This is a genomic window from Phyllobacterium bourgognense, assembly GCF_003337575.1.
GTDB lineage: Bacteria > Pseudomonadota > Alphaproteobacteria > Rhizobiales > Rhizobiaceae > Phyllobacterium > Phyllobacterium bourgognense.
In genome coordinates, this window is the sequence record NZ_QPJM01000006.1 from 115344 (window position 1) to 229018 (window position 113675).

Sequence of the window (113675 nt, forward strand, 5' to 3'; positions counted from 1 at the left end):
CTTTTCTCGCGCCGGCAAGGCCATCTTCTGCGAGAAGCCGATCGATCTCGATGTGAAACGGGTCGAAGAATGCCTTGCGGTGGTGCGCGAAACGGGTGCGACGCTGATGGTCGGGTTCAATCGCCGTTTCGATCCGCATTTCGCTGCGGTACGCAAGGCGATCGACGACGGTCAGATCGGCGATGTCGAGATGGTGACAATCACGTCGCGCGACCCTGGCGCGCCACCGGCCGAATATATCAGCCGCTCCGGTGGCATTTTCCGCGACATGACCATCCATGATTTCGACATGGCGCGGTTTCTCCTTGGCGAAGATCCGGTTGCCGTCACCGCGCATGCGTCGGTGCTGGTCGACAAAAAGATCGGCGAGCTTGGCGATTACGACAGCGTCAGCGTCATTCTTTCGACGGGGTCTGGCAAGCAGTGCGTGATCTCGAATTCACGCCGCGCGACCTATGGCTATGACCAGCGCATTGAAGTGCATGGCTCAAAGGGCATGGTCGCGGCGGAAAACCAGCGGCCGGTATCGATCGAGATCGCCAACGGCAGTGGTTATACGCGCCCGCCGCTGCACGACTTCTTCATGACACGCTACACGGAGGCCTACGCCAACGAGATCGCCGCGTTCATCAGCGCGATTGCGAAGGGCACGAAGGCGGCGCCGAGCGGCGAAGATGGCTTGATTGCACTGGCGCTGGCCGATGCAGCAGTGAGGTCGGTCAAGGAAGGCAAGACGATCAGGGTCTAATCAGACGTGAGGGGTGCGTGTCAACCGCGCACCCTTCACGCCGCCCTTGGCTCGATGGTCGCCAAATCCCTATCTATTTCCCGACGTTTTTGCAAAAGGTCAAAGTCGGATTGCAGTCCCAAAAAATAACCCTCCGAGATGCCGAAATAGCGCGCGAGTCGAAGATCGGTGTCGGCAGTGACGTCTCGTTTGCCTAATACGATCTCATTGATGCGTCGTGGCGGAACGTGAACCGCTCGGGCAAGGCCATTCTGGCTAAGGCCCAAGGGTTTCAAGAATTCTTCCAACAGTATTTCGCCGGGATGCGGATTCGGCAGCCAATTTTTGTTAGTCATGGTAATCGATGATTTTGACATCTCTTGCGCCTCCTTCCTGCCAAACGAAACAAATGCGCCACTGATCGTTTATCCTGATCGAATGCCGTCCTGCCAAATTGCCCTTAAGCGTTTCAAGACGGTTACCGGGTGGAATCCGGAGATCCTCCACTACCCGTGCCTGATTTAAAAGACGCAATTTTCGCAAGGCCACCGCCTGAATATCAGATGGCAATTTTCGACTTCTAACACCGGACCAGATCAACTGCGTTTCACGATCGGCAAAGTTTTGAATCATGACTTGAGAATAAATTATATACCCCTATAACGCAACGCGTCATAGGGGTTGTCGTTGGTTGCATGAAGAAATTACCGCACATCCACCCAGCGTTGTTCCTGATAGGAACGCGCCATGGCATGCACGGTGCGCTCGATTTCGAGGCCGTCAGCGAATTCGATCAGATGTGCGGGCTGGCCGTTGATGCGCTTGATCAACTCGTGGCACTCGATGATCTTCAGGTCGTTGAAGCCGAGGCCGTGGCCGGGCGCCGGGATAAATTGCCCATAGGGCTCATGATGCGGCGCCGTCAGAATGGTGCGGTAGCCCTGTTCGGTGGCGCGGTCGGCGGTGACGTAAAGCTGGAATTCATTGGCGCGTTCCTGATCGAACAGGATCGAACCCTTCGAGCCGAATACCTGCAACGCAATGCGCCCCTTGCGGCCCCAGGCGGAGCGATTGGCCTGCAAGGTGCCGGCAACGCCGTTTTCCATGTGCATAAGAACGCTGGCGCTATCATAGGTTTCGACCGCGCGGTCCGTGCCATTGGCCGTCTTGCGGGTGGCGTAGGGCTTCGACATATCGCACATGACGCGGGAAACCCGGCCAAACAGCGTGAACAGCAAGGACAGGGGATGGACAGCAAAATCGTCGAGCGCGCCGTACCCCGATGTTGCTTCGTGTTTCCAATTGAAGAGGGCATCGGGATCGGCCATGAAGTCCTCATCCATCTCGATGCGCAGATGGTTGATGTCGCCGATGATCTTCTCGGCTAGCAGCTTGCGAATGTGGCGAATGGCGGGCCCCTGGATATAATTGTAGCCGAGGGCTGCAACCTTGCCCGACTTCTTCGCCGCGGCGAGCATGGCTTCCGCGTCGCTGAATGTTGGCGCCATGGGCTTTTCGCACCAGATATGCTTGCCGGCTTTCAATGCTGCAATCGCCATTTCCGGATGAAACTGGTTGGGGGTGGTGATGGAGACGACATCGACTTGCGGGTCGTCGATGACAGCGCGCCAATCGCCCGAGGCTTTCTGGAAACCGAACTCGTTGGCGCGGCGCACGGCGAGCTCCGTGTTGGCTTCGCCGAGATGCACGAGCCGCACTGCCGGCACATCGCCGAAGACGGCGCGAACCGAATTCCACGCAAGTGCATGGCATTTGCCCATGAAGCCCGTTCCGATCAGTCCTACGCCCAGCATCGCTTGCTCCCATCGCTTGCAGTTCTCGATTGAAATAATCTATAACAAGAAAAAATGGAATAACTGATCCGTCCTGATATAAATATTTTGCTCGGACCAGAAGCAGCAACGAGGAAACTCTGCGGGTGGAAAGCATGGACAATGAAGTGTCGTTGCCACGGGATTTCGATGCGCTGCGCACGATGATCCTCGACCGTCGCGAGATGCTGCCGAAGCGTCTGGCGCAGATCGCGGCCTATGCCTTGAGCAATCCCGATGAGATCGCGTTTGGCACGGCGGCAAGCATTGCACAGACGGCAGGCGTTCAACCTTCGACGTTGATCCGCTTTGCCCAGCATCTCGGTTTCGACGGTTTCACCAGCCTGCAATCGGTATTCCGGGAACGGCTGCGCGAGCGGCAGGTTTCCTATGAAGAGCGACTGTCAGCGCTGCGTGGCGACACGCACGGCCTTTCCAAGAACCGCGTCATCCTCAACGGATTTTTGACTGCGGCCAGCCATTCAATCGAGACGATTTCGCACAATGTCGAGGAGGATGTACTGGCCAGTGCAGTGGATATCCTGGCGGGAGCCGAGACGATCTATCTGCTGGCGCGGCGCCGTTCCTATCCGATCACCGCCTATATGGCCTACGCTTTCGGCAAGCTGAAAATCCGTAACCAGTTGATCGAATCGACAGCTGGTATCGATCCGGAAATCCTTTCCTTTGCCAAGCCGACCGACGCCGCCATCGCCATCAGCTTTTCGCCCTATGCCTCGGCGACAATCGAGCATGCGGCGGCGCTGGCGGCGCGCAATGTACCCGTCGTCGCCATTACCGACAGTGCGTTTTCGCCACTCGCCCAGTCTGCCAAGGTGTGGTTCGAAGCGGCGGAGGGTGACTTCTCCGGGTTCCGGTCGCTGTCCGGGACGATGGCGCTCGCCATGGCGCTGACAGTCAGCGTGGCGGAGAAGCGGCGGAGTTTTTAGGCGCTTTCATCCAATCCCAGAAAGCGCGTCATCGCCTTGTTGATATTGGCTATCGTCTCGCTGTCCAAATGTCCGAACACTCGTCCAACTTTTGTTCGCGGTACTGTCATGGCGCGATCGATCATTATCTGTGAACGCTCTCGCAGGCCATTTTCGATCGTTGGGTTAACTGTAATGCGTGCCAGATGTTCATCGTGAACGTCACTCGTCAATTGGAGCACCGTTATTGACGGAAGCAGGTCAAATGCATCCGACTGCACAATGAGTGCCGGACGGGGTTTGCCATAGTCACCATTGACAACGATCGTTACCAGATCGCCTCGCTTCATTTGGCGCTATCATCATCGATAGCGGTGTCGTCAAACAGAGCTTCCAGTTCCTGCAGTGACGCGTACTCATCCGTCTCTGGATTGCGAGACCTTCTTGCAATTGCAAGAGATTGCCGCCGCGCTTCAAGTTCAAATGCCTTGCGCTGTTGGCGTTCCACATAGCTTCGCATGAAGTCCCGCAGAACTTGAGCGGCAGGCTTGTCCTCAGCTTCGGTTGCATGGGTAAAAGCCGCCTTCAGGTCAGGGTCTATCCGGAAGTTGAATGTATCTGCCTTGGGATGCTGAGTGGTGCGTGGCATGGAACCCTCCTGTATATACTTTATGTAATTATAATGCACGTACATTTCATATTCAATGGTGAAAGCATGATCCAAAAGATAAAAAGAACAGACATTCCATATTGACGATTCGATAGAATTATTATTTCATATAAGAAAATTTCCGGCCTGTGTGCGCCGCAGTTTATCAGTCTATCGGGAGGATATCATGGACAGAGCTGATACGGGCCACGCGCTCGATGTCATTACCATCGGCCGCTCGTCCGTCGATCTCTACGGCCAGCAGATCGGCTCCCGGCTCGAGGATATTACCTCGTTTGCCAAGTCCGTTGGCGGATGCCCTGCCAATATAGCGATCGGTACGGCGCGGCTCGGCCTGCGCTCGGCGCTATTGTCCCGCGTGGGCGACGAGCAGATCGGCCGGTATATACGCGAGCAGATGGTGCGCGAAGGCGTCGCGACGGACGGAATCATCACAGATGCGGAGCGGCTGTCGGCCCTGGTTATCCTCTCGGTCGAGAACGACAAGAGTTTTCCGCTGATATTCTACCGTGAGAACTGCGCCGACATGGCGCTTGATGAGGGCGATGTCGATCCTGGATTCATCCGTTCGGCGCGCGCCGTCGTGGTCACTGGTACGCATTTTTCCAAGCCAAAGCCCGATGCGGCTCAACGCAAGGCCATTCGTCTGATGAAAGAAGCGGGCGGCAAGGTTGTGTTCGATATCGACTATCGGCCCAATTTGTGGGGACTGGCAGGACACGGCGAGGGCGATAGCCGCTACATCGCCTCCGACGCCGTCTCCAACCACCTGAAGACCGTCCTTGCCGATTGCGACCTGATCGTCGGCACGGAAGAGGAAGTGCTGATTGCGTCGGGTGAGGACGATCTTCTCAGCGCGCTGAAGACCATTAGGGCGCTTTCGAGCGGGACAATCGTATTGAAGCGCGGGCCGATGGGTTGCATCGTTTACGAAGGCGCAATTTCCGACGATCTCGAGGATGGTATTGTCGGCAAGGGCTTTCCGATCGAAGTGTTCAACGTCCTCGGTGCCGGCGATGCCTTCATGTCGGGCTTCCTGCGCGGCTGGCTCGGCGGCGAGTCATTGGCGACAGCGGCAACCTGGGCCAATGCGTGCGGTGCCTTTGCGGTGTCGCGCCTGCTGTGTGCACCCGAGATTCCGACCTTCGAGGAACTGCAATATTTCCTGAAGCATGGCAGCAAATTTCACGCCCTGCGCAAGGACGAGGCAATCAACCATGTGCATTGGGCAACCACGCGGCGGTGGGCAATACCGTCTATGATGACCTTCGCCATCGATCACCGTGTGCAGTTGGAAGATCTTGCGCAAAAGGTTGGTGCCGATGATGCCAAAATCCGCGCATTCAAGGAGCTGGCGGTGAAGGCGGCGGCAAAGGTCGCCGATGGCCGTGACGGTTATGGCATGCTGCTTGACGAGAAATTTGGACGCGAGGCGATGTTCGAGTTCGCGCGTCATAACTTCGACTGGCTCGGACGGCCGGTGGAACTGCCTGGGTCGCGTCCACTGCGCTTCGAATTTTCGCAGGATATCGGCTCGCAACTGGCGGAATGGCCGGTGGATCATTGCATCAAATGCCTGTGCTTCTACCACCCGGACGATCCTGCCGATCTGAAGCTGGAACAGCAGCAGAAGTTGCGCACGCTGTTCGAAGCAGCACGCAAGGTCGGACGCGAATTGCTGATCGAAATTATTGCCGGCAAGCACGGCAAGCTCGACGACAACACCATTCCGCGAGCACTGGAAGAACTTTACACGCTGGGTATCAAACCGGACTGGTGGAAGCTCGAGCCGCAAGCCTCGGCGACGGCCTGGAAAAACATCGAGGCAGTGATCGAAAGGCACGATCCCTGGTGCCGCGGTGTCGTGCTGCTTGGGCTGGAAGCGCCGCACGACGAGCTTGAGGCAGCGTTTGCCGCAACTGCCGGGGCACCCATTGTCAAGGGCTTTGCCGTCGGCCGGACATTGTTCATGGACGCGGCGGAAGACTGGCTCTCGGGGCGAATTTCCGATGAGGCCGCGATCGACGACATGGCCGATCGTTTCGAAAAATTGACCAAGGCCTGGCTTGCCAGCCGCAGCAGACAAGCGGCATAGCATATAGCCTGGAGGAGACTGACATGACCAAGACAATACGCCTGACCATGGCACAGGCCCTGACGCGGTTTCTGAGCCAGCAGATGACAGTGATCGACGGGAAGAAAGTACCGGTCTTCGCGGGCGTCTGGGCTATCTTCGGCCATGGCAATGTCGCCGGTCTCGGCGAGGCGCTTTATCAGGTCCGCGAAGAACTACCGACCTATCGCGCCCATAACGAGCAAGCGATGGCCCATGCCGCTATTGCCTTTGCCAAGGCGACTTTCCGCCGCCGCATGATGGCGGTGACGAGTTCCGTCGGGCCCGGTGCAACGAACATGGTGACGGCTGCGGCGCTGGCGCATGTCAACCGCCTGCCGCTGCTTCTCCTGCCGGGCGATGTCTTCGCCAACCGTGTTCCGGATCCTGTGCTGCAGCAGGTAGAATCCTTTGGCGATGGCACAGTTTCCGCCAATGATTGCTTTCGGCCGGTGTCGCGCTATTTCGACCGTATCACGCGGCCCGAACAGATCATTCCTGCGCTGCAACGAACGATGACCGTGCTCACCGACCCTGCCGAATGCGGGCCGGTCACGCTCGCCCTGTGTCAGGATGTGCAGGCCGAAGCCTATGACTATCCGGAAAGCTTCTTCGAGGAACGGCTTTGGGCACCGAGACGCCCGCGGCCCGATGTCGGCGAGCTCGCCGCCGCAATCGGCGCGCTGCGTTCGGCGGAAAAGCCGCTGGTGATCGCCGGCGGCGGTGTCATCTATTCCGAAGCCTCCCGCGAACTCGCCGATTTCGTCGAGGCAGCCGGCATTCCGGTATGCGAGACCCAGGGCGGCAAATCTTCGCTGCCCGACAGGCACCCACTCAACATGGCGGCTGTCGGCGTCACCGGGACGTCAGCAGCCAACCGGCTGGCGCAGGAGGCCGATGTCATCCTCGCGGTCGGAACGCGGCTCCAGGACTTCACCACCGGCTCGTGGGCGCTGTTCCAGAATACCGAGAAGACCTTTATCGGCCTCAACATCCAGCCGTTCGATGCGGCCAAGCACCGGGCGTTGCCGCTGGTGGGTGACGCGCGGGAGGGCCTGATCGAACTTGCCGCCGGGCTCAAGAACTATCGCGCTCCGAAAGGCTGGACCGAGAAAGCCGAAAGTGGCAAGGCGGAATGGCAGAGAGCTGCGGCAAAGGTCACAGGCCCGACAAATGCAGCGCTGCCTTCTGACGCACAGGTGATCGGTGCCGTTCAACGAACCATGGGCAGCGAAGCCACTGTCCTGCACGCGGCAGGCGGTCTGCCGGGCGAAATGCACAAGTTGTGGCAGGCAGGCGCACCCGGGTCCTACCACGCCGAATACGGCTTCTCCTGCATGGGTTATGAGATTGCGGGCGGGCTCGGCGCCAAAATGGCCAAGCCCGACGATGAGGTCGTGGTCATGATCGGAGACGGCTCTTACCTGATGCTGAATTCGGAGATCGCCACATCGGTGATGCTCGGCCACAAGATCAACATCGTGCTGCTCGACAATCGCGGCTATGGCTGCATCAACCGGCTGCAGATGGGTACAGGCGGGGCGAACTTCAACAATCTCCTGAAGGACGCCAGGCACGAGGTCCTGCTGGAGATAGACTTCGCTGCCCACGCCCGCAGCCTTGGCGCGATATCCGAGAAGGTGAGCTCCATTGCCGACATGGAGAGCGCTTTGGAGCGAGCCAAACGGAATGACCGGACGACGGTCATCGTCATCGATACCGACCCCCTGATATCCACCGAGGAGGGTGGATTCTGGTGGGATGTCGCTGTGCCTGAGGTCAGCCAGCGTAGCGAGGTCAATGCCAAGCGCAAGGCCTATGAGGAAGCGATTAAGCTGAGGTCGGTCGGGAACTAGCTGATAAAGATTGCAAATCACAATTGGCCCCCTCATCCGGCCGCGCGGCGGCCGGATGAGGGGGTGATGAATGGGCGGGCGCAAAAGTAACCTTATTATTGGAGTAATGACGTGAAGGCAAAACTGGGCATGTCCCCGATCGCATGGTGGAACGATGATCTCGCGGAGCTCAGTGACGACGTCTCGCTGGAGGAGTGCCTTCACCAATCGCGTTCTGCGGGCTTTACCGGCATGGAAATGGGCCGCCGATTTCCCAACGATCCGGATGTGATGCTGCCGATCCTGCGGGAGGCGGATGTTACGCTGTGCGGCGGCTGGTTCTCGGGCACGCTGGTTGACGAGGATCTGGCGAAGAACAAGGACCGCATCCAGCCGATGATCGACCTTTTCAAGGCCGTGAATGCGCCCTGCATCGTCTACGGCGAGGTCGGCCGCTCGATCCAGGGCGATCGGTCCAAGCCCCTGGCTACCAAACCGAAACTCGGCGACGAGGAGATGAAGGTCTATGCTCGCAAGGTCACCGAGTTCGGTGAATGGTGCGCACAGCAGGGCATGCCGCTCTCCTACCATCACCACATGGCGGCAGTCGTCGAAACCGAACCGGAGCTCGACGCCTTCATAAAATATTCCGGCGAGGGTATTCCGCTCCTGCTGGATGCCGGCCATCTGGCCTTCGCCGGCGGCGATGTACTGCGCGCAATCGACAATCATCACCGGCGGATCAACCATGTGCATGTCAAGGATGTCCGCATGCCGGTGATCGACGGTCTGGACCGCTCGAGGCAGTCCTTCCTCGACGCGGTTGCCCTCGGCGCCTTCACCGTACCGGGTGACGGCTCGCTGGATTTCGGTGCAATCGTCCAAAAGTTTGCCGATTACGGCTATGAAGGCTGGTTCGTGGTCGAGGCCGAACAGGATCCGAAGAAAAATCCACCGCTCAAGATGGCGCAAGTCGGGTATAAGGAACTGATGCGGGTCATGACTGCCGCCGGCTATACGGTCGAGACTCAGGGTTTCCCCAAGGGTTGAAAGTGGGTTCAACATGAACAAAGACAGTAATCACCCCTGGTTTCGCCCGCTCTGGCGGCGCGTTGCAGTCGTGGCGTTCTGTATTGCGTGGTCGATCTTCGAGTTCGCGACGGGAACACCATTCTGGGGCATGATCGTTTTGGCTTTCGCCGCATACGGGATCTGGCAGTTCTTCATCGTCTTCGATGCATCCGAACCCGTTAAGCCGCCGGAAACTGTCAAGCCGGAAGACGCTGGCACCGATAAGGAGTAAACCATGTCGAAACTGCTTTTGAGGGCCATGCAAGGCCCGGGCCATGTGGTGCATGTCACACCTGAGACAGCGGGCTGGACCTATGTCGGTTTCGATTTGCACAAGCTGGATGCGGGGCAGTCGGTTTGCGGAAAAACGGAAGACAAGGAAGTCTGCCTGGTCTTCGTGACGGGCAAGGGCAAAGTCACGGCCAATGGCGAGGACCTCGGTCTGCTCGGGGACCGCATGTCGCCCTTCGAGGGCAAGCCCTGGTCGGTGTATCTGCCGCAAGGGTCCGATTGGTGGATCTCTGCGGAGACCGACGTTGAGCTCGCCGTCTGTTCGGCGCCGGGACTTGGCGGCGGATTGCCGGTGCGGGTGATTTCTCCCGAGGGTCTCAGTCAGGAAACACGCGGAAAGGGGACCAACACCCGCTACGTCACCAATATTCTGCCGGAGAACGAGCCTGCGGATTCACTTTTGGTCGTGGAGGTGATCACACCGGGCGGACATACGTCGAGTTACCCGCCGCACAAGCACGACCAGGACAACCTTCCCGCAGAGTCCTATCTGGAAGAGACCTATTATCACCGCTTCAATCCTCGCCAGGGTTTTGGCTTTCAGCGGGTCTATACGGATGATCGCTCGCTGGACGAGGCCATGGCGATCGAGGACGGCGATGTGGTGATGGTGCCCAAGGGTTATCACCCCTGCGCTGCCTGCCACGGCTACGACCTCTATTATCTCAACGTCATGGCTGGACCAAAGCGTACGTGGAAATTCCACAATGCTGTCGAGCATGAATGGCTGATGAAATGAGGCCTTTGCCAATCCACCCTGATGGCCATCCGATGCGATTTTCTGCGCTTCCGGTGCTCATGGACCCAAATGTCCACTGCGCTCGTCGCCTTTGGCAACCCCAAATATCACTCCAGATGACTCATCAGGCTGAATTCACAAAAGGTCTCCAATCGTCGGCCAATGAAATTGCAGATTGATTGTGCGTGGTTCGACAAGCTCACCATGAGGGGAGTAGGCCGTTTGCAGGGAGCGAACTCACGTTGCGCATAAATCCTGCAATCAAACCACTTCCCTCATGGTGAGCTTGTCGAACCACGCACAATGATTTTGCAGTGATAACCAGCGCTACCACCGCAGCACGAATCGCCCGGCTATGGCCCCGATCAGGCCGGGGATCAGAATGCCGAGCGTGTACCAGACCGCAATGAACGGCATGGCGCTTTCATCGCAATGGAACGAATAAACCAGTGAGGCAATGGCGCCGGCGGCAAGACCTGCCGCAGCACCCGCCACGGTCAGACGCGTCGGAGCCAGACCGCGCAGCACCCAGAACGCGCCGACCAGCAAGGGCAGCGACAAGAGGACGATGTTGCGGGTACAAACAGCAACTGTATGGCCCGTCATCATCGCCATATGTTGATCGGGCGGTGTCATCGCCAGTTTCGCCATGGCGAGAACAATCATCACCACAATGGTCGCGGCCATCACAGCAAGGCTAACCCTGATGCTGCCGAGCGGATAAGCGATGCGCTTGACCGCCCATGTCCCTGCAACGGCGAGTATCAAGGTATAGGCGAATTTGGTCCAAAACATCATGGTTCCAGCCGCCGTCATCATATCCGGCCGCATGCCGAGCCAGAAGTACATCATGGCGGACGAGACAACGAGGCTGATGCCGAGGCCGATCACCACCCGCCAAAAAACGGCCAGGCGCGATACCGGTTTCAACTCGCCGGTCAGACGTGCAATCAGATCATCGGTCGTCATCTGCCCGTCCTTTCAGCTTCGCTGCAATCGCCTTGATTCCTCTGTGTATCCCTACTTTGACGGAAGCTTCCGAAAGTCCGGTGCTCTGCGCAACCTCGGCGATAGACTGGCCTTCGATCTTCGTCCTGTAGATCAGGTCCCGCGATTTTTCCGGTACCGATTGCAGTAGCCGCTCCACATCCATGCGGTCGGCTGCGGCGTCGGACTGATCAACGGCGAACAGATCCTCTGCATCGTCGAGCGGAACCGTTACGCGAATACGGTTTCGCCTGAAATGATCGATCAGCTTGTAGCGCGCGATCGCGTGCAACCACGCTGTAAAAGGCCGGTCTGTCTCGTATGTCGCGCGCCGTGTATGCAGCGACATCAGGGTTTCCTGCACGAGATCGTCGGCATCGCCTTTATGCGCATCCGACAACCGGCGCAGGAAATAAAAGCGAAGATGCCTGGCAAGGTCATTCAGGAGAATGCCATAGCTCCGCGCATCGCCATCGAGGCTCGCGAGCATCAGTTCTTTCAACCGCGTTTCGACCGGATTCACTCCGTTTCATTCCTTATTCGCACGATGCGGGGTAAAGGTTACAGATGAGATGGAACATGCCGGCACGTCAATCCTTGAAACGGGATTCCACCAAAGAATGATCACCAATCCGTGATCGCTGTAACCAATTTCTACGCCGCTTCGTATTCCCTGATGTGACCGGCACATGGCCGTTCATTCGTAGTTTTCAGGAGTTGAAGATGGGAATTCGGCCAAAGCGCTCTCACATGCTGTCCATGGCATTGACCGCCGCAACTGTCATGCTTGGCGCGGGCGGTGGAGCCTATGCCGACACCTTGCGGCCGCTCACCGTGGTCGAGCTCTTCACCAGCCAGGGCTGTTCTTCCTGCCCGCCGGCAAACGCCAATCTGATCGAACTCAGCAAGCGCCCGGGCATCCTTGCCCTGAGTTTTGGCGTGACCTACTGGGACCGTCTCGGCTGGAAGGATATTTTTGCCAAGCCAGAATATACGGACCGCCAGGAAGTTTATGAGACGCCGCTTGGCCGCGATGGACCATTCACGCCGCAAATGGTGGTTAACGGGCGCGCCGATGTCGTCGGCAACAGGATTTCCGAAGTGGACCAGCTTATCAAGACGCAAGGGACCCTCAGCGCGCCGCGGCTGGATTTGAAAGACCGTTCCCTGACGATCGGCGAAGGCAAGGCGCCCGGCGGCAATGCCGATATCTGGCTCGTCACCTACAATGACCAGACCGTAAACGTGCCGGTCAGAAGCGGTGAAAATAGCGGCCACACGCTTCCCCATAAAAACGTCGTTCACAGCCTCACCAAAGTCGGTAGCTGGAGCGGCAAGCCGCAGACGGTGACTTTTCCCGCTACCAAGCCGGGACTGCGGACAGCCGTTCTCGTACAGACGCCGAATGGCGGGCCGATACTCGCCGCCGCCACCGAATAATTCAAAGAATTCCTGGTATTCCCAGGATCACGCGGATGTCAAAGGGCATCTGAAACTCGACGACACTTGCATTGGTGTCTCATTCAAACCAAGGGAGAACATCCATGAACATTCTCACTCGCAGCATCGCGCTTTCGGCTTTCATTCTCGCAACCGGATTTGCTGGCGCCAACATGGCGTCGGCCATGGACGCCAACAAGCCGATGACCAAGGCTGACTGCATGAAACATGCCGGCATGGAAAAAGACGCCATGAAGAAGGATTCCATGATGAAGGAATGCGACACAATGGCGATGAAAAAGGATACAATGAAGAAAGATTCCATGACGAAAAAAGATGCGATGAAGCCTGATGCCATGGGCACGATGGCTCCGAAGAAGAAGACTACAAACTAGGATCGGTCGATCTTCACGCCATGGCGGACTGCAAGCGGCGCTTTTCTGCGCTCCGGTGCTCACGTACCTTAAAGTACGCTCCGCTCCGGTTCTCGAAAACCACCGTTTTCGCCTCGCCCTGACATGAATCTTACAGACCCTAATATTTGATTGGGTTGTGCGTGGTTCGTCGTTCGACAGGCTCACGATGAAGAAGTTCACCATGAGTGAGGTCGATGCATATGGTGAGCGTGGTTTCAATCTCGCGACTTTGTGCATTGCTGTATTGAGCCAACTTCCCTCATGGTGAGCTTGTCGAACCACGCACAACCCGCTCCTCTAATTGTAAAGGCCCATGGAGGCTCGAATGGCAAGCGTCACATCAGGTGTCACCGACACCGCCAAGCCGAAGAAGGTTTTGTTCTATCGTCATTCCGTGGCGGTGCGCATCACCCACTGGCTGAACGTCTTGTGCCTGAGCTTCCTTTTGATGAGCGGCCTGCAAATCTTCAACGCCCACCCACATCTTTACTGGGGCCAATACGGTGCCGATGCGCTACCCGACCCTTCGTTCATTTCCATCGGCGCCGTCGAGGACGGTGACACGATCAAGGGTGTGACACGCATCGGTTCGCTGTCACTGAATACGACCGGTGTGTTGGGAGCCTCGACCGAGGACGGTGAGCTCAGCCCGCGCGCTTTCCCGGCCTGGATCACCATCCCGAGCTACCAGGATCTTGCCACGGGCCGCCGCTGGCACTTCTTCTTCGCCTGGTTCTTCGTCATCAATGGTCTGGTCTATCTGCTTTATGGCCTGATCGGCCGGCATTTCCGCCGCGATATCGTACCAACCAAGGATCAACTGACACCGGGCCATCTGGCACAAGAGATAGCGGATCATGCGCGGCTGCGGTTTCCCAAGGGCGAGAAAGCGCGTCATTATAATTCCCTGCAGAAGCTGACCTATATGGCCATTATCTTCATCATCCTGCCGTTGATGGTGCTGACCGGGCTAACCATGTCGCCGGGTTTCAATGCGATCTTCCCTTGGCTGCTCGACGTCTTCGGCGGCCGGCAGTCCGCCCGTACCCTCCATTTCATCAGCGCGTCGCTCATCGTCATCTTCGTTATCGTTCATATTGTCATGGTGCTGGTTTCCGGCGTCTGGAACAATCTGCGATCGATGATCACCGGCTACTACGCGCTGAAATTTGAACAAAAAGACGAGGTGTCGAAATGAGCTTCGATCTCACCCGCCGCCGTTTCCTGATCGGCTCGAGTGTCGCGGCAACAGGGCTGCTCACAGGCTGTGATGCGATGGTGCAAAGCACGACTGTCAACGACATCCTGCAAAAAGCCGAGTCGCTAACGATGGGCGCGCAGCGACTGCTGATGTCGCGGCAGACGCTGGCGCGCGAATTTTCCGAGGCTGATCTGTCACCCGTATTCAAGGCAAATGGCACCTCGCAACCCGACAGCGAAGACTATGCGCGCATGACGGAAAACAATTTCGCCGACTGGAAGCTCGCCGTGAACGGCATGGTAAAAACGCCGCTGAACCTGTCGCTGGCCGACCTGAAGGCGATGCCGTCGCGGACCCAGATCACCCGGCACGACTGCGTCGAAGGCTGGAGCGCCATCGGCAAATGGACCGGCGTGCCGCTCGGCCTCGTACTGGAAAAGGCTGGCCTTGCACCTGGTGCACGCTATGCCGTGTTCCATTGTGCCGATGACCTCGAACCATCACTCGACGGCAGCGGCCGCTATTATGAAAGCATCGATCTCGTCGATGCCTGGCATCCGCAGACGATCCTTGCCTACGGCATGAACGGCAAGGATCTCGAAGTCGCCCACGGCGCGCCCATGCGGCTGCGCGTCGAACGCCAGCTCGGCTACAAGCACGCCAAATACGTCATGGGAATTGAGCTCGTGGAGAGTTTCAAGAACCTCGCGGGAGGCAAGGGCGGCTTCTGGGAGGATCGCGGGTACGAGTGGTACGCCGGCATTTGAGACCCTTCGATTTATTCACCCTGATGGCCATCTGATGCGGTTTTCTGCGCTTCCGATGCTCACGGACCAATAAGTCCGCTGCGCTTCGGTTCTCGAAAACCACACCAGCTGACTCATCAGGCCGAATTCTCGAATGGTCTCGCGTCGCGCCTAGTTACCCTCATTCTGTGAAATATTGGCCTCCATCCTTCAAATTCGCTGAAGCCCTCACCATATGCGTGGACGAAGTATCACATGACACGCATAGAGGAGATTCTTTGCATGCCGCTTTACCTTTCTCGCCTTGGCCGGATTGCCGCGATTCTCGTGATCGGATTGGCGGTATCGTTCAGTGCTGTCTATGAGGCCGATGCCCGGCGTGCCGGCGGTTTTGGCGGTGGTGGCTTCGGCAGCCGCGGCTCGCGTACCTTCCAGGCGCCTGCGCCAACACGCACGGCGCCAGCACCGGCTGCGCCGATCGAGCGTTCGATGACGCCGAGGCCGCAAAACCAGCCAGGCGCCACGGCGCCGACGGCGGCGCAGCAACGGCCGGGATTGTTCGGCGGCATGGGCCGTTCGCTGCTGGGTGGCCTGCTCCTCGGCGGCCTGCTCGGCGCGTTCCTCGGATATGGCTTCGGTGGCGCTGCGGGCATGCTCGGCATGCTTTTGCAGATCGCATTGGTGATCGGAGCGGTCATGCTGGCCATGCGGTTCTTCCGTTCGCGCCAGTCTTCGCCGGCAACTGCAGGTCCAGCGCAGGGTTTTGGACGCAACGCCTATGATGAAGAGCCATCGAACGTCTCGCCGATGCGCGTACCGACGATAGGTTCTGCCTCGAACCAGAATACGGCGGGGCAGGCTCCTGCGGGTAACAGTCATGGCTATGCTTCGGCGGGCCTGGCTGCGGCGTCGGACGAAATCGGCATCAAGCAGGATGATCTCGACACGTTCGAGAAGCTTCTGACCGAGGTGCAGACGGCCTACGGCAAAGAGGATTACGCGACGCTGCGTAATCTTACCACGCCGGAAGCCATGTCCTATCTTGCGGAAGAGCTCGGCCAGAATGCGACGGACGGGCTGCGCAACAGCGTCTCCAACGTGAAGCTCCTCCAGGCCGATATCGCCGAAGCCTGGGCCGAAGGCGACGCGCAATACGCGACGACGGCCATGCGCTATGAGAGCGTCGATTCGATGGTGGACAGGCAGACCGGACGCGTCGTCAAGGGCGACGAAGAGCAGCCCTCGCAGACGACCGAAGTCTGGACGTTCGTACGCAAGGCCAATTCGGACTGGAAGTTGGCGGCCATTCAGGACGCCGCGTGAGAGACCTTTGCCAATCCACCCTGTTGGCCATCTGATGCGGTTTTCTCCGCTTCCGGTGCTCACGGACCAATAAGTCCGCTGCGCTCCGGGTCTCGAAAACCACACCAGCTCGCTCATCAGGCTGAATTCTCAAATGGTCTCTGTCCAAGATGTTCGACAAAGAAAACCCGGCGCGAGTGCCGGGTTTTCTTTTTCCGAGAAGGGATGCTAGATCAGCTTTTCGAGCGTGATCGGCAGATCGCGGACACGAATTCCGGTGGCGTGGTAGACCGCGTTGGCGATGGCCGGCGCGACGCCGACAATGGCGAGTTCGCCTACGGCTTTCCCGCCCAGGATCGAAGCGTTTGTATCCGGGATGCCGACCGATATGACCTCGAGATCGGGGATGTCCGCATTGGTCGGGACGAGGTAGTCACCGAGGTTGTTGTTCATCACGTGGCCGTTGCGCTGATCGACAAGCCCTTCCTCGAGGAGGGCCTGGCCGATGCCCATGATGATCCCGCCCTTCCACTGACTTTCAGCGAGCTTCGGATTGTAGAGCCGGCCCGAATCCAGTGCCGACACCATGCGGGAAACGCGGACCGTGCCGAAATCAACATCGACCCGCACCTCGACGAAATGGACGCACCAACTGTGCATCGAGTAGTCGCCCTCGGTCGGTGAAAGCATGGTCGAGATCGTCGTGAAGTTGCGGAAATGGTCATCCTTGTTGCGCAGGTTTTCCGGCAGTGTGTTACGCAGCGCCTCGATACGATCTCGCCCTGTGCGTCGCATCACCTCGGCGATGGCAACACTTGAACCCGCATCGCGCGGCGATGACATCTGCCCGCCCTCGATGGTCAGCGTATTGGCCTGCAGGTCGCGGAACGGCGAATTCTGATCGTTGATGGCAAGACCGATCAGCTCGTCGCGCGCGGCGAGAGCTGCTACATGCACCGCGCCGGTCATAAGGTTGGCAAGCTGCGAACCACCGGCAACCGGGGCGCGCGGCAAGGAAGAGTCGCCGAGCTTGACGACGACTGTCTCGACGGGCACGCCGATCGCCTCAGCCGCCGTTTGCGCGAGGATCGTATAGGTACCCTGGCCCATATCTATGCCGCTGCTGGCGACCTCGATGGTGCCATTGCTGAGGATGCGAACCATTGCCTCGCCCGGCGTGCGGCGAACCGGGTATGTGCCCGCGGCAACGCCGTAGCCGATCAGTTGCTTGCCTTCGCGCATGGAGCGGACGCTTGGGCTGCGTTTCGCCCAGCCGAAGGCTTCGGCGCCGGCGGCATAGGCTTCACGCAAGCGGCGGGTCGACCACGGCTTTCTGGCGTGCGGGTCCTCTTCGGCGTAGTTGAGCAGGCGGATATCCAGCGGATCGATACCAACCTCGTAAGCCAGCTCGTCAATGGCGCATTCGATGCCGAAGGCGCTGGGGTTTTCACCAGGCGCACGCAAGGCACCTGGCTTGACCGTATTCACCGGCACGATGTTCTGGCGCGACGAAAAATTCGGAACCGCATACATGATCGAGGTCACCGAGCCCAAAGGTTCGACCGCGACGTCGTCCATCGACGTCTCGTTGGCACTGCGATGCACGATCGATAACAATTTGCCTTCGCGGGTGGCACCGAGTGCGATGGTCTGCCGTGTCGCAGGGCGGCCGCCAAAAGCGGTGAAGGTCTGCGGCCGCGTGATGGCGAGCTTGACAGGACGGTCGAGCATTTTTGCGGCGATCGCGGCAACGGCGCCGTATCGGGCGGGGAACGCCTTCGATCCGAATCCGCCACCGATATAGGGCGACAGCAAGCGGACTTTCTCGAAGGGAATGCCGAACCATTCGGCATAGGTGCGGGACATGCCGTCGATCCACTGGCTTGGCTCCCACAGGGTCAGCATGTCGCCTTCCCAACGGGCAATCAGGCCATGCGGTTCGATGGGCACGTTGTATTCGCGCGGTGTCCTGTATTCCTGTTCGATGCGGACGGGAGCAATGGCGAGCGCAGCTTCGGCATCGCCCCATTCCTTGGTCATCATATCGATCGGGAAGCCCTCGCCGGACCGTGGATCATCGAAACTCGAAATCGGTGCGGTCTCGTCATACGTAACCTTGACGAGTGCTGCGGCAGCGGTAGCCTGTTCGAAGGTCTCGGCAATGACAGCGGCGATGTGCTGGCCGGCGAAGGTGACCTCGCGTGCGAGCGGCTCAAAAGGAGCCTCTGCCGGCGGTGCGCCAGTCCAGTCGGTGGCGCTCTTGATCGGCAAGGCGTTGTCCGGTGTCAGAACGAGCAGAACGCCGGGATAGGCCTCGGCTGAGCCCGTATCGATAGCGACAACGCGGCCGGAAGCGATCGTGCTGTCGATGACGACTGCGTAGACCATGCCTTCCGGAAAGTGTTCCATCGCATAATCGGCGGCGCCGGTGATCTTGACCGGGCCGTCGATGCGGGCGAGGCGCCCTCCAAGCAAGCCGTCGGAGGCGTCGCCGTGTTTCATTTTGGTGTCAACAATTGTCATGCCAAAGCTCCCGATTTCAGGATGGCGCGTTCAACGACGCGGGGGGCGAGTTCGATCTTGTAGTGGTTGCCGCCATGGGCGATGGCGCTCTCGACGGCGAGACGGCTGGCGTTCTTGATGGTGTCCGGCTCCAGGACCTTGCCGCGAAGAGCATCTTCGACGGCGCGGGCGCGCCAGGGTTTCGTCGCGACGCCGCCGAGACCGATCCGGATATCGCGGATGGTCTCGTGATCCGCCTCGAACTCGATGCCGACGGCAGCGCTTGCGGAGGCGAACTCATAGGACTGGCGGTCACGCACCTTCAAATAGCTGGAGTGCCGCGCGGCGGGTGAGGCGGGGATGGTGATCGCAGTGATCATCTCGCCAGCCTGCATGGCGTGTTCCTTGTGCGGTGTGGTGCCGGGGAGGAGGAAGAAATCGTCGACGGGAACCTTGCGTTCGCCAAGATGCACAATGGCATCGAAGGCGACGAGGGCAGCGGCGAGATCACCAGGGTAGGTTGCGATGCAAGCGTCGCTGGTGCCGAGAACCGCATGGCCACGATTGACGCCTTCCATGGCGGAGCATCCGCTGCCGGGAACGCGTTTGTTGCAGGCGGGAAAGCTCGCAGGGTCGCGGAAATAGGCGCAGCGCGTGCGCTGCAGAAGATTGCCGCCAATCGTTGCCATGTTGCGGATCTGCGCCGAAGCCGCCTGCCAAAGCGCTTCCGACACTGCGGGAAACTCAGCAAGAATGGCAGGATCAGCCGCGACGCGGCTCATCTTTGCAAGCGCGCCGATGAAAGCGCCTTCGGCATCGACACGGATTGCATCAAGGCCTTTGAGATGGGTGATATCGACAACCCGTTCAGGCGCGTTCACGCCGCATTTGGCGAGATCGAGCAAAGTGGTACCGCCGGCGAGCAGCATGGTTGCTGGCATGGCCGCGGCGCTGAGCGCTTCGTCGACCGAGCCGGCGCGCAGGTAGGAGAAATCTCTCATGACATCACCTTTGCAGCTTCGCGGACCGCCTCGACGATGTGCGGATAGGCACCGCAGCGGCAGAGATTGCCCGACATATATTCGCGGATTTCATCATCGGAGCCCGCATGGCCTTCGCGAATGCAGGAAACGGCGGACATGATCTGACCCGGTGTGCAGTACCCGCACTGGAAGGCGTCATGTTCGAGGAACGCGGCTTGGACCGGGTGAAGTTCAGCCCCGGGATCGGACAACCCTTCAATGGTCGTGACGGCGCGGCCTTCGACCTGAACTGCCAGCGTCAGACACGAAAGCACACGCTCGCCGTCGACATGAACGGTACAGGCACCGCATTGGCCCTGGTCGCAGCCTTTCTTGGTGCCGGTCAGTTCAAGATGATCGCGCAGCGCATCCAGAAGGGTCACGCGGGGTTCGACGGCGAGGGCATGTGCCTTGCCATTGATTTCGAGATTGATGGTGGTTTGATTGCTCATGGGAGTCCTGCTCCTTAGGTCGTAAACTCATAAATCTGGTGAAAATGGCGCCTGAAACGGCAAAAAGATGCGAGGAGAGACGCGAAGGGCGGGGTCTTTCCCCCGGCCGAGCGGTTCGACATTGCAGCTTGCAGCCGTTTTGGCGTCCGGAGGATATGGTCAATCTTCCCGGCAACATCGTCGCAAGGGACTTGAAAATGGATAAACATTTCCATCGCCCTTGCTCCTTGTATCCGAAAAGATGACCTCATACCATTTCCATCAGATTTATCAGTTTACGACCTTATGCTTGGGAAGAGTCCAACGGGACCGCCAGCGTTCGGTTGCGTTCAAGGCGCAAAAAAACATGACATGCTGGTCCCAAATAGGGTATCAGTCGGGAGGTGACGAGATAATCGGAGGTGCCTCCGTTTCTCCAACATAGCGGCTTGGGCGAGAGGGTTCAAGCCCCAATCGCCTCTGGAGCCGAAATATTGCATCACAAGGAGCTGCCCGAATTGAAGGAAGCGAAGCCATCGGCGCCCGCGAAGCGGTTGCGGGCGGATGCTAGCCGGAATCGGGAAAAGCTCATCGGAATTGCTGCGATTGAATTTGCCGAACGCGGCGGCAGCGCCTCGCTTGAAGAGATAGCGCGCAAGGCCGGCGTTGGCATAGGCACACTTTACCGGCATTTTCCAACGCGCGAACATCTCGTCGAAGTGGTGTACCGCCGGGAGGTCGAGGCGCTTTGCGATGCCGCAGTGGAACTGGCGCGCAACAACGCTCCCGATGTTGCCTTGGCCGAATGGATGCAGCGCTTCGTCGACTATATTGCCGCAAAACGTGGCATGGCCAACAGCCTGCGCATCCTCTTCGACACCAATTCCGAGGTATTTGCCAATACGTCCGGCATGATCGGCTCGGCTCTGCAGCGTCTCGTCGATGCTGCCGTGGCAGACGGTTCCGTCCGCAGTGATATCGATATATCGGATATTTCTCAGGCATTGTCGGGGATTTATTCAGCGCCGGATACGCCCGATTGGCGCGACCGATCCCGCCGCCTGGTCTCGCTGCTGATGGATGGGCTTCGTTGGGGATCGGCAAGATCCAGACGATGAATTTGTGTGGTTCGCCCTTCGACAAGCTCGAACGCTCACCATGAGGGTAGTTGCACCTTCCATTACAACAGAGAAGAGAGAACCATCGTGCTGACAACGCCATCCGCCTTCGACAAGAAATACGCCGCGTTCCTCTTTGACATGGATGGCACGCTGATCAATTCTACGGCCGCAGCGGAACGTGTCTGGGCAAGATGGGCGGAAAAACAGGGGCTCGACGTCAAGACGTTCCTGCCGACCATGCATGGCGCCCGCGCGGTGGATACCGTGCGCCGGCTGGGTTTGCCCGGCGTCGATCCAGAGGAAGAAGCCACCAGGATCACCGATGCCGAAATCCTCGATGTGGAGGGGATCGTTCCGCTGCCGGGCGCTGCGGACTTCTTGAAGGCATTGCCGCCGGAAAAATGGACGATCGTCACCTCATCGCCGCTCGAACTGGCAAAACGCCGGTTGGCAGCAGCCGGGATTCCCGTGCCTGACAACCTCGTAACGGCGGAGGACGTCCAGGTCGGCAAGCCCAATCCGGACTGCTACCTGCTGGCGGCACGCAAGCTTGGCGTTGACGCGAAAGATTGTCTCGTCTTCGAGGATGCCGTACCGGGGATTCTCGCAGGTGATGCGGCCGGGGCCGATGTGATGGTGATCACGGCCACGCATAAGCACCCTATCGAGACTGCGCATACGACGATGCGCGACTACCAGGACCTGCACACGCAGGTCGATACGGACGGGCGGCTCTCATTGAAACGAACAGTCGACGCGTAGGGTAGCCCGATCAGTTAACCGTTTCCGATATCCCCGTGGAATTCGGCATCGGGACTCTTATTTGCGGCGTTGATAAAAACAGCAGTTTTATGAAACTGCGGAAGGCCATGACCTGCCGCTCGATCCTTGAAGGGTCATTCAGTGCCTTCGACATGATGATGCTGCCATCAACGACGCAGGAGAGCATGTCCGCCACATCGTCGAAATCAATCGCGTCGCGCGGAGGGTGCTCAAGTGCGATATTGTCGAGAATGGCGCGGAACCTGGCGTTCCATGCTTCAACCGACCGCGCAGTCAGGTTCAGGACTTCACGGTCGAACTGGCGCTCCTGATAGCAAATGCATGCGATAAGACAGCCGGGGTGACCATTCGGCAGATCGGACATGACCTCGGCGAGGAGCTTCAGGCTGATCAGGAATGCCTGGAGCGGATCGTCCGAGAGTTGGTGCCCGCGCTCGATGACATCGTCGAATACCCGGTCATTGGCGCAGACGTAGCGTTTCAGCATGATGTGCGCGAGTTCGTTCTTGTCCTTGAAGTGATAGAAGAACCCGCTTTTCGTAATACCCGCCTCGGCGATAATCTCCTCTATCGAGGTCGCAGCGAAGCCTTTGGCCAGCACTGACATCTCGGCGATTTCCAGAATACGTTCGCGGGTTTCGGCTCCCTTGCGCATGATGTTGTCCCCCGGAATACTGTACCTCCAGTACAGTTTTGGCAGCTTCACGTTATCACAGGGGAGGGTTCTCTCGCCACGATCTCGCCTATCCTGCTGAAATAGCGTTGGTTTCTCTCGCCCGAGAATAACCCGACCATGAGGTTTCTAGATTGCCTGGAACGAAAGGCGCAAAACAGGACGTGCCGGGTGGCGAGGCAACCAGCCCATACCGGCCACTCTTGGAAGGGACGATAATAATCATGGCCAAATACCGCAAAAACCTGCCGCAACTCGAGGGGACCACTTTCCTCAGTGACGGTGGCATGGAGACCACATTCATCTTTCATGACGGGATCGATCTTCCTGAATTCGCATCCTTTGTTTTGATGGCGACACCGGAAGGCAGACAGCGACTGAAAGACTATTATATCAGCTATCTCAAGATCGCTCGCGAGAACGGCGCCGGCTTCATCCTCGACACGCCGACATGGCGGGCAAACCCGGACTGGGGCGCCAAGCTCGGCTATGACGCCGAGGGCTTGCGCGCAATCAACCGGGATTCGGTCGACCTGCTGCTCGAACTTCGCAAGGAGTTTGAGACGGCTGCGACGCCTTGCGTGATCAGCGGAGCAATTGGACCGCGCGGCGATGGCTACAAGGCTGGCAACATGAATGCCAACGAGGCTGAAACATACCACGCGGCGCAGATAGAAAGTTTTGCGCAAACCGAAGCGGACATGGTCGCGGCCTATACGCTTACCAACTACAATGAAGCCATCGGTGTTGCGCGGGCAGCAAAAAACCATGCCATGCCTAGCGTCATCTCGTTCACGCTCGAGACTGATGGAAAACTCGTGACTGGCTTGTCGCTGGGCGATGCGATCAACCGGGTGGATGATGCAACCGGAGGTTCACCAGCCTACTATATGATCAACTGTGCGCATCCGAGCCATTTCGTTGATGCACTGGAGAAGGGTGAGGCGTGGCTCGATCGAGTGCGCGGTGTCAAGGCAAATGCGTCAACCAAGAGCCATGCGGAACTCGATGATTCGGTTACGCTCGACGCGGGAGATCCCGTCGATCTCGGGCGGTGGTATAACGGGCTGACCAGGTCATTTCCGAAAATGCGTATCCTTGGCGGGTGCTGCGGCACGGACCATCGCCACGTTGCGGCGATCTGCGAGGCTTGTTCAACGCAAACGGCCCAGAGCGCTTGAACCCGACCAGCAACATTGTCGGGTTTGCCTTCCTTCATGCTCGCGAAACTGGTAAAGCGGGGCCGGATCAAGTCATCCGGCCCCGCAATTGCGATGAGGGACAGCATGCAAGACATGAATATCGGGCTATGGGATTTTGCACTGCGCCTTTACAAAGCCCCCGACGTCGCCGATGCATGCCTGGCATTGCAGGAACGCAATGGCGTCGATGTGCCTGTGCTGTTGTTCGCTGCCTGGCTCAAGCATGGTTCCATCGCACTTTCTCCGGCAAAGACAGTGCAGATTATCGCGCTGGTCGACGAATGGCGCGATGACGTCGTTGCCCCATTGCGCGCCATCCGCCAGCGCATGAAGACCGGACCAAAACCGGGACCTGACAAACACACCGAAACCCTGCGCGACGCCGTGAAAGCTGCCGAACTTTCTGCGGAACGCATCGAGCTTATGGAACTAGAAACGGCGGGGCTGGCACTCGCGACGATTTCAGACGATAGCAACCGTTCGACCGACGAGAACCTCGCACTTGTGGTGCGTTATTATCATGGCTCGACTCTGGATTCCGAAGCGCGCAAGTCCATCGCAATCGTGGAACGGCAATAGAGCAAATTTTGTCCAAATAGAACCGTTCTGATTGGCCAAATTCACAGAGCTTCGGCGTTACCCCGGAGGCCCCGGTTATGCAATGATGAGACGGCGCATGGTTAGTTCGCCGGCTCTGAAGCATGCAGCGCCGAGCGGGCGGAATGGGCGACGTGCTCTTCGGCAGCAGCCTTTGCCGCGGCCTTGTCGCGTTTGGCGATGGAAGTGACGATCTTCTCGATCTCGGCGATGCTCTGGACGCGCCGCTCCGGACGCACCACGGAACGCCGACGCAGCGGGGACGTGAGAACGGTCAGCTTGCTCAGGACACCGAACGCAATCGGATTGCGCGCTCCGGTGCAGATACGGTCGTAGAAATCGCGTTTACTGGCGACGATCTCTTCGGCATTGCCATGCAGGTAAGCTTCCTTCAAACGCAGAAAATGGGCTTTCAAGGCTTCGACCTCTGCATCTGGCGCATTCTCGATGAACTGTTCGACAATCAAGGGTTCGAGAACGCCGCGGATGCGGTAGATATTCTCCGCGTCCTCCGCTGTCACGGTGACCACGGCAAGACCGCGATTGTTCAGGTCGGTAAGAATGCCTTCGGATTGCAACTGGCGCAGCGCTTCACGCAGTGATGTGCGGCTGACATTGAGCTGCTGGCACAGATCTTTCTCCACAAGACGCGTACCTGGCTCCAGCAATCCCGTCTCGATTGCGCGCCGCAGCGACTTCATGATCTTGTTTCTCAGCGGCGCAGACTCGTGTGTCAGCGGACCGAATGGTTCTATGACCGGGTCGTTCATTGTATCCCTCGCAATGCTGCTGCCTGCGTTGTGTTGTCTGTCACTCAGCGCCGACCCGCCGGCGCTTAAGCTATATCAGAATCGGGCGATAGTCGCCGGATTATGCTTTCTTTTCAATATCGCGTGCCGGTGTTTCGGGTTTCATACCACGTTTGGAGCCGCGCAGTGTCAAATCGATCTTTAATCAAATTTTAAGGAGGAGATTACGAATCAATTAACCGGTAACCAGTCGTTAGGAATTCCGGAATAGGTGATTGGGCAAGACAAGGACCTGCCCATGCGCCGCATCATGTTCATTGCGTTGTTGTTGCTCACAGGCTGCGCCACAGCGCCAACCCAGACCAACAATGTCTGTGCCGTATTCGATCAGAGAGACGGCTTTTTCAACAATTGGTACAAGCAGGCCAAGAGTGTCGAGACGGAATATGGCGTGCCGGTTCCCATCCTCATGGCGACGATCTATACGGAATCCGGCTATCAGGCCCGAGTGAAGCCGCCGCGTACAAAATTGTTCGGCTTTATTCCGTGGTCACGGCCATCCACTGCATATGGGTATTCGCAGGCCCTGGATGGGACATGGGCGGACTATCAACGCGAAACCGGACGCTGGACCGCCCGGCGAACGGATTTCAGCGATGCGGTTCGATTCGTTGGCTGGTACCATGCAAGGAGCCATCAGATGAATGGCATTCCGCTCAACGATGCCTACAATCTCTACGCCGCCTACTATGCCGGGCCGAATGATTATGCGCGCGGTGCGTGGCGCAGCAAGCCCGGTATCGACCGAAGCGCTCGGCGGACAGCCGCGGTCGCAAGCAGCTACGCTGCTCAATTGAACAACTGTGGCCTACAGTAGGAACAACAGGGTGAAACCCGCCGGTTAGGGCGGGTTTCGTGTTGTGTCATTCAGGCGCCTGGCTGCTTGGTCTTGCGCAGATAGGGCAACACGCGCTCGAAGCCGCCGAAACGCTGGTTGGCGTCCTCATCCGAAACCGCTGCGGTGATGATGACATCCTCGCCCTGCTTCCACTGGGCCGGCGTTGCAACCTGGTGTTTCGCTGTGAGCTGGATGCTGTCGATTGCGCGCAGGATCTCGTCGAAGTTGCGGCCCGTGGTCATCGGATAGGTGAGGGTCATCTTCACCTTCTTGTCCGGACCAATGACGAAGACGGAGCGCACGGTGGCGTTGTCGGCGGGTGTGCGGCCCTCGGACGTATCGCCGGCTTCCGCAGGCAGCATGTCATACAGTTTTGCAACCTTCAGATCCCTGTCGCCGATGAGGGGGTAGTCGACCTCATGCCCGGTTGCCGTCTTGATATCCGCCTTCCACTTGTCGTGATTTTCGACAGGATCGACCGAAATGCCGATGATCTTGGCATTGCGTTTGGCGAATTCCGGTGCAAGTCCGGCCATGTAGCCAAGCTCGGTCGTGCAGACCGGCGTGAAATTCTTCGGATGACTGAACAATACGGCATAGCTGCCGTCGATCCAGTCATGGAAATGGATTTCGCCCTGCGTGGTTTCAGCAGTGAAATCCGGTGCAGTGTCATTGATGCGAAGGCCCATCGCGTTTCTCCCGTATCGTGATTTGAAGGTTTTCGCCTGCTCGCCGCGCGAACCAGGCGAGTGTATCTAATTCCGTTTCAGTTTTGCGAACGTAGCACAAGCGGCGTTGCATGAATATGTCTGTGACCGCCTGTCTTTCGCGATTGCGGAAGTAAACCGGGAACGCACCCTGAGGTTCAACTAGATACAACGATGCAATTTGGGAAACCGGGGAACCTAAATTTGAGCCCTTGCGTTCTAGCGCTATGGAAAACGTCTACTTCAAGTCTGTTACAGTAGAGTCACTCTTTCCCGGCAGGTTGCGCACGATCGTTTCCGTCGCGGAAGCAGCAGAGTTTCTCTTGAACGAATGGCCAGGCAAACGTGGCCGCCTCCACGGCCTCGCACAACAGGCGTGTCTCGAAGCCATGGATGGAAGTGCGACCGGCGACATGGCGCGCTCCGTGTTCGTCGAAGCCGCCAAAGAAGCGGATATTTACGTCGAAGGAAACGTTGCCGGCGCATTGATGCCAAGACAGTGACAATAGCGTTAATCAACATTGGTTAGATCATCAGCGGTAAAATAGCTCTTACGGGCTATTACGTTTCCGTCAAGAATCTTGGAATGATTCAGGCAGGGGTTACGTGATGGGCACCAAATAATGAACGAAAAACTGGGGCAGCTCTTTAGCATTCTCAAAGAACAATCCGACGAAATAGCACAACTCAATATGGACTACGCAGTGGAACGCACGCTCGTCACAGGCGTGATGTCCCTGCTGAGTGCACGCGGTTTGTTGCTTGATGTCGATTTCGATGAAATCGCCGAGATTGGGTCGAGGGTCGGGAATTCGCAATTCTCGTCGCTCCTGGCAAGCCGGATCGAGCGTTTGAAGACGTGCAGCCCGGCGCTGCATAACTAGGTCAGTAAATCTTCACGCCATGGCGGTCTGGAAACGGCGTATTTCTGCGCTCCGGTGCTCACGTACCTAATGTACGCTGCGCTCCGGTGCTCGAAAACCACCGTTTTCGCCTCGCCCTGACATGAATCTCAACAAACCTATCGCGCGAGGCTGCGCAAGCTGGCAATCTCCGCTTCGAGCGACTTGATGCGTTCGTCGCGCTCGGCCAGCAATGCTGCCACATCGGCGGCCTCGAAACGCATGGGAATATGCTGCGGGCAGTTCATGTCCCAGGCAGTAACCGTGAACAGGATTGCCTGCTCAGGCCGTGCGCGATAGCCCTCCGGCATCAGTTTTTGCATGAGATCTGGGTCGTCTTCGACAGTCCGGGCTTCGCCCCATAGTTTCACACGCTGGCGGTTGCGATAATCGATGAGAAACAGGAACGCCTTGGGATTGTCCGCGAGATTACCGGACGTTATGTACTGACGGTTGCCGGCAAAATCCGCGAACGCGATGGTCGTGTCGTCGATGACGCGCAAAAAGCCGGGTGGGCCGCCGCGGTGCTGAATATAGGGCTGGCCCTCGCCATTTGCCGTGCCGAAGAAGATGCTTGTCTGGCTGTGGATGAAATCCGCCAGGTCGGCCGTGATCCGCGTTTGCCACGAGCCACGCTGCTCCATACTCTCATAGCCATGGCGGGACCCCTTGCGGGTCTGAATCGCTTTGACGGTCGGCGTGAAAGCGACGTCGCTGGCAAAGGTCTGTTCGGATGACATGTCCAACTCCTGGGAGAGATTGAGATCCAAGTGCAGCTGAGATGCAGCACCAGGCATCAAAGTAGTCTCTTCCATAAAATTGCTGTAGATGTTAGCTATTGGAGTTTTCATTCCGAAAAATGGAAGGCTTGAATGGATCGCCTGGATGCAATGGAGGTGCTTCTCGCGGTTACGGGGGCGGGGAGTCTGTCCGCCGCCTCACGCCAGCTCAAGATGCCGCTTGCGACGGTCAGCCGAAAGGTCTCCGACCTCGAGGCGCATCTGAAGACTCGTTTGCTTATCCGTTCGAGCCGGCGCGTCTCGCTGACCGATGCCGGCCGCGCCTATGTCGAGGCGAGCAGGGCCATTCTGGAGCAGGTCGACGAGGCGGAGCGCACCGCAGCGGGCGAATACTCAACGCTTAAGGGTGATTTGGCGATGACCGCGCCGGTGGTATTTGGCCGGCTTCACGTGTTGCCCGTCGTGATTGAATTCCTCAAGCTTTATCCGGAAATCAATTTGAGGCTCAGTCTCAGCGATCGTCAGGTCAACCTGGTGGAAGATCATATCGATCTCGCGCTGCGCATTGGCAATCTGCCGGACAGCAATCTTGTCGCGACCAGGGTCGGCTGGATCCGCCGTGCGGCCTATGCGAGCCCGGCCTATCTTGCGCAACGTGGTGTGCCCGAGCGCCCCGAGGGTCTTGCTGGCCATGAGTGCATCACGTTCGAGGGGCTGAATTCGCCACGAAGCTGGACTTTCATGGATGGCAAGAAAGAGGTCACCGTGCCGGTCCACTCCCGGCTGAGCGTCAGCACGGCCGACGCGGCAATCGATGCGGCAGTTGCGGGTTTCGGCGTGACACGGCTCCTGTCCTATCAGGCTACCCGCGCTCTGGCGGCAGGCGAATTGCAGATCGTGCTCGAGGCGTTTGAACCGGAGCCGTGGCCGGTGAGCCTGATCTACGTAGGACAGGGGTTGGTGCCGCTGAAACTGCGGGCGTTTATGGATTTTGCTGTGCCGAGGCTGAGGGAGCGTGTTTTTCAGTGACGTTGGGATCATCAACGGTGTCGAAGCACCGGGTGTGTGCACTCGATTGCAGCAGCGGGCATATATGTCGCCTTCAAAAGCCTCCAATCAGCGCGAGGATAAAAAGAGCCATAGAGTAAAAGCTGCAACACAAATCCAGAGGATGACGATCGCAATGGCTGCACCACGGCTCGTCGGACGGTCAGCCATCGCAGCTGCGGTCTGCCGATGTTCAGCGATTAAGTCTGGTGGGATCATCCGGACAACAAGCAGGATACCAAGGGGTACCAGAATAATATCGTCGAGATAGCCGATGATCGGTATAAAATCCGGAATGAGATCAATCGGCGACAAAGCGTATGCAGCCACAATAAACGCAAGCGCCTTGGCATACCAAGGCGTACGTTTGTCCCTCGCAGCGAAATAGACTGCATAGATATCTCGCTTGATGTTCTTGGCCCAGGCTCGCAGCCGTTCAAAAGTGGTTGTCACGATGCAATTTTGTCATAAAAGAAGGTATGTGGGGTACTTGCCAATCCCATGAATATCCCGGATTTGCCTGTGGCACTCTACGACGTCCGGGCCAAGCGCGTCGAACGTGCTTTGGGAGATCTGGATACGTCCGGGCGTCCCGCAGGATTCCATGCGGCTGGCAACGTTCACCGTGTGCCCCCAGACATCGTAGACAAAGCGTTTTCGACCAATCAGACCGGCGATGACAGGGCCGGAGTTTATTCCAATTCGCAGCTCTAGCGGACGCTCACCTGTCATCTGGCACGTTTCGGCCAGCATGGCCTTTGCAAACGCCACGGCCGCCTGGGCATGGTCCGGACGCGGGTCGGGCAACCCGGCCGCAGCCATATAGGCGTCACCGATGGTCTTGATCTTCTCGATACCGTGCTGATCCGCCAATTCGTCGAAACGCGAAAACAGCTCTCCAAGTCTTTGCACCAGTGTAATAGGCGGGGTGCGTGCCGCGAATTCCGTGAAATTGACGATATCCGCGAAGACGATCGTCGCCATATCGATGCGGTCCGCGATCACTTTTTCACCATCGGCGAGCCGCTTCACCACCTGTCTCGGCAAGATGGCATCAAGCAGCGTATCGGCGCGCTCCTTCTCGAATTCGATCTGCGCCAGATAGCGTCTTTCGCGTTCGCGCCAGCGGCTGCGTTCAAGACAGGCAGTTATGCGCGCGCGCAAAAGCACCGGATCGATTGGCTTGTGCAGATAATCCTCGGCTCCTGCCTCGATGCAACGGATAATGGCGTCATCGTCTTTCAGGCCCGAAATCATGATGACGGGAATCTCGCGCAGGCGTTCGTGCGATTTGAGCCGGCTGAGGAGTTCAATGCCGTTCATGTCGGGCATCAGGATATCGGCGAGGGCCAAATCGAAACCCTGCGTCTCCAGGATGCGCAGCGCTTCTTCGCCGGAACCGGCGACAGTAACGAGGTGGCCGTCACGCGTGAGGCGCCGGTTCAGAAGATCGCGGTTAGAGGCGGTGTCATCGACAACGAGGATGCGGCCGGTTTCATCGGACGAAGGCGCCACGCGAGCGGCAATGGACCGCGCGAGATCGGCGGCTATAGTGACGTCAATATGGTCCGTCGGCTTTTCGTCGGGATCATCGGAGAAAACATCGAGCCTTCCATCGATCTGCTCCAGCAAGAACTGGCTTTCCTCTATGATCTTCGCAATGTCGTCCGCGACACCTGCGGCGAGAACGTCTGAGAAATCCTCCATGACCATTTCCGAATAGCCGAGAATGGCGTTCATCGGTGTTCGCAAATCGTGCCGCAGTTCACTATCGACGGTGAATATTCCGGCGGTTTGCGACGCTTCCATCTCCAAAAGCCGCTTGATAAGCAAGTTCAGGTCGCGAGCAGCGCCGAGCACCTTTTCGAGGTCGGGCAATGCTTCGGCGGGCCCATTTTCAACCACCGCTTCGATCACCAGTTCCTGATAACCAAGGATCGCCTGTGCGGGATCGGCGATCTTCTGCACAAGGCGGGCAATATAGGCACGGCGGCCGATGTCATTGGCGACGGACACCGGCGCTCAACCTCCGGTCAGACGGGCGATCTTGTCGAGGAGCGCCGGCAGTTCAATTGGTTTGGTATCGTAGTCATCGCAGCCGGCTTCCATCGCTTTTTCCCGGTCCCCGGCCATGGCGTGGGCGGTGAGCGCGATAACCGGAATGGCGGCGGTGGCTGGATTTCCCTTGATCCGCCGTGTAGCTTCCCAGCCGTCGATGACCGGCAGGCTCATGTCCATCAAAACAAGGTCAGGTTTGTTGCTCACTGCCGCTTCAACCCCAGCGAGGCCATCGGTTGCGATAATCACCTCATATCCCCGCCGCTCCAACCGGCGGGAAAGCATGTCGCGGTTCATCTCATTGTCTTCGACGAGAAGAATCTTGACCATATTCTTCAGCTCCTCAAGCATCTTCGCTGAGCGGCACATGCCGCTTCAAGGCTGCGATCAGGTCGGCGCGGCCTTTGGTTCCCTTTCTGACAACTTCACTCGCACGCGTATTGAGCCAATTCAGTTCATCGCGAGTAAGGTCCTTGGACGTGACTACAACGACGGGAATGTCGACGAGGTCGGACCGATCCTGAATAGCCCGAAGCAGCGCGAAACCGTCCATGTTGGGCATCATCAAATCGAGCACCATGACCGTGGGGCGTCCTGCCTCCAGCTCCGCAAGGCCGCGCTGGCCGTCAATGGCCTCGCGCACTCGCCAGCCTTCGCGAACGAGCACCCGCCGGAAAAGTTCCCGCGTTGCCGGGTCATCGTCTACAATGAGCACGTCGTGCTGCCCGGCACCGGCGACAGCGTTCAACATGTCAACGAGCTGACGCGGGTCGATAGGCTTGACCAGATGGCCCGCTGCACCGAAGGCCAACCCCATCTCGCGGTCCGCGACGACGGTTGCAAGGATCACAGGGATGTCGCGCAGCGCCTTGTCTGACTTGATCTCGCGCAGCACCGACCAGCCGTCCTGACCGGGCATGATAACATCCAGAATGATCGCATCCGGGCGCGATTTGCGCATCTTTGCCATGCCCTCTTCGCCGCCGGCAGCTTCGACGACGCTGAAGCCTGCGCTGCGGACAGTGTCAGAAATGAATTTGCGGGCACGGGCTTCATCGTCGATGACGAGAACGGTTCCGCGCCGCGAGTTATCAGGCAGCTCCGCCTGCGGAGCGGGTTCCTCGGCGAGGGGTATGGTGCCCTTTGCCGGTATCGTGAACCGGAAGGTCGAGCCCTCGCCGAACTTGCTTTCCACCTCGATCGCACCGCCCATCATCTTGATGAAGTGCTGGGTGATGGCGAGGCCAAGGCCGGTTCCGCCATAGTTGCGTGTGGTGGATGCGTCGACTTGTACGAACGCCTGGAAGAGCTTTGCCTGCTGCTCCTTTGTCATGCCGATACCGTTGTCGCTGACCGCGAATTCCACCAGATCGCCGCGCTCGTCGTCCCGATAGCGCCGCACCAACAGCCGGATCTCATCGTTCTCGGTAAACTTGGCGGCATTCGAGAGCAGATTGAAAAGGTTTTGCCGCAGCTTGGTTTTGTCTGTTTCGATTTCGTCCGGCTCGACCGATACGGTTACCGTCAGGCGATTGCCTTTTTTGGCGATTAGCGGAGCAACGGTGCTTTCGACATCGACCAGCAGCTGTTTCAGACTGACAGGCTCGATGTAGAGCTCCATCTTACCCGCCTCGATTTTCGAAAGATCGAGCACATCATTGATCAGTGCAAGAAGGTGACGGCCCGATCCCATGATCTTGCCAAGGTCGGCGACAAAACCTGGCTGGCCCCAATCGCTCGCATCCTCCATCAGCATTTCGCTGTAGCCAATGATTGCATTGAGCGGCGTGCGCAATTCGTGGCTCATCGAGGCGAGGAAACGGCTCTTTTCCTGGCTGGCGACTTCCGCGCCGCGCTTTGCTTCCTCAAGTTCCGTCTGACGGTGCTTCAGATCAGTGATGTCCGTATAGACTGCGACCGTACCGCCTTCCGGCGTCTTGCGCTTGGCAACCCGTATCCAGGTGCCGTTGGCAAACTGCCGTTCCATTGTACCTTGCGGGTCCCGCTGGCGGCGCATTGCCTCCTTGAGCCAGGCCTCCCGCTCGGCACGATCTATTTCGGTCCGGCCACGCTCCGCTTGCGCGCGCATGATTTCTTCGAAGCTGGTTCCGGGTGTCATAAGGTCCGCTGTCTCGGGGAAAATCTCCAGATAGCGCTGGTTCACGAGGACAAGCTTGTCGTCGGCGTCGAATAAGGCAAAGCCATCGGGAATGGTTTCGATCGCAGTCCGGACAGTGTTGCGCTGGTGTTCTGCAGCGGCTTCGAGCACGCGCCGTTCTGCCTGCCCATCGCGCAACAGACGCAATGTCGTCGCGAGCCGGCCGAATTCGTCGCGACCCTCGGGAGGCAGTTCGACATCCTCGCGTCCCTCGGTGAGTTGAGCCATCGCCCTGTCGACACGTCCCAGCGGCACAAGGATGGACCGAAGCACCAGCCATGTCATGATCGCGCCAACGATCGTAATGGCGCTGACGGAAAGTATGGCGCGCTGGAACGTGTTCTGCATGGTTCTGATCGCCATGTCGCGCGCAGTATCGGCTTCCGTTTCGAGACGCGTTCCAAGCGCCGTCAGCACTCCGTCAATTTCGTCACTATAATTTCTTGCTGCCGCCAGCCGCGTGTTGCCGACAACACGATTGTCGGAGGTGTAGGCGTCAACCGCCTCCATGGCCTGGTCGTAATAGGATTTTGCCCCCTTCTCGATCATATCGGCGGCGTCGGGGGCAAACTCCCTGATGCGTGCCAGATCCTGCTCGAGGGCGGTTCTTGCGGTTTCGGCACGGCGCTCCGACAATGTCAGGAGGCTCACCGACAAATCTGTCAGCCAATAGCGCATTTCGCCAAAGTGCCGGTGCGCCTTGGCAGCCTCGCTGAACATATGAAAGCGCGCATTGGCCGCCGCGACACGCCGTTGATTGTCGAGAAGATCGTGGGCCATGAAGGCGACACTGAGAAGAAGCGCTCCCAACAGGGCCGCCGAAAGGCAGGCGAGGCGCAGTGGTATCTTCCGTTCCAGGAGCCGGCCGATACGGGACCGAATGGCATTGAAAGCGCTCATTTGAACAGCGTGATGCTCATTGCACCGCCCAGGTCGCCTTCGGCGCCGCCTTCTTTCGGATAACCGGAGATGTCCATCTCCCCCTTGGGTGTTCCGTGGCAGCTGAGGCACGAAGCAGAATAATATTCGGGAATGAGCATGCGAAACGCAGGACGTCCATTCATGGACACCTCTTCCACGAAAGGCTTGCCTTTTGGCCAGTCGGCGGACTTGAATTTCTGTTCGATGACCTGCTGCTCCCACTGGTCAGGCAGGGCCTTGCGATTTCGCACCAGTTCCTTCGGAGCCGTCACCTTCATCTTTGCCTGATCGCCGACTTTTTCCCCGAACCGTTCGTTGACGAGACGGGCAAACGTGGCGGGAATGAAGCCCTTGAAACCCACGCCCTCTACATCGATCATCTTTTGATGCTCATCGACGACTTCGCGCAAGGCAGCGACCTGGGCATCAAAAAGCTTTTTGTCGTCCGCATCGAAACTGTCTTCTGGCGCAGGTTTTCCCTTGTCGAAGATTTCAAGCGTCTCGTCAGCAACACGTTGCCCCGTCAGATGCTTGTCGCCTATCGATGCGTCGTTGATCAGTTTTTGGTGGCCGGAAATCACAGTGCGTCCAGCACGCAGGAACGCCGCGAGCCTCTCTCCCGTCGCGATGTCATTGCTGTCGTCTGCGGCGACCGCACCTGCAAAAGCGCAAACCACAACCCCTGCTAGAAAAACTCCGCACCTCAGACCGCGATGCATGGTGGTTCCCCGTATTTTATTGATTATGGGAAGAGTGTAACAGACGCTTGAAAGATTCAAAAGCGCCCCATTGGGGTGTCCCTTGTAGCACTATTCGAACCGGCAGAAGGTTCTCGATTCCATGACGCGGCGCAGACGTGGCTGTGGGCGGTTGCGCCACCTTTGGAGCATTGAAAAGCAATCAAAGGACGGGGGTATCCACCAAAGAGACTACGCCTTTCACCCGCCGTGGCGCATTTTTCTCCGGCTAATTCTAACGGTATAATTACAGGAGTACTCCAAGGGGAACGGGGGCCTTGTAAGCGTATGTTTATCGATGCGAGAGAACTTCCAAGCGGATCTGTACTTGACACGGAAATCTGCATTATAGGCGGCGGAGTGGCAGGTATTACGCTTGCTCTGGAATTTGCGCGGCGCGGCATAGAAACATGCGTCCTTGAAGGCGGTGGCCTCAAGTTCAATGCTCGATCGCAAGCCCTCTATCGCAGCGAAAATGTTGGTCTTGATTATGATCTCCACGCCACAAGAACGCGGCAACTGGGCGGCAGCTCCAATTGCTGGGGCGGGTGGATACGGCCTTTCATAGACATCGATTTCGAACGACGGGATTGGGTGCCAAACAGCGGCTGGCCAATCGATCTATCCGAAGTGGAACGCTACTACCACCGTGCAAACGATCTCGTCAAAGTCAACGATCACAGCTTCGAACCGCAGTTCTGGCGCGAGCACCTTTCTCCTAAACAGGTTCAGTTGCTGGAGTTGAACGATGGATCGCTCGAGACGATCGTCAGCAAGTTCAGCCCTCCGACGCGGTTTGGACGCGACTACCACGCTTCATTAGCCGCGGCCCGGACGACGAAGGTTCTGCTCAACGCCAATGTAACCGAGATCGCCACCAATGATGACGCTGCCATTGTGACCGGTGTCCACGTTGTGTCGTCAGCGCAGAAGCCTTTTTTCGTCCGGGCAAAGCGGACGATCCTGGCTGCGGGCGGTATCGAGAACGCCCGGCTTATGCTTCTTTCGAACAAGGTGGCGCCGGCTGGGCTTGGCAACGAGCACGATGTGGTGGGCCGTTATTTCATGGAACATCCGCGTATCCGCCAAGGGCAGGTGGTGCCGTCGAGCACCGCGGCGGCGTTCCGTTTTTACGATGCGCGCCATACCTATCACAATCCGGAGCTGGCAGTGGATGGCACCAGCGCCAGCGCGCATTTCGGCCTTGCCGAACACGTGCAGCGGGAGGAAAAACTGGTCCAGTGCCGGACTTATTTCCGCGCGTGCCGGGCAGGCGAAAACAGCGACGTGACCGAACGCTTCCATGAACTCTACAGCGCAATTCAACGCAGAAATTACCGGGACATCAAGCTGCGAACCTTTGCCACCGTAGCGCGCGGCAGTCCCAACCTGATGGCGTCCTTGATTTATCGCAGGCTGAAGCTTGCTGCGAAATCGGATCATTTTCAGATCGAGAGCGTTGTCGAGCCGGTTCCGGATCGCGAGAGCCGTGTCACACTGTCCCGGCAACGTGACACTCTCGGCCTGAACCGGGCGGAACTGAACTGGCGGGTGGGCGATCTCGAGAAGCGCACCCACCGGCGGATGCTGGGATTGATGAAACAGCAGCTTGAAGGTTCAGGCATGGCGCGTGTCGATATGGAGCAGGAGGACGCCGGCCAGCAGCCTTCCATCATCGGGTGCAATCACCACATGGGAACGACACGCATGCACGTGGACCCGCGCCTTGGCGTGGTGGATCAGAATTGTAAAGTCCACGGCATGCATAATTTGCACATCGCCGGCAGTTCGGTCTTCCCGACATGCGGCAATGACATGCCGACGCTGACGATTGTTGCGCTGACCTTGCGCCTTGCCGATCACATCACGATGATGCTTGGAGTTTGAGCGTAACGTCGACTCTGGCTGCTAGCTGTTTCCGGCCCACGACGGCCGGCGTGGTATGCCATCATTGTCCTGCAGAGAGCCATTCGACACACAGCCGCTCACGGCCATTAGTACGAGCATCAAGATTAGTCGCATCTTTGCCTCCAAAAGCGCGGCGCCGCCAACAGACGTATAAAGGGAGGGACCGGGAGCGCTGTTTTGGTTTCCCTGGTGGCGATGCCAAAAGCTGCACGTTGCGGCGCGCACGGTCAATTCACAAAGGCGTTTGAGAAACGGTGCGACAACGTGGGTTGCAACAACTATTTTCCTGAATTCCGCGAAGAGCTGATCTACCCTCTGCGCCTTGGCATGAGCGTATTGCCGAATGGCTCGTTCGATCGAGGAAAGGGGGCGGTCACGTTTGTTCGTGGCAGCGAGGTAGACGTCAATCGCCCGCCCGACCCCATTCTAAATCTAATGGCAGTCGCGCCCGCGGTCCTAGTATCGCATGCCGAGCAAGAGCGCCACACCCAACACCTGTGAACTTCGACGGCTATCCTTGGCGGGCAAGGTTTATATCGTCACTGGCGGCTATCCCTGCCAGCCTTTCTCCTTTGCCGGAAAGCGCCAAGGCGACGCCGACCCGCGCCATCTTTCGCCGCGATCCTCGACAAACGATCTAACCTTCAACCCGAACTTTTCGGATTGGATCATGGGCTGGCCAATCGGATGGACCGATCCGATGCAGCCGGTAACGGGGTGGTCAGCCTGGCTGCAGCTTATGCGTGGCGAACTCTCAAGGCTGCCCACTATCTGAGTTGAGACAATGGGGCAGGCAAGGCTTCAAAACGGTCTCAAACGGCCTTTGAAGGCCATTTTGAGACCGCAGGCAACGGCGAGCACGGTCTGCTGCAAAAAACCAATCCATGCGATTTAAGTATTTTGTAGTATAGTTGATTTGTGTTCTCAATAAAAAGGCGTAGACTTCCTTTGTTGGTTGCGGGGTAACAGGCCCTCGGGGAGGACATCGGCTCGTGCAGCCCGTCAGGGGAGTGCATGATCATGGCTTCTATTTTACCTCAATCCATTTTCGATCTGCTCAAGGTCTGGAACGGCGGATGGTTACCTCCGGTGTCGGGCGACAGCCGGAACAACACGCTTGACGGCACGGATACCATGAACAACCCTGCCAATGACGATCTGCGTGGTCTTGGCGGCAATGACACGCTAAACGGTCTTGCGGGTAATGACCGGCTTGAGGGCGGCGACGGTTCTGATACGCTTAACGGCGGCGCTGGCAGCGACCAGCTCTATGGCGGAACCAATGTTCTCCTTCCGCTCGAAGTCCTCAATGGCGGCGATGGTAACGACTATATCGAAGGTGGTGCCGGCGCCGATACCATAAATGGCGGCAACGGCAATGATACAGCCAGCTACGAAAGTTCACAGCAAGGGGTAACAGTAGCACTTGCGATTGCCGGAGTCGGTGTTGCCCTTGGTGGTGACGCCGCTCTCGATGTGCTCATAGGCATCGAAAATCTCGTCGGTTCCGATCAGGTTGACTCGCTCACCGGCGATGGAGGTAACAACATCCTCATCGGCCTTGACGGTAAAGATACGCTGAATGGTGGTGATGGCAATGACACGCTGATCGGCGGCGCTGGAGCGGATATACTCAATGGTGGGGCTGGCAACGATACGGTCGACTATTCGACATCGGCATCGGTTGATGGCGTCACGGTTGACTTGCTCGATTCCAATTTTATCGGCGGCGATGCACAAGGGGATACGCTCAACAATATTCAAAGCATCACCGGGTCTGATTTTGATGACACTATCCGAGGTGATTCTGGAAACAACGTCCTGCGTGGTGGACTTGGGGCCGACTACATCAGTGCTGAAGGACCGACCATTCTCAATCCCGCCGGAAACGATGTATTGATCGGCGGATGGGGGAGTGACGAACTGTTTTGTCGTGATGGTCCATCTTCTGTGGACAGGATCGTTTACGAGAATTATTTTGATAGTCGGCTAGGTGACTTTGATAGAATTTCCGTCGACGCAGAAGACATCTTAGATCTTCGCTTGATCGATGCTAACGACATCGAGGTCGGCGATCAGGCATTCGTCAAAGTTTCAGTTAGCTCGCCTAACTCACTTCATATTGGCCAGCTTGCGGTGATTCATGGCGATATTTATCTTGAGACTGGCGTGGTTGATATGCGCATTCATCTCGTGGGTGGAGTTGAGCCCCAATTCATATTGTAGTCTTTGTAGGCAGTTACTTAATCTGACCAAGCGCGTTCCTTGTGGTCGATGCAAACACGGCGGAAGGTAAGGCACCTTCTGCCGTGAAGATATGGAATGTCGGTGGCTTGCGGCTGGGTGGTGGTCCCTCCGCAAATGCTCAAAAATCATTGTCTAGTTGCACCGTAGCAGAATTGCGGTGGCCCTAAGAAACCCTGTTGCTCTAAAACCAGCTGACAAAAAATTCAGAAAGTCGCGACAAGCTACATTCAAGGTGAGCGCGGGAGCTACTTCCATCGACTTCTAGCGGCGTATCCCATGCTGGGACTGACGGAGCTTGAATCGAGTATGGTAGGAATGGTATGAGTATCCTGCGTAAGCTATTGATATTACTAGAATTTGAGAAAATGGTAGCGAAGGAGGGATTCGAACCCCCGACACAAGGATTATGATTCCTCTGCTCTAACCTACTGAGCTACTTCGCCCCATATGTCTCGCGACCCATAGATGGTTTGCCTGCAAAAGGAACCGGGAGGCCGCGCTGTCAAATCGACAGGGACGGGGCGGGATATATGGGGGTGGCAACACGCTGTCAAGCAATGTTACGCCGATACCGACGAGAATTCACTCCGACAGGTACCCGTAGCTGAAACTGAAGTTGCGAAAGCGCTGTGCGTGGTTCGACAGGCTCACCATGAGGGAGATCGGTGGGCTGCGAGCCAATCACCAGTCTTGCAGGGCTTGGCTCCTAGCTATCAGCCCACATCCCTCATGGTGAGCTTCTTCATCGTGAGCCTGTCGAACGACGAACCACGCACAGCAGCAATGCAAAGTTGAAAATGCGATTCCCTTGGAAGTACGTCGTCCAGCACTTGTCATAGTTTCGTCGTACGGATATTGGATGCGGACATGAACAAGGCTGAAAAGATGGCTCCACGGATTGCAGTGCTGGGTTGCGGTTACTGGGGGAGCAACCATATCCGTACATTGAAGAGCCTCGGCGCTCTTTATGCCGTCTCCGACCAGAATAGCGATCGTGCTGCCGGCTTTGCCGCCGAGCAGGACGTTTTGCATATAGAGGTCGAGGATCTTTTCACCCATCCGGATGTCGACGCCATCGTCATGGCCCTGCCGCCGCAGTTCCATGCGGAAGCGGCTATTCGCGCGGTCACAAATGGCAAGGATGTGCTGGTCGAAAAGCCGATCGCCTTGACAGTTCCCGATGCGGAAGCTGCGGTGAGGGCCGCGCACGACAATGGCCGCATCTTCATGGTCGGCCACGTTTTGCGGTTTCATCCTGCATTCGAAAAGCTGCTCGATCTTATCAAGGCCGGGGATCTCGGCAAGGTGCGCTATATCCACTCGCATCGGCTTGGTCTCGGGAAGTTCCACACCGAGAACGATGCTCTGTGGGATCTTGCGCCGCATGATCTGTCGATGATCCTGGCGATCACGGAAACCGAGCCGCTGGAGGTGCGCGGCGAGGGTGCTGCCGTGCTGGATCACTTGAGCGATTTCGCTCATCTTCATTTGCGTTTTCCCAACAATGTGCGCGGTCACCTGTTTGCCTCGCGGCTAAACCCCTATCGCGAACGCCGCCTGACCGTGGTCGGTACGAAAGCGATGGCGGTGTTCGACGACATGGAGCAATGGGACAAGAAGCTCGCCGTCTACAAGCATTCGATCTGGCAGGATGACGGCCAGTGGGCCTCGACGACGGAAGAGCCGACATACGTCAAGGTTGCGCAGGGCATGCCGCTGACGCGCGAGTGCCAGAATTTTATCGAGAGCATCCAGACGCGCAAGCAACCGAAAACGGACGGCGAAGAAGCAATCCGCGTCTTGCGGATACTCACGGCCGGTACTGTTGCTCATAACAAGAGTGAGTGAGCATTCAGCCGCATTGCTCTCTTTTGCAACCATTGTTACAAGGCCCCACAAACTTTGAACAGCAAGCTATGGCAGACCTATCGCTGCCTCTTTAGAGACTTGCTTGACCGCGACAGATTCGCGGAAGACAGATTGGAGCAATGATGCAGTTCATCGATCTCGGCGCGCAGCGTGAACGGATTAGCGGCAAACTCGACGCGGCGATCGCCAAGGTCGTGCGCGAAGGCAAATATATCCTGGGGCCGGAAGTTGCCGAGTTTGAAAAACGTCTGGCCGAATATATCGGTGTCGAGCACGTTGTCGCCTGCGCCAATGGCACGGACGCGCTGCTTATTCCGCTGATGGCCAAGGGGATCGGTCCCGGCGATGCTGTGTTCTGTCCAAGTTTCACCTTTGCCGCAACGGCCGAAGTGGTGGCATTGGCCGGCGCAGAACCGGTTTTTGTCGATGTTGACCCCGACACCTACAATATCGATGTGAAGCAGCTCGAAGCCGCTATTGCCGCTGTGCGCGCGGAAGGCAGGCTGAAGCCGAAAGCGATCATTCCTGTCGATCTGTTTGGGCTGGCCGCCGATTATACGTCGCTGTCTGCAGTGGCGGCCCGCGAGAACCTGTTCGTCATCGAGGACGCGGCGCAATCTATCGGCGGTAAGCGCGACAATGCCATGTGTGGCGCCTTCGGCGATGTGGGAGCGACGAGCTTTTACCCTGCCAAGCCGCTCGGCTGCTATGGCGATGGCGGTGCCATGTTCACCAATGATGCGGCGTTCGCTGATTTGCTGCGTTCCGTCCTGTTCCATGGCAAGGGCGAGACGCAGTATGACAATGTGCGTATCGGCCTGAATTCGCGCCTCGATACTATTCAAGCGGCGATCCTCATCGAAAAGCTCGCAATTCTCGAAGACGAGATGGAGGCGCGGCAGGTGATTGCCAGGCGCTATGCCAATGGCCTCAAGGATGTCGTCAAAGTGGCATTGATGCCGGAAGGCTCACGTTCGGCTTGGGCACAATATGCGATCGAGACGGAGAATCGCGATGGATTGAAGGCGCACCTGCAGGCCAATGGAATTCCGTCGGTGATTTATTATGTCAAGCCGCTGCATTTGCAGGAGGCCTATGCTCATTACATGCGAGCGCCGGGCGGTTTGCCGGTTTCTGAAACATTGCCGAAGAACATACTGTGCCTGCCCATGCATCCATATTTGAGCAATGATGACCAGGACCGGATTATCGGCACCATCCGCGGGTTCCATGAAAAAGGGGCCTGACGGCCCCATTTCCTTCATCGAACTGATCTGATCAGGCGTGCTGGCCTTGCTGGGCGAGACGCTTCAGCATGGCTTCGGCCTGCGGGGCGCGTTCCGAACGGCCAATGAAGCCGCCGCCGAAGACGCGGGCGGTGTTGCTGTCGTCTGAATAAAGCACGCAGGCCTGGCCGGGTGCGATACCGCTTTCGCCATCGACCAGCTCGACCCACGTCTCGCCTGCCTGATGATGCAGGACGGCCGGGCGCGGCGGGCGGGTGGAGCGCACCTTGGCGTAAACCTCGACGCCGCCTGCCGGAATGTCTTCCAATGCGTCGTCACCAAGCCAGTTGACGTTGCGCAGGAAAACCTTGCGGGTTTCAAGCGCTTCGCGCGGGCCGACAATGACACGGGCATTGGTCGCATCGAGATGGACGACATAGAGCGGATCGCCGGTGGCGACGCCAATGCCGCGGCGCTGGCCGATCGTGTAATGGACGATGCCTTCATGGCGGCCGAGCACGCGCCCGTCAATGTGGACGATATCGCCCGGATTGGCCGCTTCCGGCTTCAGTTTCGAAATGATGTCCGAGTATTTGCCCTGCGGTACGAAGCAGATGTCCTGGCTATCCTGCTTGTTTGCGACAGTAAGACCAAGCTCCTCGGCGATGGCACGGGTTTCCGGCTTCGTCAGACCACCCAGCGGGAAGCGCAGATAATCGATCTGCTCCTGCGTCGTGGCAAAAAGGAAATAGCTCTGGTCCTTGTCGGTATCGACGGGACGGAACAGGGCACGATGCGCACCATTGGCGTGGCTGCGGATATAGTGACCGGTCGCCAAGGCGTCGGCGCCAAGATCGCGGGCTGTCTGCAGCAGATCCGCGAATTTTACGGTCTGGTTGCAGGAAACGCAGGGGATCGGCGTTTCGCCGCTGACATAGCTCGCGGCAAAGGGATCGATCACGGCTTCGCGAAAGCGGGCTTCGTAGTCGAGCACATAATGCGGAATGCCGAGACGTTCGGAGACGCGGCGCGCATCCTCGATATCCTGACCGGCGCAGCAGGAACCGGCACGATGGGTCGATGCGCCATGGTCATAGAGCTGCAGGGTGACGCCGACGACATCATAGCCCTGGCGTTTGAGGATGCCGGCCACAACAGAAGAATCCACGCCTCCGGACATGGCAACGACGATGCGAGTGTCTTCCGGTTTTCCCGGCAGATCGAGAGAATTCAATGTCATAAACGGATCCGTTTTCGTCGCGGCATATAGGCGCAGCGCTTTGTCGGCTCTATATAGGCCATAGACCCCGTCTTGCCAATAAGCGACCTTTTGGAAACTCTACTGCGGCGGCCATCTAACGCGATTTTCTGCGCTTCCAGTGCTCACGTACTCTCTGTGCGCTCCGCTTGTCGCAAGGGCGACCCGAAAAAACCACACCACGATATGACTTTCCAAACGATCTTTAGGAGTGGGGCGGGAGGAATTTTTCTTGAGACGAGTTTTTTGCGTCACGCTCGCGTCAAAACCCGAAAATTTTGGAAGTTAGACCAAAGTTTAATGAAAATAAGGTCGATCCATTAACCGAAGTTACCAGAGAATGACCGGAGGTTTAGGCAATTATTAAAGCCCTGACTGTAATGTCAGCTGCGATAGGTCTTGAAGTTTAGTGTAGAGAGTACAATGACCGATCTTGTTCGACCGAGAGTAAAATACGTAATCGGCCCGGATGGCAGCCCGCTGACCATCGCCGATCTTCCACCCGCGAACACGCGGCGTTGGGTAATTCGCCGCAAGGCTGAGGTGGTTGCCGCTGTGCGCGGTGGTCTTCTTAGTCTTGAGGAGGCTTGCCATCGCTACACGTTAACGGTGGAAGAGTTCCTGTCCTGGCAGTCCTCGATCTCCGATCATGGGCTGGCTGGTCTCAGAACGACCCGGATACAGCAATATCGTCATTAGATGATGGTGCATGAATAGAAGGGGCTGGCCGCAAGGCCAGCCCCTTCGCTTAGAGCCCGTTTTGAAACTCTACTGCGGCGGTCATCTGGCGCAATTTTCTGCGCTTCCGGTGCGCACGTACGACAATGTACGCTGCGCTCGTCGCAAGGGCGACCCCAAAAACCATGCCATATGCCTCACCGCAGCGACTTTTCAAAACGGGCTCTTATGCAATCTTTTCTTCACGCACGATCAAGTGCGTTGCCAGTGCCGACAGAATTGCCGATGCGGTGAAGAACCAGAGTCCTGGCTGGGCGATCGCTGTGGCAAGCCCGCTTGTCTTTGCGCCGAAAATCACCAGAGCGACGAGCAAGACGTCCAGCATCGACCATTTCGACAGGAAGCCGATCCACCGGTGCAGAACATGGGCGGCAGCGGGTACTCGAGCTGCCGCCAATTGTGCGACGGCGAGCTTTGTGACCGGCAGAATGACCGAAAACAGCCCGACGATAGACGCCAACAACCAGTCGCCGCCCGCCCAGAGCGATCGAATTATGCCGAGGAGCGAAGGGTTCTCGTCAAAGAAGTAAAGCCTGCTGACGTTCATCAACGGCATGGTCATCCCCAATGCCAGCGAAAACGTAGCGATGAAGAGAAAGATGGGAATGAACGATCTTGCCGACATGCTGATCCCGAACCAAGGCTGACCGGGCTACGCATGAAGGAAATACATGGCAACCGTCAAGGGTGGCGACGAGAAGACACATCGGATCACATTCGCTTGACCCGATTGACGCTTCCCATGGCTGGTCTCCATAGTTAGGGTAAACAGGGGCCGGCCAGATGCTGGCGGTAACGGAACGTATTTGAATTCTTGTTGATTTGATCGACACAAAACATTGGATTGATGCACCTTATGCGTACAAAATTCGGATTGTTGTTTGTTTTCCTGGCCTTTGTTTCCTCGGCCCAGGCGCTCGAGGCCGCTGCGCCGGTGCTCGCTCCGGAGGAGGACCAGGCAAAGGCTGCGCATTTGAGTGCGCAGGTGCTGACATATTACCATTACAAGAAGGTGCCGTTGGACGACGCCTTGTCTGAAAAAATAACGACCCGGTATATAGAATTACTCGACCCGGAACGCTTCTTTTTCCTCCAGTCCGATATTGATCAGTTCATGACCAACAAGGACAAAATTGATGATGCAATCTTCAGTGACGATCTGAGCATTCCGTTCGCCATCTTCAATGTGTACGAGCAGCGTTACGTGGAGCGCCTTACATATGCGCGCGAATTGCTCAAACAGGGTTTTGATTTCAGTCAGAACGAAGAGTTCACACTTATCCGCGACAAGGAACCTTGGCCGAAAACAATGGCGGAGAGCCAGGACCTCTGGCGCAAGCGCGTGAAAAACGATTGGCTGCGCCTGAAACTGGCGGGTACGCCTGAGGCGACGATACGCGAAACCCTTGGCAAGCGGTATGGAAACTCTCTGGCCCGTGCCTACAAGTACAAGAGTGACGACGTCTTTCAGACGTTCATGACCGCTTACACGAACTCGATCGAACCCCATACGGACTATCTGGGTGTTGCGGCGGCTTCGGACTTCGACATTTCGATGAAACTCTCTCTCGTTGGCATCGGCGCCGTACTTCAGGAGCGCGACGAATATACGACCATACGCGAGCTCGTACCGGGTGGACCGGCCCAGCTGTCTGGCCAGTTGGCGGTCGGCGACAGAATTGTCGGCGTCGCCCAAGGCAAGGACGGCACTCTGGTGGACGTTGTCGGCACCCGCGTCAACGAAGTCGTGAAGTTGATACGCGGAGAGAAGAATACAATCGTAAGGCTGGACATCTTGCCATCCGATGCGGGACTCGACGGCAAGCATCGCCTTGTCACCCTTGTGCGAGACAACATCAGTCTGGAAAAGCAGGCCGCCAAAAAAAGCGTTCAGATTGTCAAGGATGGCGATATCTCTCGCAAAATCGGCGTGATCTCGTTGCCCACGTTCTATGAAGATTTCGACGCGCGGCGACGCGGCGACAAGGATTACCGGAGCGCAAGCCGCGATGTCGCCAAGCTGCTGGCAGAGCTCGAAAAAGAGAAGGTCGATGGCGTCGTTATCGATCTACGCAACAATGGCGGAGGTTCTTTGCCGCAAGCAATCGAACTGACCGGCTTTTTCGTAGGCAAGGGACCCGTTCTGCAGCAGCGCAACGGCGATGGCGAGGTCAGGGTAAATGGCAACAAGCGCGCAACGGCCCTCTGGACGGGGCCGCTTGCTGTGCTCATCAATCGTGGTTCCGCCTCGGCTTCGGAGATTTTCGCCGCCGCGATACAAGATTATGGCCGCGGCGTCATTATTGGCGAACCGAGTTTCGGCAAGGGCACCGTTCAAACAGTGGTCGATCTGGACGAGGAAGCGCGCAACCCGAAGCCGGAATTCGGCGAACTGAAAATGACTGTCGCACAGTTCTTCCGCATCAATGGCGGCACTACCCAGCTTCGTGGTGTGACGCCGGATATCGTCTTGCCGGGATTCGCGGACGAGGAGAAACTGGGAGAGTCGAGCTATGACAATGCGCTGCCGTGGCTGCAGATCAAACCTGCGAACTACAAGCCCCTTGGCGATATCAAAACGGTTCTCCCGGAGCTGCAGAGCCGGCATGACGCCCGCGCCAAAACGGACAAGGATTTCAAGGATCTCGTTGAAGACGTGAGTGAGCTCGATGATTTGCGGAACAAACGGGTTATCTCACTCAATGAAACCGAACGGCGTGCTGAGAGGGAGCGTCAGATCAATCGCCTGAAGGCGCGCGAGGCAGCAGATGGCAAGGGTTCCGTGTCCCAGGCAGATCTCGTGTTTCAGGAAGACGGACTGCAAGCCAACGAGCGCAGCTTGAGCGCAGACATAGCGAGTGAGAAGGCGCTGAAGGACGCAAAAGACGTTCTTCTGGGTGAGGCGGTACATATTCTCAGCGATGTCGCAGACCTTACCAAAGTCAAATCGGCAAAGAACAATTGATTATTATTAGGGCCAGCGTTGAGTGCTGGCGCTACACATGACGAATGGTGCAGCAATGGCAGATCAAATTAGTATTGATAAACAGGAAACGGGTAGCGGCGGACGCTATGTGGCCGTGGTATCGGGACACGAGGCCGAGATGGCGTTTTCCCGCGCCAGCCCGCATCTGATCATCATCGATCATACGGCGGTGCCGGATGCGTTGCGTGGCCAGGGTGTGGGGCAGGCCTTGGCGTTGCATGCGGTAGAAGATGCGCGGGTGGGTGGATGGAAGATCATTCCGCTTTGCCCATTCATGCGCGCTCAATCGCTGAGGCACGAGGAATGGGCGGATGTCGTTCAGCAGAGATAAGGCCTTTTGGGAACGCTATGCCTACAGGAGCTGATTTCTCAAAAAATCTTCTGACTATCCGATCATCGCCCTCTTGTCAGTGACAGGAACTTCTTCGATATCACGCGGCTTGCCATCACGCTGCTCAAGTGCCTCAGCTTTGGCAAGTTCTGCTTCCGATTCGGTAAGAGCCGCCTCGGCATCGTCCTTCTGGGCCTTCAGGTCGCGAATTGAATCAAACAGATTGTCGCGGCGCTGACGGGCGGCCTTGGCAAACGTCGGATAGGCGAAATGCGTGGTGTCGGTGATGCCGGCCTTTTTTTCCTCGGACAATATCTGCGCGTCCAATTCGGCAGCCATGCGTTCGAACTCGCCCATCATCAAATCAAGCTGGCCGAGTTGACGGCGCTTTTCCTTGACCTGAAAGAGCTTCAGCCGAACCAAACCTTCATGCGACTTCATGCTCACTACCCCCTCAACACCTGCCAAAAGCCGGGACTCTGATCCTGCCAAAACGCTGGCGATCGATCATCCGGCGCCGTTTCACCCCCGAATCACTTCGGGAAAATGAAACAAAAACTTAAAGGTTGCCCTGTCTGGTAACCTTTCCTTTACGTTCAGCATTAATCATACGCCTTAAGACTTAAAGCTCTGTAAATCAGCGCTGCAAGTTTTTAGACGGCGATTTTATCGAGTCGAATGAATCGCTTAAGGCCAGAACCTGATGCTGCGCCTTATGATTTTAGACCGATAAGTTGACCTTATGAATCAATGCGGTGCCAATGATTTTTAATTCAAGAGTCAAAGACACTTGCAAAGCGGAATTAGATTTTGTTAACCATTCGGTGGCAATCTTAACGTTATGGAAACGGCTTGTTTCGCGACCTGATTTCGGGATTGCCCTGATCGAGGTTTCTTGGGCAACCCATTTCAGCGGCGGGAAAAGGGGAATGATATGCGGGTTCTTTTAATCGAAGACGATAGTGCAACGGCCCAGAGCATCGAACTGATGCTCAAGTCGGAAAGCTTCAATGTTTATACGACGGATCTGGGCGAGGAGGGTGTCGATCTCGGCAAGCTCTACGACTACGATATCATTCTTCTCGACCTCAACCTGCCGGACATGTCCGGTTATGAAGTCCTGAGGACCCTGCGTCTGTCGAAGGTGAAAACACCGATCCTGATCCTTTCCGGCATGGCCGGCATCGAGGACAAGGTTCGCGGCCTCGGCTTCGGCGCCGACGACTATATGACCAAGCCCTTCCATAAGGACGAATTGGTTGCCCGTATCCATGCGATCGTGCGCCGTTCCAAGGGTCATGCCCAGTCGGTCATCACCACCGGCGACCTTATCGTCAATCTGGATGCCAAGACGGTGGAAGTCACCGGCCAGCGCGTTCACCTGACGGGCAAGGAATATCAGATGCTGGAGCTGCTTTCGCTCCGCAAGGGTACGACGCTCACCAAGGAGATGTTCCTCAACCACCTTTACGGCGGTATGGACGAACCTGAACTCAAGATCATCGACGTCTTTATTTGCAAGCTACGGAAGAAGCTCGACAATGCTTCGGGCGGCATCAACTATATCGAAACGGTCTGGGGCCGCGGCTATGTGCTGCGCGAGCCTGATGCAACGGAAATGCGCGAAATCGCCTGATCAAGATATTATCGAGAAACAAAAAAGCTCCGTGTGAACGGAGCTTTTTTGTTTGGTGTGACGTTGAAGCTCCGGCTAAGTGCCGTCGCATACACCGTTGCTATCAGCCTTCGACCGGCACCGGCGGCAAGATTTCGGTGATCGAAACACGATTGAACGGTTTCAGCAGATATCCGGCTGCACCAGCACGCTTGGCCCGCATGATCCGGCTCAGGTCAACCTCGGGCAAGCAAAGATAGATCTTGCTGTTCTCACCGCCTGGCAAGGCACGCACCTGACTTATGATCTCCGGCGCTGGCATGTCGGATAGCGCGTCGTCGAGGATGATGATGTCAGGCATTTCAACGCTACAGGCGGCAATCGTCTGATAGCCGGTATCGGCTGTCGTCACGATGGTCGTTTCGTTGGCAATAAGCCTCCGCGCTACCTTCCTGACCACAGGAGATCCATCTACAATCATGCAGCGTAGCAATTGAAAACTCCCCGCAAAAAGCCAAATCGCGTTTGTCCCGTGGCCGACGTTACCAGCCGTTGGGTGAATAAACACCCAAGGTTGATGGTAAATATTTAGGACAACTTGCGCGATCGACTACGCCGCGGTGAAGACAATCTCTTCGGGACTTGCATGGATCGAGATGGTCATGCCGGCTTCCTGGGCCAGAAGGAGTGTATAGTAAGGTTGAACGCCGTGGGCATCGATCGGCTCTTCTGGAACCTTGCCGCTGTGCAGTTCAAGAAATTTCGGCGGGACACGCAGCATTGGCCCACGTGATGTGAGGACAAAACGCGGCTGTGTTTCCGGGGTTTGCAGTGCGACGGACAATGTGCCACCTCGAGGCAGGGCCGCATTGGCGATGAGGACCAGATTGAGCAAGAGCTTAACCTTGTTCTTGGGCAGCAGAACCCGGGTGCCTTCCCAACTCAATTCGGCTTTTTCGCCCTTCATATATTCATTGGCGACATTCTGGGCATCACCTGTATCGATCTGAACTCCAGCCGACCCCGCAGCGCCGAACGCAATACGCGCGAACTGCAGGCGAGCAGATGCGCTGCGCGCGCTGGATTTGATGAGGCTCATCGCGTCTTCATCGGAACCGCCTTCTTCGAGCAATTCCAACCCATTATTGATGGCGCCGACGGGTGAAATGATATCGTGGCAGATGCGGCTGCTCAGGAGCGCTCCGAGGTCCGTTGCCGAGAGAATAACGGGCAATGTCATGGGGAAATCTCCTGAAGATTGGCTGGTGGTTCAGAGGCTGCCGCGAATCAGTAACACGCGAATCACTCCGATTTCTGGCCTATTTGGATACATAGCTCGGTCAAGATCGGCAAGAACGTCTTGGCCGGAGCTTGTAAATGTTGAAATTTCAAGGTTTTTGCCATTCTTTGCAAGTCATTGAAATGCCAAGATCGATTCATAAACTTTTATACAAGGTTTAGCGCCTTAAAATGAATTCGATTTTAAAAGCAGGCGCAAGATCTGCTCATCCTTGCATCAGGCGTCAGGCAAAGAAGCGAACAGCCAAAAGGAATTATGATGGCGTCTCTACTCTTGTCTTTGAACCGCGGCTTTCTCCTCATTTTGACACTTGTGTCACTCGTTGTCGCCCAGGCGCAGACGGCGCGTGCGCAAGAAACCTATACGATGGAAGAAATCGTCAATTCCGGCCAGCGGTTCTTCGGATCGACTTCAGGTGGGCTCGCCACGGCTGTCGAAAAAGTCTTCCAGAGCTATGGCCTGCCCAACGGCTATGTTCTCGGGGAGGAAGGATCTGGCGCCCTCATCGGCGGCCTGACTTACGGCGAAGGTTCGCTCTACACCAAGAATGCCGGGGATCACAAAACCTTCTGGCAAGGACCCTCGATCGGTTGGGATTTCGGCGGACAGGGTTCGCGCGTCATGATGCTGGTCTACAATCTCGATGATGTGCAGAACCTCTACGGCCGCTTCGTGGGTGTTGCCGGTTCCGCTTATCTTTTCGCCGGCGTTGGTTTCAACGTGTTGAAGCGAAATCAGGTGCTGCTCGTTCCGATCAGGACGGGCGTCGGTGCACGTCTGGGTGTCAATGTGGGTTACTTGAAGATTACCCAGACGGCGACGTGGAATCCTTTCTGATAAAATAGACCGTATTGCATTTGGGACGCGAACTCTTCAGTTCGCGTCTTTGCGTTTCAGGGCCCGACTGCTAGTAATTTGTGCCAAGATAGACATCCAACAGGACCCTGATCGTGATCCAGTCTGCGCTATATTTTGCTTTCGGATTCCTGAGCGCCGTGCTGCTGGCGCTTTTGGTTGCGCCGCCTATCTGGCGCCGGGCGACACTGCTCACACGCAAGCGTGTCGAGGCAGAGACTCCGCTGACGCTCAACGAGATACAAGCCCAGCGGGATGGCCTGCGCGCCGAACATGCGATCGCCGAGCGCAAGCTTGAGTTGATGCTGGAAAGCTCCCGCGAAAAAAATGCACTACAGCTGGCCGAACTCGGCGAGAAAGAGCGTCTCGTGCGCAATCTTACCTCTGAACTTGCAGCGCGCGATGCGACGATTGCCGAGTTGCGATCTTCATTTGCCGATCGTGAACAGGAATTCGAGAAAGCCGCAGCCATGATCGTAGGGCATGAGCGATTGATAGAGCAAAAGTCGGCGGAGCTCGAACTCTTGCATCGCCGGGCGTCCAACGTCGCGATGAATGCGGACAGTTTTCAAATCGAAGTCGCAGCGCAATCGGCCCGGATCGACAACCTTTCGGATGATTTGAGAGAGGCGCGGCAGGATAAGCGCGATAGCGACAACCTGAGACAACGGGCCGAAGCAGATATCAAGGAAGTGCAACATTCGCTGGCGCAGGAAACCAAGCGAAGCGCCGAGCTTGAGCAACGCTCGAATGCCCTGGTCAGGCAAATTTCCGACAGCGAGGCCAAGCTTTCGAGACGAGAGAAGGAAATCGAACGGATCAATGAACGTTTGCGCAAGGTGCTCGCCGAAGGGCGCAAGCAGGGATCTTCTGTTGTGGACACACCGCGCGGCAAGCAGGCACTGGTTCAAGCGCAGGAAACCGAGCGCTTGCGCGAAGAGATGAATACACTTGCAGCACAGGTTGTTGCAATGGTCGCGCGGCTTGAGGGGCCAACCTCGAAGGTCAACGAACTGCTGGCAAAAGCCGAGAACGAAATGCCTCCGGTGCATGACGAAAACGGCGAAATCATCGTGAGCCTGGCCGATCGTATTCGGGCTTTGCAGACTCTAGAGACCGGAAAAACGGCTGAAACGCGATAATGCGATGCCTGAAGCTGTCGCAACGTTCAGGCTATCGAAGCTCCTGGACATAGGGATTTTCACTGTTTTCAGTTTTTGCAACAGGAAGTTTGGTAAACCGTCGCCTTCTGTGCCCAAGAGCAGCGCAACGCGTCGCGAGGGCCTTGCGTGGTAGATATCGGTCGTGCCGGCGGGGCTGAGGGCAAAAATGTTGAATCCGGCAGTTTGCAGTTTGGTCACGATGGCTTCGATTGATCCTTCCCTGGCGAAGGGGACTTTCAATGCTGCGCCGACTGATACGCGTATGGCCTTGCGGTAAAGTGGATCGCAACTGGTTTCGTCCATTAAAATACAGTCTGCTTCGAAGGCGGCGGCGTTGCGAAAGATCGATCCCATATTGTCGTGATTTGAAATTCCGCACAAGGCGACTGCCAATGCCTTGTCTGGCATCGTATCGATCAACGTATCGATGGATAGTGGCGCGTTGCGGCGGCCGACAGCGAGGATGCCGCGGTGCATGGGAAAGCCGGCAATTGCATCCATGATCTCGCGGGACACGCAATAGACCGGTACATCGGGTGGGCAAAGCTTGAGCTGCTCGCTCAGTCCCGCAAGCCGGTTTTCCAGCACGAGGAGCGATTCTACCGCGAAAGCCGGGTTGGACAACAGGACATTGAGGACAACCTTGCCCTCGGCGATGAACCGGCCGTCGCGACCGACGAGATCACGCTCACGCACATTGCGATAGGCTGAGAGCCGATCGTCTTCGGGATCGGTGATGCGGGTTACCCGATCTTGCACCCAGTCGCCTTCCTCCGGAACCAGTGTTTTCACGACTGCGATGCGAGCCCGCCGCGAGCCTCGCCAGCCATCCGCACGAGCGTCATGTGCATGTCCTTGGCAGACGTCAGCGGCTCCTTGAAAAAAACACGCAGGACGTCGTCACCATCGGCCAGATCGAAGCCATCGGCATCGATGCCTGTCATGCGCCACTTGCCATGGGGTGCCTTGGCATAAAAGCGGGCATAAAGTGCGATCGCATCGGAATGATCTTCGTTCATATGATCGACTGCGCCCCGTTCCGCCTCGGCGAGTTCCTCGTTGACTGGGCTAAGACTAAGCCAGTCATTTGCTGATAATTGATAGGCCTGACCAAAGCCGCCATTCAGCTTGGCGCTTGCTGGTTCCAGCCGGAAAAAGCGAAAATCCCCCAGGCCAACATAGAGCTTGGCCTTGGGCAAGTGGGAAAGATAGCGCCATGCAATGCGGGTGTGTTCCGGCGTATCGCGGGCAATCTCTCGCGCCTTGGCGGTTATCGTCATGCGCGGATGGGCGAGTGGGTCACCTTTGCCCGGGTCGCCGACCAAAAGCGAGCAACGAGGATCGGCCAGCAGTGCCGGCGTGTGCACGGCGAGGGCCGAAACAAGGATGATGGGCGCGCCGTCATGATCCGTTGAGACGCCCACGCGCGTCGCAATCGGAGCGCCGGACCGCGGATCGAGCGTCGCAATCACAGCATGCCGCGCGGTACGCATCAACGTACGTGCAAGGCGTATTGCATTGTCGTCGATCTCGCGGAGGACGTCCTTCTTTTCGCTCACGTTTCATCCTTCAAACCGGCCATCATGCCGGTTGATAGTTTGTCACAGGAATTGGGACAAGCACAGTGCGGACCGGTAGCGAAGGGTTGGGAGTCAGGCTGCGATCGCCCGATCGTCGTTAAGGCCGACATCGTTCATGCAATCGGCCAGGAGATCGAGATCGACCGGTCCTATCGTGCACAAAACCGGGGCAACATCTTCGACCGGGATTTGTAACGCCATGAGCTCGACAAGCGCAGCCATAACCGATTCGCGAGTATCGTAGCGGATTGAATGATTGTGCATAGCGTGCCTTACGAGCTTTGGGCAGATGCACAAAGTTTAGGGCAAATGTGGTAAACAAGTTCTTAATTTTGCCATTATTGAAATTTTTTTGCTGTCGAAGTGAATAAAATAACTGCATATTTTCAAATGGATGGTAATGTCGTATATCACAATAATCATCACTGCCATTGTTTGGCCCTAAATCGCATCAATCTGTCAGCAACTTCACCAGCAGGATTAACAGCGATGAGAAATGCTTCGTGAACGGCGTCGGTAGGGGAAAACTCCACTCTGTTATAGGCATTGTTGCGGCGGCCGGTCTTGTCACCGGTTGTACGACGAGCCAGAATTCAGGCAAATTATCCGCCGGTCTGACGACGCATTCGGGTACCAAAACTACTTCTTACGCCTATACGCCGAAGGACAAGGAATGCCTTGAACGGGCGATGTTCTTCGAGTCAAACCGCTCGAGCAAGGAGGGCCTGCTCGCGGTCGGCACCGTGGTGATGAATCGTCTTGACTCAGGCAAATGGGGAAATTCGATCTGCGGCGTGGTTGGCCAGAAAAACCAGTTCGCGCCGGGCGTGCTATCGCGGCCCATGCGTTCTGCGGCATTGCCCGACGTGCAAGCGGCAGCGGACGCCGTGCTCAAGGGTGAGCGTAATCCCAAAGTGAAGAACGCGATGTATTTCCATACCGCGGGTCTTCGGTTCCCTTACAAGAACATGCATTACACTGTCGTCGCGGGCGGCAATGCGTTCTACGAAAAGCGTGACCGTTATCATTCAGCCGATATAGCTTCGAATGATGCCAGCCGTGCAATTGCCAACGCCTATATTGCCAGCACCAGAATGGCAGGGGGCAACGTGCAGATGGCCAGCGCTGCGTCGGTCACTACGACGACGTCCACCGCAACTTCAGGTCGTGTTGTGAAGGATACCAGCCAACAGCCGATCGTTGTTGCTCAGGCTGACCTTCCCTTGCCGCCGCAAATGGCGTTCGCCAGCGACAGGGTAGCAGTGCCAGCCGATCCTCCAGTGCAGGCAATGGAGTACACGGCTCCACAGCCGGTAACGATGCCAGCCGGGACGGCAGAGGGAACTCTGCAGGCGAGCGCACTAGCCTATGAAGCGCCGACCGCAAAGAAGGTAGACGCGATCGGCCAGATGCTTTTGGCGCAGGATCGACCAAACAGCCTCAACTGACCTTATAAATGCTGGGAGAATTATTCGGACACCAGGTAATGGTGAGCCCATTCGCTGTGGGGAACAATTTGTCCTATGGCGTACTGGAAAGACAATATTGTCATGTGATCGGGCGAGGTCGCGCAGGTGTAGGACAGATGATACCATTCGCCCTTGCTGCGGAAAGCTGCACCGGCTGAACGGATCTTGTCACCTTGGACCTTCGGCTCTTCAAAGGCATAGGCGACCAGTTCGTCCGCTACCAGTTTGGCGGGATCCTTATGGATGCGCTCCATTGCCTCGAGATCACAGCGCTGTTCAAGGCGCGTTTGCGGATCCAGCCGCTTCAGCTCTTCCGCAGCGCCATTATCCATGGCGCGTGCCGGACTAGCCAAAGCGACCGACATCAGGAGCATCGCGCTTATTATTCTCATCGCAGGCGGCTTTCATCGTTTGAACGCGAAGGACGAACCAATGGTTCTGGCCCAGCGCGGTATTGATAAACCAACCGGATTGGGACCAAATTATGAAGCCGACAGGCCTGAACACGATGGCAATGGGTTTCCCGTCAACTTGACCCTTTCTGCCGTCGATCGCCGTTCGCATCGATATAGGCATATATGTAGGAAAACGACGGCTGCGCGCGATTGGCAGGTTCAACCAGCCCTGCAACACTACCGAGCGACGCGGCGTAGTTGTTGCAGTTGTAGCCGAACATGCGCCACATGGGCGGATTGGCAATATCTGCCTGCACTTTGCCAAGCAACTGCTGATACTGATTTTCAGTCAGCGATACGCGATAGGCGACGTTTGGCGTGAAAAAGGCAATCGGCATAGCTGGGCGCCAGATCCGCGGGCATCGGGACAATCGCGCCGCCATACACTCCAGCAAGACTGCCTTTTGGGAAGAGCCCGATATAAAGGCGTGTCACCGGATTGCCTTTGGCGTCCAATCGCCCGAAGACCACGTAGAGATGACCGCTGGGGATGCTAGAGGAGAACCGCTGGCGGAACTCGATATAGGCGGGATCACCGATTCTTGTACGATTGGCCGTTAGTTTCGCCAGTGCGCCATCAGGATTGCCATGTACCGCGCAACTGTGTTGCGGCGTTTCAGGCGCGTAGGCCGATACCGCAATCGCACTGGTGGATTGGGGAACTGACTGACAGGCTGTGAGGGCAAGGGCGGCGATGCTGACGATGAATGATTTGAGGGATGCTGGAAGCACTATTAACTTCTCTCGATGTGTCAGTAGATGTAAGGCAGGACACGCCAAGTGCGTGCGCGGTACCGGCTGTATTCCTCTCCAAATGCTTCCTGCAGCATCGCTTCCTCAGGGCCTATCCGAGAGAAAAACAGATAGCCGAAGCCAACAATGCCAGCGAGACCGGCGATATAGTTAGGAAGGAGCAACGCCTGGGTCAACGCCATGAGCCAGAACGCCGTATACATCGGGTGGCGGAGATATTTGTAAATGCCGGTGGTGATCAGCTTGTGGTCATGCTTCAACTGCAGCGATACGGACCACATTTTTCCGAGAGCCTTGTGCGTGAGCCGGAACAGAATCAACGAGCCAATTCCGGAGGCAATACCAAACAGGAAAAGTATGGCGCTTGCCGGGTAGGATGCAAAACGCGGCTGACCGGTCATGACGTAGATTGCCGGAATGATACCGAGGCCGGTAAGGGAAACCGCAAGCCTTGCCGTATCGGCGCCCTTCCGCCGGTCGACAGTGAGGTTCAACTTGCGCGCGCGTCGATCGAATGGCCAGCGCAGCACATACCAGCCAACGACATGAAGGACCCACAAGACCTTGCCGGCAGTAACAAGAGAAATCATGTTGTGGCAGTTCCAGCAATATTGAGGTTCGCCGGGGAGGTTGTGTTCCGATCACAGCGGAGGCCACCCAATGCGGCGACGTCGGCGAATTGTTCCGGACCACACAAAATGGCATGCCACGAGTAATGAGTGCGTTTTTCAACGCCGAAAACAAACTGGCGATGTACGCGAAAGAAATCCCGTCGAATAGATTTATATGCCGCATCGCAAAGTTGGTTGCGGAAACGCACTCTTACCAGGATGGGCGATTTTCCAGCTTTTATGTTTAGGTCCCGCACCGGATCAGACTGGTAGAAATTCATTGGGTCCGTCAGCGATTGCACATCGATCCAGACTGTTTTGCTATTTACAACGGTTTCGACACTTTTGCGCAGCGTGCGAGCGGCAGGGTGCAATGCTACCTTCAACAGGCTGGAGCCGACAGTGAGCAGGCCATACCGGTTGGAGCCTTCGCGGGGAAGGGCGGCATCGAGAATCGGAATTGCGCAAACGGCGCCAAGGCTATGAGCTGCAACAACGATTTCCGTGCCGGGCGGTGCACTGCTTATACGGTTGGCTGCATCAGCAATGACGCGATCCAGCTTCCGCATCACATCTGGACGTTTGCCCCGCGCCATATCGCGGGCAAACGTCCAGTCATCCATGAGGAGCAGGAAATGGAGTTTCGAGGCAGCGAGCCAGAACAACAGGATGGCGGTAATCAAGGCTATCGCCGGCGCGATCGGTACGCTGGTCTGGTTGTACGCCATGGCAAGACGCCCGGTGCCGTAGGTTGCACCCAGGATGACAAAGCAGATCAATAATGGATAAACGAAAAACAGGGCATAGCGCCAACTCGTCGCAACAAACCGGAAGAATGTCCCGGTAAGGATAAAATCCATTAGGGCGATAATTCCGCTCAGCAACCGCCTTAGGGGATTTCTCGACGCATAGAAAAGGGTGATGTCACCGAGCCCGTAAAGGATGAAATCCGTATTGGCCGACCAGCCATCGCCCGAAGCCTGCAGACTAAACTCGCCCATTGCGATCCCACCATCGGTCGAGGAAACGTGCAGTGGCTCAGACTGGGTCAGGGACATGTCGTAAACAGGGGCCGTCTTCGCCGCTTCGCGAGTGAAGCGGCGATGATGCGCCTCAACAGGCATATGCTCAAAACCTGGTAGCAATACGACCAGACGATTGGTAACGGACATCTGCAACCTTTCACGGTCGGGTTCAATCGGCGTCAGCGACCCATGACTGCTTGTCGAAAGGATTTTAGATTCCCGACGTTAACAGAACATCGCCGACACGCAAACGTTGCAACCCACAACTCGATTTATGCGTCAACTTGCCTCTCATTTTGGGGCCATCCGGATTGCACCATCAAGACGGATAGTTTCGCCGTTAAGCATCGGATTTTCGATGATGTGCAGAGCCAGAGCCGCATATTCGTCCGGCTTGCCAAGTCGCGACGGGAAGGGAATGGAGGCGGCAAGGGAATTCTGAACCTCTTGCGGCATGGCCAGCAGCATAGGCGTTCCGAAGATGCCGGGCGCAATAGCCATGACGCGAATGCCGAAACGCGCGAGTTCGCGCGCAGCAGGCAGAGTCAGACCGGCTATACCGGCTTTGGAAGACGCATAGGCAGCCTGACCGATCTGGCCGTCAAAAGCGGCGACGGATGCGGTGGAGATGATAACACCGCGTTCGCCCGTTTCGAGCGGATCGAGCTTTGATGCGGCATTGCTAATAAGCCGAAGCATATTGAACGAACCGATGAGATTGACCTCGATCACTCGTCGATAAAGCTCGAGATCGTGCGGGCCGTCACGACCGACGATGCGCCCTGCATTGGCTATACCAGCGCAGTTGACGAGAATACGCGGGGTGTCAAGTTCGTCGATCACTCGCGCTACGGCCTTCTCGGCGTCATCTGCACTCGACACATTGCAGCTGAGGGCCAAGCCGCCGATCTCATGTGCGACGCTCTGCGCGGCGTCAAGATTGATGTCGAAAAGGGCGACTTTCGCACCTTTTGCCGCAAGCGCACGGGCAGTCGCTGCTCCCAAACCTGACCCACCGCCTGTTACAATCGCTACATGCCCATAGGTGTCCATAAATCATCTCCGATGCTCGTCCTTGTTTTCTCGCATGGGCGTGACCGGTTTTCCAGCCGTTTTGCCGTTTTCCGCCGTCAATATCTCCCAATGCAGCGTAAGTATAAGACTCCCAGGACGCTTCATAGTAAAAGCCAGTGGACGGATTTTTAGGGATTTTCACTTTTTTTTCAGCACAAAGGCAGAGATTCTCCGGAATCCAATATTATCGCCGTTTCGGTGGGTTGACTGCGAATAAATCTGCTTGCATTGCGACATTGCAAAGGCTTCCATACAAACTTCGTTGTAGGCATGGGGGCCTGCAACACAAAAAAACCTCTGAAGGTGGAAAAAGATGAATACCTACAAGAAACTCCTTGCGGCGACCGCGCTCGCAATGCTGACAGGTGGGCTGATGGCAGGTGGAGCCGCAGCCAAGACGTTGGTTTTTTGCTCGGAAGCTGCCCCAGGTGGTTTTGATCCGGCGCTTTATACGGGTGGTGAGACACTCGATGCGACGGGACAAGCCGTCTTTAACAAACTGGTGGAATTCAAGCCAGGAACATCGGAAGTTGAGCCGGCTCTTGCTGACAGCTGGACGATCTCCGATGATGGTCTGGAATATACGTTCAAACTTCATCCAGGCGTCAAGTTCCAGACGACAAGCTATTTCACGCCATCGCGTGAGCTAAACGCTGACGATGTGGTGTTTTCGTTTGAACGCCAGAAGGAAGGCAGCCCTTGGGCCAAGTATGTCGACGGCGCTTCCTACGAATATTTTGAAGGCATGGACTTCCCGAAACTGATCAAGTCAGTGGAAAAAGTTGACGATTTGACGGTAAAGGTCACGCTGACCAAGCCCAACGCACCAATGCTTGCCAACCTTGCCATGGACTTCTCGTCCATCGTATCCAAGGAATATGCCGACAAGCTGATGGCTGACAAAACACCAGGCAAGTTCAACGAGCAGCCGGTTGGCACGGGCCCATTCCAGTTCGTGGACTATCAGCTCAACACCGCCATCCGCTATGAAGCCAATCCCGACTATTACAAGGGTAAGGTAAAGCTCGACAGCCTCATCTTCGCGGTTACACCTGATGCTGCTGTCCGTGTGCAGAAGCTCAAGGCCGGTGAGTGCCAGCTGACGATCTATCCGGATCCGGCAGATGTGGAAGGTCTGAAGGCTGATACGAACCTGAATGTCATCCAGGAAGAAGGCCTGAACGTTTCGACGCTTGCCTACAACACCACACAAGCGCCATTCGACAAACCCGAAGTGCGCAAGGCGCTCAACCAGGCAATCGACAAGAAGGCCATCGTCGATGCCGTTTACCTCGGTCAGGGTACACCGGCAATCAACCCGATCCCGCCAACGATGTGGTCCTACAACAAGTCGATCAAGGATGACGAATACAATCCAGAAGCTGCAAAGGCCGCACTCGAAAAGGCTGGCGTAAAAGATCTGTCGATGAAAATCTGGGCTATGCCGGTTGCCCGTCCGTACATGCCGAACGGCCGTCGCACTGCCGAACTGATCCAGTCGGATTTTGCCAAGGTTGGTGTGAAGGCAGAGATCGTTACCTTCGATTGGCAGGAATACCTGAAGCAGGCTTCCGATCCAAAGCACGATGGTGCCGTCATCATCGGCTGGACCGGCGACAATGGCGATCCGGACAACTTCCTTGCAACCCTGTTGTCCTGCCAGGCTGTTGGTACATCCAACCGCGCTGCGTGGTGCAACCAGGAATTCACGGATTTGATCAACAAGGCGGCTGTCGTCTCCGATCCTGCAGAGCGCACCAAGCTTTATGAAGAAGCGCAGGTTGTATTCAAGCGTGAAGCGCCATGGGCAACGCTTGCTCACTCGCTCGTTACCACAGCTATGACGAAGAACGTATCTGGCTATGTGCCCAGCCCGCTCGGTGTTCATAACTTCGCCAGCGTCGACGTCGCAGAGTAAATCTACTCCAGCGGTACCGGCTTCGGCCGGTACCGCATTTTTATCAGGTCACCATGTTTCGCTATATCGCGTCCAGAGTGCTGCTGCTGATTCCGACGTTCATCGGTATTAGTTTTGTGGCCTTCATTTTCATTCGTTTGTTGCCCGGCGACCCTGTCATCGCACTTGCGGGGGAACGGGGCATGACGCCGGAACGGCATCAATTGCTGATGGACCAGTTCGGTTTCAACAGGCCTATATGGGAACAGTATTTCTCGTTCCTATGGGGTGTTTTCCATGGAGATTTCGGCACGTCGATCGCCAGCAAGCGGCCGGTGCTAGCAGACTTCCGGGCGCTTTTCCCGGCAACATTGGAGCTTAGCATCTGTGCCATGCTCTTTGCCGTTATCATCGGCATCCCGGCGGGTATTTTCGCTGCAGTAAAGCGCGGTTCGATCTTCGACCAGTTGAGCATGGGCATCGCGCTCGTTGGATATTCGATGCCGATCTTCTGGTGGGGTATTCTCCTGATCATCCTTTTCGCCGGTATATTGCATTGGACGCCGGTGTCAGGGCGCATGGACCTCATCTATTTCTTCAAGCCAACCACAGGCTTCATGCTGATAGATAGTCTGATTTCGGGTGGCAAAGGCGCATTCAAATCGGCTGTTTCGCATTTGATTCTGCCGACAATCGTGCTCGGAACGATTCCGCTCGCGGTTATCGCGCGTCAGACGCGATCCGCCATGTTGGAAGTTCTCGGTGAAGACTACGTGCGCACAGCCCGGGCAAAAGGCCTCGAACCCAAGCGCGTCATTGGCGTGCACGCTCTGCGCAATGCGATGATCCCGGTCATCACCACGATCGGTTTGCAGATGGGGCTGCTCATGGCCGGCGCGATCCTGACCGAGACCATCTTTTCCTGGCCGGGCATCGGCAAGTGGATGATCGATGCCATCTCCCGCCGGGATTACGTCGTGGTGCAGGGAGGTCTCATGCTCGTGGCGCTGATCGTCATGGTCGTCAATCTGATCGTTGATCTGCTCTATGCGGTAATCAACCCGCGTATTCGCGTAAAGTGAGGAACCCGTGACCAACGAAGTTTCCCCGCCCGTACCGCTTGCCTCGTCCCAGACTTCGGGCCGGATGGCGCGGTTTTCGGAATTCTGGTTCTATTTCAGCGTCAACAAGGGCGCGGTGATAGGTTTTGCCGTTCTCGTCCTTCTGGTCCTGATCGCCATATTTGGTCCGCTCATTGCGCCCCACGCTCCTTACCAACAGTACCGTGATGCCTTGCTAACGCCGCCGTCGTGGCAAGTGGGCGGCAAGGAGCAGTTTCTGCTTGGCACCGATGCCGTTGGCCGGGATTTGCTTTCCCGTCTGATCTACGGCGCGCGCTATTCGTTGTTCATCGGCTTGATCGTCGTGACGTTCGCGATGATCACTGGCGTTATTCTCGGTGTTCTTGCTGGCTATTTCCGTGGTTGGGTCGATACGCTGATCATGCGCATCATGGATATCATCCTGGCCTTTCCGCCGCTGCTGCTGGCCCTTGTGCTTGTGGCTATTCTGGGACCCGGTCTTTTCAATGCGATGATCGCTATTGCTCTCGTTCTGCAACCGCACTTTGCCCGCCTTACGCGCGCGGCGGTCATGAGCGAGAAGAACCGCGAATACGTCATAGCGTCGAAGCTGGCAGGCGCCGGCCACCTCCGCTTGATGTTCAAAACGATCCTGCCGAACTGTCTCGCGCCGCTGATCGTGCAGGGAACGCTGTCGTTTTCGAATGCAATTCTCGAGGCTGCAGCACTTGGGTTCCTCGGCATGGGTGCCCAGCCGCCAACACCGGAATGGGGAACGATGCTGGCAGAGGCCCGCGAATTCATCCTGCGGGCCTGGTGGGTCGTGACTTTCCCCGGTCTTGCAATCCTGATCACCGTCCTCGCGATCAATCTCGTTGGAGATGGACTGCGCGATGCTCTCGATCCTAAGTTGAAAAGGAGCTGAGGTATGGCGCTGCTTGAAATCAAGAACCTCTCGGTCGGCTTCGACACGAATGCCGGCCTGTTCATGGCCGTGCAGGGCATCGATCTTTCGGTCGATAATCGTGAAGTTCTGGCGATCGTTGGTGAATCCGGCTCCGGTAAATCAGTTGCCATGTTGGCCGTGATGGGCCTTTTGCCGAAGACCGCAACCGTCACCGCCGACAGTATGACATTCAATGGCCACAACATGTTGACGATGACCGGCAAGCAGAGGCGAGAAATCGTCGGCCGCGACGTCGCCATGATCTTCCAAGAACCGATGGCGAGCCTCAATCCCTGCTTCACAGTCGGTTTCCAACTGGAAGAGGTGCTACGCTTCCATATGAAGATGGATGGTCCGACACGGCGCAAGCGTGCGATCGAACTCTTCAAGCAAGTAGGTATTCCGGCGCCGGAAGAGCGGTTGAACTCCTTCCCGCACCAGATGTCCGGCGGTCAATGCCAGCGTGTGATGATTGCCATTGCCATTGCCTGCAATCCGAAACTGCTGATCGCTGATGAGCCGACGACAGCGCTTGACGTGACGATCCAGAAGCAAATTCTCGACCTTCTCGTGAGCTTGCAGGTGAAGCATGGCATGGGCCTGATCATGATCACCCACGACATGGGTGTCGTGGCGGAAACCGCCGATCGCGTGATCGTTCAATACAAGGGCCGCAAGATGGAGGAGGCCGACGTGCTCTCGCTGTTCGAGTCGCCCAAAAGCCCCTATACCCGCGCGCTTCTGTCTGCCTTGCCAGAGAATGCGACTGGCGACCGCCTGTCAACGGTTGCGGATTTCATGAAGAATGAAGCCGCCAATGCAGGAGTGGCGCCATGAGCGAAGTCGTACTCGAGGGCCGCAATATCGTCCGCGATTATCACGTCGGCGGCGGTCTGTTTGGCAAGCAGAAGACCGTGCACGCGGTCAAGGGCGTCAGCTTTACTTTGGAAAAGGGCAAAACCCTTGCCATTGTGGGCGAGAGCGGTTGCGGAAAGTCAACGCTGGGCCGGATATTGACTCTGATCGATCCGCAGACTTCCGGCGAACTTTTGATCGATGGTAAGCCTATCAATATCGCCAAGGATCGCGTCACCGCGGAGATGCGCCGCAAGGTGCAGATCATTTTTCAGAATCCCTATGGTTCGCTTAATCCGCGCCAGAAGATCGGCGAAGTGCTGGGCGAACCATTATTGTTGAATACCAACAAGACGGCCGCCGAGCGGCGCGATCTGGCGATGCAAATGCTGGTGAAGGTCGGACTTGGACCTGAGCACTACAATCGCTATCCGCACATGTTCTCCGGAGGTCAGCGCCAGCGTATCGCCATTGCCCGCGCGCTGATGCTTAGCCCGAGCCTGCTCGTGCTGGATGAGCCGGTCTCTGCGCTAGATCTCTCGGTACAAGCACAGGTTCTTAATCTGTTGGCCGATCTGCAGGACGAGTTCAATCTTACCTACGTCTTCATCAGCCACGATCTTTCTGTGGTGCGCTACATCGCCGACGAAGTCATGGTGATGTACTACGGCGAAGTCGTTGAATATGGCACGCGGGAGGAAGTGTTTGCCAACCCGCAGCACAGCTATACGAAGACGCTGTTTGCAGCGACGCCGAAGTCCGATGTGGAAAGCATCAGGGCACGCTTGGCCAAAAAGAAGGCCGCGTGACATGACCAAAAAGCAGGCGATTTCCACGGCACCCAAGGATGGTAGCAAGGTTCAGGTGTTCTGGACCGACGAGGACGGACAGGAAAACGAATCCATCGGGCAGTATCGCTCACTGGATCGCCTGAAGGCGACGGGCGGCCAGTGGGACGAAACGGATGCCGGCTGGTGGATATTCACGGATTCAAATACGCAGAAAAAAGTCGTGCCTCATTCCTGGCAGCCAGCCGGGAAATCCGGTGACGAGGATGCCGAAGAAGAGTAGTCTGAACTAGTGCTTCTGGTGCTTTAACAGGCCGCGCACGATGTCATCGGCGGAGATCATCCCGAGAAATGAGCCGTTTTCCACGACGCCAACATCGCCACTGTTTTTCGCGATCGCTTGCATGATTTCACGCACCGGCGTTTCCGGACGCGCTGTAGCCGCAAACGGCCTGCTGGCGGAGCGCGTTCGATCCAGCGGAACCATGATGTCCGCCGCAGTGAGCACACCAAGTGGATTCATGTTGGCGACGAAATCCGCAACATATTCATCAGCCGGGTTAAGCAGGATGTCCTGAGCCGTACCGCACTGGATGATCCGTCCGCCCTCCATAATGGCAATACGGTTGCCAATTTTCATGGCCTCATCCAGATCGTGACTAACGAAGACGATCGTCTTCTTCAGTCGCTCCTGCAGGCTGAGAAGCTCATCTTGCAAGCGGGTTCGAATAAGCGGGTCGAGCGCTGAAAAGGGCTCATCCATCAGCAGGATCGGTGCACCTGTTGCGAAAGCGCGCGCAAGGCCGACACGTTGCTGCATACCGCCGGAGAGCTCGCCAACCTTGCGCTTGGCCCAGTCCTTGAGATTGACCAGTTCGAGCTGCTGCTGCACGGCTTTCGCGCGCTCTTCTTTCGGAACACCCGACAGCTCAAGTCCGAACCCGACATTCTCTTCAACCGTGCGCCAGGGCAGGAGACCGAACTGCTGGAAAACCATCGAAACAAGGTGCTTGCGCAAATCCCGCAAAGTTGTCTTGTCGGCCTTGCCGACATCGATAGACCGCCCTTTGTTGTGAACGACGACGGAGCCGCGCGAGATAGGGTTAAGGCGATTGATAGCGCGCAGGAGCGTCGACTTACCGGAGCCCGAGAGCCCCATCAACACGACTATTTCCCCTTCGGCGACGGTGAGAGTGCAATTGTGAACGCCGAGCACGTGGCCTGTTTCGGCCTGGATATCCGAGCGGCTTTTCCCCTGATCGGCCAGGAACAACGAACCGTCAGTCTTCTTGCCGAAAATAATACAGACATTATCCAGTGTGATCGCAGTCATTCACCTGGCTCCTTGCCGGGACGGAATATACGGTCGAGTATGATGGCGACGACCACAATGACAAGGCCTGCTTCGAAGCCCAAGGCCGTGTTAACCGAGTTCAGCGCGCGCACGACTGGCACGCCAAGCCCATCGGCTCCGACCAGTGCCGCGATGACCACCATGGACAGCGACAGCATGATCGTCTGGGTAAGTCCAGCCAGTATTTGCGGCATGGCGTAGGGCAGTTCGATCTTCCAAAGCAGTTGGCGGGAGGATGCACCGAATGCCTCGCCGGCTTCGATCAGGTGCCGTGGTGTCGAGGAAACGCCGAGATGGGTGAGGCGGATGGGCGCTGGCAAAACAAAGATTGCCGTTGCGATCAGGCCTGGCACCATACCTATGCCGAAAAAGACGATGGCGGGAATGAGATAGACGAAGGTGGGTAGCGTCTGCATGAGGTCGAGTACGGGACGGATCGCTGCATAGAACTTCGGCCGATGCGCGGCGATAATGCCGATGGGTACGCCGATCCCCATACACAGGATGCATGAGGAGAGCACCAGCGTCAGTGTCTCCATCGTTTCTTGCCAGTATCCCTGATTGAGGATGAACAGGAAGCCGAGAATGGTGAGAAGCGTGACCGCTATGGACCGGCGCAGGGCGTAAGCGATGGCGGCGAAAATCACGACCATGATCAGGGGATGTGGATATTTCAGCGCGTACATCAGGCCGTCGATGAAGGCCTGCATGATTGCGGCCAATCCATCGAAAAATCCGGCAAAATTGGTGGTGAGCCAATCGACGACGGCCTTCGCCGTCCTGCCAACCGGAATCTTGTCTTGCGTTAACCAGTCCAAACCAAAACCATCCCCACAACGAGTAAGCAGAAGGAGCAGCCCGACCGGAACACCGGGCGGCTCATGTTCTTTGGTCTCTTTATCCCATCAGGGACAGCGATCGTTATAGCCCCAGCGACGCTTTGACCGCGGGTAGGCCTTCCTTGCCGTCGAAGGTTGTAACACCTGCCAGCCACGTATCCAGAATCGCCGGGTTGGCTTTCAACCATTCGGTTGCTGCCTTTGCGCCGTCCTCGCCATCGTCGAGAATCTTGCCCATGATCTCATTTTCCATCTGCAGATTGAATTTGAGATTGGTCAGGAACTTGCCGACATTCGGGCATTCGGTGGTGTATCCGGCACGGACATTCGTATGGATGATTGCCCCGCCGAAGTCCTTGCCAAACACGTCATCACCGCCGGAAAGATAGGCCAGCTTGAAGTTCGTATTCATCGGATGCGGTTCCCAGCCGAGGAAGACGATGGGTTTTTCGCTTTTTGTCTGCTTGGCGACCTGCGCGAGCATGCCCTGTTCGGAGGATTCGGCGAGCTCGAAACCCTTCAAACCGAAAGTGTCCTTGGAAATCATGTCGAGAATCAAGCGGTTGCCATCGTTTCCGGGCTCGATACCGTAGATCTTGCCGCCGAGCTCATCCTTGAACTTGGCTATGTCCTTGAAATCTTTAAGACCTTTGTCATAGAGATATTGCGGCACCGCCAAGGTGTATTTCGCACCAGTCAGATTGGGACCAAGGTCTTCGACGGTCTTATTGTCGAGATATGGCTTGATGTCCGCGGACATGGTCGGCATCCAATTGCCGAGAAATACGTCAATGTCCTTCTTGCCAAGCGAAGCATAGGTCACCGGCACAGAGAGAACCTTGGTGTCGGTCGAATAACCAAGACCTTTCAGGACTTCGCTCGTTGCGGCTGTTGTAGCCGTAATGTCGGTCCAGCCCACATCGGCGAATCGGACTGTCTTGCAGGATTCTGGTTCCGCAGCGAATGCCGTACTTGCGGAAAGGGCCAAGGCCAGGGAAATAGTGAGTTTGGATAGTACTTTCATCGATAGTTCTCCCCTTCCGGTTTTTACCGGATTTTCAATGTCATGAACCAAGCACCAAACGGAAACGCATTCAAGCATAGGCGCGCATAAATCCGGTCAAATAGCGACAGTTGTTGATATTCCGACAAAAGTTGCGTGGGAGTAGAATGTAAGGGTTCATGCAAAGACCCAACTCTGATTAAAGCGGGCGATGGCAAAACTCTATTTCAGTTACTCGGCTATGAATGCCGGAAAATCGACGCTGCTTTTGCAAGCTTCCTACAACTACCAGGAACGCGGCATGCGGACGATGCTGTTCACGGCTGCGCACTATGCCGAAGACGGTGTCGGAAGGATAACCTCGCGGCTGGGTGTCAGCGCGGAGGCGCTGCTTTATCGCGATAAAGATGATCTTTTTTCGCTTATCGCCAAAGCACACGGTGAAAGCAGGCTGAGTTGCGTGTTTGTCGACGAAGCGCAATTTCTGACCAAGGAGCAGGTCTGGCAACTGGCGCGCGTTGTTGACCGGCTTAACCTGCCAGTCTTGTGTTTTGGTCTGCGCACGGATTTTCAGGGTAAGCTCTTTCCAGGCTCGGCGGAATTGCTCGCCATTGCTGACACTTTGCGGGAAATCCGCACCATCTGTCACTGCGGCGCCAAGGCGACGATGGTTGTGCGTCACGGACCGAAAGGGGAGGCGCTGCTTGAGGGCGATCAGGTGGCGATCGAAAAATCCGTTTATGTCTCGCTCTGCCGCAAACACTGGGAGGAGGAAACCGGTCGGATTGCAAGCGGGAACGTCGATAAGTCGTAGAGCGAATCTCTGCTTGCAAGTTTATGTTGAGACCTGTCATTTTCCGGTAGGCTTTTTTTCGCAATGTACCGTGTCTATATTCGGTCGTCGCGAGAGGCGATTTTGGCAATCAGGGGAATACGTAAATGGCGAGTCTGCAGCACTTCGATTCCGAGATCGAGAAGACCAGAACAATGGTCAATGACATGCGGACGAAAATCGATCAGTCCACAATCGTCCTCGACAAATTTGCCAAAGCCGATGAAAAGATCGGTGCTTCAGATTTCGATATCGAAAATGCGCGTATTGACGACGTTTTACGCCAGCAAAAGGTAATGGAAGGCAATATCGCCGAACTGATCATCGGGCTCGAGGATGCCACCAATGTCTTCGGTTCCGAATTCGAAAGCATGAAAGGCTATTCCGGTTGGGAAAAGTTCATCGGTGTCTTCTCGAAGCAGAAAATGCAGCGCCTGCGTTCAGACCGCGTCCGCAATATGTCACTTGCGGGAAATCTCCAAGAACTCCTTTCCAAATCCGACCGGATTGTCGGTATTCTGAAAGAGCAGAAAAATGTTCTGGACGAGCGCTACAAGACCTCCGAAACGAGCCTTGCGACTGTCATAGAACGGCGCAAATCCACCATCGCCAACCTTGAAGCGACGCAAAAGCGGATCGAAGAACTGAACCCGCTCTTGCTGGATATCGAAAACAAGATTGCCGCATCGACAGATCAGGGCGCACGCACCGAGCTCGAAGGTCAGCGGTCGAAACTTGCGACAGAATATAATGAGCGCCAGGCCAAGGAACAGGAGCTTCTTGCGGAAAGCCAGACGCTGGAACGCTACACGTCCATGTTTCAGACTTTCGTCGATTCTCTCAATAACCAGATCGCGGCGCAGAGCACGCTGATCAACAAACTGTCGATCGACACCGAGCAGCGTATCGTTCTTTACAAGGCGCTGGAAGATTCGCTGAAAACGGCCGCGCAACAGGACGTGGCGCACAAGATCAATACGCTCGGCAGCAAGGTGGATACGGCAGCAGAAGAGACCATGGCCGGTGTTGGCGCGGCGGCGCAGAAGCACATCGGCGATCTTCTCGAAATGCACGAGAGGAACATGGTCAGTTCGCAGGATATCCAGCGTCGCAAGAAGTTGGCTGACGATGCTTTCTCGCGGCGGTTTTCAGAGGTTCTGAAGAAGCACAATTCCGCCGATTATGTGCAGAGTTAATCGATGACAGGCGATGCGGATCTTGCAGCGGCCGAGCGCTATTTTGGCGCTATCCGCGCCGCGCTGGATGGGCTCGAAGTCTTTCTGAACAACCAGGATTCGCCGCTCTACAAGCACGATCTGGTTGCGCAGACTGTGTCTGAATATCTGCAGCGGCTTGACGCGTCGTTCGAGTGTTGGCGCAACAGGCTCGGTTTTGCCGAGCGCTTTCGCATATCCAAGGCCGAGAGCGGCTTTCCTGTCTTCCAGAATATTCTGGAACTTGAAAATGACAAGAAGGACGCGTCGGTGCGGCTTGCAGCCATTCCGCCGGCGGATGCGCTTCGGAGCGAGATGGCGGATTTCATCCTGCGCAATCGCGAGTTTCCGCGCGACCTGCAAAGGTCCATGGCGGAACGGGTTTATCTGGAAGTCGTCGAAAAAGGCGAAATATTCGCTCCCTTTCTGCTGCCGACGACTATCCGCGTCTCTGTTAACCCGAAAACCATGCGCCCCTTTTACGTGGTGCATTGGGGCGCTTTCGACGGAGCCTCGAACTTGCCATTGATCTACATGGCGATCATCGAGGACTCATCCGAGGATATGGTGGAGACGCTGGTGGCCGACGGCAAGCTCAACAACAAGGTCAAAATTCCTTTACCGGTCGGCGGCCTTCTCAATCCGGATCTCGCACGCCGCTTCGACGACTTTGCCGCGAAGAACTCGGCCTATTCTCTGTCACCGGTAACCATAGCCACGGCACTCGATCAGGATTTTCCGGAACTGCACCCCAAGCAGCTACGCCGGCTTGTTCTCGGACCATTCTACACGGCCGGAATTACCGAGCATAATCAGAAAGTTGCCGACGTCCTTGAGCGTGTGCGCAAGCCGGAGGACGCCTGGCTCCTGACCTGGACCTTGCAGGAAGTTTTTTCCAAGGCGGAGAAACCCGGTAAACGTGGACTTTGGTCGTCGGAGCCATCGCGTGAAGAGTTTCACATCAATACTGATGATCTCGAAGCGGCAAGGCAGGGCGTCAGCCATTATGAGCAGCACGCTCTGGTGCCGCATGAAGCCTATCAGGCGTTGTACGCATCAGGGGAAGCGGCAAAAATCTTCAAGGGGTTTCAGACGCATATCCTATCCAATGGACAGGTGATCAGCGGCATTTGAGGAGGAAAGAACCATGGATGTCGGTCTGACCACGCTTGAGGAGAAGGACATCGCCAAGCATCTTGCCGTTGCACAGGCAATGGTGACGCGATTCGTCTCGCTCGATAGCGGCGAAAAGTCCGGTACGGAAATTGCCGGTACCGGCAGACGTTTTGTTTCGACCGTTTCAACAGGCGGATTGCGCAAGACGCGTGAGGTGGAGCTTGTAAAAACCATCCAGTCTGTGCGCCCCGACGATCAGATGCTTTCGGTTGCTCAACACACGCTGCTGTTTCGGGCTCGTCGTGGTGTAGCGATTGCACTGGCCGTCGCCGATGTTTTTGGCCGGCAAAGCGATCTTGAAAGCCTGATGGCGCGCAATGCTTCCGCTCCGTTACAGGGTGAAGAGGCCAGTCATTTCAAACGGCTTCTGTCAGCCGCGGCTTACGTTGCCGCTTTCGCCTTTGCCGCTTATCTCGCGCAATTGATCGAGGCTGATTCAGAGCCAGCCAATGATATGAGCGAGCCGGATTTCGTCTTCGATACGGCGCAAGACGCCTTGAAATCAGTAATTTCCGGTCTCGATCGTGCGATATCCGGCGCGAGCGACGAGCAGGCGATGCTGGCGCGCGCCAAAGCCTTTTCGACGCTTGCCATCGAAGGGCTTTTGCAGCGCAAGGGACGATTTGACGGGCTCGGCAGTTTCGAAGATACGCACCTGCGGCTCGACAGCGATGACTTCACACTGGACGGGTTCGATGTTGCGCCATCGAAGAAACGCACGCCGCTGGTGATGACATTCAAGAAACCGAACGAAGTTGTCGGCAACCACATCGCCAAGTTTCAGGCCCTGAAACTCTCCAAAATGCTGATGGCCTATGATTTTGACCGGCAGCTCAACCCGTTTGTCGAATTGGGCGGCTTCCTTTTCACGTTCATCGGTGATGGTGCGCCGGGCACGGGCAAGACCACGCTGATCCAGATGATCGCCGGGCTGCTCAATGATTATTGCCAGGTCGCGGGTTACGCCTTTCACTACGAGAACTTCGGTGTGGATCAGATATCGTCGTATCAGGGCAAGTCCGGACAGAACTGCAAGCAATTCGTGACCAATGTGCTTAATCCGCGCGTGATTGGCTTTGGTACGATCGATGATATCGACCAGGTCGCGGCAAAGCGTTCGGATGACCGCGCCTCCTCGGGCCAGCACGAGATCACCGGCGTGCTGATGGAAGCTTTTTCCGGCGCCTCGACTGTTGTTCGCGGTAATTGCTCATTCGGCATGTTCTCCAACTATCCGGAGAATGTCGACGATGCTCTCAGACAACGTGCCGGGGCTCGATGGCTGGTCGACGGGCCGCAGACACGCGACGATTACATCGATATCTTTGCGCTGCTGGCGGGCAAAAATCACAAGATACCGCTGGGCGATCACAAGCTCTACGAAGCGCAACAGATCGCACGGGCGGTGGAGACGGCCTATGACGAACTTTCAGAGCCGCAGGAGGAGGGGTTGAAAGTGGTCTTTGATCGCTTCATCAATGACAATGGCGAGCCAAAAACCCTGTCCGACATCGGCACTTACCTGCACATGATCAAGGAGCGTGAGCCGCGCTTCACTGGCCGCGCCATCAAGAACGTCACCGACGCAATCAAGATGCGGGCGATGGATGTGGAACTTCCGGATGAATGGTTCGAAAAGCCCGAAACGTTCATGCACAAGAGCTATGATGAAAAGAAGGCGATGATCGAGAAATTGCGCAAACCCTTCACGATGGAGATGGTGCTGCAGGAAACCAACCGCTATGCGGATTCGGAGTTCCGTTATTCCGACAAGTCCGACGATGCGGCCGTAGACAAGATGGTGCGGGACGCGAGGTTGCGCGAGCGGGCAGTGCGGGAAGTCGAAGCGCTCAAGGCCAACGGGCAGTGGGACGTCTGATGGACCTTCTCTACGAAAACGAGCTGATCTATGGACGCTTGCTGACGGTCGACCAGCCGCACCTGATAGAGCGCTATAATCGCGCGCTGAAATCCTTCGGTTTTCCTGCGACGAAACTCAAGAAATTCAACGTCGACAGGACCGGCTTTTCGCCGGAAATCGCCAAAGAACTGAAGGACCCTTTTTATCTCGATCCAAACGGCGTCAACCGGCGGTTTATCATTTTAACACCGGCGCAGGCGGATTTGCCGGTCGTGCACACGCAATTTTCCAATACGTCGCAACTAATGTACGAGTTTTTCACCAGCAATTCCCGTGCCATCAATGCGCTGACGATCAAGGATGTACTCTACGGCGAGATCGAGGATAGCGTTTCGGTCGTCAATGACATCGAGGACCTTCTGTCGATCAACCAGGTTGAGTTCCGGGTGCTCTCGGCGGAAAACGTCATGGGGCAGGCAGCGGAATTGCGGCTGCTGGTCGACAGGCTGGAGGACGAACCCGACGCCTGGCGTAACAACGAGCTCATCAACCGCATGGTGGAACTCGCCAAGGTCACCGGTGATATCCGGGAGAATTCTCTGGTGCCGGATAAGGTGATATTCCGGCATCGCGCCTTCTGGACCAGCCATTTCGGCGGTGTTTTCATCTTTGTCGACGACAATACGACAACCGTCATCGGCGATCCATCGGCACCGGGATTCCGGCGATCGCGGCCGTGGCAGGTCAATTATATTTCCATCAAGGATGCCGAGCAGGTCTTTGAGTTTCTCGCCTCGACCGGGCGCATCGAGTTGCCGCGTGCCTCATGGATCGAGCAATCGGGCTATCTGGAAAATCGGGGCGAGATGATCATCCGTCATCTCATCCAGTCACTCGAGCCGAAGAGGGACCTGACCAACATAGACCGGATCTGGCTGCAGACATGGATTCACGCCAATGCCAGCCTGATTAATCATGATGGCACATGGCCATTCCTCAATGCGGTCAAGCGCGAGATCGGCCAGACCGGGCAGCTCAACATGGCGGAAACCGATCCGAAGCGCCGGTTTCTTGTCATACGTGCCCTGCCAAGACATCCAGACGCCTGGCTGGTCAACCATCTGATCAGCGATTTCGTGGCTTGGGATTTCCTGTCTCGCTATGTCTTCAACAAACCGGGATTCTTTGCGGATTACGAGAGCTGGAGCCCTCCCTATCAGGCACACGTCGTCGAGACGCTGAAGACGATTTATCTGAAGGATAAGGAGGGATTGAGGAAGAGGTTGTTTGGGCTAGGGTAAAAAGCCTCGCATATCGTTAGGAGCGGCTAAAAAAAGGCACTGATCCAAAGCGGTGTCTCTCGATCTGGCCATGCAGAGCACGTGCCGTCCCCAGTTATGCTAACGGCCTTCTTGCCGTTGGCGGCGGCAATCAGAAGAGCCAGTTTGGCTTTCCCTTCCGAAGTGCTCCCATCGAACGCAAAATCATTCTTTATAGTGCTGCACGCAGGGGCGCCGTTACGTACGTCTACTGTGAATGTCACAATTCCCTTAGGAGTCACCAAAATATTACGAACCAACCCGGAACCTGATCCGGCGCCCGCTTGCGGAACAAATCCAACGACGGTAGCCACGGCAACGATGGCAGCGCTAATTCGATTTCTCATCAATCTCTCTCCAATTTATCAAATCGCCTAGTTTAGTAAAAGTAACGTAATCGGGCTCATGTCGAACTCCGGAGCCGGGTCGGGATCGCCGTAATAATACTTGACCATCCTGATATCACCCTGACTGAGAACTCCGCCATTTTCCATCAGCGGGTTGCAGTAATTCATGACAGATTGAAGGTCCCATGGTCCAAAAGGCTTCGTATTAGCGGCAGGTATTTCATCTTTGGCACATCCGGCTAACGTATCTGGACGGTTCTGCTCGTGATCAAAACCAAGGACATGCCCGAATTCATGAACGGCAATCTTGCGAATGCATTCATTTTTTTGGTTCGAACAGCTGGCAGGTCGAAATGTGATAAATTCAAAATTTAGCTCGACGCTGGCAAAAGCGTATAGCCTGTTGGCATCTCCGGTGGCCTGAGGCTTGAAATTCTTTAATGTTTTCCCCAGTCCCCATGTGGCTGGAGTCGCGTCGTTGACTGCGATGGAAATGCCTCCATTAGCGCTGCCGTCACCTTCACACCTTTGCCACCCCGTGAACCGAATCAATGAAACAGCTTCCCATGTGTTGGCCACGGCCTGCCGCACGATTTCTCGTTGGGCGGCATATTGGTTGAAGTGTGCTGCGTCCATCTGCCAGCAAGTTGCTATTGGTCGATCTCCAAGCGGCCAGATGGCCCCCTCTTCTACAAGCCCTTCGGAAAATCGCGAGCCAGTGTGGTGATTTCGTTCAAAAGGATCATGCGCCAACGCGCGCGATGTAAAGCCACTAACCACCAGCATGCCACAAGCGAGGAATCCGGTGATTAAAAGACGGAAGCGATGCATGCCGACTCCATTCAAATAGCTGAAATATTTGAGGATAAGAGCTGTCGCGCACGTAGCCGTCAATTTGACCTTAGTCGTAGAGGGGCAATTTATTTCACGCCGCATTGTCGATATTCTCAAAACAACCTATGTGAATGACAAGGAAGGGCGGCGCCAGCGGCTCTATGGACTTGAACAGTAATGGGGAACAGAATGCTCGAGCCCGTGATCAATTTTTTCAGCCGTATTTTCTATTACATCGGACGCGGTATCGGCTTCGTCATCGGCATCATTCTCTTGCCGTTTATTTGGGCCGGTCGTTGGTATGGCCAGCGCGGAATTATTCTCAAGGCCGTTCTTGGTCTGGCAGTCCTCGTCTGGCTCGGTCTGTACGGCTATTTCTTCTACAACACGCAGGTCTGGAAGAATTTCAACCCCGATTACATCGCCTCGTACAATTTCAAAAATCTGACTGTTCCGGTCGGCGAGCCGGTTCCTTCGCCAACGCAAGCTGCCGATACGGGCGCAGCGAAGACCTGCGCGCGCTCGGCCATCGTGCAGGTGACAGCCGATCTGACGGATTTCAACGTCAACCAAAACGCGTGGATTTCCTCGATGCTCCTGTACAAGCTGGGGTTCTTCGGCGTGGATTGGGACAATACGCCTTTCCTCGATAACAAGGCATCGTTCCAGCGCGGCATCAATTCGGCAGTGCGCCGCACGGCAGTTGAACTCGTCGATACACTTGGGCGCGTTCGCGGGACCTCGCAGATCGACGCTGACTTGCAGAAGGCGCGCGGAAATCTGCAATTTACCGAGGACGCCTGGTATTTTGGCCTCAATCCCTTTGGTCCGAAGACGCCGACGCCGAGTTATTATCGTTCGGCGGTCAAGGATTTGCGTACATTCAACACCAAGCTTGAGTCCTGCAATGCCATCTTCGATGCGCGTGCGGACAATCTTATCCAGTTCATCGACCGTATCGCCAACGACATCGGCGCGACCTCGGCGATTTTGAAAGATCGTTCGGAAAACAACAATTATGGCTGGTTCGACACGCGCGCCGATGACCGTTTCTGGTTCGCCTACGGCCAGCTCTATGCCTATTATGGACTGATGAATGCAGCCCAGTTGGATTTCAAACAGGTGCTCGATGAAAAGCACCTGACGCCGCTTTGGGATGGTATGGACGGGCAACTTCGTTCGGCCTTGAACATCAAGCCCTGGATCATCGCTAATGGCAGCGAGGGTGGCTGGCTGTTGCCGAACCATCTGACGACGATGGGCTTTTATATCTTGCGTGTGCGCTCAAACCTGATCGACATCAAACAGGTGCTGCAGCAATAGTGGACTTGGGTTTGTAAACTGCTATATTGGCGTTGGAGCAGGGACGAGCTTTCGCCCGCCCCCTTTCCTAGTTAATTGAATTGGATCCGGATGATCACTTGCCAGCGAGTCCGGATCCTTTTCACAACTAGGGTGATGCTCAGCGGTTTAAACCACATCACTTCACCTCCAAATTCGAACGACAAGGCTGTTGCCGCAGTTGGAGGAGCCTATCGCCTCCAATGCACCGCTGGCCCGGTACTGCTGCTTTTGCCGTTGAACGTCATCTACATGCCGTTAATTGTTGCGCACTACAACGAATGTGCGGTTGCAAAATTTATGTGGTGAGTTGCGGGATATCGACACTCAAACCGGCAAGCTTGACGTTTCCTTGACTTCTTCCATCACGGCGTAGGTGTGGCTTTCGCGGACGCCTGGGAGTGAAAGCAGCATGTCGGAGAGAAAACGACGGTAATGCTCCATGTCGGCAACGCGGGCCTTGATCAGGTAGTCGAAGCCGCCGGCAACCATATGGCATTCCATCACGTCCGGGTTACGGCGCGTAGCTGCGGCAAAGGTTGCGAAGACGTCGGGCGTGGTGCGATCAAGTTTAATCTCGACGAATACAAGCATTGCGCGATCGAGCTTTTTGGGCGACAATTTTGCCGTGTATCCAAGGATGTAGCCGTCGCGGGACAGGCGCTTTACCCGTTCGGTCGTTGCGGTTTGCGACAGGCTGATGCGCTCGGACAATTCTGTGTTGGTCAGGCGTCCATCCTTTTGCAGCTCGCGCAATATTCTGCGATCGAGACTGTCCAAATTTTTCATCGCTAAAATATTCCCCATTTGTAGTTTTTTATACGAATTCTCTCACATTCATTGGTGAGAATACCTGAGTAGATTAGATTATATGGGAAAAATCAATAAGGGGAAGCCTGATGACCGCACCATTACCATCTACCAATGATTTTTCCGCACCTTATGCCGTCGATGACCAGGCGTTGGTTGCCTCGTTGCTTAAGTCCATAACGTTGCCGGAAGATGTCAACCGTCGCATCGATGCTCGAGCCAGCAAATATATCACGACGATCCGCAAGGAAGCGAGCGGTATCGGTGGGGTCGAGGATTTCCTGAGGGAGTATGGTCTGTCGACCCGCGAGGGTCTGGCGCTGATGGTGCTGGCGGAAGCCTTGCTGCGCGTGCCGGATGCGGCAACGCAGGACAAGCTGATCGAGGATAAACTGAAGCAAGGTCATTGGTCAGAACACGAGCCGAGCGGCGATACATGGTTCGTGTCGGCATCGGCTTGGGCGCTTGGTCTCTCAGCGAAGGTCATCAAGCCGGGCGAAACTCCGGAGGGCGTGCTTTCCTCGCTGGTCAAGCGGATTGGCCTGCCGACAGTTCGGACCGCCACCAAGCAGGCCATGCGCTATCTCGGACACCATTTTGTCTTGGGCGAAACGATCAAGGACGCGCTGAAACGCGCCAGCACCAATGAGGCCAAGGGTTATCGCCATTCCTTCGACATGCTGGGCGAGGGAGCTCGTACGCGTAAGGATGCGCAGGGCTATTTCAAATCCTATGCGGATGCCATCGATGCGATCGGCCGCGCCACCGGCAATAAGAAGCTCCCGGATCGCATGGGGATTTCGGTCAAGCTCTCGGCGCTGCATCCGCGATATCTGGCGACACATCATGATCAGGTCATGGCCGAACTGGTGCCCGACCTTCTGGCTCTTGCGCAAAAGGCGAAGTCTTACGATCTTAATTTCACCGTCGACGCTGAAGAGGCTGACAGGCTTGAACTATCACTCGATGTGATCGACCGGGTATTTGCGGATCCATCGCTGGATGGCTGGGACGGATTCGGCCTCGCCATTCAGGCTTACCAGAAGCGGGCGCTCGATGTGATCGATCACATCGACAGGCTCGCAGCGCGGCACAACCGCAAGATGATGGTGCGCCTCGTCAAAGGCGCTTATTGGGACACCGAGGTTAAGCGGGCGCAGGAACGCGGCCTCGCCGACTATCCGGTGTTTACGCGCAAACCAGCGACCGATGCGTCCTATCTCGCATGTGCCAAGCGCATGCTCGATGCACGACCGCGTATCTTCCCGCAATTTGCTACGCACAATGCGTTGACTGTGGCCATGATTCTGGAAATGGCAGGCGCCGACAAGAGTGGCTTCGAATTCCAGCGCCTGCACGGCATGGGCGAGAGTCTTTACAAGCAGATCACGGAGAAGAACGACAAGATCGCCTGCCGGATATATGCGCCCGTGGGCGGCTATCGCGATCTTCTCGCCTATCTTGTGCGCCGTCTTCTTGAAAACGGTGCAAACTCGTCGTTTGTCTCCGTGGTTGGCGACAACAATATACCGATTTCGGAGTTGTTGATAAGGCCGGCCGAGAAACTGAACGATGGCAAGGGCTATCGCCATCCGAATATCCCGTTGCCGCTAAAGCTCTATGGCAAACGCACCAATTCAGCTGGTGTAGAGCTTGGCGATCGCAAGGAACTAGCAGCTCTGATGTCTGGAATTGCCAAGGCATCGACGACTGTCAAAGCGGTCCCGTTGATCGAAGGTGTGAAGCCGTCCGGCAAGACGCAGGAAGTCGTCTCTCCGGTGAATGGTTCGGCGGTTGGTACCGTGGTTTTTGCTACCGCTGAAGAGGCGGCCAAAGCCGTCAGTGTTGCGCGCAAGGGTTTCTCATCCTGGTCGCGTGTCCCGGTGGAAACGCGGGCCAAGGCGCTGGAGAAGGCGGGAGACCTCCTGGAAGCCAATCGTGACAGCCTTCTCGATCTTCTTTCGCGTGAAGCAGGCAAGACGATCGATGACGGCATCGCCGAAATCCGCGAAGCAGTGGATTTCTGCCGCTACTACGCCGCCGAAGCCCGCAGACAGTTTGGCGTGGACAAAGTCATGCCGGGGCCTACCGGCGAGGACAACAAGTTGCGGCATCGCGGCCGCGGCGCGTTCGTCTGCATCAGCCCATGGAATTTCCCGTTGGCGATTTTCCTGGGTCAGGTAACGGCAGCACTCGCCGCCGGCAATACTGTCTTGGCCAAGTCGGCAGAACAGACGCCACTTATTGCCTACGAGGCAATTCGCGCCCTGCATGAGGCAGGTGTTCCGAAAGATGCAGTGCTCTATGTGCCAGGTGATGGTTCCGTTGGGGCGGCGCTGACCTCACATCCGGAAATCGCCGGTGTCGCCTTTACCGGCTCGACGGACACGGCTTGGGCGATCAACCGCACGCTGGCAGCGAAGAAGGGACCGATTGTTCCGCTGATCGCCGAGACAGGAGGCCTCAACGCGATGATCGTCGATGCGACAGCCCTTTCCGAACAGGTCGCCGATGACGTTGTCATGTCGGCCTTCCGATCGGCAGGCCAGCGTTGCTCTGCTCTGCGCATCCTCTATCTGCAGGAAGACATTGCCGACAACATGCTTGAAATGATTGAGGGTGCCGCAAAGGAACTCACCTTGGGAGATCCTTCTTTGCCTTCGACGGACGTCGGCCCGATCATCGATCAGGCACAGCGCGATATGCTGACAGATCATATCGCGGCGATGCGGAAATCACAAAAAGTGCGCTTTGCAGGTGAGGCGCCGAAAGATGGCCTGTTTTTCGCGCCGCATATCGTGGAGCTCAACCGGCCGGAAGCGCTGGAGCGCGAGGTATTTGGCCCGGTCTTGCATGTTGTTCGCTGGAAGGCCAAGGACCTCGACAAGGTGCTCGACCAGATTGCGTCGACAGGCTACGGCCTGACGTTCGGTTTGCACACCCGCATCGAAGCGACAGTAACCAAGATCATCGACCGGCTCGATATTGGTAATGTCTACGTCAACCGCAATACGATTGGCGCTGTTGTGGGTACGCAGCCTTTCGGTGGTTCCGGTCTTTCCGGCACCGGACCAAAGGCGGGCGGGCCGGCCTATCTGGCACGATTTGCACTTGAGCAGGTTGTTTCCGTGAACACGGCGGCCGCTGGTGGCAATGCAAGTCTTATTGCCATGGGCGAATAGAGACTCTTAGCCTCAGCAACTGGGGATAGTCCCTTCTGGCTATCCCCATTTCGTTTACACGATGCTATTTGACGTTCTTGAAGCATTGAGGAGACGTCGATGGCTATCGTCAAATCCGATATTGAGATTGCGCGCTCCGCGGTGAAAAAGCCGGTGCTGGAGATCGGAGCGAAGATCGGTATTCCGCCGGAGCATCTTGCTCCCTATGGCCATGACAAGGCCAAACTTTCGGCAGAGTTCATCCAATCCAAGCGGGGTGCCAAGGATGGCAAGCTCATTCTTGTGACTGCGGTCAGCCCGACGCCGGCCGGCGAGGGCAAGACGACGACGACAGTCGGTCTTGGCGACGGGCTCAATCGGATCGGGAAAAAGGCTATCGTCTGCATTCGTGAAGCATCACTCGGTCCCTGTTTCGGCACCAAAGGCGGTGCTGCGGGTGGCGGCTATGCGCAGGTCATCCCGATGGAGGACATCAACCTGCACTTTACCGGTGATTTTCACGCCATTACTTCCGCGCACAATCTGCTGGCGGCGATGATCGACAACCATGTGTATTGGGGGAACGAGCTGAATCTTGACACCCGCCGTATCACTTGGCGGCGCGTCATGGACATGAACGACCGGGCTTTGCGCGATATTGCCTCCTCGCTTGGCGGCGTGGCTAACGGCTTTCCACGGGAATCGGGCTTCGATATCACGGTTGCTTCGGAAGTGATGGCGATCCTTTGCCTTGCCAATGATCTGGAGGATCTGGAACAGCGGCTCGGCGAAATCATCATCGGCTACCGCTTCAACAAGACCCCTGTTTATGCCCGCGATCTGAAGGCCGACAAGGCGATGGCCGTGCTTCTCAAGGATGCGATGCAGCCCAATCTGGTGCAGACTCTGGAGAACAATCCAGCTTTCGTGCATGGCGGCCCGTTTGCAAATATTGCGCATGGCTGCAATTCGGTCGTCGCGACGACGACTGCGTTGAAACTTGCAGACTATGTGGTCACCGAGGCAGGTTTTGGCGCCGATCTCGGCGCAGAGAAATTCTTCGACATCAAATGCCGAAAGGCTGGTTTGAAACCGGCAGCGGCAGTGATTGTCGCGACCGTGCGCGCCATGAAAATGCATGGCGGTGTGGCGAAAGAGGATCTGGGTCAAGAGAATGTTGCTGCCGTCAAATCTGGCTGCGCGAATCTCGGACGCCATATGGAGAACGTCCGCCAGTTTGGTGTGCCTGTGGTGGTTGCGATCAATCATTTTACTGCAGATACGGATGCGGAGATTGCAGCCGTAAAGGCTTTTGTCGCGGCGCACGGCGCAGAGGCGGTTCTATGCAGGCATTGGGCCCAAGGCTCTGCCGGGATCGAAGAACTTGCAAACAGGGTCGTTGCATTGGCGGAAAGTGGCTCAGCGCAGTTTTCGCCACTCTACGAGGACGAACTATCTCTGTTCGACAAGATCGAAACCATCGTCAAGCGCATCTACCGCGGCGCAGAAGCGGATGCGGATACGAGCGTGCGCGAACAATTGCTGCAGTGGGAAGAGGCTGGATACGGCCATCTACCGGTTTGCATGGCAAAGACCCAATATTCATTCTCGACGAACCCGCATCTGCGCGGGGCGCCGGTAAACCATGTCGTGCACGTACGGGAAGTTCGTCTTTCTGCCGGAGCCGGCTTTGTTGTGGCCATCTGCGGGGAAATCATGACGATGCCGGGCTTGCCGAAGTCTCCCTCGGCCGAACGGATTCATCTGAATGGTGATGGCTTGATCGAAGGGCTTTTTTAGACGTTTGTACAAGCCCTGATTTTTGCTGTTGCAAGCGGCGTCGCATGCCGCTAACAATCACCGCATGAACACGCGCATTCTTTCAAATGGCTGGTGGTGGGCTCGCTTTTAGCGGCCACTAAAGCCTTTTGCATGTTTGTGAAAAGGGAACAGGGCCGCGACGGGTTTTCCGGGCGGCCTTTTTGTTTGACCCCCGAAGCCCGCAACGCCAGATGCAACAAGGGAATTCATGATGCACAGAATTGAAGGCGACGTGGAAATATTCGATACCAAAGGCGGCGTCACGATCACGCGGTCCCGCATAGCAACCGCCTATGCCAGCGCTATCGACAGCTATGTCGATGCTCTCGACGAGCGGCGCGGCGCCGTCTTCTCGTCGAATTATGAATACCCGGGCCGCTATACGCGCTGGGATACGGCGATCGTCGATCCGCCGGTCGTCATAACCTCCAACGGCCGCCATATGATCGTTGAAGCGTTAAACAAGCGCGGCGAAGTTCTTTTGGCTCCAATCAAGCAAGCCATCGAGACTCTTGATGAAGTGTCCATCACTGCGGCAAGTGCGACCAGGCTTGAACTCGAGATTGCGCTGCCCAGCCGCCAATTCACCGAAGAAGAGCGTTCACGCATACCTTCCGTGTTCACAGTGCTGCGCGGCATTGTGGGCTTGTTTTTCACCGAAGACGATGCGAATCTCGGACTGTATGGCGCGTTCGGTTACGATCTGGCGTTCCAGTTCGATACAGTCCAGTACAAGTTGAAACGTCCGGATGACCAGCGTGATATCGTCCTGTATCTGCCGGATGAGATCCTCGTGGTCGACCACCATGCCGCCAAGGCTTGGCTCGACCGCTATGATTATGCGTTTGCTGGCGCTTCAACCGAGGGTCTCCCGCGGGATACGGCGGCAAAGCCATTCAAGCCGACAGACAAGATACCCGGACGCGGCGATTACAATCCAGGCGAATATGCTGAACTGGTCAAGAAGGCCAAGGAAAGCTTCATGCGTGGCGATCTCTTCGAAGTCGTCCCGGGCCAGACTTTCTACGAGCGCTGCGAAACCAAACCGTCAGTCATCTCGCGCCGTCTGAAAGCCATCAACCCATCGCCCTATTCGTTCTATATCAATCTTGGCGACAACGAATATCTGGTCGGTGCTTCGCCGGAAATGTTCGTGCGCGTGGTTGGCCGGCGTATCGAGACTTGCCCGATTTCAGGAACGATCAAGCGCGGCGAAGACGCGATCGCCGACAGCGAGCAGATCATAAAGCTGCTGAACTCAAAGAAAGATGAGTCCGAGCTCACGATGTGCTCGGACGTAGATCGCAATGACAAGAGCCGTGTGTGTGAGCCGGGATCGGTCCGCGTCATCGGGCGCCGCCAGATCGAAATGTATTCGCGGCTCATCCATACCGTCGATCATATCGAGGGCCGTTTACGTGAGGATATGGACGCATTTGACGGATTCCTGTCGCACGCCTGGGCTGTGACCGTAACCGGCGCGCCAAAACTCTGGGCTATGCGTTTCATCGAAGAAAACGAGCGTAGCCCGCGCGCCTGGTATGGTGGTGCCATCGGCATGGTCAATTTCAACGGCGATATGAACACGGGCCTGACTTTGCGCACGATTCGCATCAAGGACGGCATCGCGCAGGTTCGTGCGGGCGCCACCTTGCTCTATGATTCAGTTCCGGAGGAGGAGGAGGCCGAGACCGAACTCAAAGCTTCGGCGATGATTGCGGCGGTGCGGGACGCGCACAAGAGCAATGTCCTGCCCGAGGAACGTGCCGTCGCGCGAGTAGGAGAGGGGTTGTCGATTCTTCTCGTCGATCATGAGGATTCTTTCGTCCACACCTTGGCGAATTATTTTCGACAGACCGGTGCAAGCGTGACAACCGTACGCACACCGGTTGCAGAGGAGATATTTGACAGGATAAAGCCGGATCTGGTGGTTCTGTCACCTGGACCCGGGACGCCGGAAGATTTTGATTGCAAGGCTACGATCAAGAAAGCCCGCAAGCGTGAACTTCCTATCTTCGGCGTTTGCCTCGGTTTGCAGGCGCTTGCCGAGGCCTATGGTGGATCGCTGCGACAGCTGCATGTTCCAATGCACGGCAAACCCTCGCGCATCCGGATTACCAAGCAAGGCAAGATTTTCTCGGGCCTGCCCAAGGAAGTCACGGTGGGCCGCTACCACTCGATCTTCGCCGATCCAGTCCGCCTGCCGGACGAGTTCATTGTTACTGCTGAAACAGAGGACGGCGTCATCATGGCGTTCGAGCACAAAAGCGAGCCGATCGCGGCGGTGCAATTTCATCCGGAATCGATCATGACACTCGGTCATAACGCTGGTATGCGGATGATCGAGAATGTCGTGGCGCACCTGCCGCGTCGGGCAAAGATACGAGCAGCATGACAGAAGACAGCACAGTTCAGCGCATTGCGTTCTGGTCGATTTTCTTCGGGACCACCGTGCTGGCGCTGAAATACGCTGCCTATTATGTGACCGGTTCTGTCGCACTTTATTCGGACGCGCTGGAATCGATCGTCAATGTGGTGGCTGCGATCGCCGCCTGGTGGGCGATCCGTGTTAGCTACAAGCCCGCCGACCAGAATCATCCCTTCGGACACCATAAGGCCGAGTATTTCTCGGCGGTGCTTGAGGGGGTACTGATTGTCGTCGCTGCCTTGCTGATCCTACGCGAGGTTTGGGTCGCTTGGGAGACGCCCCGGACGTTGGAGCAGCCATGGCTTGGTCTTGCGATCAACGGCGGTGCATCGATCATCAACGCATTCTGGGCTTCTCTGCTTATCAACCGTGGGCGTAAACACAAATCCCCAGCATTGCAGGCGGACGGCAAGCACATCATGACCGATGTGGTGACCTCTGTTGGTGTATTTGCTGGTCTTGTGGGCGCTATACTTACGGGTTGGACGATCCTTGATCCGATACTCGCGGTGATCGTTGCGCTCAATATCCTTTGGCAGGGATGGAGCGTGATCGGAAATTCGGTGCAAGGCCTGATGGATGTCGGGGTCGCGACGGAAGAGACAATGCGCATCCGCGATGTCATTTCTTCCAATGCCGGCGGGGCGCTCGAGGTTCATGATCTGAAGACACGCATCGCCGGGCGGGTAACTTTTATTGAATTTCATCTGGTGGTTGAGGCGAACATGAGTGTTGGCGATGCACACATCATTTGCGACCGCATCGAAAATGCTTTGATGGCAGAGATCCCGGACGCCAGTGTGGTCATCCATGTCGAACCCGAAGACGAGGCGAAATTGCCTATTGGGACGGCGGCGGTTCCTTTCGCCTGAGAGACTGACCGTAAATTCGCTATGGCGCGCTGCAAATGGTGCTTTTCTGTGCTCCGATGCTCACGTACCCAAATGTACCCTGCGCTTCGGTGCTCGAAAAGCACCATTTTCGACACCCCATGACGAACTTTCGGTTCAGTCTCGGACGGTGGTTCGATGCAGTCCTGCAACATTTTGTAACGGATTATTTCAGTCGGTCATGATTTCGTTACAATTATGTTGACATAGAAGCGCTGCCGGGTGACATGTCTCCCAGCAATCCAATTCTCCGTATTTGATGCGACGCCGGGGGCGTACGTCTGGGGACCGTAAATTTTGGCGATACGCATCAGTTCCCTTTGAGGATCGAGCGGCCAAAGCGCATGGCAGCGCCGAGCGGATGACCGCGGCTGTTTACAATCTTAGTTAACCTTTAACTGCCAGGATTAACTTATGGGTAAACTTTATCTTTATGGACTACTAGCCGGGCTCTCGATGATTGTTGCCGCTTATCCGGCTAGCGCACGCAATACCGCAGATTGCGACAAGCTGCAGTCCGGTAAAGCGGAAGTATTGTTAAATACGATTGATCCACAGCCCGACGTCGATAAAAATGGCACCGGAGATGCCTGCCCGCAGAAGGGTCAGGCAAATTCGCAGACACCGGTAAAGGTAGTACCAATTAATCTCGGAGCTACAGGCAGTGGAACTATTGTGAAGAAAGCGACCAAGGGTGACATTCTCCCCCAGAGTGAAGGTGCGCTCCATGAGGATCTTACTTTCAAGTACCGAATCTACCGTCCGGAAGTTCAGAGCGGAGATACGATGATTCTCCTGCATGGCTCGGGCCAGGATGAAACAAGCCTCGTTTCGTTTGCCTCCAAGATCGCGCCGAATGCTCTTCTGCTCGCCGTGCGGGGGCGTGTAGTGCAGGATGGTTCGAACCGCTGGTATCGCCGGCTAACACCCATCAGTTTCGACCAGCAGGGTATTCGATCCGAAGCAAAGGCTTTTGCTGAGTTTCTGAAGCAGGTCACGCGGGAATACAAATTCGATCCCAATCGCACGACGTTTCTCGGATATTCCAACGGCGCCAATTTGGTCAATGCCGTGATGATGCTCTACCCGGATTTGGTGAAACAGGCAGTACTCTTACGTTCTATGCCGGTCCTGACGGGGACAATCGAGGCTAATCTTGCCAATGCCCGCGTGTTGACCGTTTCCGGCGCTTCGGATCAGCTCTATGCACCCTATGCGCCTGCGCTTGAGGACCTGCTTCGCTCGCACGGTGCTCGCGTGGAAGCACGTTCGATCAAGTCCGATCATGGATTGGGCAAGGACGATGTGAAAGTCGTCAGTGAATGGCTGGCTGGTGGTGCGACGGCTGAGCTAAAGAAGAACTAGCATTCCTCTTGCATCCGGCCTGACAGTCGTTTAATTGTCTGGCTATGAAAACGCGCCCGACTTCAAAGTCATTTGCTCAGTCCGCTCCCGCGGGCGTGACCATTCGCGCACTTCTCCTTCCGCTTCTTCTTAACCTTACTGGCGATCGCCGGGCTCGTTAAGAGGAGCGTCCGGCGGTCGAATTAGCCGCCAGGCAATCGCTCCTTATTCCCTTTACAAGACAACTGTAACACGTAAGAAGAGTGCCAAGATCGCGCCAGATTTGATGCGCATCGGCCGGAAACGAGAAACAAATGACCGACATGATCCAACGGAACATAGGCATGCCCTATGCGCCCAAGAAGTACGAACCTTATCCCTTGGTGGATCTGAAAGATCGCCAATGGCCGTCGAAACGTATTGAGAAAGCACCCATCTGGTGTTCCGTCGATTTGCGCGACGGTAACCAGGCACTGATCGATCCGATGGGGCACGACAGGAAAGTGCGCATGTTCGCGCTGCTGCTCGAGATGGGATTCAAGGAAATTGAGATCGGTTTTCCTTCAGCCTCGCAAACAGATTTCGACTTTGCGCGCTGGTGCGTGGAGGAGGGCAATGCAGGCCTCGATGTTTCCCTGCAGGTGCTGGTGCAGTGCCGTCCGGAGTTGATTACCCGCACCTTCGAGTCTCTGGAAGGTGCGCACAAGCCGATCGTGCATTTCTACAACTCAACCAGTGAGTTGCAGCGGCGCGTCGTGTTCAACAAAGACGTTCACGGCATCAAGACTATTGCCACAGATGCCGCCAAAATGATCACGGATATGGCGGTAAGGGCGGGCGGAGGCTATCGTTTCGAGTATTCGCCTGAAAGCTTTACGGGCACGGAACTCGAAGTCGCATTGGAAATCTGCAATGCGGTAACGGAAATCGTCAGGCCAACGCCTGACAACAAGCTGATTGTCAATTTGCCGTCGACGGTGGAGATGTCCACGCCAAACATTTATGCGGATCGCATCGAATGGATGTGCCGTCAGCTCGACAATCGCGAAAATCTGATCATCTCGCTGCATCCGCACAATGATCGTGGGACCGGCGTTGCAACCACCGAGCTCGGCCTGATGGCTGGTGCCGACCGCGTCGAAGGCACCTTGTTTGGCAATGGCGAGCGCACCGGCAATGTCGATATCGTCACCTTGGCGCTGAACATGTTTACGCAAGGCGTCGATCCCGAACTCGACTGCTCCGACATCAACCGGATGAAGGAAGTGTACGAGTATTCCAACCAGCTTGTTATCCCTGAACGTCACCCCTACGTCGGCGAACTGGTCTACACTGCGTTCTCAGGATCGCATCAGGATGCCATCAACAAGGGCATGAAGGCGATCAAGCAAGCCAACAAGATGCTCTGGGAAGTGCCGTATCTGCCCATTGATCCGCAGGACGTCGGGCGCAGCTACGAAGCAATCATCCGCATCAATTCACAATCCGGCAAGGGCGGCATCGCCTATATTCTGCAAGCCGACTACGGCCTGAACTTGCCGCGTGGCATGCAAGTGGAGTTTCGCGAAGATATCCAGCAGATCACGGACGAGGAGGGCAAGGAAATGCCGTCCAAGCGCATCTACGATCGCTTCCAGGAACTCTATGTCGAACAGCCGAATGCGCGGTTGAAATTCGTCGACCACCACACCTATCCCGATACTGAACGCAAGGGTGTGCGTGTCCTTTCTGCGGAGATCACTGATCGCGGTGAAACGAAACGGATTGAGGGAAGAGGCACCGGCCCGGTCGATGGTTTCATCGACGCTCTTTCGCACTATCTCGGCATCAAACTGTCGGTTGTGAACTATTCGGAACACTCGCTCCAGCATGGTTCCGATGCAGCTGCGATCAGCTACATGGAAATCGAACATCCCGGCGGCAAGATTTTTGGTGCAGGTATCAACAAGAACATTGTGACTGCCTCACTTGAGGGCATTGTCTCGGCGGCAAACCGGATAGTCGGAAAGTGATGAAGGGCCCCTCGGGGCCTTTCATTTATGCGGGGAACGAAAGTCAATCCCGACAAGTTTCTGATGCAATGGCCGTGACACATGGTTAATGATGTTCTGACCCTAGCTCGTGCCGGAAAATGCTTTATGAGTGAGATGCGAGAAAAGATTGCCACCGTTGATGATCGGCGAAAACTTGCTGACGCCGTCCGTGGTGCGCAAATTGCTGCGGCTGACCGCGGCGACGTCGTCGTCGATATGAAGGAAGCTGACCTCGCCAGGATCGAAATCCTCGCCCATGATTTGAAGCCGGTATTCGATGATGTGCCTGTGGACGATCTGCAATGGGATTTCGCAATTTCCAAAGGGCAGCAGCCGAGATTGTGGATCGACCCCACGTCGCACGTCATGATGGGCCGTGACCGGCGGACATATCGTTTTGTCCGGGACACGAGGCTTGGACGGATCGTCGTGGCGGAGTCGCCCGAGGTGCAGCCTATTTCAGATGCGGTAACCAATTATATCGCTGAGCGGATCGTTGAGCGTCAGCGCCTAATGGAGGGTGAAAGGATCAGTCTTCGCCCAGCCGTTATTTATCAGGAAGATAAGAACTCAGGTCCCACGGAACATGCGTCGGTTCGACCTCCCGCCGTTTCTTCCACCACGACGCGTCGCTCCAGATCGGTTGTGAGCGAGCTGATCACTGTATTGACTTGGTTCGTCATCGGCGGCCTGGCAGGTGCAGGTGCGCTCCTGGCATTTTTCTGGGACCGCTTATCGCCGTACTTTTAAATCACACCAGGGCGAGTACAGCGCCAACTTGAAGGTCATGTTCGCGGATAGTCCGGATGCTCATCTGTTCGTCGACAATTCCGCGCTCCACCATATGACATGACCAGCCGATATTTGTTTTGGCAATGGAAAACAGATTGAATGCAGCAGGAGGCTTATGATTTCCACCAAAACTCTGGCTTGCTGAGGGGACGCATACTACTGGTATTTTCCAACTTGGACCTTCTATTTCGTAGCGTGTCGCCAGGTGCGTGTGACCATGGAGAACCAATTCAGCCCCATGTTTGCGAACTGTGCGCTGAAAAAGACCGATGCCAAGCAGGCGCTTGTGAGAGGGCGCGGCGCCGCGCACTGGCGGATGGTGGATCATAATTACCCGGAAGAGGCCAAGTTTACCTGTTTCGTCGAGAAGTTCGCCCAGCTTTCGAGCTTGCCGCTCGCGAATATCGCCGGTCGCCATGAAGGGAGCGGTGGCGCGCGCTGAGGAAACTCCAATAAGTGCTACGTCGCCGCGGACGCGAAGATATGGGAACTCCACGGGGCCGTTTTTCGCCGCTTGCGCGTCGCCTTGCATCCACGGTTGCCAAAAGCGACGTGTCTTTTTCAGCGCGCCCGGCACGTACGCATCATGATTGCCTGGGACAACCGAGATGTCAGCGGGGTCGCCCAAGGTTTTGAGCCAGCGCTGTGCCGTTTCCAGTTCCTCATCCAGAGCAAGGTTGACGAGATCTCCGGTGACGGCGATATGATCCGGGGACTGTGCCTTCATATCGGCCACAAGGACGTCCAGTGCGCCACTCGTCATCGAGCCCTTGCGGTTCGATCGCCAATTGATATAGCCAGTAATGCGCTTGGAGATCAGTTCACGCAAAGTCAGCGCGGGTAAAGGCGACAGGTGTATGTCGGAGATATGAGCGAGGTGGAACATCAACTGAGCTTTATGAGAGTATTGGCGCGAAATCCAGTGATACAACCGTCGCACACCGGAGCAGTTCCGGCCAAGGTCAGGCAGAATGGTTGAAAAACGTTCAAAATGGCGTCATCGCCTGTTCCATACCTACTTTCTGCTTCGTCGACCCATGACCCTTGGTGCCCGCGGTGTTGTTCTGGATGACAAGGAGCAATCGGTATTTCTCATTCGCCACACTTATGTTCCCGGCTGGCAATTTCCAGGCGGTGGCGTGGAAACGGGGCACACGGTTGAACAGACGCTCAAGAAGGAATTGATGGAGGAAGGTAATATCGAGCTGACAGGCCGACCGCAGCTTTTCGCCATCTATCACAATGCGCATGCGTCAAGACGCGATCACGTCGCGCTTTATGTTTGCCGCTCTTTCCGGCAGGTAACACCGTTCATCGCCAATCGCGAGATTGCCGAAGCGGGGTTTTTTAAACTCGGAGCCCTGCCACAGGATACTACACCGTCCACCCGGCGCCGTCTCGCCGAGATTTTAGACGGCGCAGACATTCCGCTTGACTGGTAGCTCTAGAAACGGTCGCGATCGTGCGGGGCCGCGTAGTCGATTTCCGGCCCAACAGGAATTATCCCGCTCGGGTTGATCGTCTTGTGACTGCCATAGTAGTGCGCCTTGATGTGTTTCAAGTTCACTGTCGGCGCGACGCCCTGCACCTGATATAGTTCCCGCGTGTAGTTCGACAGGTTCGGATAGTCAGCAATGCGCTGGCGATTGCATTTGAAATGACCGACATAGACAGGATCGAAGCGCAGCAAGGTGGTAAAAAGACGCCAGTCGGCTTCCGTCAACCGATTGCCGACAAGATAACGCTGACGAGACAGCCGTTCCTCTACGTGGTCAAGCGCATTGAACAATTGCGCAAATGCCTCGTCATAAGCTTCTTGCGTCGTGGCAAAGCCGGCCCGATAAACGCCGTTGTTTATGTTCGGATAGACCAGCGCGTTGATATCGTCGATCTCACTACGCAATGCTTCAGGATAAAAATCGAGGGAGGCATCGCCGAAGTCGTCGAACGCAGAATTGAACATCCGAATGATTTCCGATGATTCATTGGAAACGATGGTGTTCTGCTGTTTGTCCCAGAGGACCGGCACGGTTACGCGGCCCGAATAGTTGGGATCGGCGCGCGTATAAACCTCGTGCAAGCGCCTACTGCCGAAGAGGTGGTCCGGTGTTGCACCGTCCTTCTCGTAAAATGTCCAGCCTTCCGCTCCCATATAATGGTCGACGACTGACACCGAAATTACGTCCTGGAGTTGTTTGAGCGTGCGGAAAATGAGAGTGCGGTGCGCCCAGGGACAAGCATAGGAAACATACAAATGATAGCGACCAGGTTCGGCCTTGAAGCCTGCCTTGCCAGTCGGGCCGGCGTTGCCATCAGCAGTCACCCAATTGCGGAATTGTGACTCGGTTCGGATGAAACGGCCGCCGCTATCCTTTGTATCGTACCATTGGTTGTGCCACACGCCATCAATCAATAAACCCATCTCATCTCCTGTAACCATGCTGTGCGCCGGTTGATTTCAGTATTCGTTGTACCTCACAGTTAAGCTCAATTCCTCTCGGTTCCATGACCAAGCCGGTGAACATGTGTCACTTTCTGCCGGACAAACTGGATTTTCGGTTTACGTCCGTTTCTTTTGATGTTACGCGGACGAAAAAGGAGACTTTTGTGGCAGGAATTCTGTTCATCCGACGATGATACCCGGACCGGCGCTTTCCAAGCGACGGAGAATTCCAGTATTGGCCACAACCGAAAGGTTGAGGCGCTTATCCACTCCTTTCAAAAAAAAGATATCCAGCATGCTGACCCATGTCGTGACTTACGCCCCGGAAGAACCGGTGCATGACGCTGCCATAGAAGACATCAACAAGGAAGCTTTCGGGCCGGGGCGGTTCACTCGTGCCGCATACCGGATTCGTGAAGGTGGCGCGCACGATCGCGCGCTTTCCTTCGTCGCGTTGAACGGCGAGCACGTGGTGGGATCGGTCCGGCTAACGCCCATCCAGATTGGCGCGACGTCGGCTTTGCTTCTCGGTCCCCTGGCCGTGCGTCCTGCATGGAAGAACCAGGGCATCGGGGCTGCGCTGATGCGTGCCAGCATGGAAGAGGCGCGTGTTGCTGGCCACCATCTGGTAATCCTTGTCGGTGATGAGTCATACTACGCGCCGTTTGGCTTTCGCCAGATATCAGGTCATCAGATTGAGATGCCCGCGCCCGTGGATCCGGCCCGGTTTCTCGCCTGCGAACTCAAGCCGCGCTCTCTGGAAAACGTGCAGGGGCGAGTGCGCCACGCTGCGGCAAGCCAAGATTAGCGCCTATTTGCCTTCGCGGTACCACATGCCGCCCAACACCAGGATCATAGCTGCGAGGCCAAGGAAGCCTGAAAACAGCGGCAGTCGATTGACACTCTTGAGGATGGTCTCGTTGGTCGGGCGTAATCCGATCCAGTTGTCGCCGCTCGCGCTCGCCATGCCGCGCGATGCGACGATATTTGGAACCTCGATTGTGCTCTGGTCAGCGGTTGGTCGCAGCCGACGCGTTCCGCCACCAGTTTCGCGTGCCAACGGGTCGAGTTTGGCGGTTGTGGAAACATTATCGCTGAATTCCGGTGCGTCGACCGGTCCGACATGGGCAAGCGTCGTCAGATCACCATTGGCCACCTGATAGAGCCCGATTTCATCGGTATTCACTGAAGCCGTAAATACCCCGGGCTCGGTTTCCGTCAGGGGAATGGACCTCGTCTTGCCCGACGGCGTGATGATGCTCGCCGGGTTGGCGGTCTTCTGCATGGTCTGCCGGCGGATCTCCAGATTGCGGCCGCTGCCGGTTGCTGTCAGTGCTTCTTCTTCCAGTTCCGGCTCTTTCATAAGCCAGTGGGCGATGCGCCGGTAGAGCGCGGCATGCGGGCCGCCGCCTTCGAAGCCGCGCGCCCAAAGCCAGCCTTGGTCGGATAGGAACATGCCTACACGGCCTTCTCCAACATGATTGAGCACCAGCAATGGCTTATCGCCTGCATCCATGACTGTTGTGCCTTCAGGTTGATTGACGTCAATAACGCGGAACCAGCGGCTCCAGTGCGGCGGCTCCTGTGTACTGCCCTCAAGGCCACGTGTTACCGGATGCCGTTTACCTTGGTCGCTCAGACGCGGATAGAAAGCTTTTTCTTCGATGTTCCCCGTCGGCGTCGCAGGCAGGACCGAGAGGAGCGGTGTATTGGCGATCGACATGTTGCCCGCGTATTCAGGACCGGCGGCGATGAGAAGTGCGCCACCCTTTTGGACGTAATCGTTGATGTAGTCGTAATAGAGCAGCGGCAGCACGTCGCGGTGCTGGTAGCGATCGAAAATGATGAGGTCAAACTGCTCGATCTTGTCGACGAAAAGTTCCCGGGTCGGGAAGGCGATCAGCGAAAGCTCGTTGATCGGGGTTGAATCCTGCTTCTCGGGCGGCCGCAAAATCGTAAAGTGCACAAGGTCGACAGATGCGTCGGATTTCAAGAGATTGCGCCACGTGCGCTCGCCATTGTGCGGTTCGCCGGAAACCAGCAGGACACGCAGATTTTCGCGAATGCCATCAACCATGGCAACGGCCCGGTTGTTCACTTCCGTGAGTTCGTTGGGAACGGCATCGACGACAATTTCGACGATGTTCACGCCTGCTCTCGGGAGCGTAACCTCCAGCGGCATTTCCTGACCGATAATAGCGTCCTGATTGCTCACCTCGTCGCCGTTCACGCGCACGCTAACACGCGCACGGCCGCCTTGCGGCTCGCCCGACGCTGTCACCTTGTAAGTCATTTCCTGCGGCTTGCCGGTCAACCCGAAACGTGGTGCACGGACAAATTGGATGCGGCGGTCGATCTCGCCAGGCGTGCCGGTGATCAGACCATGCACCGGAGCACTGAAACCGAGACCGGCCATATTCGCCGGGATATCATGAATCTGGCCGTCCGTGATCATGATCGCGCCGCCGATACGAGCTGGCGGCACATCACGGAAAATGCCATTCAGTGCCTGGAACAAACGTGTTGAGGTTGCGTCATCATTTTCGGTTGCTTGACCGGTTTCGACCGTCCTGACCTCGAATTGCGGTAGCCGGCCAAGTTCTGCTTGAACCTGTTTCAAGGCTGCATCAGTGTCTGCAGTGCGGTCGCCGATATCCTGACTCTGGCTGCGGTCAGCAACTACAGCAACGACGCTCTTCAGTGGCTCGCGTTCCTCATTCACGACAATCGGATTGAAGAGTGCCATGGCAAATGCTGCAACGGCCAATAGCCGGATCAGGCTGCCGCGTTGGCGAAAATAGATTCCGGCCAGCGTAAGAATGAACAGCGGCACGAGCAAAAGCGCGAGAAGCATGTCTGAAACGAGAGGTTGGAAATCCAATGACAGATACATGACCTAGTTCCCCAACCGCTGCAAAAGGTCAGGCACATGCACCTGATCGGATTTGTAATTTCCGGTCAGCATATACATGACAATGTTGATACCGGAGCGGTAGGCATAAACGCGTTGCATCGGATCATTGGGGATCGTCGGGTAGAGTGGAGACCCTTCCGCATTCGTTGCCCAAGCACCTGCGAAATCATTGCCGGTTATCATGATGGGCGTGACACCATCTCCTGCCCGCACAGGCCGGTCCGAGCGGGTCTCGGTGGAGAGTGAAGCCTGTACCCACAAGGGACTACCCCGATAGCGGCCAGGGAAATCCTGCAGAATGTAGAAGGATTTGGTCAATACGTGATCGCTCGGCACCGGCTCAAGCGGCGGTATGTTGAGCCCGGCAAGAATGTCACGCAATCTTTGATTGGCAGGCGTTGTCGAGTTGTCAAAATTGATCGCGGCCGCATCCTGATCGCGGGTGTCGAACAGCACCGTTCCGCCCTGTTGCATATATGCATCGATCTTGGCGATCGCCTCTGGCGCCGGCATTTTCGCGGCAGCATCGATAGGCCAATAGATCAAAGGATAGAAGGCGAGTTCATCAGTCGCAGGATTGACGCCGATGGGTTCACCCGGTTCGAGAGCTGTGCTGTCGGAGAGAGCTTTCGACAATCCAAGCAGGCCCGCCTTGCTCACATCGTCGACGGCACCATCACCTGTTATGACGTAGGCGAGATGCGTGGCATTGACGGCCTCGAGAATCGCTTGGTCGCCGGGCTTGCTGTCATTCTGCTGGGCAGATGCGGGAGAAGGGCCAAGGACAAGTATCGCCGGCAACAGGAGGATTGCCAGCGATGCCGCTGCAGCCATACGATAACGGCGCCGCATACGTCCACCAAGCCAAAGTACCGCAATGGCATCCAGCGCCAGTAACATCGCGGCAAGTGCCAAGAGCGGTCCGCGCAATGGCCGGGATTCGTCCACCGCATAGCGCGCTGTCATTACTGGAAAGGCCAGGTCGGGTCGAACCAGCGGCTTGATTTCGCCGTCGGGCTTGAAAAGGTTGAGCGCCGTCATGGCGTCCTCAATACCGTAGAAACCGGGAGGATTGTCGAAACTTACCTGTGGGCTAGCACCATTCCCGATAAGGAGCGGCCTGGTGTCGCCGTTAGGCGGGACAAGCGAACCTTCTGCGTTCAACGTCAGATAGGGTGGAAGGACTTGCGAGCCACTTGCGCTATTGTCGTTCGTCAATGGCCCGGCTGCGTTGGACAATGAGACTAGACGGTGCAGCATATCGACAAAACTGCCGCTGATCGGCAGGTTTGACCAAGTGGCTTCAGGCGTTACGTGGAACAGTACCAGCTGACCGCGCTCACGTGTCTCGCCGGTTACGAGCGGCGTACCGTCTGCCAGATTCGCCCAGCTCTTGTCGTACAACTCGGAAGATGGCTCCGCCAGAACCTGCCGCGTCACGGTCACATCTTGCGGCGTTGGCAAGCCGGCAAAGGCCCCGTTTGCCGGAAAGGCTGCAACCGGTTGCGATTCCTTCCACGATAACGTGCCGCCGAGGGACCGCTCGCCTTTACGCAAGGTGACGGGCAGCAATGGATCCTCATCGCTGTTACCGGCGAGGCGCGGTCCAGCAAAACGGATCAGCGTACCGCCTTTATTGACCCAATCTGAAAGGGTTCGCTCAGTCTCTGGCGGCAGTTTGCCGATATCCGCCATGATGAAAACAGATGGCTTCTGTTCGAGGAGTTCGGGGACGGCGCGCACAAGTTCCGGATTGCGAGGGCGCAATAGGTCGGCAAACGGCTCGAGCGCACGCGATATATAGTAGAGCGGCGAGAGCAGCGGTTGTGAAAGGTCTGCGTCAGAACCGGAAAGTAACGCAACGCGCCTTCGCTTGTTGTTGTCGTCAATGAGGTAGGTTGCCCCTGCCTGCGCAGCGCCGTCGACCCGCAATGTGTGGAAGTCGTTGCGCAATTCGTAAGGCGCGTTGATGACAGCTTCGCCGGTGCTCTCGCCCGCCGTAAAGACCAAGCCGGTTTCAGCAATACGCCGGCCCTTCTCATCAAAGGCACCTACGGTAATTCCGTTCTGCCCGCGATCGTTGCTTGGCCGTACCGCACGAACAGTCAGACCATTCGCGTTGTTGACGGCCTGACGAAGAGCGACCAGCGATGTTATCGATGGTTGGTACCAGATTATGGATGTGATACCGGAACCTTCGAGCGACTTGACCGCTTCCGCAGCCTGTGGCGTGTCGACACCATCGTTGAGATAAGCAAGCCTCGTACCGGACACATTTGCAATCGCCGTTTTCAACCGCGCAAACGCGGCTGGCCGGTCGACCGGGATTGGGCGCACGGCCATAGCCCTGAGCCGTTCTAGCGCAGCGTTGGCATCGAATGGTCCGATATCGGTATTGGCTTTTTCTGCCGTACCCAAAATGTAGATCAGCGCTCCGGAGTTCTCTGCATCGGAGATCAGGCGCTCTGCTGTATCCTTGCGTGCACTCCATTCCTCGTTCGACGACCAGCCATTGTCGAGGAATATTGCAACCGGGTCCTTGCCTGTCAGTGTTTCAGCCCGGGGATTCCACACGGGTTCCGCCAGCGCGAGAATCACGAATGCTGCAAGCAACAACCGTAGAAGCGTCAACCACCATGGGCTTTTGTTGGGTGTCTCTTCCTTCTTGAGTAGTTGAGCAAGGATTTTCAGCGGGGGGAATATTTCCGTGACCGGACGGGGAGGGGTCACCCGCAAAAGCCACCAGATGATTGGAAGCACAATGAGTCCGGCAAGAATGGCAGGCGCACCAAAGGCCAACGGGAGTGCATTCATGCGCCGTTCCCTTCGTAGCCAATATTGGCGGTCATGTTCATGTGAACCGATACGAGCGCATCGGAGGCCAGGCGATCGGTACGATTAGTGGTGTAACTCCAGCCAATCCGCCGGCAAAAATCGCTGAGGACCTCACGGCGCGCGTAGAACAATCGGCGATAATCGTCGGCGTAGTCCTCTGCACGTCCGAAAGTTAGAGACGCGCCGGTTTCAGGATCGATAAATTCGGTGCGCCGCTTGTAGGGGAAATCTTCTTCGGCAGGATCATAGACCTCTATCAGGTGCGCACGGGCGCCAGCTTGAACGAGTTGTTGAAGAAGAGCCAATGTATCTTCCACGGGCTCCAGGAAATCACTGACGAGAACTACATCAGAAAAGCGCCGCACTCTGCTCAGATCGGGCTTGGCGGGAAGATTCGTGGTGTGGGACAATAGAGTTGCGAGGCGTTCCGCACCGTTTCGAGCAGATATAGGGTCTGCCACGCCAGGGAAGCCGATCCGCTCACCGCTGCGTGATAAAAGTTCGTCCAGTGCCAGAACGAGTACCAGCGCGCGCGATTCTTTCGACACGTGGGCTTGTTCGGACTTGTAGAGCATGGAGGGCGAAGGATCGGCCCACAACCACACCGTATGAGCTGCTTCCCATTCCTGATCGCGGATATAAGTACGATCATCGCGGGCCGAGCGGCGCCAGTCGATACGGGAGATAGCCTCACCCTGAGCGTAGGGCCGAAATTGCCAGAAAGTTTCGCCAACGCCGCTTTTCCGCCGGCCATGCCAGCCGGTGTTGACAGTATTGAGAATACGACGCGCTTCGACGAGTAGGTCTGGTAGCAGAGCGGCACGCTGGCGGGCACGCGCAAGCGCATCCCCTGTGTCAGCCCGTGTTACCTGCGCGCCAATTGCTGCCATCAGAAAGCAACTTTTGTAAGGTTGCCAATAACATCGCGTACATTCATACCATCGGCGCGCGCAGCGAATGTCAGTGCCATCCGGTGCTGCAATACCGGCTCGGCGAGGGCCTTCACGTCGTCCACCGACGGGGCGAGCCGGCCGTCATAGAGCGCGCGTGCCCGGGCGCAGAGCATCAAGGCCTGGCTGGCGCGAGGACCAGGGCCCCATGAGATGAATTTTTTTGCAATGTCGTTGTCAGCTCCTGGACGAGCGGAGCGAACAAGCTTGAGAATAGCATCGACAACACCCTCCGGTACCGGCATACGACGGATCAGGTGCTGCATGTCGCGCAGACGCTCAGCATCGATTGTCTTTTCCGCTCTGGCGTCTGAAGTACCGGTGGTCTCCAGAAGGACCCTACGTTCTGCCTCGAGTTCCGGGTAGAGAATGTCAATCTGCATCAAAAACCGGTCGAGCTGCGCCTCCGGCAGGGGATAGGTCCCTTCCTGTTCAAGCGGGTTCTGCGTTGCCAATACATGAAACGGCTGTGGCAAGTCATGCCGCTCGCCTGCAATCGTAACGTGGTATTCCTGCATGGCCTGCAGGAGCGCCGACTGTGTGCGAGGTGAAGCGCGATTTATTTCGTCGGCCATAAGCAACTGAGCAAAAATAGGGCCTCTGACATAGCGGAAATAACGTTTGCCATTGTCATCCTGTTCCATGACTTCAGAGCCAAGGATATCCGAAGGCATAAGGTCCGGCGTGAATTGAACGCGGCGATCATCGAGACCGAGAACTGTACCCAGTGTTTCCACCAGCTTTGTCTTCGCCAAGCCCGGGACGCCGACAAGAAGCGCGTGTCCGCCCGCAAGCAGCGCGACCAACGTTCGCTCGATGACGCTTTCCTGTCCAAAGATGACGGTGCCAATGCCCGTCTTTATCCTTGCGATGTCTGCCAGCGCTTTCTCAGCCTCGGCAATCATAGCCTTGGGATCGGACGGTACCTCAGGTTTAATCATGGTCATGGGTCACCTCACCGCTGGTATCTGCACAGAGTCTCTCTTAAATGACTCTAACGTAAAACGACTCTAAGTCACTATGACATGCTGACAAGCGGTCCAACGTTGACTATTTCGTGACGTATATGGAAAAAAGGCAGGCCATGGCAGGATCAGAGGACACTCTACGGGATACGGCAGGGCTCGAAGCGCTGATCTCGCGTGCCGCTGCACCGGGCAAGGGCCTGCCGCCGGTCGACAAATGGAATCCCGATTTTTGCGGTGATCTCGATATGGAGATCAAGGCCGATGGTACCTGGTTCTATATGGGCACTCCGATTGGTCGACAGCCGCTTGTGCGCCTTTTCTCCACGGTCCTGCGCAAGGACGCGGATGGGCGGACCTATCTCGTGACGCCAGTCGAAAAGGTGGGAATCCGCGTTGAGGATGCACCTTTTCTGGCAGTTGAACTCGATGTGGCAGGCGAAGGGGATGCGCGAGTCATGACGCTGCGCACAAATGTTGGTGATATCGTCGAGGTGAGCGCTGGCAATCCGTTGCGGTTTGTAATCGATAAGGTCAACGGTGGACTAAAGCCTTACCTCTTGGTGCGAGGCCGTCTCGAGGCGCTTCTCGCACGGCCAGTGATGTATGAGCTGGTCAGCCATGGGGAGGAACTCATCATCGACGGAAAGCCTATGTTCGCGGTACGATCAAAGGGAAGTGTGTTCCCAATCATGCCGTCAGGTGAACTGGAAAAGCTGAGCCAATGAGTCTGACCAAGTCGCTGCATGAGGGTTTTTCCGCCCGGGCATTCTCGCAACGTGTGGCGCTCAAGGGCAGTGAACCCTTGGATCGGGATCACGGCGATCATTTGCTCAATCCTGAACTCGATGCTTTGATCGCAGCAAATCCCCTGCGCGACGCTGCTGTCCTTGTGCCGATTGTGGATCGTGGCGATGAGGCAAGCGTGCTCCTCACCCTGCGCAACGCCAATATGCGCAAACATTCGGGGCAGGTCGCTTTTCCCGGTGGGGCGATTGATCCGGAAGACGACTACGAGCCGGAGAAGGCGGCGCTACGCGAGGCGCATGAGGAAATCGGGCTTGAGGGTCGCCATGTGGAGGTCATCGGGCGGCTGCCTCGATACTTGACCACGACCGGCTATTCGATCACGCCGGTACTAGGGCTGGTCCATCCACCATTTGAACTCACACCGAACCCCGCTGAAGTTGCTGACGTGTTCGAGGTGCCTTTGTCTTTCCTGATGGATCCCGGCAATCATCGTCGCGAAAGCCGGATATGGCAGGAAAAGGAACGGTTCTACTATACGATGCCATTCGGCGACCGCTTCATCTGGGGCGTAACTGCGGGCATCATCCGGACACTTTATGAGAGGCTCTATTCTTGAGCGAGACTGTTTCCATTGCCGACAATGCTTCGTGGCTCAAAGACGAGTCCTTGCAAAAGCTTCTCGCCGTACTTGCCGCGGATGGCGAGGCTGCGCGCGTTGTCGGCGGTGCGCCAAGGAATACGCTTCTGGGTGAAAAGGTTAGCGATATTGATATCGCGACGACCTGCTTGCCGGAGGAGACTATGCAGCGTGCGATCAATGCGGGACTGAAGGCTGTTCCGACCGGCATAGACCATGGCACGATCACGGTCATTGCGCATGGCAGACCGTTCGAAGTGACGACTTTGCGCGCTGATGTCGAGACAGACGGACGGCATGCTGAAGTTGCCTATGGCCGCGACTGGCAGGTGGACGCAAACCGGCGCGACTTCACCATGAATGCCCTATATGTCGAGGCGGATGGTACCGTCGTCGATCTTGTTGGTGGTCTTGCGGATGTCGAAAGCCGCACGCTGCGCTTTATCGGAGATCCGGAGCAGCGTATCCGTGAGGACTATCTGCGTATATTACGGTTTTTCAGATTCTTCGCCTGGTACGGCAAAGGCAGGCCCGAAAGCGAAGGATTGAAGGCTTGTGCACGTCTGAAAGATGGACTGACGCGGCTCTCGGCTGAACGCATCTGGTCAGAGCTCAAGAGATTGCTGAGTGCGCCCGATCCCTCGCGCGCATTGTTATGGATGCGGCAAGCCGGCATCCTGACGGCAGTTCTGCCCGAAAGTGAGAAGTGGGGCATCGATACAATCCACTCTCTCGTGAAGACCGAGCAGGACTTGAATTGGGAGATCGATCCGCTCTTGCGTCTGGCAAGTATGATACCGCCGCACACCGGGCGCATTGCCGAAATGGCGTCGCGGCTGAAACTTTCCAACAGTGAGCGAGCACGGCTGGAGGCTTGGGCTGAAACCGCAATGCCGCAACCCGAGATTTCTGAGAGCGGATTTGCGAAACAACTCTATCGCAGCGATCAGCAAGGCATGCGTGATCGACTCAGTCTGGCCCTGGTTTCAGCGCGTGCGGAGGCGATCAACGATAACGCTGCGATGATGAGGGCCGGGCATCTATCCAAATTGCTCGAATATCTCGATAGCTACGAGCGGCCGAAGTTTCCTGTATCCGGCGGCGATCTGCTCGCTGCGGGTCTCGAAAAAGGACCGGAAATCGGCAAGGTCCAGCGCGCGCTAGAGGACGACTGGATCAAATCTGGCTTTACCCTCGAGCGCGATACATTACTTGCCAAAATTCCTGAATATGCAGGAAAAGCTTGATCAGGCTGCCTGGCCTTTCGACGGCTGGATATTCGCCTTGATAGTTTCGAGCATTGATTCACGAATAACGGTTTCACCGTGGGTTTCACGCAAATGCTCAGTAGTGCGGCGAATGATTTCAGCTTCGGTGTCGTGACGTGTATGCCACTGGCAACCGGGAACAATGCAATGAAGTTCTTTCATGGCTACTCTCCCTGTCGTAAGCTCGCAGAAATACGGCTCTGTCCACAAAGCGCGGCCCCTTTTGCCGCACCAGCGGTTAGCATAACGCATGAAGCGGCGGATTGATCCCCTAAATATCTAGGTCACGGCCATTTGACTGTAGGCGGCATCGACGAGAGAATTGAATCGACATTCCCGCCGGTCTTCAAGCCGAAGATCGTGCCGCGATCATAGAGCAGATTGAATTCGACATAGCGGCCACGGCGGACAAGTTGTTCCTGACGGTCGGCATCCGTCCAGTCGTGATTGAAATTCTGCCGCACCAGATAAGGATAGACCACGGAAAAGGCGCGGCCTACGTCACGCGTGAAATTGAAATCGGCCGTATAGCCGCCATTTTCTTCGGAGGAGTGTAGCCAGTCGTAGAAAATACCACCGGTTCCGCGCGGCTCCTTGCGATGAGGAAGATAAAAGTACTCGTCGCACCATGTCTTGAATTTCTCATGATCGGCGACGGCTGAATGCTTGTCGCAAACGAATTTCATTGCCTTGTGGAACGCGAGTGTATCCGGATCGTCCTGTGTTCGCTTGCGGTCAAGAACCGGCGTGAGATCAGCACCACCGCCGAACCATTGTCTCGTCGTTACAACCATGCGCGTGTTCATATGTACTGCAGGGACAAAAGGACTTTGGGGATGTGCGATCAACGAGATTCCCGACGCCCAAAAACGAGGATCTTCATCAGCTCCGGGTATCTGCTTGCGAAACTCCTGCGAAAACTCGCCATGGACGGTCGAGGTGTGGACGCCAACTTTTTCGAAGACGCGGCCGTGCATGACCGACATAACGCCGCCGCCGCCCTTGCCATCATCGCGTTGCCATGGGGTCTGCTTGAAGCGACCCGGCGTGCGGTCCGAGAGCGGTCCGTCCAGTTCGTCTTCCAACTGCTCGAAACTCGCGCAAATCTTGTCGCGCAATTCCATAAACCAAGCGGTCGCCTCAGCTTTCTTTTCATCGAGCGCTTCGGGAAGTACGGCGGGGATATCTGGACGGTCCATGGCAAAGAATCCTTTTTCGCCTGGACATTATCACATCCACTTGAAGCCAAAAGGAAGTTGCTGCCGTTCATTCAGCCTATCCATAAAAAAATGACTCGTTTTCCGGCTTTGCTGCACCTACTCTCATGATTGTAGGGTTCAGTGAGGGATACGAGATGGTCTCCAAAGCGCCCCGATCGCAATATCCAAAACCGCCGCTTGACGGTTTGCGAAAGAGACTGAAGGAAAGCCGCGAAGCTCCCAGCCAGCAACGCGGTGCATTTGTTCGCGAGAGTTTTAAACTGCCGCGTCTGGCAGCACGCGAAAAGGCACGCGAATGGTTCGAGCAGTATCCGAAGGCCGCGTATTGGACTGAAATTGAAAGCTGGTACGAGCGCCCTGGCGACATCATTGAATTCACGATGCGCCGCTTGCCGAACGCGGATTGAAAATAGGAAAAATCCTCGATTCAACAATAAAATTGATGTTCTTTTTCAAATATTTGATCGTTTTGGCCGAAAACGGTCCCAGTTTTTGAAAATTCTTTAGGTTTTCTTCCATTTATGCAGAATTTCGAGTGATCGTAGCTGACAGCCATTTCCAAAGACAGTAGAACTCTGCCAGCACCGGAGAATCTTCCGGACGCATAAGAAAATCCAAGGAGGAAATAATGCGCTTATCGTTGATCTCTGGCGTGGCGTTGGCCGCTGTTATGGCGATGACGTCGTTTGCCAAAGCCGACATCGTCGTCGGAATTATCGCACCTGTAACCGGCCCCGTCGCGGCTTATGGCTTGCAGGTAAAGAACGGCGTCGAGAGTGCTGCCGAAGCCATCAACGCGGCAGGCGGCATCAAGGGCGAAAAGATCGTAACGAAGATCTTCGACGATGCCGGCGAACCCAAGCAGGGTGTATCGGTTGCCAACCAGGTCGTTGGGGAGGGCATCAAGTTCGTCGTGGGCCCAGTGACATCCGGCGTTGCGATGCCCGTATCGGATGTTCTGGCCGAAAACGGTATCGTCATGGTCACGCCTACGGCCACCACTCCCGATCTCACTACGCGCGGTCTCGAAACAGTGTTTCGCACCTGCGGCCGCGATGACCAGCAAGCCGATGTCGCCGGCAAGTACATGCTGGACAAGTTCAAGGACAAGCGCATCGCCATCGTCTACGACAAAACGCCGTACGGTACCGGTATCGCAAACGGCCTGAAGGCCGTACTCAACAAGGGCGGTGTTACGGAAGTCGTCTTCGAAGGTATCAATGCCGGCGAAAAGGACTACAGCGCGCTCATCACCCGCATCAAGTCTGAAAAAGCCGACGTGATCTACTTCGGCGGTTATCATGCGGAGGGTGGTCTTATCGCCCGCCAGTTGAACGATCAGGGGATCAAGGCTCAGATCATCGGCCCCGATGGCTTGTCGAACACTGAATATTGGGCAATTGGCGGCGATGCAGCAGCGGGTACGCTGTTCACGAACAGTGCCGATCCAACCAAGAACCCCGCCGCGGCAAAGGTTGTGGAAGCACTTCAGGCCAAAAACATTCCGGCTGAAGCATTCACACTCAACGCGTATGCCGCATTGCAAGTGATCGCCGGAGGTATTGAAAAGGCTGGGTCTGCTGAACCATCCGAGGTTGCGGCAAAGATAAAGTCGGGTGAAGCGTTCCCGACGGTAGCCGGTGATCTCAGCTATTCCAGCACCGGAGATCTGAACACGCCTGCGTTCGTCTTCTACAAATGGGAAGGCGGCAAGTCCACCCAGATCGACTGACCAGAACAGTTGATGGCAAATTCGCCGGCCGGGTCGGCCGGCGGTTTATTAGCGAAGCAAAGAAAATTGTCGTTGCGCTTCGGCCGTTGCGATCGCTGCGGAGAGCGCCAGATTGAGCGAGCGGGCGCCAGACACCATTGGAATGATGAGTCTGGCGTCGGCAGCCTGGTGAACCTCATTGGGAACACCGGCAGATTCACGGCCAAACATTAGAATATCACCCGGTGTGAAACGAAAACGAGTATAAGGCTCAGCCGCCTTGGTCGAAAAAAGCAGAACCCGGCGTTTTTTACGAAGCCGCCATTCCTGAAACTGTGTCCAATCGGGATGACGTGTCAGGGCAGCTTGTTCGAGGTAGTCCATTCCGGCGCGTTTCAGCGCACGATCGGAAATATCGAATCCGGCAGGCTCGATGATATCAACGGCGACGCCAAAACATGCTGCCATACGCAGAATAGTCCCAGCGTTACCAGGTATATCTGGTTGGTAGAGTGCAATGCGTAAGTCGGTGTATGCTTCGGTCAACGAGATGCCTTCCATGAGTCGGCGTAGAATGACGATGAATGAGGTTTAACAATGTTTCGCTGGTTTGAAGAGAGGCTCGAACCATTTCCCGCGGCCGAACCTGCTGAGCCGCCGAAATCGCTCGTCGCGTTTTGCCTGCATTATACCCAAGGCGCTTGGCCATGGATTGCCGTCATGGCTGTGTGCACAGCGCTGATTGCTGTGCTCGAAGTGTCCATGTTTGCTTTCATGGGTAATATCGTCGATTGGCTGTCCAATCATTCGCGCGAAACCTTCCTTTCCGATGAGGGGTGGAAGCTCGCGCTGATAGCCGGTGTCGTGTTGATCGTCATGCCCGGCATCGTATTGGTGGATTCGCTCATCATCCATCAGACCTTGCTCGGCAATTATCCCATGCGCATCCGCTGGATGGTGCATCGCTATCTCATTCGCCAATCGATGACTTTCTTCCAGGACGAGTTTGCCGGGCGAGTTTCCACAAAGCTTATGCAGACCTCGCTTGCCGTGCGCGAAACGGTGATGAAGCTGCTTGACGTGCTAAACTATGTCATCGTCTATTTCACCGGAACATTGATCATCGCGGCAGCAGCGGATTTGCGGCTGATGCTGCCCTTCCTTGTCTGGCTCGCTATTTATGTCGGACTGCTTCGCTATTTCATTCCGAAAATCCGCGTCATTTCCGAGCGACAGGCTGATGCACGTTCGACGATGACCGGACGGATCGTCGACAGCTATACAAATATCGCCACGGTAAAGCTCTTCTCTCATTCGAAGCGCGAGGAGAGTTATGCACGCGAGGGATTGGAGAACTTTCTAAATACGGTCCACGGGCAGATGCGGCTGGTGACCAGTTTTCATTTCTCGCTTTATGCGATGAATTGCCTGCTGCTCTTCTCAGTAGGCGCGATTGCCATCTGGCTGTGGCTCGGATCGGCGATCTCCGTCGGCGCAGTCGCCGTGGGTATTGGTCTTGTGCTCCGCCTTAACGGCATGTCGCAGTGGATCATGTGGGAAATGTCAGCGTTGTTTGAAAATATCGGCACTGTCGAAGACGGCATCACGTCCATTTCTCTGCCACGACTTGTACCCGATGTCCCCAACGCGCCGGAACTCGAAGTCACTGCAGGGGCGATAAGCTTCGATTCGATCGGCTTCCACTACGGAAAAGGCGCAGGCATCATAGATCGTCTATCTCTGGATATACGTCCTGGCGAAAAGATCGGCCTTGTCGGACGATCCGGTGCCGGCAAGTCGACACTCGTCAATCTGCTGTTGCGATTTTACGATCTGGAAAGCGGCCGGATTCTTATCGACGGCCAAGATATATCCAAGGTGTCGCAAGACTCCCTACGTGCACAAATAGGGATGGTGACGCAGGACACATCACTTTTGCATCGCTCGGTTCGGGATAACGTTCTTTACGGTCGCCCCGATGCGTCGGAAGAGATGATGCTTCAGGCTGTGAAAAATGCCCAGGCCGATAGCTTTATCGAGGACCTATCGGATCCTAAAGGCCGGCGCGGTTTCGACGCCCATGTCGGCGAGCGCGGGGTCAAGCTTTCCGGCGGGCAGCGCCAGCGTATCGCCATTGCACGCGTGATGTTGAAAGATGCTCCTATTCTCATCATGGATGAAGCGACTTCGGCGCTCGATTCGGAAGTGGAAGCGGCGATACAGGACAACCTCTATCGGCTGATGCAAGGGAAGACGGTTATTGCCATCGCGCACCGGCTGTCGACCATTGCGGCGCTCGACCGGCTTATCGTTTTGGACAAGGGACAAATTGTCGAAAGCGGCAGTCATGAACAGCTGATTGCGGCCAACCGTATCTACGCCGGATTGTGGGCACGTCAATCAGGCGGTTTCCTTGGGCTCGACGATCAGGAAGCTGCGGAATAATGCGATCGAAGATAGAATCGGCCAAGGTGATCTCATCGTAGCCGGCAGCATTTCTGCCGGGCTTGAACGAGGCAATCAGGAGTCTTTGCAGGGTATGAATGGGATCAAGGTCTATCCCTGCGACATCCTGCCCTTGTGACGCTGTCTCACTGGACAAGCTCAAGCGACATGCTTAGAAACCACGCCATATGTTGGGGATTCCTCATGGCTCAGCTCTTGGGCCAGTCTTCTATTGTGCTGACGATGTGGACTCTCCCGCTGCGTTGTTATTCGGAAAGGAACAGGCCCCGTGAGCGCACACGATACGACCGAGCCGACACGGCGTGACTTCCTCTATATTGCGACAGGTATGGCCGGTGTGGTCGGAGCGGGCGCCTTTGCTTGGCCCTTCATTGATCAGATGAGACCGGACGCATCAACGCTGGCAGTCTCGTCCATCGAAGTTGACGTTTCAGCTGTTCAGCCAGGCATGTCTTTGACTGTCAAATGGCGTGGCAAGCCGGTCTTCATTCGCAACCGGACGCCGCAGGAAATCGCCGATTCAAAAAACACCCAGTTGAGCCAGCTGAAGGATCCGATTGCGCGCAACGCCAATCTGCCAAGCGATGCGCAGGCAACGGATGCGGACCGTGCCGCTGCCAAGGACAAGGAAAACTGGCTGGTAATGATCGGTGTTTGCACCCACCTCGGTTGCATCCCGCTTGGTCAGCAGGGCGATTTCGGCGGCTGGTTCTGCCCTTGCCATGGTTCGGTATACGATACCGCCGGACGCATTCGTTCGGGCCCGGCGCCGGAAAATCTACCAGTCCCGCCACTTACTTTCACTTCCGACACCGTCATCAAGATCGGCTAAGGTTCCACGGGGAGACACGACATGAGCGGTGGACATTCATCCTATACGCCGAGCACTGGCATCGAGAAATGGATCGACGCGCGACTACCATTGCCGCGTTTGGTCTATGATTCTTTCGTCGCCTATCCGGTGCCACGCAATCTGAACTATGCCTATGCATTCGGCGGCATATTGGCGATCATGCTGGTCTCGCAAATCTTGACCGGAGTTGTTCTGGCAATGCACTACGCCGCCGACACGGGCCTCGCCTTCAACTCCGTTGAAAAGATCATGCGCGACGTCAATTCCGGTTGGCTCCTGCGCTATCTACACTCCAACGGCGCATCGATGTTCTTCCTCGCTGTCTACGTGCATATATTCCGCGGGCTTTACTACGGCTCCTACAAAGCGCCGCGCGAGCTTCTGTGGATTCTCGGCGTAATCATTCTTCTCTTAATGATGGCGACCGCCTTCATGGGATACGTGTTGCCATGGGGACAGATGTCCTTCTGGGGTGCTACCGTTATTACGGGCTTCTTCACGGCATTCCCCATCATTGGCGATCCGATCCAGCAGTTGTTGCTCGGTGGTTTTGCCGTCGATAATCCCACGCTCAATCGGTTCTTCTCACTGCACTATCTCTTGCCGTTCATGATTGCGGGCGTCGTCGTTCTGCATGTTTGGGCATTGCATGTTGCCGGACAAACGAATCCGACCGGCATCGAAGTCAAATCGAAGACAGATACAGTTGCCTTCACCCCCTATGCGACGGTCAAGGATGCATTCGGACTGGTGTTGTTCCTGATCCTTTTCGCGTATTTCGTCTTCTATCTGCCGAATTTTATGGGTCACCCGGACAACTACATTCAGGCCGACTCATTGAAGACACCGGCCCACATCGTTCCGGAATGGTACTTCCTGCCATTCTACGCCATGCTGCGTGCCATTACCTTCAATATTGGACCGATCAATTCCAAGCTCGGTGGCGTCCTGACCATGTTCGGCTCGATCGCCATCCTGTTCGTCGTACCCTGGCTCGACACATCGAAGGTTCGTTCGGCTGTCTACCGTCCTTGGTACAAGCTCTTCTTTTGGTTGTTCATTGCCAACGCAATCATGCTTGGCTGGCTCGGATCTCGCCCGGCTGAAGGCTTGTACACGCTGTTTTCGCAGTTCGGAACGGCTTATTACTTCGGCTTCTTCATCGTTATCATGCCCTTGCTTGGCCTGATCGAGACGCCGCGTCGGTTGCCGAATTCGATTACCGAAGCCGTGCTGGCGAAAACCAGTGGTGGCCAGCCGGCTGGTGTCGCTGCCGCTCCGGAAACCAGGGCTTGAGAATCGTGAAGGGCTCAAACATGAAAAAAATCGTCCTTGGTCTCGCAGCTGCCGGTCTTGGTACCATGCTTGCATTCGGCACCGCCAATGCCGCCGAAGAAGCCCACAATGCGGCTGAACCAACGCACTTCCCGATCAAGGAGCCAGCTGAGGTGAACTGGTCCTTTGCTGGTCCGTTCGGTCACTATGACAAGCAGCAGTTGCAGCGCGGCCTGAAGATCTACAAGGAAGTGTGCTCAGCTTGCCATTCCATGCACCTGGTTGCTTTCCGCTCGCTGGAAGAACTGGGTTATACGGAAGCACAGGTAAAGGCGTTTGCCGCGGAATACGAAGTGCAGGATGGCCCTAATGCCGAAGGTGAGATGTTCACCCGCAAGGCATTGCCCTCCGATTACTTCCCGTCACCTTTTCCTAATGCTCAGGCTGCCGCTGCTGCCAATAATGGTGCTGCGCCACCCGATTTCTCGTTGATTGCCAAGGCGCGTGCGGTAGAACGCGGTTTCCCGCGCTTCGTGTTCGATATCGCTACACAGTATCAGGAAGGTGGTCCGGATTACATTCACGCCCTGCTTACCGGCTATGGTGAAACGCCGCCGGAAGGTATGCAGATACCCGAGGGCACGCACTACAATCCCCACTTTATCTCCGCGAAGTCGCTTGCGATGGCACAGCCGCTGCAGGATGGCCAGGTGACCTATGATGATGGCGCACCGCAGACCCTGTCTCAATATTCACAGGATATTGCAGCCTTCCTGATGTGGGCTGCAGAACCGCATTTGGAAGAGCGCAAGAAGACCGGTTTCCGCGTTATGGTCTTCCTCGTTCTCTTCGCCGGTCTGGTCTACGTGGCGAAACGCAGGATTTGGGCTGACGTCGAACATTGAGCGATGGTATAATGGATTCTGAAAGGGCGCGCTGCGCCCTTTTCTTTTGAGTGCAGGTCAGTAGAGTCTGCACGCTGCGGACAGCGCGAGGAATACACGATGGATTCAACACTGAAGCAGACGCTGGTCGAGGCCATCCGCAGCATTCCTGACTATCCGAAGCCCGGGGTGATGTTCCGCGATATCACCACATTGCTTGGTAATGCGCGTGCGTTCCGGCGAGCTGTGGATGAACTCGTCCATCCCTACGCCGGTGGCAAGGTCGACCAGGTGGCCGGCATCGAGGCGCGGGGCTTCATTATCGGCGGCGCGATGGCACACCAGCTTTCTTCCGGCTTCGTGACCATTCGCAAGAAGGGTAAGCTGCCGCACGACACAGTACGTATCGCCTATAGCCTCGAATATGGCGTCGACGAGATGGAAATGCATCGCGACGCGATCGTGCCGGGTGATAAGGTCATACTCGTTGATGATTTGATCGCCACCGGGGGCACCGCTGAAGCCGCTGTGAAGCTATTGCAGCAAATGGGCGCTGATATTCTCAGCGCCTGTTTCATCATCGATTTGCCGGATCTCGGCGGGCGCAGGAAGCTCGAAGCTCTTGGCGTCAACGTCAGGACATTGATCGCCTTCGAAGGGCACTGAAGCTATTCAGGCAGGGCTATGAGCGCAGCGCTGTCGAATTCGAGTACTTTATCGCCCGCCTGGTTATAGGCGGCGGACGACATCTGCATCATCGACCAGCCGGGACGCGATTTCAGAGCGCGAATACTGTTGATTGTTCGTGTGAAGCGGATCGTATCTCCGGCATAGACCGGCCGCAGCCATTTAAGATTTTCAAGGCCAGGCGAGGGGCCGAATTGTGGGGGCTGTTCGCCGCGCGCGATTGCCGATTTAACCTCGCTCATGATGTCCTTGACGTTCAACCGCATCCAAACGGCGGTGGTATGCCAACCAGAAGCGCAGAGCCCGCCAAAGTTGCTTTTCTTGGCAGCTTCCGGATCAACGTGGAAACGCTGGGGATCATACTTGGCCGCGAATGAAATGATTTCATCCGCCTCGAACGTATAAGTCCCTAGGTCGCGTTCGACGCCTGCCAACTGTGCTATCCTGTTCATTTGGCCGGCTCCCTTAGAGAGAACATTGCGGTATGTTCCAGCTCGCAAACAACCAGACCATCCTGGTTGAAGACCGAATGGTGTAGCTTGACGAAGCCTAAAGAGGGCTTCGAATTCGATACGCGCCGGTCGAGAATGGTAGTCTTTCCAGTTAGTGTGTCGCCAGCTAGAACCGGCTGCGTCCACTTCACATAGTCAATTCCTGGAGCGCCTTGCGAGGTGGAATCGAGAAGATACGCGTCGCAAAGCATACGCATGAACATCGAGACCGTATGCCAGCCCGACGCAGCCAAGCCCCCAAGGATGCTCGCCTTGCCTGCCGCCTCGTCGAGATGAAAAGGCTGCGGGTCGAACTGGCTGGCGAATTCGATAATTTCCTCTGCCGTTA

Annotated in this window: 112 protein-coding genes and 1 tRNA gene (2 of these 113 cut by a window edge); 63 read left to right on the forward strand and 50 right to left on the reverse strand. The window is 56.4% G+C overall.

The annotated features are described in order from the left end of the window. A protein-coding gene (iolG, locus tag C7476_RS12730; protein WP_114430292.1) for an inositol 2-dehydrogenase crosses the window boundary here: on the forward strand, nt 1-748 show its 3' portion. Its footprint begins 242 nt before the window's first position; 748 of the gene's 990 nt are visible here — the last part of the coding sequence; the start codon falls outside the window, past its left edge; it ends in the stop codon at nt 746-748. 35 nt (nt 749-783) lie between these two features. Here iolG and C7476_RS12735 read toward each other — a convergent pair whose 3' ends face one another. The 3 genes from C7476_RS12735 to C7476_RS12745 all read right to left on the reverse strand — a co-directional run bounded on the left by C7476_RS12735 (nt 784) and on the right by C7476_RS12745 (nt 2541). Next, nucleotides 784-1104 (reverse strand): HigA family addiction module antitoxin, encoded by a 321-nt coding sequence (locus C7476_RS12735; protein WP_114430293.1) that lies wholly within the window; start codon nt 1102-1104, stop codon nt 784-786. Continuing rightward, on the reverse strand, nt 1076-1360 hold the full coding sequence (locus tag C7476_RS12740) for a type II toxin-antitoxin system RelE/ParE family toxin (RefSeq protein ID WP_114430294.1): 285 nt from the start codon (nt 1358-1360) through the stop codon (nt 1076-1078). The genes C7476_RS12735 and C7476_RS12740 overlap by 29 nt, the downstream gene beginning before the upstream one ends. Nucleotides 1361-1431: 71 nt before the next feature. Beyond that, nucleotides 1432-2541: a Gfo/Idh/MocA family protein gene (locus C7476_RS12745; RefSeq protein WP_114430295.1), complete on the reverse strand. Its 1110-nt coding sequence runs from the start codon at nt 2539-2541 to the stop codon at nt 1432-1434. Between the two features lie 134 nt (nt 2542-2675). Here C7476_RS12745 and C7476_RS12750 point away from each other — a divergent pair, with 134 nt between their 5' ends. Continuing rightward, on the forward strand, nt 2676-3509 hold the full coding sequence (locus tag C7476_RS12750; RefSeq protein ID WP_114430296.1) for a MurR/RpiR family transcriptional regulator: 834 nt from the start codon (nt 2676-2678) through the stop codon (nt 3507-3509). Here the strand turns inward: C7476_RS12750 and C7476_RS12755 are convergent. Beyond that, entirely contained in the window at nt 3506-3838 is a 333-nt protein-coding gene (locus tag C7476_RS12755) for a type II toxin-antitoxin system PemK/MazF family toxin (RefSeq protein WP_114430297.1), read from the reverse strand. The genes C7476_RS12750 and C7476_RS12755 overlap by 4 nt on opposite strands. Beyond that, the gene (locus C7476_RS12760; RefSeq protein ID WP_114430455.1) at nt 3835-4137 is read right to left on the reverse strand and encodes a hypothetical protein; all 303 of its coding nucleotides are present in this window, start codon (nt 4135-4137) and stop codon (nt 3835-3837) included. The genes C7476_RS12755 and C7476_RS12760 overlap by 4 nt, the downstream gene beginning before the upstream one ends. 187 nt (nt 4138-4324) lie before the next feature. Between C7476_RS12760 and C7476_RS12765 the strand changes: the two genes are divergently transcribed. The 5 genes from C7476_RS12765 to iolB all read left to right on the forward strand — a co-directional run bounded on the left by C7476_RS12765 (nt 4325) and on the right by iolB (nt 10207). Then, on the forward strand, nt 4325-6253 hold the full coding sequence (locus tag C7476_RS12765; RefSeq protein ID WP_114430298.1) for a bifunctional 5-dehydro-2-deoxygluconokinase/5-dehydro-2-deoxyphosphogluconate aldolase: 1929 nt from the start codon (nt 4325-4327) through the stop codon (nt 6251-6253). A 23-nt stretch (nt 6254-6276) separates the two neighbouring features. After that, on the forward strand, nt 6277-8127 hold the full coding sequence (gene iolD / locus C7476_RS12770) for a 3D-(3,5/4)-trihydroxycyclohexane-1,2-dione acylhydrolase (decyclizing) (RefSeq protein WP_114430299.1): 1851 nt from the start codon (nt 6277-6279) through the stop codon (nt 8125-8127). Between the two features lie 111 nt (nt 8128-8238). Next, nucleotides 8239-9156: a myo-inosose-2 dehydratase gene (iolE, locus tag C7476_RS12775; RefSeq protein WP_114430300.1), complete on the forward strand. Its 918-nt coding sequence runs from the start codon at nt 8239-8241 to the stop codon at nt 9154-9156. A gap of 13 nt (nt 9157-9169) precedes the next feature. Further along, nucleotides 9170-9409 carry a DUF3329 domain-containing protein gene (locus C7476_RS12780; RefSeq protein WP_114430301.1) on the forward strand — a complete coding sequence of 80 codons (240 nt, stop codon included), beginning with the start codon at nt 9170-9172 and terminating at the stop codon, nt 9407-9409. Between the two features lie 3 nt (nt 9410-9412). Then, the gene (iolB, locus tag C7476_RS12785; protein ID WP_114430302.1) at nt 9413-10207 is read left to right on the forward strand and encodes a 5-deoxy-glucuronate isomerase; all 795 of its coding nucleotides are present in this window, start codon (nt 9413-9415) and stop codon (nt 10205-10207) included. 327 nt (nt 10208-10534) lie between these two features. Here iolB and C7476_RS12790 read toward each other — a convergent pair whose 3' ends face one another. Both C7476_RS12790 and C7476_RS12795 read right to left on the reverse strand, forming a co-directional pair. Then, on the reverse strand, nt 10535-11176 hold the full coding sequence (locus tag C7476_RS12790) for an NrsF family protein (RefSeq protein ID WP_114430303.1): 642 nt from the start codon (nt 11174-11176) through the stop codon (nt 10535-10537). Continuing rightward, nucleotides 11163-11717 (reverse strand): sigma-70 family RNA polymerase sigma factor, encoded by a 555-nt coding sequence (locus C7476_RS12795; RefSeq protein ID WP_114430304.1) that lies wholly within the window; start codon nt 11715-11717, stop codon nt 11163-11165. Before C7476_RS12795 ends, C7476_RS12790 begins: the two co-directional genes overlap by 14 nt. Before the next feature lie 200 nt (nt 11718-11917). Here C7476_RS12795 and C7476_RS12800 point away from each other — a divergent pair, with 200 nt between their 5' ends. The 5 genes from C7476_RS12800 (at nt 11918) to C7476_RS12820 (ending at nt 16320) form a co-directional block, all read left to right on the forward strand. Further along, nucleotides 11918-12634, forward strand: coding sequence for a DUF1223 domain-containing protein (locus C7476_RS12800; RefSeq protein ID WP_114430305.1), 717 nt, complete (start codon nt 11918-11920; stop codon nt 12632-12634). A 104-nt stretch (nt 12635-12738) separates the two neighbouring features. Further along, complete coding sequence (locus C7476_RS12805; RefSeq protein WP_114430306.1) at nt 12739-13029, forward strand: pentapeptide MXKDX repeat protein; 291 nt, start codon at nt 12739-12741, stop codon at nt 13027-13029. Nucleotides 13030-13375: 346 nt separating this feature from the next. Further along, entirely contained in the window at nt 13376-14248 is an 873-nt protein-coding gene (locus C7476_RS12810) for a cytochrome b/b6 domain-containing protein (RefSeq protein WP_114430307.1), read from the forward strand. Beyond that, a complete protein-coding gene (locus tag C7476_RS12815; RefSeq protein WP_114430308.1) occupies nt 14245-15018 on the forward strand; it encodes a molybdopterin-binding protein in 774 nt (257 codons plus the stop codon). The genes C7476_RS12810 and C7476_RS12815 overlap by 4 nt, the downstream gene beginning before the upstream one ends. A 261-nt stretch (nt 15019-15279) precedes the next feature. After that, nucleotides 15280-16320 (forward strand): Tim44 domain-containing protein, encoded by a 1041-nt coding sequence (locus C7476_RS12820; RefSeq protein ID WP_114430309.1) that lies wholly within the window; start codon nt 15280-15282, stop codon nt 16318-16320. Between the two features lie 207 nt (nt 16321-16527). Here the strand turns inward: C7476_RS12820 and C7476_RS12825 are convergent, their stop codons facing one another. The 3 genes from C7476_RS12825 to C7476_RS12835 are packed head-to-tail and all read right to left on the reverse strand — an operon-like array spanning nt 16528 to nt 20275. Further along, nucleotides 16528-18822, reverse strand: coding sequence for a xanthine dehydrogenase family protein molybdopterin-binding subunit (locus tag C7476_RS12825; protein WP_114430310.1), 2295 nt, complete (start codon nt 18820-18822; stop codon nt 16528-16530). Then, complete coding sequence (locus tag C7476_RS12830) at nt 18819-19802, reverse strand: FAD binding domain-containing protein (protein ID WP_114430311.1); 984 nt, start codon at nt 19800-19802, stop codon at nt 18819-18821. The genes C7476_RS12825 and C7476_RS12830 overlap by 4 nt, the downstream gene beginning before the upstream one ends. Beyond that, the gene (locus tag C7476_RS12835; RefSeq protein WP_114430312.1) at nt 19799-20275 is read right to left on the reverse strand and encodes a (2Fe-2S)-binding protein; all 477 of its coding nucleotides are present in this window, start codon (nt 20273-20275) and stop codon (nt 19799-19801) included. The genes C7476_RS12830 and C7476_RS12835 overlap by 4 nt, the downstream gene beginning before the upstream one ends. A 473-nt stretch (nt 20276-20748) precedes the next feature. On the opposite strand from C7476_RS12835, the gene C7476_RS12845 reads away from it, so the two are divergent. Together C7476_RS12845 and C7476_RS12850 are read left to right on the forward strand one after the other, a co-directional pair. Continuing rightward, nucleotides 20749-21372, forward strand: coding sequence for a TetR/AcrR family transcriptional regulator (locus C7476_RS12845; RefSeq protein WP_114430456.1), 624 nt, complete (start codon nt 20749-20751; stop codon nt 21370-21372). A 90-nt stretch (nt 21373-21462) separates the two neighbouring features. After that, nucleotides 21463-22137: an HAD family hydrolase gene (locus C7476_RS12850; RefSeq protein WP_114430457.1), complete on the forward strand. Its 675-nt coding sequence runs from the start codon at nt 21463-21465 to the stop codon at nt 22135-22137. Nucleotides 22138-22147: 10 nt separating this feature from the next. Here the strand turns inward: C7476_RS12850 and C7476_RS12855 are convergent, their stop codons facing one another. Further along, nucleotides 22148-22813 (reverse strand): TetR/AcrR family transcriptional regulator, encoded by a 666-nt coding sequence (locus tag C7476_RS12855; protein WP_114430314.1) that lies wholly within the window; start codon nt 22811-22813, stop codon nt 22148-22150. A 242-nt stretch (nt 22814-23055) separates the two neighbouring features. Here C7476_RS12855 and C7476_RS12860 point away from each other — a divergent pair, with 242 nt between their 5' ends. Together C7476_RS12860 and C7476_RS12865 are read left to right on the forward strand one after the other, a co-directional pair. Beyond that, a complete protein-coding gene (locus C7476_RS12860; RefSeq protein WP_114430315.1) occupies nt 23056-24012 on the forward strand; it encodes a homocysteine S-methyltransferase family protein in 957 nt (318 codons plus the stop codon). A gap of 105 nt (nt 24013-24117) precedes the next feature. Further along, nucleotides 24118-24612 carry a TIGR02444 family protein gene (locus C7476_RS12865; RefSeq protein WP_114430458.1) on the forward strand — a complete coding sequence of 165 codons (495 nt, stop codon included), beginning with the start codon at nt 24118-24120 and terminating at the stop codon, nt 24610-24612. A gap of 101 nt (nt 24613-24713) precedes the next feature. Here C7476_RS12865 and C7476_RS12870 read toward each other — a convergent pair whose 3' ends face one another. Continuing rightward, nucleotides 24714-25400: a GntR family transcriptional regulator gene (locus tag C7476_RS12870; protein WP_114430316.1), complete on the reverse strand. Its 687-nt coding sequence runs from the start codon at nt 25398-25400 to the stop codon at nt 24714-24716. Nucleotides 25401-25677: 277 nt separating this feature from the next. On the opposite strand from C7476_RS12870, the gene C7476_RS12875 reads away from it, so the two are divergent. Next, nucleotides 25678-26256, forward strand: coding sequence for a transglycosylase SLT domain-containing protein (locus C7476_RS12875; protein WP_114430317.1), 579 nt, complete (start codon nt 25678-25680; stop codon nt 26254-26256). 50 nt (nt 26257-26306) lie between these two features. Here C7476_RS12875 and C7476_RS12880 read toward each other — a convergent pair whose 3' ends face one another. Next, nucleotides 26307-26966 carry a peroxiredoxin gene (locus tag C7476_RS12880; protein WP_114430318.1) on the reverse strand — a complete coding sequence of 220 codons (660 nt, stop codon included), beginning with the start codon at nt 26964-26966 and terminating at the stop codon, nt 26307-26309. A gap of 245 nt (nt 26967-27211) precedes the next feature. Between C7476_RS12880 and C7476_RS12885 the strand changes: the two genes are divergently transcribed. After that, the gene (locus tag C7476_RS12885) at nt 27212-27487 is read left to right on the forward strand and encodes a DUF982 domain-containing protein (RefSeq protein WP_114430319.1); all 276 of its coding nucleotides are present in this window, start codon (nt 27212-27214) and stop codon (nt 27485-27487) included. Between the two features lie 120 nt (nt 27488-27607). Next, on the forward strand, nt 27608-27868 hold the full coding sequence (locus C7476_RS12890; protein WP_114430320.1) for a hypothetical protein: 261 nt from the start codon (nt 27608-27610) through the stop codon (nt 27866-27868). Between the two features lie 137 nt (nt 27869-28005). Here C7476_RS12890 and C7476_RS12895 read toward each other — a convergent pair whose 3' ends face one another. Beyond that, nucleotides 28006-28626, reverse strand: coding sequence for a pyridoxamine 5'-phosphate oxidase family protein (locus C7476_RS12895; RefSeq protein ID WP_114430459.1), 621 nt, complete (start codon nt 28624-28626; stop codon nt 28006-28008). Between the two features lie 132 nt (nt 28627-28758). Here C7476_RS12895 and C7476_RS12900 point away from each other — a divergent pair, with 132 nt between their 5' ends. Then, nucleotides 28759-29655 carry a LysR family transcriptional regulator gene (locus C7476_RS12900; RefSeq protein WP_114430321.1) on the forward strand — a complete coding sequence of 299 codons (897 nt, stop codon included), beginning with the start codon at nt 28759-28761 and terminating at the stop codon, nt 29653-29655. A gap of 87 nt (nt 29656-29742) precedes the next feature. Here the strand turns inward: C7476_RS12900 and C7476_RS12905 are convergent, their stop codons facing one another. The 5 genes from C7476_RS12905 to C7476_RS12925 are packed head-to-tail and all read right to left on the reverse strand — an operon-like array spanning nt 29743 to nt 35487. Further along, nucleotides 29743-30126 carry a YkvA family protein gene (locus C7476_RS12905; RefSeq protein WP_114430322.1) on the reverse strand — a complete coding sequence of 128 codons (384 nt, stop codon included), beginning with the start codon at nt 30124-30126 and terminating at the stop codon, nt 29743-29745. A 12-nt stretch (nt 30127-30138) separates the two neighbouring features. Continuing rightward, nucleotides 30139-31689 carry an adenylate/guanylate cyclase domain-containing protein gene (locus C7476_RS12910; protein ID WP_114430323.1) on the reverse strand — a complete coding sequence of 517 codons (1551 nt, stop codon included), beginning with the start codon at nt 31687-31689 and terminating at the stop codon, nt 30139-30141. 6 nt (nt 31690-31695) lie between these two features. After that, nucleotides 31696-32061, reverse strand: coding sequence for a response regulator (locus C7476_RS12915; protein WP_114430460.1), 366 nt, complete (start codon nt 32059-32061; stop codon nt 31696-31698). A gap of 13 nt (nt 32062-32074) precedes the next feature. Beyond that, the gene (locus C7476_RS12920) at nt 32075-34789 is read right to left on the reverse strand and encodes a response regulator (protein ID WP_114430324.1); all 2715 of its coding nucleotides are present in this window, start codon (nt 34787-34789) and stop codon (nt 32075-32077) included. Next, a complete protein-coding gene (locus C7476_RS12925; RefSeq protein ID WP_245426308.1) occupies nt 34786-35487 on the reverse strand; it encodes a Tll0287-like domain-containing protein in 702 nt (233 codons plus the stop codon). Before C7476_RS12925 ends, C7476_RS12920 begins: the two co-directional genes overlap by 4 nt. A 348-nt stretch (nt 35488-35835) precedes the next feature. On the opposite strand from C7476_RS12925, the gene C7476_RS12930 reads away from it, so the two are divergent. The 3 genes from C7476_RS12930 (at nt 35836) to C7476_RS12940 (ending at nt 39681) form a co-directional block, all read left to right on the forward strand. Next, nucleotides 35836-37434, forward strand: coding sequence for an FAD-dependent oxidoreductase (locus tag C7476_RS12930; RefSeq protein WP_114430326.1), 1599 nt, complete (start codon nt 35836-35838; stop codon nt 37432-37434). 487 nt (nt 37435-37921) lie between these two features. Then, entirely contained in the window at nt 37922-38230 is a 309-nt protein-coding gene (locus tag C7476_RS28670) for a DNA cytosine methyltransferase (protein ID WP_245426310.1), read from the forward strand. Nucleotides 38231-38469: 239 nt separating this feature from the next. Beyond that, complete coding sequence (locus tag C7476_RS12940) at nt 38470-39681, forward strand: calcium-binding protein (protein ID WP_114430327.1); 1212 nt, start codon at nt 38470-38472, stop codon at nt 39679-39681. Between the two features lie 387 nt (nt 39682-40068). On the opposite strand, the gene C7476_RS12945 is transcribed toward C7476_RS12940, so the two are convergent. Continuing rightward, nucleotides 40069-40145, reverse strand: a tRNA-Met gene (locus C7476_RS12945). A 442-nt stretch (nt 40146-40587) separates the two neighbouring features. Between C7476_RS12945 and C7476_RS12950 the strand changes: the two genes are divergently transcribed. Both C7476_RS12950 and C7476_RS12955 read left to right on the forward strand, forming a co-directional pair. After that, nucleotides 40588-41550 (forward strand): Gfo/Idh/MocA family protein, encoded by a 963-nt coding sequence (locus C7476_RS12950; protein ID WP_114430461.1) that lies wholly within the window; start codon nt 40588-40590, stop codon nt 41548-41550. Nucleotides 41551-41693: 143 nt separating this feature from the next. Further along, on the forward strand, nt 41694-42818 hold the full coding sequence (locus C7476_RS12955) for a DegT/DnrJ/EryC1/StrS family aminotransferase (RefSeq protein WP_114430462.1): 1125 nt from the start codon (nt 41694-41696) through the stop codon (nt 42816-42818). Between the two features lie 31 nt (nt 42819-42849). Here the strand turns inward: C7476_RS12955 and mnmA are convergent, their stop codons facing one another. Beyond that, a complete protein-coding gene (gene mnmA / locus C7476_RS12960; protein ID WP_181872427.1) occupies nt 42850-44037 on the reverse strand; it encodes a tRNA 2-thiouridine(34) synthase MnmA in 1188 nt (395 codons plus the stop codon). A 441-nt stretch (nt 44038-44478) separates the two neighbouring features. Here mnmA and sciP point away from each other — a divergent pair, with 441 nt between their 5' ends. Continuing rightward, nucleotides 44479-44754, forward strand: coding sequence for a CtrA inhibitor SciP (gene sciP, locus C7476_RS12965; protein ID WP_091878079.1), 276 nt, complete (start codon nt 44479-44481; stop codon nt 44752-44754). 205 nt (nt 44755-44959) lie between these two features. Here the strand turns inward: sciP and C7476_RS12970 are convergent, their stop codons facing one another. Beyond that, on the reverse strand, nt 44960-45418 hold the full coding sequence (locus C7476_RS12970) for a paraquat-inducible protein A (RefSeq protein ID WP_114430328.1): 459 nt from the start codon (nt 45416-45418) through the stop codon (nt 44960-44962). A 231-nt stretch (nt 45419-45649) separates the two neighbouring features. Here C7476_RS12970 and C7476_RS12975 point away from each other — a divergent pair, with 231 nt between their 5' ends. Beyond that, on the forward strand, nt 45650-47758 hold the full coding sequence (locus C7476_RS12975) for a carboxy terminal-processing peptidase (protein WP_114430464.1): 2109 nt from the start codon (nt 45650-45652) through the stop codon (nt 47756-47758). A 55-nt stretch (nt 47759-47813) separates the two neighbouring features. Then, nucleotides 47814-48110, forward strand: coding sequence for a GNAT family N-acetyltransferase (locus tag C7476_RS12980; RefSeq protein WP_114430465.1), 297 nt, complete (start codon nt 47814-47816; stop codon nt 48108-48110). A 54-nt stretch (nt 48111-48164) separates the two neighbouring features. On the opposite strand, the gene C7476_RS12985 is transcribed toward C7476_RS12980, so the two are convergent. Next, entirely contained in the window at nt 48165-48551 is a 387-nt protein-coding gene (locus C7476_RS12985; RefSeq protein WP_114430329.1) for a flagellar export protein FliJ, read from the reverse strand. A 493-nt stretch (nt 48552-49044) separates the two neighbouring features. On the opposite strand from C7476_RS12985, the gene ctrA reads away from it, so the two are divergent. Then, nucleotides 49045-49746: a response regulator transcription factor CtrA gene (gene ctrA / locus C7476_RS12990; RefSeq protein WP_114430330.1), complete on the forward strand. Its 702-nt coding sequence runs from the start codon at nt 49045-49047 to the stop codon at nt 49744-49746. A 103-nt stretch (nt 49747-49849) separates the two neighbouring features. Here the strand turns inward: ctrA and C7476_RS12995 are convergent, their stop codons facing one another. After that, nucleotides 49850-50206, reverse strand: a complete 357-nt coding sequence (locus C7476_RS12995) for a response regulator (RefSeq protein WP_342633339.1) — start codon at nt 50204-50206, stop codon at nt 49850-49852. 129 nt (nt 50207-50335) lie between these two features. Continuing rightward, complete coding sequence (chpT, locus tag C7476_RS13000; protein ID WP_112530603.1) at nt 50336-50965, reverse strand: histidine phosphotransferase ChpT; 630 nt, start codon at nt 50963-50965, stop codon at nt 50336-50338. A gap of 318 nt (nt 50966-51283) precedes the next feature. Here chpT and C7476_RS13005 point away from each other — a divergent pair, with 318 nt between their 5' ends. Continuing rightward, nucleotides 51284-51862, forward strand: coding sequence for a DUF1134 domain-containing protein (locus tag C7476_RS13005; RefSeq protein WP_112530605.1), 579 nt, complete (start codon nt 51284-51286; stop codon nt 51860-51862). 113 nt (nt 51863-51975) lie between these two features. Continuing rightward, a complete protein-coding gene (locus C7476_RS13010) occupies nt 51976-53022 on the forward strand; it encodes a coiled-coil domain-containing protein (RefSeq protein WP_114430332.1) in 1047 nt (348 codons plus the stop codon). On the opposite strand, the gene C7476_RS13015 is transcribed toward C7476_RS13010, so the two are convergent. The 3 genes from C7476_RS13015 to C7476_RS13025 form a co-directional block, all read right to left on the reverse strand. Continuing rightward, nucleotides 52990-53826 (reverse strand): TrmH family RNA methyltransferase, encoded by an 837-nt coding sequence (locus C7476_RS13015; protein ID WP_245426324.1) that lies wholly within the window; start codon nt 53824-53826, stop codon nt 52990-52992. The two genes, C7476_RS13010 and C7476_RS13015, sit on opposite strands and share 33 nt — an antisense overlap. 5 nt (nt 53827-53831) lie before the next feature. Beyond that, nucleotides 53832-54602, reverse strand: a complete 771-nt coding sequence (locus tag C7476_RS13020; protein WP_114430333.1) for a HugZ family pyridoxamine 5'-phosphate oxidase — start codon at nt 54600-54602, stop codon at nt 53832-53834. 93 nt (nt 54603-54695) lie between these two features. Beyond that, nucleotides 54696-54887, reverse strand: coding sequence for a hypothetical protein (locus C7476_RS13025; protein ID WP_114430334.1), 192 nt, complete (start codon nt 54885-54887; stop codon nt 54696-54698). Between the two features lie 239 nt (nt 54888-55126). Between C7476_RS13025 and C7476_RS13030 the strand changes: the two genes are divergently transcribed. Then, nucleotides 55127-56071, forward strand: coding sequence for a cell wall hydrolase (locus tag C7476_RS13030; protein ID WP_245426312.1), 945 nt, complete (start codon nt 55127-55129; stop codon nt 56069-56071). Between the two features lie 20 nt (nt 56072-56091). On the opposite strand, the gene C7476_RS13035 is transcribed toward C7476_RS13030, so the two are convergent. From C7476_RS13035 to C7476_RS13060, 6 genes are all read right to left on the reverse strand, one after another. After that, a complete protein-coding gene (locus tag C7476_RS13035; protein ID WP_114430335.1) occupies nt 56092-56484 on the reverse strand; it encodes a DUF930 domain-containing protein in 393 nt (130 codons plus the stop codon). Nucleotides 56485-56618: 134 nt separating this feature from the next. Next, nucleotides 56619-56885, reverse strand: coding sequence for a hypothetical protein (locus C7476_RS13040; protein WP_147274650.1), 267 nt, complete (start codon nt 56883-56885; stop codon nt 56619-56621). After that, nucleotides 56833-57279 (reverse strand): hypothetical protein, encoded by a 447-nt coding sequence (locus C7476_RS13045; protein ID WP_114430337.1) that lies wholly within the window; start codon nt 57277-57279, stop codon nt 56833-56835. Before C7476_RS13045 ends, C7476_RS13040 begins: the two co-directional genes overlap by 53 nt. 20 nt (nt 57280-57299) lie before the next feature. Further along, nucleotides 57300-57890 (reverse strand): protein-S-isoprenylcysteine O-methyltransferase, encoded by a 591-nt coding sequence (locus tag C7476_RS13050; RefSeq protein WP_114430338.1) that lies wholly within the window; start codon nt 57888-57890, stop codon nt 57300-57302. Further along, nucleotides 57887-59083 carry a hypothetical protein gene (locus tag C7476_RS13055; RefSeq protein WP_114430339.1) on the reverse strand — a complete coding sequence of 399 codons (1197 nt, stop codon included), beginning with the start codon at nt 59081-59083 and terminating at the stop codon, nt 57887-57889. The genes C7476_RS13050 and C7476_RS13055 overlap by 4 nt, the downstream gene beginning before the upstream one ends. Before the next feature lie 144 nt (nt 59084-59227). Then, entirely contained in the window at nt 59228-59989 is a 762-nt protein-coding gene (locus C7476_RS13060; RefSeq protein WP_114430340.1) for an SDR family NAD(P)-dependent oxidoreductase, read from the reverse strand. A 334-nt stretch (nt 59990-60323) separates the two neighbouring features. Here C7476_RS13060 and C7476_RS13065 point away from each other — a divergent pair, with 334 nt between their 5' ends. The 6 genes from C7476_RS13065 to C7476_RS13090 all read left to right on the forward strand — a co-directional run bounded on the left by C7476_RS13065 (nt 60324) and on the right by C7476_RS13090 (nt 65861). Further along, nucleotides 60324-61928, forward strand: a complete 1605-nt coding sequence (locus C7476_RS13065) for an ABC transporter substrate-binding protein (RefSeq protein WP_114430341.1) — start codon at nt 60324-60326, stop codon at nt 61926-61928. Nucleotides 61929-61981: 53 nt separating this feature from the next. After that, nucleotides 61982-62989 carry an ABC transporter permease subunit gene (locus tag C7476_RS13070; RefSeq protein WP_114430342.1) on the forward strand — a complete coding sequence of 336 codons (1008 nt, stop codon included), beginning with the start codon at nt 61982-61984 and terminating at the stop codon, nt 62987-62989. 64 nt (nt 62990-63053) lie between these two features. Next, nucleotides 63054-63914 carry an ABC transporter permease subunit gene (locus C7476_RS13075; RefSeq protein WP_112530754.1) on the forward strand — a complete coding sequence of 287 codons (861 nt, stop codon included), beginning with the start codon at nt 63054-63056 and terminating at the stop codon, nt 63912-63914. Nucleotides 63915-63917: 3 nt separating this feature from the next. Continuing rightward, the gene (locus C7476_RS13080) at nt 63918-64772 is read left to right on the forward strand and encodes an ABC transporter ATP-binding protein (RefSeq protein WP_114430343.1); all 855 of its coding nucleotides are present in this window, start codon (nt 63918-63920) and stop codon (nt 64770-64772) included. Next, on the forward strand, nt 64769-65599 hold the full coding sequence (locus C7476_RS13085) for an ABC transporter ATP-binding protein (protein ID WP_112530628.1): 831 nt from the start codon (nt 64769-64771) through the stop codon (nt 65597-65599). The genes C7476_RS13080 and C7476_RS13085 overlap by 4 nt, the downstream gene beginning before the upstream one ends. A gap of 1 nt (nt 65600) precedes the next feature. Beyond that, nucleotides 65601-65861 carry a hypothetical protein gene (locus C7476_RS13090; RefSeq protein ID WP_114430344.1) on the forward strand — a complete coding sequence of 87 codons (261 nt, stop codon included), beginning with the start codon at nt 65601-65603 and terminating at the stop codon, nt 65859-65861. Between the two features lie 6 nt (nt 65862-65867). On the opposite strand, the gene choV is transcribed toward C7476_RS13090, so the two are convergent. The 3 genes from choV to C7476_RS13105 all read right to left on the reverse strand — a co-directional run bounded on the left by choV (nt 65868) and on the right by C7476_RS13105 (nt 68795). Then, complete coding sequence (choV, locus tag C7476_RS13095; RefSeq protein ID WP_114430345.1) at nt 65868-66911, reverse strand: choline ABC transporter ATP-binding protein; 1044 nt, start codon at nt 66909-66911, stop codon at nt 65868-65870. Beyond that, entirely contained in the window at nt 66908-67750 is an 843-nt protein-coding gene (gene choW / locus C7476_RS13100; RefSeq protein ID WP_114430346.1) for a choline ABC transporter permease subunit, read from the reverse strand. Before choW ends, choV begins: the two co-directional genes overlap by 4 nt. A 103-nt stretch (nt 67751-67853) precedes the next feature. Beyond that, nucleotides 67854-68795 carry a choline ABC transporter substrate-binding protein gene (locus tag C7476_RS13105; protein WP_114430347.1) on the reverse strand — a complete coding sequence of 314 codons (942 nt, stop codon included), beginning with the start codon at nt 68793-68795 and terminating at the stop codon, nt 67854-67856. Between the two features lie 190 nt (nt 68796-68985). Here C7476_RS13105 and C7476_RS13110 point away from each other — a divergent pair, with 190 nt between their 5' ends. The 5 genes from C7476_RS13110 to C7476_RS13130 all read left to right on the forward strand — a co-directional run bounded on the left by C7476_RS13110 (nt 68986) and on the right by C7476_RS13130 (nt 75158). Beyond that, nucleotides 68986-69588, forward strand: coding sequence for a thymidine kinase (locus tag C7476_RS13110; protein ID WP_114430348.1), 603 nt, complete (start codon nt 68986-68988; stop codon nt 69586-69588). Between the two features lie 125 nt (nt 69589-69713). Continuing rightward, nucleotides 69714-70802 (forward strand): coiled-coil domain-containing protein, encoded by a 1089-nt coding sequence (locus C7476_RS13115; protein WP_114430349.1) that lies wholly within the window; start codon nt 69714-69716, stop codon nt 70800-70802. Between the two features lie 3 nt (nt 70803-70805). Then, entirely contained in the window at nt 70806-71954 is a 1149-nt protein-coding gene (locus C7476_RS13120; RefSeq protein WP_114430350.1) for a hypothetical protein, read from the forward strand. 13 nt (nt 71955-71967) lie between these two features. Beyond that, complete coding sequence (locus tag C7476_RS13125; RefSeq protein ID WP_114430351.1) at nt 71968-73875, forward strand: AAA family ATPase; 1908 nt, start codon at nt 71968-71970, stop codon at nt 73873-73875. Next, nucleotides 73875-75158, forward strand: a complete 1284-nt coding sequence (locus C7476_RS13130; RefSeq protein ID WP_114430352.1) for a DUF6638 family protein — start codon at nt 73875-73877, stop codon at nt 75156-75158. The genes C7476_RS13125 and C7476_RS13130 overlap by 1 nt, the downstream gene beginning before the upstream one ends. A gap of 392 nt (nt 75159-75550) precedes the next feature. Here the strand turns inward: C7476_RS13130 and C7476_RS13140 are convergent, their stop codons facing one another. Continuing rightward, nucleotides 75551-76354, reverse strand: coding sequence for a M12 family metallopeptidase (locus tag C7476_RS13140; protein ID WP_181872428.1), 804 nt, complete (start codon nt 76352-76354; stop codon nt 75551-75553). Nucleotides 76355-76546: 192 nt separating this feature from the next. Here C7476_RS13140 and C7476_RS13145 point away from each other — a divergent pair, with 192 nt between their 5' ends. Further along, nucleotides 76547-77680, forward strand: a complete 1134-nt coding sequence (locus tag C7476_RS13145; RefSeq protein ID WP_114430355.1) for a DUF2333 family protein — start codon at nt 76547-76549, stop codon at nt 77678-77680. Between the two features lie 345 nt (nt 77681-78025). Here the strand turns inward: C7476_RS13145 and C7476_RS13150 are convergent, their stop codons facing one another. Continuing rightward, entirely contained in the window at nt 78026-78487 is a 462-nt protein-coding gene (locus C7476_RS13150; RefSeq protein ID WP_112530643.1) for an Lrp/AsnC ligand binding domain-containing protein, read from the reverse strand. A 110-nt stretch (nt 78488-78597) separates the two neighbouring features. Between C7476_RS13150 and putA the strand changes: the two genes are divergently transcribed. From putA to C7476_RS13185, 7 genes are all read left to right on the forward strand, one after another. Further along, on the forward strand, nt 78598-81690 hold the full coding sequence (gene putA, locus C7476_RS13155; RefSeq protein WP_114430356.1) for a bifunctional proline dehydrogenase/L-glutamate gamma-semialdehyde dehydrogenase PutA: 3093 nt from the start codon (nt 78598-78600) through the stop codon (nt 81688-81690). A 99-nt stretch (nt 81691-81789) separates the two neighbouring features. After that, nucleotides 81790-83469 (forward strand): formate--tetrahydrofolate ligase, encoded by a 1680-nt coding sequence (locus C7476_RS13160; RefSeq protein WP_114430357.1) that lies wholly within the window; start codon nt 81790-81792, stop codon nt 83467-83469. Nucleotides 83470-83701: 232 nt separating this feature from the next. After that, the gene (locus tag C7476_RS13165; RefSeq protein ID WP_181872436.1) at nt 83702-85885 is read left to right on the forward strand and encodes an anthranilate synthase; all 2184 of its coding nucleotides are present in this window, start codon (nt 83702-83704) and stop codon (nt 85883-85885) included. After that, nucleotides 85882-86790: a cation diffusion facilitator family transporter gene (locus C7476_RS13170; protein ID WP_114430359.1), complete on the forward strand. Its 909-nt coding sequence runs from the start codon at nt 85882-85884 to the stop codon at nt 86788-86790. The genes C7476_RS13165 and C7476_RS13170 overlap by 4 nt, the downstream gene beginning before the upstream one ends. A 432-nt stretch (nt 86791-87222) precedes the next feature. Then, nucleotides 87223-88173, forward strand: a complete 951-nt coding sequence (locus C7476_RS13175) for an alpha/beta hydrolase (protein WP_114430360.1) — start codon at nt 87223-87225, stop codon at nt 88171-88173. Nucleotides 88174-88466: 293 nt separating this feature from the next. Continuing rightward, nucleotides 88467-90164 (forward strand): 2-isopropylmalate synthase, encoded by a 1698-nt coding sequence (gene leuA, locus C7476_RS13180; RefSeq protein WP_425373977.1) that lies wholly within the window; start codon nt 88467-88469, stop codon nt 90162-90164. Between the two features lie 126 nt (nt 90165-90290). Then, the gene (locus tag C7476_RS13185; RefSeq protein ID WP_114430361.1) at nt 90291-90935 is read left to right on the forward strand and encodes a hypothetical protein; all 645 of its coding nucleotides are present in this window, start codon (nt 90291-90293) and stop codon (nt 90933-90935) included. A gap of 1 nt (nt 90936) precedes the next feature. On the opposite strand, the gene C7476_RS13190 is transcribed toward C7476_RS13185, so the two are convergent. Continuing rightward, complete coding sequence (locus C7476_RS13190; protein WP_114430362.1) at nt 90937-91863, reverse strand: metallophosphoesterase family protein; 927 nt, start codon at nt 91861-91863, stop codon at nt 90937-90939. 85 nt (nt 91864-91948) lie between these two features. Here C7476_RS13190 and C7476_RS13195 point away from each other — a divergent pair, with 85 nt between their 5' ends. Beyond that, nucleotides 91949-92419, forward strand: a complete 471-nt coding sequence (locus C7476_RS13195; protein ID WP_114430363.1) for an NUDIX domain-containing protein — start codon at nt 91949-91951, stop codon at nt 92417-92419. 2 nt (nt 92420-92421) lie between these two features. Here the strand turns inward: C7476_RS13195 and C7476_RS13200 are convergent, their stop codons facing one another. Beyond that, nucleotides 92422-93399 carry a glutathione S-transferase family protein gene (locus C7476_RS13200; RefSeq protein WP_114430364.1) on the reverse strand — a complete coding sequence of 326 codons (978 nt, stop codon included), beginning with the start codon at nt 93397-93399 and terminating at the stop codon, nt 92422-92424. 316 nt (nt 93400-93715) lie between these two features. On the opposite strand from C7476_RS13200, the gene C7476_RS13205 reads away from it, so the two are divergent. Then, nucleotides 93716-94228, forward strand: coding sequence for a GNAT family N-acetyltransferase (locus tag C7476_RS13205; RefSeq protein WP_114430365.1), 513 nt, complete (start codon nt 93716-93718; stop codon nt 94226-94228). A 3-nt stretch (nt 94229-94231) separates the two neighbouring features. Here C7476_RS13205 and C7476_RS13210 read toward each other — a convergent pair whose 3' ends face one another. Genes C7476_RS13210 through C7476_RS13225 form a run of 4 tightly spaced genes read right to left on the reverse strand, consistent with a single transcriptional unit; the run spans nt 94232 to nt 101066 of the window. After that, on the reverse strand, nt 94232-96307 hold the full coding sequence (locus C7476_RS13210; protein WP_181872437.1) for a hypothetical protein: 2076 nt from the start codon (nt 96305-96307) through the stop codon (nt 94232-94234). A 9-nt stretch (nt 96308-96316) separates the two neighbouring features. After that, complete coding sequence (locus tag C7476_RS13215; protein WP_114430367.1) at nt 96317-99148, reverse strand: DUF4159 domain-containing protein; 2832 nt, start codon at nt 99146-99148, stop codon at nt 96317-96319. Then, nucleotides 99145-100059 (reverse strand): DUF58 domain-containing protein, encoded by a 915-nt coding sequence (locus C7476_RS13220; protein ID WP_114430368.1) that lies wholly within the window; start codon nt 100057-100059, stop codon nt 99145-99147. The genes C7476_RS13215 and C7476_RS13220 overlap by 4 nt, the downstream gene beginning before the upstream one ends. After that, nucleotides 100059-101066 (reverse strand): AAA family ATPase, encoded by a 1008-nt coding sequence (locus tag C7476_RS13225; protein WP_114430369.1) that lies wholly within the window; start codon nt 101064-101066, stop codon nt 100059-100061. The genes C7476_RS13220 and C7476_RS13225 overlap by 1 nt, the downstream gene beginning before the upstream one ends. A gap of 119 nt (nt 101067-101185) precedes the next feature. Between C7476_RS13225 and C7476_RS13230 the strand changes: the two genes are divergently transcribed. Genes C7476_RS13230 through C7476_RS13240 form a run of 3 tightly spaced genes read left to right on the forward strand, consistent with a single transcriptional unit; the run spans nt 101186 to nt 103718 of the window. Next, nucleotides 101186-101812 (forward strand): DUF1285 domain-containing protein, encoded by a 627-nt coding sequence (locus C7476_RS13230; protein ID WP_114430370.1) that lies wholly within the window; start codon nt 101186-101188, stop codon nt 101810-101812. After that, the gene (locus tag C7476_RS13235) at nt 101809-102450 is read left to right on the forward strand and encodes a CoA pyrophosphatase (RefSeq protein WP_114430371.1); all 642 of its coding nucleotides are present in this window, start codon (nt 101809-101811) and stop codon (nt 102448-102450) included. Before C7476_RS13230 ends, C7476_RS13235 begins: the two co-directional genes overlap by 4 nt. Further along, nucleotides 102447-103718, forward strand: a complete 1272-nt coding sequence (locus C7476_RS13240) for a CCA tRNA nucleotidyltransferase (RefSeq protein WP_114430372.1) — start codon at nt 102447-102449, stop codon at nt 103716-103718. The genes C7476_RS13235 and C7476_RS13240 overlap by 4 nt, the downstream gene beginning before the upstream one ends. On the opposite strand, the gene C7476_RS13245 is transcribed toward C7476_RS13240, so the two are convergent. Continuing rightward, complete coding sequence (locus C7476_RS13245; protein ID WP_114430373.1) at nt 103719-103901, reverse strand: DUF1059 domain-containing protein; 183 nt, start codon at nt 103899-103901, stop codon at nt 103719-103721. 122 nt (nt 103902-104023) lie between these two features. After that, a complete protein-coding gene (gene hemF, locus C7476_RS13250) occupies nt 104024-104938 on the reverse strand; it encodes an oxygen-dependent coproporphyrinogen oxidase (protein WP_112530661.1) in 915 nt (304 codons plus the stop codon). Nucleotides 104939-105093: 155 nt separating this feature from the next. Between hemF and C7476_RS13255 the strand changes: the two genes are divergently transcribed. Together C7476_RS13255 and C7476_RS13260 are read left to right on the forward strand one after the other, a co-directional pair. Beyond that, entirely contained in the window at nt 105094-105366 is a 273-nt protein-coding gene (locus C7476_RS13255) for a hypothetical protein (protein WP_112530662.1), read from the forward strand. Nucleotides 105367-105587: 221 nt separating this feature from the next. Continuing rightward, on the forward strand, nt 105588-106691 hold the full coding sequence (locus tag C7476_RS13260) for an ABC transporter substrate-binding protein (protein WP_114430374.1): 1104 nt from the start codon (nt 105588-105590) through the stop codon (nt 106689-106691). A 48-nt stretch (nt 106692-106739) separates the two neighbouring features. Here the strand turns inward: C7476_RS13260 and C7476_RS13265 are convergent, their stop codons facing one another. Next, entirely contained in the window at nt 106740-107231 is a 492-nt protein-coding gene (locus tag C7476_RS13265; protein ID WP_114430375.1) for a tRNA (cytidine(34)-2'-O)-methyltransferase, read from the reverse strand. A gap of 36 nt (nt 107232-107267) precedes the next feature. Here C7476_RS13265 and C7476_RS13270 point away from each other — a divergent pair, with 36 nt between their 5' ends. The 5 genes from C7476_RS13270 to C7476_RS13290 all read left to right on the forward strand — a co-directional run bounded on the left by C7476_RS13270 (nt 107268) and on the right by C7476_RS13290 (nt 112814). Next, complete coding sequence (locus C7476_RS13270) at nt 107268-109115, forward strand: ABC transporter ATP-binding protein (protein ID WP_114430376.1); 1848 nt, start codon at nt 107268-107270, stop codon at nt 109113-109115. A gap of 289 nt (nt 109116-109404) precedes the next feature. Next, nucleotides 109405-109968: a ubiquinol-cytochrome c reductase iron-sulfur subunit gene (gene petA / locus C7476_RS13275; RefSeq protein WP_114430377.1), complete on the forward strand. Its 564-nt coding sequence runs from the start codon at nt 109405-109407 to the stop codon at nt 109966-109968. Nucleotides 109969-109989: 21 nt separating this feature from the next. Next, nucleotides 109990-111285, forward strand: coding sequence for a cytochrome b (locus C7476_RS13280; protein ID WP_114430378.1), 1296 nt, complete (start codon nt 109990-109992; stop codon nt 111283-111285). Between the two features lie 20 nt (nt 111286-111305). After that, nucleotides 111306-112169 (forward strand): cytochrome c1, encoded by an 864-nt coding sequence (locus C7476_RS13285; protein ID WP_114430379.1) that lies wholly within the window; start codon nt 111306-111308, stop codon nt 112167-112169. Between the two features lie 99 nt (nt 112170-112268). Then, a complete protein-coding gene (locus C7476_RS13290) occupies nt 112269-112814 on the forward strand; it encodes an adenine phosphoribosyltransferase (protein WP_114430380.1) in 546 nt (181 codons plus the stop codon). A 2-nt stretch (nt 112815-112816) separates the two neighbouring features. Here C7476_RS13290 and C7476_RS13295 read toward each other — a convergent pair whose 3' ends face one another. Both C7476_RS13295 and C7476_RS13300 read right to left on the reverse strand, forming a co-directional pair. Further along, nucleotides 112817-113287: a MaoC family dehydratase gene (locus tag C7476_RS13295; RefSeq protein ID WP_114430381.1), complete on the reverse strand. Its 471-nt coding sequence runs from the start codon at nt 113285-113287 to the stop codon at nt 112817-112819. After that, nucleotides 113284-113675: the 3' portion of a MaoC family dehydratase gene (locus C7476_RS13300; RefSeq protein ID WP_114430382.1), read on the reverse strand. 76 nt of this gene lie beyond the right edge of the window; the window shows 392 of its 468 coding nt (coding positions 77-468); its start codon lies beyond the right edge, outside the window; the stop codon is at nt 113284-113286. The genes C7476_RS13295 and C7476_RS13300 overlap by 4 nt, the downstream gene beginning before the upstream one ends.

Excerpts from the sequence above, each read along its gene's own strand:
- C7476_RS12735 (WP_114430293.1), bottom strand. The coding sequence starts at position 1,104 with ATGTCAAAATCATCGATTACCATGACTAACAAAAATTGGCTGCCGAAT.
- C7476_RS12740 (WP_114430294.1), bottom strand. The coding sequence starts at position 1,360 with ATGATTCAAAACTTTGCCGATCGTGAAACGCAGTTGATCTGGTCCGGT.
- C7476_RS12745 (WP_114430295.1), bottom strand. The coding sequence starts at position 2,541 with ATGCTGGGCGTAGGACTGATCGGAACGGGCTTCATGGGCAAATGCCAT.
- C7476_RS12750 (WP_114430296.1), top strand. The coding sequence starts at position 2,676 with ATGGACAATGAAGTGTCGTTGCCACGGGATTTCGATGCGCTGCGCACG.
- C7476_RS12755 (WP_114430297.1), bottom strand. The coding sequence starts at position 3,838 with ATGAAGCGAGGCGATCTGGTAACGATCGTTGTCAATGGTGACTATGGC.
- C7476_RS12760 (WP_114430455.1), bottom strand. The coding sequence starts at position 4,137 with ATGCCACGCACCACTCAGCATCCCAAGGCAGATACATTCAACTTCCGG.
- C7476_RS12765 (WP_114430298.1), top strand. The coding sequence starts at position 4,325 with ATGGACAGAGCTGATACGGGCCACGCGCTCGATGTCATTACCATCGGC.
- iolD (WP_114430299.1), top strand. The coding sequence starts at position 6,277 with ATGACCAAGACAATACGCCTGACCATGGCACAGGCCCTGACGCGGTTT.
- C7476_RS12780 (WP_114430301.1), top strand. The coding sequence starts at position 9,170 with ATGAACAAAGACAGTAATCACCCCTGGTTTCGCCCGCTCTGGCGGCGC.
- iolB (WP_114430302.1), top strand. The coding sequence starts at position 9,413 with ATGTCGAAACTGCTTTTGAGGGCCATGCAAGGCCCGGGCCATGTGGTG.
- C7476_RS12790 (WP_114430303.1), bottom strand. The coding sequence starts at position 11,176 with ATGACGACCGATGATCTGATTGCACGTCTGACCGGCGAGTTGAAACCG.
- C7476_RS12800 (WP_114430305.1), top strand. The coding sequence starts at position 11,918 with ATGGGAATTCGGCCAAAGCGCTCTCACATGCTGTCCATGGCATTGACC.
- C7476_RS12805 (WP_114430306.1), top strand. The coding sequence starts at position 12,739 with ATGAACATTCTCACTCGCAGCATCGCGCTTTCGGCTTTCATTCTCGCA.
- C7476_RS12810 (WP_114430307.1), top strand. The coding sequence starts at position 13,376 with ATGGCAAGCGTCACATCAGGTGTCACCGACACCGCCAAGCCGAAGAAG.
- C7476_RS12815 (WP_114430308.1), top strand. The coding sequence starts at position 14,245 with ATGAGCTTCGATCTCACCCGCCGCCGTTTCCTGATCGGCTCGAGTGTC.
- C7476_RS12820 (WP_114430309.1), top strand. The coding sequence starts at position 15,280 with ATGCCGCTTTACCTTTCTCGCCTTGGCCGGATTGCCGCGATTCTCGTG.
- C7476_RS12825 (WP_114430310.1), bottom strand. The coding sequence starts at position 18,822 with ATGACAATTGTTGACACCAAAATGAAACACGGCGACGCCTCCGACGGC.
- C7476_RS12830 (WP_114430311.1), bottom strand. The coding sequence starts at position 19,802 with ATGAGAGATTTCTCCTACCTGCGCGCCGGCTCGGTCGACGAAGCGCTC.
- C7476_RS12835 (WP_114430312.1), bottom strand. The coding sequence starts at position 20,275 with ATGAGCAATCAAACCACCATCAATCTCGAAATCAATGGCAAGGCACAT.
- C7476_RS12855 (WP_114430314.1), bottom strand. The coding sequence starts at position 22,813 with ATGCGCAAGGGAGCCGAAACCCGCGAACGTATTCTGGAAATCGCCGAG.
- C7476_RS12860 (WP_114430315.1), top strand. The coding sequence starts at position 23,056 with ATGGCCAAATACCGCAAAAACCTGCCGCAACTCGAGGGGACCACTTTC.
- C7476_RS12865 (WP_114430458.1), top strand. The coding sequence starts at position 24,118 with ATGCAAGACATGAATATCGGGCTATGGGATTTTGCACTGCGCCTTTAC.
- C7476_RS12870 (WP_114430316.1), bottom strand. The coding sequence starts at position 25,400 with ATGAACGACCCGGTCATAGAACCATTCGGTCCGCTGACACACGAGTCT.
- C7476_RS12875 (WP_114430317.1), top strand. The coding sequence starts at position 25,678 with ATGCGCCGCATCATGTTCATTGCGTTGTTGTTGCTCACAGGCTGCGCC.
- C7476_RS12880 (WP_114430318.1), bottom strand. The coding sequence starts at position 26,966 with ATGGGCCTTCGCATCAATGACACTGCACCGGATTTCACTGCTGAAACC.
- C7476_RS12885 (WP_114430319.1), top strand. The coding sequence starts at position 27,212 with ATGGAAAACGTCTACTTCAAGTCTGTTACAGTAGAGTCACTCTTTCCC.
- C7476_RS12890 (WP_114430320.1), top strand. The coding sequence starts at position 27,608 with ATGAACGAAAAACTGGGGCAGCTCTTTAGCATTCTCAAAGAACAATCC.
- C7476_RS12895 (WP_114430459.1), bottom strand. The coding sequence starts at position 28,626 with ATGTCATCCGAACAGACCTTTGCCAGCGACGTCGCTTTCACGCCGACC.
- C7476_RS12900 (WP_114430321.1), top strand. The coding sequence starts at position 28,759 with ATGGATCGCCTGGATGCAATGGAGGTGCTTCTCGCGGTTACGGGGGCG.
- C7476_RS12915 (WP_114430460.1), bottom strand. The coding sequence starts at position 32,061 with ATGGTCAAGATTCTTCTCGTCGAAGACAATGAGATGAACCGCGACATG.
- C7476_RS12920 (WP_114430324.1), bottom strand. The coding sequence starts at position 34,789 with ATGAGCGCTTTCAATGCCATTCGGTCCCGTATCGGCCGGCTCCTGGAA.
- C7476_RS12930 (WP_114430326.1), top strand. The coding sequence starts at position 35,836 with ATGTTTATCGATGCGAGAGAACTTCCAAGCGGATCTGTACTTGACACG.
- C7476_RS28670 (WP_245426310.1), top strand. The coding sequence starts at position 37,922 with ATGCCGAGCAAGAGCGCCACACCCAACACCTGTGAACTTCGACGGCTA.
- C7476_RS12940 (WP_114430327.1), top strand. The coding sequence starts at position 38,470 with ATGATCATGGCTTCTATTTTACCTCAATCCATTTTCGATCTGCTCAAG.
- C7476_RS12950 (WP_114430461.1), top strand. The coding sequence starts at position 40,588 with ATGGCTCCACGGATTGCAGTGCTGGGTTGCGGTTACTGGGGGAGCAAC.
- C7476_RS12955 (WP_114430462.1), top strand. The coding sequence starts at position 41,694 with ATGCAGTTCATCGATCTCGGCGCGCAGCGTGAACGGATTAGCGGCAAA.
- mnmA (WP_181872427.1), bottom strand. The coding sequence starts at position 44,037 with ATGACATTGAATTCTCTCGATCTGCCGGGAAAACCGGAAGACACTCGC.
- sciP (WP_091878079.1), top strand. The coding sequence starts at position 44,479 with ATGACCGATCTTGTTCGACCGAGAGTAAAATACGTAATCGGCCCGGAT.
- C7476_RS12970 (WP_114430328.1), bottom strand. The coding sequence starts at position 45,418 with ATGTCGGCAAGATCGTTCATTCCCATCTTTCTCTTCATCGCTACGTTT.
- C7476_RS12975 (WP_114430464.1), top strand. The coding sequence starts at position 45,650 with ATGCGTACAAAATTCGGATTGTTGTTTGTTTTCCTGGCCTTTGTTTCC.
- C7476_RS12980 (WP_114430465.1), top strand. The coding sequence starts at position 47,814 with ATGGCAGATCAAATTAGTATTGATAAACAGGAAACGGGTAGCGGCGGA.
- C7476_RS12985 (WP_114430329.1), bottom strand. The coding sequence starts at position 48,551 with ATGAAGTCGCATGAAGGTTTGGTTCGGCTGAAGCTCTTTCAGGTCAAG.
- ctrA (WP_114430330.1), top strand. The coding sequence starts at position 49,045 with ATGCGGGTTCTTTTAATCGAAGACGATAGTGCAACGGCCCAGAGCATC.
- C7476_RS12995 (WP_342633339.1), bottom strand. The coding sequence starts at position 50,206 with ATGATTGTAGATGGATCTCCTGTGGTCAGGAAGGTAGCGCGGAGGCTT.
- chpT (WP_112530603.1), bottom strand. The coding sequence starts at position 50,965 with ATGACATTGCCCGTTATTCTCTCGGCAACGGACCTCGGAGCGCTCCTG.
- C7476_RS13005 (WP_112530605.1), top strand. The coding sequence starts at position 51,284 with ATGGCGTCTCTACTCTTGTCTTTGAACCGCGGCTTTCTCCTCATTTTG.
- C7476_RS13025 (WP_114430334.1), bottom strand. The coding sequence starts at position 54,887 with ATGCACAATCATTCAATCCGCTACGATACTCGCGAATCGGTTATGGCT.
- C7476_RS13035 (WP_114430335.1), bottom strand. The coding sequence starts at position 56,484 with ATGAGAATAATAAGCGCGATGCTCCTGATGTCGGTCGCTTTGGCTAGT.
- C7476_RS13040 (WP_147274650.1), bottom strand. The coding sequence starts at position 56,885 with ATGCCGATTGCCTTTTTCACGCCAAACGTCGCCTATCGCGTATCGCTG.
- C7476_RS13050 (WP_114430338.1), bottom strand. The coding sequence starts at position 57,890 with ATGATTTCTCTTGTTACTGCCGGCAAGGTCTTGTGGGTCCTTCATGTC.
- C7476_RS13055 (WP_114430339.1), bottom strand. The coding sequence starts at position 59,083 with ATGTCCGTTACCAATCGTCTGGTCGTATTGCTACCAGGTTTTGAGCAT.
- C7476_RS13060 (WP_114430340.1), bottom strand. The coding sequence starts at position 59,989 with ATGGACACCTATGGGCATGTAGCGATTGTAACAGGCGGTGGGTCAGGT.
- C7476_RS13065 (WP_114430341.1), top strand. The coding sequence starts at position 60,324 with ATGAATACCTACAAGAAACTCCTTGCGGCGACCGCGCTCGCAATGCTG.
- C7476_RS13070 (WP_114430342.1), top strand. The coding sequence starts at position 61,982 with ATGTTTCGCTATATCGCGTCCAGAGTGCTGCTGCTGATTCCGACGTTC.
- C7476_RS13075 (WP_112530754.1), top strand. The coding sequence starts at position 63,054 with ATGGCGCGGTTTTCGGAATTCTGGTTCTATTTCAGCGTCAACAAGGGC.
- C7476_RS13080 (WP_114430343.1), top strand. The coding sequence starts at position 63,918 with ATGGCGCTGCTTGAAATCAAGAACCTCTCGGTCGGCTTCGACACGAAT.
- C7476_RS13085 (WP_112530628.1), top strand. The coding sequence starts at position 64,769 with ATGAGCGAAGTCGTACTCGAGGGCCGCAATATCGTCCGCGATTATCAC.
- C7476_RS13090 (WP_114430344.1), top strand. The coding sequence starts at position 65,601 with ATGACCAAAAAGCAGGCGATTTCCACGGCACCCAAGGATGGTAGCAAG.
- choV (WP_114430345.1), bottom strand. The coding sequence starts at position 66,911 with ATGACTGCGATCACACTGGATAATGTCTGTATTATTTTCGGCAAGAAG.
- C7476_RS13105 (WP_114430347.1), bottom strand. The coding sequence starts at position 68,795 with ATGAAAGTACTATCCAAACTCACTATTTCCCTGGCCTTGGCCCTTTCC.
- C7476_RS13110 (WP_114430348.1), top strand. The coding sequence starts at position 68,986 with ATGGCAAAACTCTATTTCAGTTACTCGGCTATGAATGCCGGAAAATCG.
- C7476_RS13115 (WP_114430349.1), top strand. The coding sequence starts at position 69,714 with ATGGCGAGTCTGCAGCACTTCGATTCCGAGATCGAGAAGACCAGAACA.
- C7476_RS13120 (WP_114430350.1), top strand. The coding sequence starts at position 70,806 with ATGACAGGCGATGCGGATCTTGCAGCGGCCGAGCGCTATTTTGGCGCT.
- C7476_RS13125 (WP_114430351.1), top strand. The coding sequence starts at position 71,968 with ATGGATGTCGGTCTGACCACGCTTGAGGAGAAGGACATCGCCAAGCAT.
- C7476_RS13130 (WP_114430352.1), top strand. The coding sequence starts at position 73,875 with ATGGACCTTCTCTACGAAAACGAGCTGATCTATGGACGCTTGCTGACG.
- C7476_RS13140 (WP_181872428.1), bottom strand. The coding sequence starts at position 76,354 with ATGCATCGCTTCCGTCTTTTAATCACCGGATTCCTCGCTTGTGGCATG.
- C7476_RS13145 (WP_114430355.1), top strand. The coding sequence starts at position 76,547 with ATGCTCGAGCCCGTGATCAATTTTTTCAGCCGTATTTTCTATTACATC.
- C7476_RS13150 (WP_112530643.1), bottom strand. The coding sequence starts at position 78,487 with ATGAAAAATTTGGACAGTCTCGATCGCAGAATATTGCGCGAGCTGCAA.
- putA (WP_114430356.1), top strand. The coding sequence starts at position 78,598 with ATGACCGCACCATTACCATCTACCAATGATTTTTCCGCACCTTATGCC.
- C7476_RS13160 (WP_114430357.1), top strand. The coding sequence starts at position 81,790 with ATGGCTATCGTCAAATCCGATATTGAGATTGCGCGCTCCGCGGTGAAA.
- C7476_RS13165 (WP_181872436.1), top strand. The coding sequence starts at position 83,702 with ATGCACAGAATTGAAGGCGACGTGGAAATATTCGATACCAAAGGCGGC.
- C7476_RS13170 (WP_114430359.1), top strand. The coding sequence starts at position 85,882 with ATGACAGAAGACAGCACAGTTCAGCGCATTGCGTTCTGGTCGATTTTC.
- C7476_RS13175 (WP_114430360.1), top strand. The coding sequence starts at position 87,223 with ATGGGTAAACTTTATCTTTATGGACTACTAGCCGGGCTCTCGATGATT.
- leuA (WP_425373977.1), top strand. The coding sequence starts at position 88,467 with ATGACCGACATGATCCAACGGAACATAGGCATGCCCTATGCGCCCAAG.
- C7476_RS13185 (WP_114430361.1), top strand. The coding sequence starts at position 90,291 with ATGAGTGAGATGCGAGAAAAGATTGCCACCGTTGATGATCGGCGAAAA.
- C7476_RS13190 (WP_114430362.1), bottom strand. The coding sequence starts at position 91,863 with ATGTTCCACCTCGCTCATATCTCCGACATACACCTGTCGCCTTTACCC.
- C7476_RS13195 (WP_114430363.1), top strand. The coding sequence starts at position 91,949 with ATGGTTGAAAAACGTTCAAAATGGCGTCATCGCCTGTTCCATACCTAC.
- C7476_RS13200 (WP_114430364.1), bottom strand. The coding sequence starts at position 93,399 with ATGGGTTTATTGATTGATGGCGTGTGGCACAACCAATGGTACGATACA.
- C7476_RS13205 (WP_114430365.1), top strand. The coding sequence starts at position 93,716 with ATGCTGACCCATGTCGTGACTTACGCCCCGGAAGAACCGGTGCATGAC.
- C7476_RS13215 (WP_114430367.1), bottom strand. The coding sequence starts at position 99,148 with ATGAATGCACTCCCGTTGGCCTTTGGTGCGCCTGCCATTCTTGCCGGA.
- C7476_RS13220 (WP_114430368.1), bottom strand. The coding sequence starts at position 100,059 with ATGGCAGCAATTGGCGCGCAGGTAACACGGGCTGACACAGGGGATGCG.
- C7476_RS13225 (WP_114430369.1), bottom strand. The coding sequence starts at position 101,066 with ATGACCATGATTAAACCTGAGGTACCGTCCGATCCCAAGGCTATGATT.
- C7476_RS13230 (WP_114430370.1), top strand. The coding sequence starts at position 101,186 with ATGGAAAAAAGGCAGGCCATGGCAGGATCAGAGGACACTCTACGGGAT.
- C7476_RS13235 (WP_114430371.1), top strand. The coding sequence starts at position 101,809 with ATGAGTCTGACCAAGTCGCTGCATGAGGGTTTTTCCGCCCGGGCATTC.
- C7476_RS13245 (WP_114430373.1), bottom strand. The coding sequence starts at position 103,901 with ATGAAAGAACTTCATTGCATTGTTCCCGGTTGCCAGTGGCATACACGT.
- hemF (WP_112530661.1), bottom strand. The coding sequence starts at position 104,938 with ATGGACCGTCCAGATATCCCCGCCGTACTTCCCGAAGCGCTCGATGAA.
- C7476_RS13255 (WP_112530662.1), top strand. The coding sequence starts at position 105,094 with ATGGTCTCCAAAGCGCCCCGATCGCAATATCCAAAACCGCCGCTTGAC.
- C7476_RS13260 (WP_114430374.1), top strand. The coding sequence starts at position 105,588 with ATGCGCTTATCGTTGATCTCTGGCGTGGCGTTGGCCGCTGTTATGGCG.
- C7476_RS13265 (WP_114430375.1), bottom strand. The coding sequence starts at position 107,231 with ATGGAAGGCATCTCGTTGACCGAAGCATACACCGACTTACGCATTGCA.
- C7476_RS13270 (WP_114430376.1), top strand. The coding sequence starts at position 107,268 with ATGTTTCGCTGGTTTGAAGAGAGGCTCGAACCATTTCCCGCGGCCGAA.
- C7476_RS13280 (WP_114430378.1), top strand. The coding sequence starts at position 109,990 with ATGAGCGGTGGACATTCATCCTATACGCCGAGCACTGGCATCGAGAAA.
- C7476_RS13285 (WP_114430379.1), top strand. The coding sequence starts at position 111,306 with ATGAAAAAAATCGTCCTTGGTCTCGCAGCTGCCGGTCTTGGTACCATG.
- C7476_RS13290 (WP_114430380.1), top strand. The coding sequence starts at position 112,269 with ATGGATTCAACACTGAAGCAGACGCTGGTCGAGGCCATCCGCAGCATT.
- C7476_RS13295 (WP_114430381.1), bottom strand. The coding sequence starts at position 113,287 with ATGAACAGGATAGCACAGTTGGCAGGCGTCGAACGCGACCTAGGGACT.